A 107,130-nucleotide genomic window follows, 5' to 3' on the forward strand; every position below is an offset into this window, starting at 1 on the left:
GCTGCCGCTGATCCTTCTGGTGTACGCGTGTTACTCGGCCGGCCGGCTCCTCGCCCGCGGCGACGTCTCCGGCGCCGTCGACAACGGCCTGACGATCCTGCGCTTCGAGAAGGCGCTGCACCTCAACTTCGAGCACCCGCTCAACCGTCTCCTCACGCGCGAGGCCTGGATCGGCATACCCGCCGACTTCTGGTACGCGTCGCTGCACTACCTGGTCACACCGGCCGTCCTGGTGTGGCTCTTCCGCTCCCGGGCCGTGCGCTACCGCGCCGCACGCACCTGGCTGATGACGTCCACCCTCATCGGTCTGATCGGCTTCACGCTGCTGCCGACCTGTCCGCCGAGGCTCCTCGACGCGAGCCACGGCTTCGTCGACACGATGGCCCAGTACAGCTCCTACGGCTGGTGGGGAGGCGCGGCGAGCGCACCGCGCGGCATGGGGAACATGACCAACCAGTACGCGGCGATGCCGAGCCTGCACGTGGGCTGGGCCCTGTGGTGCGGAGTGATGCTGTGGCGCTACGGCGGCACGCGCGCGACGAAGGTGGCCGCTGTCGCCTACCCCCTGATCACGACGATCGTGGTGATGGGCACCGCCAACCACTACTTCCTCGACGCGGTCGCGGGCGCCGCCGTCATGGGCGCCGGGCTGTTGCTGGCACCCCTGGTGATGCGCACTGCGGACCGGGTCAAGGCCCGGTTCGTGCGGCCGGTGGCACCGGTCGCGGCAGCCCCTTCGACCGGCTCCCCCGCCACGTCTCCCACCGAATTCCCAGCCGTCTCGGCCGCCTCGGCCGCCGCAGGTTCCTCGATTGTCAGTGGCGGATGCCAGACTTCCGCGGGTGAGCGAATTCCACGGCAGCGCGAGTCGCGGCTCGGAGCGGGAGCCGAGCCGGGTGCCTCCCCCAAGGACGCGGGGGACGGCGCTCCGGCACCGGCTCGCTGAGCTGCGCGGCCCCGACGTACCCGCGAAGGCACTGGACGCGCGCGCTCTGGCGGCACTGGCCGCCAACCCCGGGTGTGCGCGGCGCGCGATCCTCGACGGCGCCGGGGTGAACAAGGCGGCGCTGGCGAGCGCGCTGGGCTCGCCGTCGGCCTTCGGGCAGTCGCAGTTCGCGCTCACCAGAGGCAACGCCTTCGAGGCGAAGGTCAAGGCCGACGGCGGCGCGGAGCTGCTGCGGCTGGTGCACGAGAAGCTCGACCGGTCCGCCGAGCCGCCCGTCGACGCGCGCGTGCCCGACCTGACGGCGACCGGCCCCCGGGGGCGTACGGCCCGTACGGAGCTGGAGCTGCGGGAGGCCACCGCGCACCCTGGCGCCTGGACGCTGCTGGACCATCCCATGCTCGCGCTGGACGTGGCGGGCTCCCCGGCGTTCCTGGAGCCGGACGCGGTGGTGGTGCACCCGGACGGCACCTGGACCGTCGTGGAGATCAAGTCCTTCCCGCTGCTGGACGGTTCGGCGGACCCGGCGAAGGTCGGTGCGGCGGCCCGCCAGGCGGCGGTGTACGTGCTGGCACTGGAGGAACTCGCCGCGCGGCTCGGCGCGGAGCCGGAAGGAGCTGCCACGCAGCTCGGCGCGGAGCCGGAGGGAGGCGTCCCTGTCGTCGGGACGGGCGGGCCCGTGCCGCGGGTGCGGCACCGGGTCCTGCTGGTCTGTCCCCGGGACTTCTCCAATCTGCCGGCCGCGTCCGCCGTCGACATCCGCAAGCAGCGGGCGGTGACGGCCCGCCAGCTCGCCCGGCTGACCCGCATCGAGGACATCGCCGACGCGCTGCCCGACGGCACCTGCTTCTCGCCCGAGCTGCCCACCGAGGCGCTGACGGCGGCCGTGGAGTCGGTCCCGGCGACCTACGCGCCCGAGTGTCTGTCCGCGTGCGAGCTGGCCTTCCACTGCCGCACCCGCTCCCGTCAGGAGGGCGCGGTGACCTCGCTCGGCCGGCCGGTACGGGCGGAACTGGGCGGCCTCACCACCGTCGAGGACGTCCTCGCCGCCGCGCGCGGCGAGGCGGGCGACCCCGACGACCCGGTCGTGGCGGCCCTGCGGCGCGCGGCCGCCCTGCGTGCCGAGGCCCTGGAGGCGGCGTGTCGCTGATCTCCACCCTGGCCCGCCTCGAAGCCGTCAGCACGGGCCGCGCCCAGCCCGCGGCCACCGTCCGGCACCGGCATCTCGGCGACCGCCCACTGGTGTTCGTGCCGCTGACCACCGCCGGTGAGGCCGGTGCCCCGCTCGGCGCGCTGGTCGGCACCGACCGGGACGCGCCGCGGCTGCTGGCTGTCCCACAGCCCCGGGACCGGGACCTCAGGTTCGCGTTCCTGGCCGAGCTGGCCGACGTCGTGCTGCCGTACGTCGACTCCTACGCCGACGCCGTGGAGGCCGCCGAGCGCACCGAGACCGACCCGGAGACCGGCAAGCGCGTCAAGGTCGAGGTCGACCTGTGCGCGGACGCGCCCCAGCTGATCGTGCCGAGCCGCGCGGGCATCGACCTGGTGCGGCTGCTCGGGCGCTCGACGCGGTTCCGGCGGACCGCGGAGCAGGACCCGGAGGCTCCCCATCCGGCGCCGCCGCGGGTGCCGCTGCTCGGGCGGTGGCTGACGCACTTCGGGGAGCGGGCCCGGGTGCCCGGCTCCTCACTGCTGCTGGCGATGACCGACGTCCTGGGCCGGCACTGGGCGACCGGGCAGTCCACCCTGGAGGACCAGCACCTGGGGGCGCTGCTCGCCTGGATCGACCCGCCGGAGGGCGTCACCGGTGCGCAGGCCGCGCTGCGGGCCGAGTTGGAGCGGGACGCGCAGGGGCAGCTGACCTGCCCGCCGGCCGGTCCGGCCACCGACCCGGCGTTCGACAACAAGCTGCTCGCCCCGGCCATAGAGCGCTACGACCGGGCCCGTACCGCCCTCGCCGCGGCCGAGGACGGCGTGGAGGCCGACGACCGGCTCGGGAAGCTGACCGCCGCCGAGCGGGCGATCCGCGACCTGGTGCTCAGCCGCACCCGGCCCACCTGGGACGCGGTCTGGCGGGGCCTCGACCTGCTGCGGGAGCTGCCCGAAGGGGCGCGGGTCGAGGAGCGGTGGACCCGTGACCGCTGGTCGTTCACCGGGCACCGCGACCGTGTGCTGGCCGGTGAGCCCCCGCAGCCGCGCCGGGACGACGCGGTCACCGCGGCCAACAAGCTCGCGACGCGCGAGCGTGAACAGGCCCGGCTGGAGGCGCAGGAAGCCCTCGACGACCCGCTGGTGATGGCGGGCCGGCGGCTGTCCGGGGAGGCGTTCGCTGGTGAGGTGACCGACGTCGTGATGGCGTACAGCGAGGGCAAGCGGCCGAGCCCCCGGCCCCTGGTCACGGTGCGCACGGACGACCGGCCCTATCTCGGCGAGCGCACGAAGGTGTACCGCTCGCTGGGCGGGAAGCCGCAGTCGGCGGAGTTCGTCGCGGCCGAGGAGGACGGCCGTTACGTCGTCCTGCGGGTCCTCGACAAGATGGGCCGCGGCAAGGAGCCCGAGCCGGGGTCGGTGCCGGAGAAGGGCGACCGGGTCTGCTTCACGCTCTTCGAGCACGAGCAGCGGGGCGGTGCGAAGCTGCCCGACCCGGAGGAGACGCCGTGGACGCACGGCGGGCCGCCGGGTGAGCCGGCCCTGGAGGCGGCGGATCCGGTGACCGAGGAGGATGTGCTGTGACCACGGTGTTCGACCCCTCGGCCGCCGCGGCGCAGGCCACCGACGCGATCCTCTACGACACGCTGCACGGCACCGCGCGCGGTGTCGTCGTGGACTCCCCGCCGGGTGCGGGCAAGTCCACGCTGGTGGTCCGCGCGGCCCTGGAGCTCGCGGAGGCGGGCCACTCCCTGATGGTGGTCGCGCAGACCAACGCCCAGGTCGACGACCTCGTCCTGCGGCTCGCCGAGAAGAACCCCGACCTGCCGGTGGGACGGCTGCACAGCAGCGACTCCGACCCGTACGACAAGGCGCTCGACGACCTGCCGAACGTACGCACCTCCGCCAAGGCGGCCGACCTCGCCGGGCTGGCGGTGGTGCTCTCGACGGCGGCGAAGTGGGCCCACGTCAAGGTGGACGAGCCGTGGCGGCACGCGATCGTCGACGAGGCGTACCAGATGCGCTCGGACGCACTGCTCGCCGTGGCCGGGCTCTTCGAGCGGGCGCTGTTCGTGGGCGACCCGGGGCAGTTGGACCCGTTCGCGATCGTGGGCAGCGAGCAGTGGGCGGGCCTGGCGTACGATCCGTCGGCCTCGGCGGTGACGACCCTGCTCGCGCACAACCCGGACCTGCCCCAGCACCGCCTGCCGGTGTCCTGGCGGCTCCCGGCCTCCGCGGCGCCCCTGGTCTCGGACGCGTTCTACCCGTACACGCCGTTCCGCAGCGGCACCGGCCCCGGCGACCGGACCCTGGCCTTCGGTGTGCCGTCGGACGGCTCGGGTCCCGACCGGGTGATCGACGAGGCGGCCGAGTCGGGCTGGGGCCTGCTGGAGCTGCCCGCCCGGCACACGCCACGCACGGACCCGGAGGCGGTCCGGGCGGTGGCCATGGTCGTACGGCGCCTGCTGGACCGGGCGGGTGCGGCGACCTCGGAGCGCTCTTCCGGTCCCTCGCCCCTCACAGCGGACCGCATCGCCGTCGGTACGGCGCACCGGGACCAGGCAGCCGCGATCCGCTCAGCACTGGCCGACCTGGGCGTCCCCGATGTGGTCGTCGACACGGCGAACCGGCTCCAGGGCCGCGAGTACGACGTCACGGTGGTCCTCCACCCCCTCTCCGGCCGCCCCGACGCGACCGCCTTCCACCTGGAGACGGGCCGCCTGTGCGTCCTGGCCTCCCGCCACCGCCACGCCTGCATCGTGGTCTGCCGAGCGGGCGTGACCGGCCTCCTGGACGACTATCCGTCGACGGAGCCGGTCCAGCTCGGGACGGTGGTGAAGTTCCCGGACGGGTGGGAGGCGAACCATGCGGTGCTGGCGCATCTGGCGGAACACCGGGTGCAGTGGCAACCCTGATCTGGCTGGAATGCGGCGTGCCTCCGAAGCCCTGACGAACACCTGGTGGTGTGGCAGCCGTACCCACTACCCCGATGCCCACTTGCGCGCCCGCGAGACAATGGACGGTGGCCCACTCCACCGGGAGGGTCAGCGCGACGTACGAGGAGGAGAAGACATGGCGGAGCCCACGCCGCGTCGGAACGAACCGCGGCTACGCCCCGCGCCCCTGCTTTTCGAGCCTGCGGAGGCGGCCTCCGACCCTGAGCACTTCTTCGACCTCGAGTCGATCGACGACCCCCGGGCGCTGCTGTCCCGGGCGACGGAGCTGACGCTGGCGTTCCGGGCCGCGGCGGACCGGGCCGTGGAGTTCCAGGCGATGGCGGCGGCGCAGCTGGCCGATCCGCGCAGGTTCGACCGGCTGACGACGGCCGACATCGCCGAGCGGGCCGAGTGGACCGAGGACTACGCCAAGAAGATGGTCGAGTTCGGGCGGGATCTGATGCGGGGCGGCGTCGAGGGCCGGGGGCCCGGCGGCACCGTCTGACACGCCTCCGCTGCCGCCCCTACTGATCACCTGGCATATGCCAGGCGGGCAAGATACTCCCTCCCACCCCCTCCTGTCCCGATTTCCCCCAACCCTGGGGAGCCGCACGCTCACGCCGGGTAGACATGGATGCCATGAGCAGCGCACGGAACGCCTCCGATGTCACCCCGGACGGGGCCGCCTGGCTCGCCTCGGCAGGAACGTATCCACGAAGCACGCTCGCCCTCTGGGAGGAGCGGCCGGACGCGCCGGTCGTGCTGCCCTGCGGCTCGGTCTTCGACGTGGTCAGCGCGCCCGCGATGTTCGGCCGGCGCATGCTCGACCGGCTGTGGGACGACGGCCCGGGCTCGGGGCCGGTCGCGGAGTTCCGGGGCCGGATGCTGCTGTTCGCCGCCCCGGGGACGGCGCAGCGGCTCCCCGTACTGCTGGAGTGGGAGGAGTGGGGCACCCGCGAGCAGGGCCGGGACAGCCGGGAGGCCGGCCGTACGAATGCCGTGAACGCCGTACCGCCCTTGCTGTGCCACGGCACGGGCGACGCGGTGACCGTCCCGGCCCCCTCGGAGGACACCTCCCCCGCGGCCCCGGCCTCCTCGGAGGGCCCTGCCCCCGCCGCCCCAGCCCTCTCGGACAGCCCCGCCCCCACCGGCCCGGCACCCGCCGGAACCACCGCCCCCGCCCGCTCCGCCACGCGCTCCGCTTCCCGCTGGCTCGTCGCCCCCGACACCCGTCAGCCCTGGCTCCCCGGCCCCGAAGTACTGCTCTGGGCGGCCGTCCGGGCAGCCCGCTCAGCGGTGCGGATTTCGATTTTTCCTCCCGCCGACCAGGATGCTAAGGTCTACGACGTCAGCAGGCGCCGCTAGCTCAGTTGGTTAGAGCAGCTGACTCTTAATCAGCGGGTCCGGGGTTCGAGTCCCTGGCGGCGCACGTTGTCGATGGCGGCTCGTGTTCGCGGAAAGCGCGAACACGAGCCGCCATCGTCGTTTCTGCGCGGCTCCGCCGCGCGCGACGGGGGATCCGCCACCCACACCCCCTCCACTCGGCGTCACGGTGCGCCGACCTCTCCTTGCAAGGCCCCCGTCCGGGCCTGGCCGGATACCCTCTGGCCATGGCAGCGCGTGACCTTCAAGAGCGGATCAAGAAGCTCATCATCGACCGCCGGCTGGCCTCCGGGGCCCCGCTGCCGACCGAGCCCGAGCTGATGGAGCACCTCGGTGCGAGCCGGAACTCGGTGCGGGAGGCCCTGAAGGCGCTCCAGGCGATGGGCATCGTGGAGATCCGGCACGGCTTCGGCACCTACGTCGGCCCGATGTCCCTGGCCCCGATGATCGAGGGGCTCGCCTTCCGTACGGTCGCCGGGCACTCCCGGGGCGAGGACTCCCTGCTCCAGCTGCTGGAGCTGAGGGAGGCGATGGAGACGGGGCTGGTGTCCCGCCTCGCCGGGCGGATGCCGGAAGCGGATCTGCTTGAACTGGACGCGCTCGTGGACCGTATGGAAGAGCAGGCCGCGCGCGGAGCCGGCCTCGCCGAGACCGACCGGGCCTTTCACGCCACCCTCTACCGGGGGCTGGACAACGTGCTGCTGTGCGAGGTCCTGGAGGCGTTCTGGGACGCCTTCCACCGGGTCCGCACGGATCTGGGGGGTGAGCCGCAGGACCCGAAGGTGACCTGCCGGCAGCACCGGGAGATCGTCGACGCGGTGCGGTCCGGCGACTCGATGCGGGCGGAGGAGGCCATAAGAGAGCACTTCGGCAACATCCGCGCCCGCCTTTCGACAACGCCTCCACAGGGCCCCCACACCCGCCACAATGAACGCGTATGACCGGTGACCACCGTGTTTCGCATCTTGCGATCATGATGAGCGCCGTAGAACCTTGGTTCTCTGCTTTTACGGGATGCCGCGATTTCGCGGCAGTTGGGGGGATTCGGAGCCGGTTGCGGGCTGGGCGGGGATAGGGGCCCCGTTCATGAACCGATGCCGTGGGGGGCATCATGCAACCGGAAGGTCGCGTTGCCGTGTCTATAGGGTGTGGATGACGTGGTGACTGCGACCCACCACTGATACGTCTGTGAAGGTCGAGGGGGACCAGCAGCAGGCGGTACGAAGCTACGAAACACGCGGCTGTCCGCGTGTGGGGGGATGACTCATGACGTCGAGGCCCACGGGTGCCCGGCAGGAAAACGACCCGTCCCAGACCACCCAGCTCAGAGTGCCGGCGCACCGGATGAGCACCACGGGGACGTTCCGGCGGATCAAGAAGACGCTGCCGAGATACGACTACGAGCACTACAGCCGGCTCGCCGGCCCCCTCACCCAGCCGGATCCGAACAAGCCGTACAAGGTGCAGTACCGCTCGCTCATCTCGCAGGAGCCGCACCGTATCCGCGTCGCCCTGATGCTGGCCGCGGCCCCGGTGCTGTCCCTGGTGCTGCTGTTCTGGCTGCTGCAGCCCGAGCACTGGACCGAGCGCGACTACCCCGCCTTCGACTGGCTGCCCGCTCTCGACATGGTCATGCTCGTCTCGATCGGCCTGATCGAGTTCTTCCGCTGCATGAACGTGCTGTCGAACGCGCACGCCACGCTGGTGGCCCGCGACCCGGTCCCGGTGGTGCCCGAGACCGGCACGAGAGTGGCCTTCCTCACCTCCTTCGTGCCCGGCAAGGAGCCGCTGGAGATGGTGACGAAGACCCTGGAGGCGGCCGTCAGGATCCGCCACCGCGGGTTGATGCACGTCTGGCTGCTCGACGAGGGCGACGACCCCGACGTCAAGGCGGTCTGCGAGCGCCTCGGTGTGCACCACTTCTCCCGCAAGGGCGTCGCGAAGTGGAACCAGGCCAAGGGCCCGCACCGCGCCAAGACCAAGCACGGCAACTACAACGCCTGGCTCGAGGCACACGGCGACGACTACGACTTCTTCGCCTCGGTCGACACCGACCACGTGCCGCTGCCCAACTACCTGGAGCGGATGCTCGGCTTCTTCCGCGACCCGGACGTCGGCTTCGTCATCGGCCCGCAGGTCTACGGCAACTACGACAACCCCATCACCAAGGCCGCCGAGTCGCAGCAGTTCCTCTTCCACGCGCTGATCCAGCGCGCCGGCAACCGCTACGGCTCCCCGATGTTCGTCGGCACGTCCAACGCCGTGCGCATCAAGGCCCTGAAGCAGATCGGCGGCCTGTACGACTCGATCACCGAGGACATGGCGACCGGCTTCGAGATGCACCGCCACAAGAACCCGGCGACGGGGAGGAAGTGGCGCTCGGTGTACACGCCGGACGTGCTCGCGGTCGGTGAGGGCCCGAGCGCCTGGACGGACTTCTTCACCCAGCAGATGCGCTGGTCGCGGGGGACGTACGAGACGATCCTGGGGCAGTACTGGAAGGGCTGGTACTCGCTGCCGCCGAGCAAGCTCTTCAACTACACGATGATGATCATCTTCTACCCGATGTCGGCCCTCAACTGGATCCTGGCGGCGCTGAGTTGCTGCCTGTTCCTGGGCCTGGGCGCCTCGGGTGTGAACATCGACCCGGCCGTGTGGCTGATGCTCTACGGCAACGCCTCGGCCCTGCAGATCGGCCTGTACGTCTGGAACCGCCGGCACAACGTCTCGCCGCACGAGCCGGAGGGCTCCGGCGGCGTGGCCGGCATGGTGATGTCCGCGCTGTCGGCGCCGCTGTACGCCAAGGCGCTGTTCGACGCCGTGCTGCGGCGCAAGAGCAAGTTCGTGGTGACGCCCAAGGGCGACTCGGCGAGCCCGGACCGCTGGTTCGGCACGTTCCGCTACCACTGGTACTTCGTCGCGATCTTCGGCGGGTCGATCGCGGCCGGCTTCGCCTTCGGCCACTCCCACCCCGCGATGATCATCTGGGCGACGTTCGCGCTGCTGATCACCGCCTCGCCGGTGTTCGCCTGGCGCTGGCAGCTGCGGCAGGACGCGAAGAAGCCCGCCGCCCACGCCGCGGGACAGCCTCAGGACCCTGCGGGGCCGCCCCGGACGCAGCCGCTGCCCATCCCGCAGCAGCCGTCGGGGCACACCCCGCAGCACAAGCCCTCGTGGGCCGCTACCCCGGGCGCACACGGGGAGGTCGGGGGATCCGACCAGACCATGCAGATCGCCCTTGGTGGACTTGGGGGACGTAAGGAATGAACGACCGTGCAGGCCGCCGCCGGGCCCGTCGACTCGCGATCGGCACGGCGGTGGTACTCGCGCTGGCCGGGATGAACGGGCCGTGGCTCTACCGCTTCAGCACCGAGAAATACCACCAGTACACGATCAACAAACCGGAGTACAAGGCCGCCAACGGCAAGTGGGAGATAGTCGACTTCCCCGAGGAATACCGGCAGAACACCATCCACGCGGCGCTGCTGCGCACCGGCAAGGTGCTGCTGGTCGCGGGGTCGGGCAACAACCAGGACAACTTCGACGCGAAGAAGTTCGACACCCGGATCTGGGACCCGGTCAAGGGCACCGTCAAGAAGGTGCCCACGCCGGCCGACCTGTTCTGCACCGGCCACACCCAGCTCGCCAACGGCAATCTGCTGATCGCGGGCGGCACCAAGCGCTACGAGAAGCTCCAGGGTGACGTCACCAAGGCCGGCGGCCTGATGATCGTCCACAACGAGAACCCGGACGCGCCGATCACCCTGCCCGCGGGCACCACGTTCACCGGCAAGAAGAACGGCAAGACCTTCGTCTCCAAGGACCCGGTCCTCGTGCCGCGCGCGAAGAAGGTGTTCGACAAGGCCACCGGCAGGTTCCTGCGCAACGACCCCGGCCTCGGCCGGATCTACGTCGAGGCGCAGCAGCGCGGCAAGAAGTACGAGACGGGCACGCAGGACAACTACCGCGTGCACGGCCTCAAGGGCGCCGACGCCAAGAACACCTACGGCATCGCGCAGAAACTCGCCCTCGACAAGAAGGACTTCCAGGGCATCCGGGACGCCTTCGAGTTCGACCCGGTGGCCGAGAAGTACATCAAGGTCGACCCGATGAAGGAGGCCCGCTGGTACCCGACGCTCACCACCCTGAGCGACGGGAAGATCCTCAGCGTCTCCGGCCTCGACGACATCGGCCAGCTGGTCCCGGGCAAGAACGAGGTCTTCGATCCGAAGACCAGGAAGTGGGCCTACACCGGCAAGGTCCGGCAGTTCCCGACCTACCCGGCGCTGTTCCTCATGCAGAACGGCAAGGTCTTCTACTCGGGGTCCAACGCGGGCTACGGGCCGGACAACGTGGGCCGTGAACCGGGCGTCTGGGACGTCGACACCAACAAGTTCTCGAAGATCCCGGGCCTGAGCGACCCCACCCTGATGGAGACGTCCGGCACGGTGCTGCTGCCGCCGGCGCAGGACGAGAAGTACATGGTGGTCGGTGGCGGCGGCGTCGGCGAGTCCGAGAAGTCCAGCGAGAAGACCCGGATCGTCGACCTGAAGAAGCCGGACCCGCGCTTCGTGGACGGCCCGTCCCTGGACAAGGGCACCCGCTACCCGAACGTCTCGGTGCTGCCCGACGACAGCGTGCTGATCTCCGGCGGCTCGCAGGACTACCGTGGCCGCGGCGACTCCAACATCTTCGAGGCGCGGCTCTACGACGCGGAGAAGAACGAGCTCAGGCGGGTCGCCGACCCGCTCGTGGGACGCAACTACCACTCCGGGTCGATCCTGCTGCCCGACGGACGCGTGATGTTCTTCGGCTCCGACTCGCTCTACGCCGACAAGGCCAACACCAAGCCGGGCGTGTTCGAACAGCGCATCGAGATCTACACGCCGCCCTACCTGTACGGCGACGCGGACCGGCCCTCGCTGTCGGGCGGCCCGCAGACCATCGAGCGCGGCTCCACGGGGACGTTCACCTCGTCGGACGCGGCGAAGGTCAAGAAGGTCCGGCTGATCCGGCCGAGCGCCGCCACGCACGTCACGGACATCGACCAGCGGTCGATCGCCCTGGACTTCAAGACGTCCGGCGACAAGCTCACGGTGACCGTGCCGCAGAACCGGAACCTGGTCCAGGCGGGCTGGTACATGCTGTTCGTGACGGACGCGGACGGCACCCCGAGCAAGGCGCAGTGGGTCAAGGTGCCCTGACAGCCGACGGCACGACGAAGGGGCGCTCTCCGTGAGGAGGGCGCCCCTTTCGTATGTGCCGGTCCGGTTCTCCGGGCCGGCCCGTCAGGCGGTGGCCTTCGCCAGCTTCAGCGCGTAGTCCGCCCACCACTGGCCCGCCTTCGGGCCGCCCTTGCACTCGCCGTCCGACTCGCCGGGCCGCTTCACCCACAGGTACGCGTCGACCAGCGGGTCCGCCGTCTTCGTCGTCGGGGTCTCGCCCAGGGAGCGGCCCGGGGGGTTGCACCAGCGCTCGTCGGGCTTGCCGGCGTTGTAAGGGCCCTTGCCGTTGCGGCTGGTGTCGATGACGAAGTGCTTGCCGCCGACCTTGGCGGAGAGCTTCTTGCCGTAGGCGATGGAGTCCTCGGTGGAGTAGAAGTTGGAGACGTTGACCGAGAAGCCGTCGGCCTGGGCGATGCCCGCGCGGTTCAGCGACTCGAAGATCTGGTCGGGGTTCTGCCAGCCGGCGTTGCCCGCGTCCAGGTAGACCCGCGTGTTCTCCAGCGACTTCAGCTTGGTGACGGCGCCCTTGAGGAGGTCGTAGCGCTCCTCGTGGAACTGCTCCGGGGTGCAGCCGTCGACCAGGTGCAGCAGGGCGTCCGGTTCCAGGACGATCGTGGCGGGCCGGTCGGCGATGCCCGCGGCGACGCCGTCGATCCAGTCGCGGTAGGCGTTGCCGTCGGCGGCGCCGCCCTGCGAGTACTGGCCGCAGTCGCGGTGCGGGATGTTGTAGAGGACGAGCAGCGCCGTACGGCCGGCCTTGTCGGCGGCCTCGGTGAAGCCCCGGACCTGCTGCTGCGGGTCGTCCGGGACGACCCACTCGGCGACCGGCTGCTCGGCGATCTTGCGGATCTGCTCGGCGTCCTGCTTCTTGCCGGACTTCTCCAGGGCGACGACCTGCCGGGCCGCCGTCCCGTCCGGGTTGACCCAGAAGGGCGCCTTCTCCTTGGGCTGTTGGGTGATCCCGGCGCCCGCGTCGCCGCGCTCGTCCGTTCCGTCTCCTCCGTCGGAGGAGGAACACCCCGTCACCAGCAGTGCCGCCCCCAGCACCACTGCGGACATCCGCCTCCCCGCGAACGCCCCGGCCCCCCTGCTGCCGTACATCCAACTCCCCCTTGGGTGCACCGTTCCAAGTCTCAATCCTGACATACGTCCCGCGCCGCCCATGAGACGAACCCCACCGGCGTGATGACGCAGCGCCACCGTATCGGGACGTGGTGTCATCCGGCCTCTGGGGCCGGGTGGCCGCACCGGTCACGCAGAGGCTCTAAGGGCCGGTTCCCGTCAGGTACGCCGAGACGACCACGTTCGCCGTGTAGCTGCGGGTCGTACGGTCGAAGCTGCCGCCGCAGGTGACCAGCCGCAGTTCCGCCCGGTCCGACTCGCGGGGCCCGTACGCCTGGTGGGCGTCGAAGCGGTCGCGGGTGAGGACCTGGACGGACTCGACGGTGAACTCGGCGATCTTCGCGTCGGCCCGGACCACCCGGATCGTCTGGCCCGGACGCATGGCGCTGACCCGGTAGAAGACGGCGGGCCGGGACTCGGTGTCGACATGACCGACCATCAGCGCGGTACCGGGCGCCCCGGGCGCGACCCCACCGGCGTACCAGCCGACCACGCCCGGCTGGTCGTACGGCGGCGGGTCGGGGGCTCCGCGTGCGTCGAGACCGCGTGCGACGACAGGGGCCTGGACGCCGAGCCCGGGGATGTCGATGCGCTGCGGCAGCGCGTCGCCCAGCGGGCGGTGCTCCGGCGGCAGCTTGATGTCCGGGGGCCGTCCGGCCGCCGCCATGTCACCGGTGGCGGGCGCCGAGATGCCGTGCCGCATCTCGGTGACCTCGCGGCCCCACAGCCACAGTCCGAGCAGCAGCACGACCCAGGCCATGCCGGTCAGCAGGCGGCCGGTGCCCGAGAAACGTCTCTGAACGTGAACGTGATCGTGATCGTGCATGGTCGGTCAGTCCGTTCCGCGGCCCCGGCGGACCCCGCGCAGCGCGACGGCCACCGCCGCGGCCGCCGCCGCGAGCACGAGTCCGGTCACCCCCTGCGCCGCACCGGGACCGGCGCCGCGCTCCTCGGCGGCGAGGTGGTCTGCGGCACCGCCGCCCCCCGCCTGGACGGGAGCGACGGGCGAGGCGGGCGCGCCGGGCCGACGGGAGGGGAACGCTTCCTCGCCGACGCCGGGCGCGGAAGGCTGTCCGCCCTTCTCAGGCACGGGCGGCTGTCCGCCCCTACCGGGGACGGGTTGGTGTCCGCCCTTGGCGGGGTCCGGTGGCTGTCCGCCGTTGCCGGGCCCGGGGGGCTGTCCGCCCTCACCGGGCGCGGGTGGCCGGCCGCCGGCACCGGGCGCGGCGGACGGCGGGGGCCCTGGCACTGCTGCCCGCGGGGCCCCGGACTGTCCTCCCGCCCCCTGTCGTGCCTCGCCGCCCCGGACGGTGAACGTGCCGGTCCGCCGCGTGGCACCGCAGGTGACCCGCACGGCGTACGAACCCGCCTGGACCGTGGAGCGGACGCGGCCGTCACCCACGAGCTCTCCGGCGTCGGCCACGGTGAGCCGCGCGTCCGCGACGAACGCCGACGAGGCGGCCACGGCCGTTCGCCGATCACAGCCGGTCACACGGAGCGTGACGTCACTGCCGGGGAGGGGGCGTACCGGGGTCACCGACACGCTCCCCGCGTCCGTCGCGTACGCCACCGGTGCGAGGGCGACGACGGCCAGGACGCTCGTACAGACAGTGACTCTCAGGGAACCCATCGTGAACCTCCAGACGCCTGGAGCCTCCCCCGCCCGGTGGGCCACCGCATCCTCAGGGACGCGGCAGTTGCTCCGCACGGGTGACCGAGGGTTTGAGTCCCGCCCCGCAGCCGGGCCCGGTGTCAGACCCGGTCGACGAGGTCCGCGATGGAGTCCACGACCTGCGAGGGACGGTACGGGAAGTCCTCGACCTGCTCGGGCCGGGTCAGGCCGGTGAGCACCAGGAACGTCTGCATCCCGGCTTCCATGCCCGCCAGCACGTCGGTGTCCATACGGTCGCCGATCATCGCGCTGGTCTCGGAGTGCGCCCCGATGGCGTTCAGCCCGGTCCGCATCATCAGCGGGTTCGGCTTGCCCGCGAAGTACGGCTTCTTGCCGGTCGCCTGGGTGATCAGCGCGGCCACCGCGCCCGTCGCGGGCAGCGGGCCCTCGGTGGAGGGGCCGGTCTCGTCGGGGTTGGTGCAGATGAACCGGGCACCGCCGAGGATGAGCCGCACCGCCTTCGTCATGGCCTCGAAGGAGTACGTACGGGTCTCGCCGAGGACGACGTAGTCCGGCTCGTGGTCGGTCAGGATGTAGCCGATGTCGTGCAGCGCGGTCGTCAGCCCGGCCTCGCCGATGACGTACGCCGACCCGCCCGGCCGCTGGTCGTCCAGGAACTGGGCGGTGGCCAGGGCCGAGGTCCAGATGCTCTCGATCGGCACGTCCAGGCCCATGCGGCGCAGCCGGGCGTGCAGGTCGCGCGGGGTGTACATCGAGTTGTTGGTGAGGACCAGGAAGGGCTTCCCGGACTCGCGGAGCTTCTTCAGGAAGGCGTCGGCGCCGGGGATCGGAACGCCCTCGTGGATGAGAACACCGTCCATGTCGGTGAGCCACGACTCGATGGGCTTGCGGTCTGCCATGTGCGGGATCTCCTGCCGTACGCGGTCCAGCGTGCGACCCAGCCTAGACAGTGGCGGGATCTTGCGGAACGGTCCGTGTACGGCGTCCCGACTGGCGGGACGGCGTACCCGGGACCTCGGCAGCCTCTCAGGGCCTTCCCGAGGGATCTCCGCGGCGGCGGCGTACGACGAGCAGTGCCGCGCCGCCGGCGAGCAGCAGGACCGCGGTGGCAGCGGCGACCCGGGTGCCGGTGCCGGTCCGGGCCAGTTCCTCGGCGAACGGGAACCGGTCCTCGCGGGGCGGGACGGAGGCGTCGGAGTCGGGGCGGGATTCCGTACCGGTGTCGGTGTCGGTGTCGGTGCCGGTGTCGGTATCGGCGTCCGTGTCGGTATCGGCGTCCGTGTCGGCGTCCCTGTCGGCGTCCGTGTCGGTGCCCGGCCCGTCCCCTTCGACGCGGAACCGGTAGTCGTTCGACTGCCCGACCCAGTCGCCGTCGTCGTCGTGCCGCTGCACGACCGCGGCGTTGGCCGTGACCTCGTTGGGCACGGCGTCCGAGGTGAGCGTGAGCCGCACCTTCACGGTGACGGTGTCGCCCGGTCCGACGGTGAACCCGGCGAAGCCGTCCTCCTCGCCACCGAACGCCCCGACGAGTTCGTCCTCGCCGGTCTTCTCGAACCGCACGGGGTGGGCGTGCTCCCCCTCGAAGAACTCGAGGCGGGGCTGGGACGGCTCCAGGGCCCGTTTGCCGTCGACGAGTACGACGACGGGGTGGATCTCGGCGCAGGTCCGGTCGGTCGTGTTGGTCAGGTCGACGGACCAGGTCCCGAATCCGCCGCCGGCCGTGTAGGAGTCCGGGCCGCCGTGGATGCGGGTGGTGAGCGGGAAGGTGTGGTCGTCGGGCGCGGCACAGGCGGGCGCCGGGGCGTCCGCCGCCAGTGCCGGATGTGCACCGGGCAGCAGGACGGCGGCCGCCGCTGCCGCCGCCAGGCAGAGGTGAGCGGGCGTGCAGAGTCGCATGATGATGTGACATTCCGAGCGGAGCGGCTCACGAGACGACGACGCCGCGAACCGGCCCCGAACGGCGGCGCGCATCCGCCCGGTCGGCGGACACCCCTGGCGGCGTTCCGGGGCTTGACGGCATACCAGTGGCTTGGCGCGAAGCCGCTATGCCTGCGCGCGAGGGCCGTATCGCTCTCTCAGCCTCTACCGTCTCTTCGTCTCGTCTCGTCTCTTCGCCGCGGAGTTGCCGGACCGGCGCCGCGCCCGGCCGGAGCTGCCTTGCCCGCCCCCCGTCTCAGCCTCCGCCGCGCCCGAACACCGGCCCCAGCACCAGCTGAGCCGCCCCCACCGCCACGGCCCCGTCTCCCCCGGCGGCGAGGCGTACCGGCACGGCGTCCTGGCCCGTCCGCCGGGCCCGGGCCTGCAGCACCGCGCCGACCCCGGCCACGAACGCCTCCGGAGCCGTCGCCACCGTACGGCCGCCGAGCAGGACGACGTCGATGTCGAGCAGCCCGACGAGGTTCGCCGCGCCGGCCCCCAGCACCCGTGCCGCCTCGCCCAGGTCGCCGCGCGCCACGGCACCCAGGCACAGGGCCTCGACGCAGCCCCGGTCCCCACAGGTGCAGGGCGGGCCGTCGAGCTGGATCACCTGGTGGCCGAACTCCCCGGCCCCGGTCCTGGCCCCCCGGTGCACGTTGCCGCCGATGACCAGACCGGCCCCCAGCCCCGTGCCGAGGTGCAGGTACGCGAAGGAACCGCGCTCACCGCCGGCGGCGAGGCCCAGGGCCGCCGCGTTGGTGTCCTTGTCGACCACGACCGGCACCCCGAGCCGCTCCGCCAGCGCCGCACGCAGCGGGAAGCCGTCCCACTCGGGGAAACCGGTCACCCGGTGCAGCACGCCCCGCCCATGATCGAGCGGCCCGGGCAACGCGACTCCGACCCCGAGCAGGGACGGGTCGAGCACCGCCGGCCCCTCCGGGGAGGCCTCGTCGCTCCCGGCCGGCAACACCCCCGCCACCGCATCCCGCACCGCAGCCAGTACGGCCTCCGACCCCGCCCCCAGATCCAGTGCGGCCCGCCGCTGACCCACCACGGTCCCCCGCAGGTCCACGCGCACGACCCGCACCTCGTCCCGGTCCAGATGGACACCGACCGCGTGCCCGGCCTCCGGCACCAGCCGCAGCACCGTGCGCGGCTTGCCCCCGGTCGACGCCCGGCGTCCGGCCTCCGCCGCGAGCCCGTCCTCCCGCAGCCGGGCCGTGATCTTGCTGACGGCCTGCGGGGTGAGCCCGGTCCGCTCGGCGAGTTCGAGGCGGCTGATGCCCTCGCCCCCGGCGGTCCGCAGCAGGTCGAGCAGCAGCGCGGCGTTGTGGCTGCGCAGCGAGAGCAGGTTCACCCCGCCGCCCCCGGCCCCGGTGGGGGTACCGGCTGTTCCGGCCCGGGCGGGACCGGCTGCTCCCGCAGCTGCCGCCCCGGCCCTACCGGCTGCTCCCGCAGCTCCGATTCCGGCCGTACCCGCAGCCCCGGCAGCTCCCGCCCCGCGCATACCGCCCACTCCGCCCGTACGGTCGTCCGCCCTGTCCACGCCCCCATTGTCCCCGGCGCTTGCACTTTGGCAACAGCGTTGCGAAAGTGGGTGGCATGACTGGCACACCCCTCGGCGCAGCCCCCGGCTCGCCCCTCCGCGTCGGCCTCGTCGGCTACGGCCTCGCCGGCTCCGTCTTCCACGCCCCGCTGATCGCCGCCACGGAGGGCCTCACCCTCGACACGGTGGTCACCTCCGACCCGGAACGGCAGCAGCAGGCCCGTGGCGAGTTCCCGGACGTCCGTCTCGCGGCCACACCGGACGAGCTGTTCGACCGGGCCGCAGAGCTGGACCTGGTCGTCATCGCCTCCCCCAACAAGACGCACGTGCCGCTCGCGAGGACCGCGCTGGAGGCAGGCCTGCCGGTCGTGGTCGACAAGCCCGTCGCGGGCACGGCGGCCGAGGCCCGCGAACTCGCCGCCCTCGCCGAGGAACGCGGACTGCTCCTCTCCGTCTTCCAGAACCGCCGCTGGGACAACGACTTCCTGACCCTGCGCAAGCTGCTGGCCGAGGGTGAGCTGGGCGACGTGTGGCGGTTCGAGTCCCGCTTCGAGCGCTGGCGCCCGAAGCCGAAGGGCGGCTGGCGGGAGTCCGGCGACCCCGCAGAGATCGGAGGTCTGCTCTACGACCTCGGCAGCCACGTCGTCGACCAGACGCTGGTCCTGTTCGGCCCGGCGGCCACCGTGTACGCGGAGACGGACATCCGCCGCCCGGGCGCCGAGACCGACGACGACACCTTCATCGCGATCACGCACACCAGTGGCGTCCGCTCCCACCTCTACGTCTCCGCGACGACCGCCCAACTCGGCCCGCGCTTCCGCGTCCTGGGCTCCACCGCCGGCTACGTCAAGTACGGCCTAGACCCCCAGGAGGCGGCGCTCCGCGACGGCCTGCGCCCCGGTCCCGGCTGGGGTGCGGAGCCCGAGTCGCTGTGGGGCCGCGTGGGCTCCGGCGAGTCCCCGGTCAGCGGCGGCGGACGCGCCGAACCCACCCTCCCGGGCGACTACCCCGCTTACTATGCGAGCGTGGCGAAGGCCCTGCTGGAGGGCGCCCCGAACCCGGTGACCGCACGGGAAGCGGCCGCCGCCCTGGACGTTCTTCAGGCCGCTCGCCGTTCGGCCCTCGAGAAGGTGACGGTGACCCTGTGACCCACAAGAGCAACCCCTCGCACAGCCAGGCGCTCACCCCGAAGTTCCACCCGGAACTCACCCCGAGCCTGGAGGAGCTGGAGAAGCAGGAACGCGTCCTGGTGTTCCGCCAGTTCACGAACGATGACGCCTGGGCGCTCGGCTCGCTCCTCGTCGAGATGGCCCGGGAGCGGCAGGCCCCGGTCGCGATCGACATCCACCGCTCCGGCCAGCAGCTCTTCCACGCGGCACTGCCCGGCTCCACGCCGGACAACGACGCCTGGATCGCCCGCAAGCGCCGGGTCGTCGAGCGCTACGGCTCCGCCTCCTACCTGGTCGGCGCCCGCTTCCGCGCCAAGGGCAGCACGTTCGAGGAGTCCTCCCGACTGGACCCCGACACCTACGCGGCGCACGGCGGCTCGTTCCCGATCACCGTCGAGGGCGTGGGCGTGATCGGCGCGGTGACGGTCTCCGGACTGCCGCAACTCGACGACCACCGGATGGTGGTGGAGGCGCTGGAGCGTTTCCTGGACCGCTAGAGCATGTCCCCGACGGCCACGCCTCTCGTTGCGCGGACGAGGACGTCTTCGATCGGGAACCGAGTCTTGCGGGTCCCCGATGCGCCGATCGGGCGCACCGCCCGTGCCCTGCGCCCGGCAGGGCTCGTTCTGCAGAGCATGAAGAAGATCATTTCGGCCGCCGCGCTCACCGCCGCCGCCCTCACCCTGGCCGCCCCGGCCGCCCACGCCGCACCCGTCTCCACCCCGCACAAGCCGGCCGGCTCGGCCACTCGCGCCGACGGCCCCGTCGGGCCCGGCCTCAGCGAGCTCGTGGCAATCGCGGAAGGCATCCTGAAGAAGTACGGAATCACGCGCTGATGACGGACAGCCCCCGGGCCGTCATGGAATGAGCGGGGACTCCCTCCGGTTGGCACCCCTGTACGCGTGATCAAGCACGGAGCCCCAACCGGAGGGACCCCCACCGATGACCACCTCCCCGAAGGAGACCTTCGGCCGTTACGGCATCTGGAGCGTAGGCCTGCGCTCGGAGGACGCGGACCGCCGCGGCGAACTCGCCGAGGCCGCCGCCGAACTGGAGGAACTCGGCTACGACGCCCTCTGGCTGGGCGGCAACAGCTCCGCCGCCAACGCCGCCCCGCTCATCGAGGCCACCTCGAAGATCAAGGTCGGCACCAGCATCCAGAGCATCTGGCAGCACGAGCCGGACGCCTCCGCGTCGGCCTTCGCGGACCTGGAGTCGTCCCACCCCGGGCGTTTCCTGCTGGGCCTCGGAGTGAGCCACGCCAAGCGGGTGGAGCAGTACGCCCGCCCCTACTCGGCTCTGGTCGCCCACCTCGACGGCCTGGACGCCGCAGGGGTGCCGGAGGACCGCAGGCTGCTGGCCGCCCTGGGCCCGAAGTCGCTGCGGCTGGCCCGCGACCGGGCGGCGGGCTCGATCCCGTACCTGGTCACCGCGGAGCACACGGCGCACGCCCGCGAGATCCTCGGCGACGGGCCGCTGCTGGCCCCGGAGCTGGGCGTCGTCCCGGAGACGGACCCGGTCCGCGCCCGCGCCCTGGCCCGTGAGTTCCTGGAGATCTACCTCCCCCTGCCGAACTACACCAACAACTTCCTCCGGCACGGCTTCACCGAGGACGACCTGAAGGACGGCGGCAGCGACCGCCTGGTCGACTCCCTGTTCGCCTGGGGCGACGACACGGCGATCCGCGCGAAGATCGACACCTTCTTCGACGCGGGCGCGGACCACGTCGCCCTCCAGATCGTGGACGGCGAACCGCGCGACGCCCTCCCGAGGAAGGCGTGGCGCGAGCTGGCCGCCCTGCTGGACTGACGTCCTCAGGGGCGCGGGGAACTGCGCGAACCGCCGCGACGAGCCCGCGGTCGCCGAGGCTGCGCAGCTCCCCGCCCCTCAGGCGCTACGCATCCTTGAACTGCTGCCGCTGCCGCCCGAGTCCTTCGATCTCCAGCTCCACGACGTCCCCGGCCCGCAGGAACGGCTTCGGCTCGGGTGCCCCGAGCGCGACCCCCGCCGGCGTCCCGGTGTTGATCACATCGCCCGGGTACAGCGTCATGAACCGGCTGAGGTACCGCACGACCTCCCCGACCGGGAAGATCTGCTCAGCGGTCGTCCCGTCCTGCTTCAACTCCCCGTTGACCCACAGCTTGAGGGACAGGTTCTGCGGGTCCGGCACCTCGTCCGCCGTCACCAGCCACGGCCCGAGCGGGTTGAACGTCTCGCAGTTCTTTCCCTTGTCCCAGGTCCCGCCCCGCTCGATCTGGAACTCCCGCTCGGACACGTCGTGCGCCACGGCGTACCCGGCGACATGCGCGAGCGCCTCCTCCGCGGACTCCAGGTACCTGGCCGTACGTCCGATGACGACGGCCAGCTCGACCTCCCAGTCGGTCTTGCGGGCCCCGCGCGGCACGAGGACGGTGTCGTGCGGCCCGACCACCGTGTCCGGCGCCTTCATGAAGACGACCGGCTCGGCGGGCGGCTCCGCGCCGGTCTCACGCGCGTGGTCGTGGTAGTTCAGCCCGATGCAGACGATCTTGCCGATCCGCCCCAGCGGCGGCCCGACCCGCAGCCCGGTGGCGTCCAGTACGGGCAGGTCACCGGCGTCGGCGGCGGCCCGGACCCGGCCGAGCGCCTCCTCGTCGGCGAGCAGCGCGCCGTCGATGTCCGCGACGACGCCCGCCAGGTCGCGCAGGAACCCGTCGGCGTCGAGCAGCGCGGGCCGCTCCGCCCCGGCCGTACCGACTCGCAGCAGCTTCATGATCAGTCTCCCTCGATCGCGGGCGCCCGACCGATGCGCGCGACCCGGATGCGGCGGGGCAGAGCCATCGGAGGACTGGTCGATCGTCCAAGCTCGCGGTGCACTCCGCAATACCCCGTTCACGTACTGGACCGAGCCCGCCCCCGGTCACCGGTACAGCACGGCCCGCTCGACGGCACTCCACGTCGTGCTGGTGACGACGTACAGCGCGGCGGCCAGCGGGACGACGGCCACGGTGACCAGCGTGAAGAACGACATGAACGGCATCACCCGGCTCACCGCCCCCAGCCCCGGCAACTGCTCTCCCTCACCGGCCCGGGCGGCCGGGTTCGCGGCCATCATGCGCTTGCTGAGCCGGTAGCTGAACGCGGCGACGCACCCGACGACCACGAACAGCACGGCGTACACCAGCCCCGCGCTGCTCAGGAGGCCGCCGTCGAGCGCGTCCGTCCACCGCTCCCCGAGCGGCGCCGTGAACAGCTGGTGGCCGAGCAGCCCGTTGGTCTCGCCGCCGATCGTGTCGCTGGAGAACAGGTGGTAGAGCAGGAAGAACGCGGGGATTTGGAGCATCCCCGGCAGGCAGCCGGCCAGCGGTGACACCTTCTCCTCGGCGTGCAGCTCCAGCACGGCCTTCTGAAGCCTCTCGGGGTTCCTGCCGTGCTTCTCGCGCAGCTCGGCGATCTTCGGCTGGAGTGCGGTCCGGGCCTTCTGGCCGCGTGCGGCGGCCCGGGACAGGGGGTGGACGAGGAGGCGTACGAGCGCGGTGAACAGGACGATCGCCGCGGCGGCGGCCGAGGCGCCGAACAGCGGCTGGAGCAGGTCGGCAAGGTGCTCGACCAGGCTGGCGAAGACGGACATGGGTGAGCCCTCCGGGGGTCTCGTCGTGCCGGAACAGGTCAGGGCGGCATGACGACCCGCGCGGGGTCACTTCAGATGGGGAGGTGCCCCTGCGCGACGGTCGCCCGGAGGGCGTGACCGGGTGCCCGGGGCCGGGTGCGTCCCCGGGCATCGGGATCGCGTTGTGGCAGGAACGCCGTGCGCCGGTCCCGGTCGCGGATGGCCGTACGCACCCGGGTGCGCGGCACGGCGGGCACGCAGCGCGAGGCGACGACGGCGCAGAGCGCGAGGGCGGCCGAGGCCGCGGCGGTGGCGGCGAGGGCGACGGTGGCGGAAAGGCTGCCGGTGTCGAGCAGCGCCACCTCGACGAGCAGGAAGAGCAGCGCGAGGGCGGGACGCAGCGTCGCCCAGTTCCTGTTCATCGGCCACCCCTCCCCTCGTACGCGCATATCCCCTGCCGTTCGTTATACAGGATCACCCTCCGGAGCGGATCCGGAGCGGACCGGCGACTTCATAAACGGGTTTGAAGAAGGTTCGTCAGAACTCTCGACAACCCACACGCCACACCCGATGCTTCTCGTCACCAACCACGGGGGCACCGCTGTGACGCCGGGCCGGGGACCGGCGTCCGCCCCCATCTCCCTTACGGAGGAGCCGTGATCCGACGCAGAAGTCTGCTGGCCGCAGCAGGCGGAACGTTCCTCGGCAGCGCCCTGGCGACGGGCACCGCGCACGCGGACGCCACGATCGCCGTCAACCCGTCGACGACGTACGGCACCTGGGAGGGCTGGGGCACCTCCCTCGCCTGGTGGGCCAACGTCTTCGGCGCCCGGGACGACTTCGCCGACCTGTTCTTCACCACCAAGTCCGTCACGTACAACGGCCGTTCCCTGCCCGGCCTGGGCCTCAACATCGCCCGGTACAACCTCGGCGCGAGCAGCTGGAACAGCGTCGGCGGCGAGACGATGGTGGAGTCGCCCAACATCCCCGCCTTCAAGCAGATCGAGGGCTTCTGGCAGGACTGGAACAACGAGGACCCCACCTCCTCGGCGTGGAAGTGGACGGCGGACGCCAACCAGCGCGCGATGCTGGTGAAGGCGACCCAGCGGGGTGCGACCAGCGAACTGTTCGCCAACTCCCCGATGTGGTGGATGTGCTCCAACCACAACCCTTCGGGCGCGTCGGGCGGCGGCAACAACCTCCAGACCTGGAACTACCGCCAGCACGCGAGCCACTTGGCGGCGACGGCCCTGTACGCGAAGAACAACTGGGGCGTGAACTTCGCGACGGTCGACCCCTTCAACGAGCCGGCCTCCACCTGGTGGACCGCGACCGGCACCCAGGAGGGCTGCCACATGGACCCGGCGGTCCAGGCGGCCGTCCTGCCGTACATGCGCAGCGAGCTGGACAAGCGGGGCCTGACGGGACTGCGCATAGCGGCCTCGGACGAGACGAACTACGACACAGCCCGCTCCACGTGGTCGTCCTTCAACTCGACCACCAAGGGCTTGGTCTCCCAGGTCAACGTGCACGGCTACCAGGGCTCGGGCGGCCGCCGCGACCTCCTCTACACGGACGTCGTGACCACCTCCCGCAAGAAGCTGTGGAACTCCGAGACGGGCGACAGCGACGGCACGGGCCTGACGATGGCCTCCAACCTCTGCCTCGACTTCCGCTGGTTGCACCCGACGGCCTGGTGCTACTGGCAGGTGATGGACCCGTCGACGGGCTGGGCGATGATCGCCTACGACGCGAACACCCTCCAGCCCACCACCGTCCAGACCAAGCACTACGTGATGGCCCAGTTCAGCCGCCACATCCGCCCCGGCATGACGATCCTGGACACGGGCGTGGACTACGCGGTGGCGGCGTACGACGCGACGGCCCGCCGTCTGGTGATCGTCGCGGTGAACACCTCCTCCTCCCCCCAGACCCTCACCTTCGACCTGTCCCGCTTCTCGACGGTGACGGGCGGCTCCGGGGGCGTGGTCCCGCGCTGGAACACGGTCACGACGGGCGGCGGCGACCTCTACACGGCACGCTCCGACATCCGCCTGAACGGCAAATCGGTAAGCGTCCCATTCGCGGCGAAGTCGGTCCAAACCCTCCAAATAGACAACGTGACGCAGTAGTCCGGTCGCGGTCCGCCGTATTCGGGTGGCGGCGGTTCGGGACGATCCGTGAACCCCGGGTGGCGAGCGGCGGAAAGCAGGGTGGGCCGAGTGGTCTGGCCTGCGCATCTCTCACGCTCGTCACCTCCCGGCAGTACGGTGTCCCCCATGCGCCCCGACACGCCTGCCGAAAACGTCGACCACACCGCCGAGGCGGCACGCCTGGAGCGGACCGCCGGCCTGTATCCCGAGGACGCCGAGGCCCTGCTGCTGCGGGCGGCGGCCCACCTGGAGCTCTCCGGCGACCGCCCCACCGCGACCACCCTCTACGACCGCCTGCTGTCCTCCCCCGACGGCCTGGAGAACCCCCACCTCGTGCGGGCGCTCAAGGCCTCGAACCTCTGGGAGTACGGCCACGAGGCCGAGGCCCGCGCGATCATCGACGGGGTCCGGGGAGCGTCCCCCAAGGACCCGGCCCCCTGGGTGATCGTCGCGGAGTCCCTGGAGTCCCACGACGAACTGGAAGCGGCCCACGAGACGTTCACGGAGGCCGTGCACCGCCTCCTGACGGACGTCGAGGAGCCCCCCTACGCCACCCACCCCCTCCTCTTCGGCCGCCACCGCGTACGGCGCATGCTCGGCAAGACCCACGACGAGTGGGACGCCCTGGCGGACTCGGTCCACTCCCTCCCGATCACCCTGGACGAACTCCACGACCCCAAGCGCGTGTGGTCCCTGGGCTCGGAGAACCCGGCGGAACTGGAGGCGGAGATCCTCCGCCTCCGAGCGGAACTGGGCGCGTACCGGGAGGCCCTCTCCCGCCCGTTCCCGGTGGCGATCCTGCACTGGCCGGCGGCCGAGCTGACGGAACTCCTGGAGGCGTATCCGTCCCTGTCGACGGAGTACCCGTCCCACGCCGACCACCTGGTCTCGATAGAGCAGTCGCTGCGCGAACTGTCCTCCTCCGGCACCCCGAACCTGGGCATCGTCACGGGCACGGTCCCCTCCTACGAGGCCTTCGCGGCATCGGAACTCTCCTCCCCGACCGACCCGACCCTCCTCCCCCAGTACGCGACGACACTGGCGGCGAGGGGAAGGGCGGTGGCTTGGCCGCCGCAGCAGGGGGCGGCTTGCTGGTGCGGGTCGGGGCGGACCTACGGCGAGTGCCACGGACACAGGGCCTGACACGAGCACCCGGGTTTCCGGCACCACGGACGACCTGGCATGCAGCCGGGGCGGTGCCGGCCCGGGCCGGCCCGACAGCCTGCCCCACGGAACTGGCACGACACGCCTCTCGTCTTCCCGGACGACAGACAACTGACGACTGACGTCGGCTCCGGGGGGAACGTCACGTGGACCAGCCCTGGCTCACGATCACACTCATCATGGCCGCCGCCATGACGGCCTTCGGTATCTGGAACCTGCGCACAGCCCAACGCCAGCGCCTAGCCCTCGCCCGCCTCGGCGTCCGGGGGATCCGCACCAGGGGCGAGGTGGCCCGGAGCCCCCGCCGAGAGGGCCCCACCCTCCACCCGCCCCAGGTCCGCTACAAAGCCCCACCGGTCGACCGCCCCGATGCCCCGGCCGACCAGACGTACCGCCGCACCCCCCTCAACCACGAGCAGCACCCTCTCCTCGCCGGAGTCCCGGTCGTCCTCCGTTACGACCCGAGGGACCCACGCCGGGTGGTGGTCGTACACCAGAAGGACGGAAGGCCGGCGAACGTGTCGTACTCGGCGGGGGCGCATCTGGCGTGGGGGGTCTCTTGCGTGCTGCTCGGGCTGGGGATGGGAGCGGGGGCGTTCTGGTGACGCCGCGGACATCTCACCCCACCGGCGACCCGCCGCCGAACCGACCGGCGTGCGCCGAGCTGCTGAGGCGTTCGCCGACGCCGGGTGACCGGACAGCCCACCGTTGCGCTCCCTACCTGTGCCCCTGCTTCCCCGGGCCGCCCGCTCGCTTCTCTCCCGTGCCGGAGCGCCCCGGGTCAAGGGTGGCCCGCAGGGCCATCGGCGCAGCCGACGCGGAACGCAGCGCAGCGGAGTGGGAGCGTCCTTGAGGCGGGGTGCGGAGGCACGAGACTGGCATGGAAGCGGGCGGCCCCAACAGTGACGGTGAACTCAGCCCAGGGGGACTACCCTCTTCCGTGTGTCCGAAGATCCTACGTGGGAAGCGCCGGCTGGTTCCTGGGCTTCGTCGGCAGCTCGCCGCCGCAACATGCAGGCGATCCGCAGCCGCGACACAAAGCCCGAGAAGCTGATTCGGCGTCTAGTCCACGCACAGGGGCTGCGCTATCGCGTCGCCGCCCGCCCGCTACCCGACCTGCGCAGGACAGCGGACATGGTGTTCCGTTCGGTGAAGGTTGCCGTGTTCATAGACGGTTGCTACTGGCACGGCTGCCCAGAGCACTACGTTCCACCGAGGACCAACTCGGGGTACTGGTCAGAGAAGGTACTCCGCAATATGGAACGCGACCGTGACACTGACCAGCGCCTTAAGGAAGCAGGGTGGCTCGTGCTCCGGTTCTGGGAACACGAGCCTTCAGCCGCGTGCGCCGACAACATCGCGGCGACGGTCGTAGCCCGCCGAATCACTGGGCGACACAGCTGATCCAGGGATCTCCATCTGCTCCGGGGTCGGTTTCACAGCAGGGCTGTCATTAGAGTCCATGACATACCCTTCCAGCAATTCTTCTCGATGCTCTGGCCGCAGCACCGCGGCGATGGCCCGGCCAACGGCTTCGGCGACTGGAGGCGGGAAGGCATTGCCGACCTGCCGGTATCGAGCTGTCTTTTTCCCCTGAAAGTCCCAATCGCGAGGAAACCCTTGAATGATGGCGGCTTGCTCGACCGTCAGCATCGGACCGGCGGGCCTGAAAAGGTCCCTCGCCGGGGTGCATTCTTTACGGTCGTTAGCAACACCCATCGCGTCGACGCCCATTGCCCCCCAGGCACGCTTCGCCCGCGTGGGTCCGAGGTCAGCGCCACCATGCTTCCGCGAACCACCAACAAGCGTTGGCGCCACCCCCCTCCCGGCGTCCCTGGCTTTCTTGGCGCTGATCAGCCACTCGTAAAAGACATCTTTACCAGTGCGATCGCCGGACGAGGGGAACTCTCCATCCTGGTTCTTGTCCCAGAAATCCTCGCAGCGCTCCCTCATCGTCCTTCGCAATTTCCCGACCACAGATGCCTGAATTCGCGAAACCCGCTGCGGCCAAACAAACTCGACACCCTTTTCCTTTAGCACATCCTTACGGATAGCAACAAGAATGGCTCGGGGACGCAACTGGGGAACGCCGAAATCCTTCGCATCCAGTCGGCGCCAAACGCGACGCATCTGCAGGTCCTGCTGACGAGGACTTGAGGAGAGGTCGACTCCGGGAACCACATAATCTAGCTTTCGCAGTTCATCTAGAATCCATGCGCGATATTCAATGAACACCTCGGGCGGCTCAAGAATTCCGCGAACATTCTCGATCATTACAGCTCTAGGACGCAAGGCGTCTGCGATCTTCAAGGCCTCAGGAAACAGATCCCGCTCATCATCTTTCCCGAGCCTCTTCCCCGCCAATGAAAATGGAGGGCACGGGACACCCCCGGCCAGCAAATCCAGTTCCCCTTGCGGAAGGCCAAGATTCCTGTACACCTCGGAGTCAAGGAAGTCTTTGACATCCATGGGCTTCAGCGCCTTGGCCCGCTCCGTCGTCCAGCCAGGCCAGCCACCCACATTGGCGCCGAGGGTGGCTGCCGCGTCCGCGTCCCACTCGACGAGCGCCAAGTGGTCGAAGCCGGCGTTGTGCAGCCCAACAGCCTGTCCGCCTGCCCCCGCACAGATCTCAATCGAGGTCAGTGGCGAGGCGAACTGCGGGCGCTGCGGGCCGCTGGGGCGCATGGCGCTCCTTCCGGAGATGACTCAAAACCGTTGCCAAGTCTTACAGAGATGGTGATCGCACACCGCGTAAGGGCAACAAGAGTCTCCCACTGCTCCTCATTCCCGGCCCAATCCGGGGTCTGGGCCGACCAGAGGGCGCCCAACGCTAGCTGCTGTTGATGTGCCTCAGCAGGGCTTCGATGTCGTTCGGAGCCAGGCCGGCCGCGACGGACGGCTCCTCCTGCAGGTCCGCAAGTTGCTGCACCGTTGGGTCGTCAAGGATCTTCCCCATGAACTCCAGCTTCTGATCCAGACGCGCTGTGACAACCTCATCGATGGTGTTCCGGACGGCCAGGACCGTAACGCGCGTGTCTGTCCCCGGCGCGAGGCCCAGGCGATGGATCCGGTCAAGGCTCTGCAGGAACCGCCCTGCCATGAAGTCACGATCCACATACACAGCGTCATGGCAGATGTGATGCAGGCTGATGCCCTCACCAAGGGTCGCCGGGTTGGAGATGAGCACCGTGCAGCTCGGGTCCTCACGGAAGCGTCGCAACTGCTCGTCGCGATCAGGTGTCCCGCCGAAGACCACCGCGGGGCTGTACTTCTCCAGCATGCGCTCCAGAGTCGTAAGGCTACGGACGAATGTCGTCCACACCAGCGTCTTACGGCCTCGTGCAGCGTTTTCCGCCACGATGGCCACGGCTTCCTTGTACTTGGGCGACAGCTCGTAGTCCGGCAGGTTCTGCAGCAGCGTGTACAACGAGCTGCCCTCCGGGACTTCCAAAGGCGGCAGCTGGTACGCCAAGGGCTCGTACCTACTGCCCCCCTCCAACAGGAGCGCTGGACTGGTGGCCGCCATCAGCAGCCGCAAGGCGGTCTTCCCTAGGGAGCTCAGGTCATCTCTGGAAGCACGACTGATCTCACCACCCACCAGCGAGCTGTAGATCTCGTTGTGTAGCGGAGGCATATCGACGTACCGCATCCTCAACCAGACCGGCGGCAGGCCGAGTTCCTGCTTGGTCGTCCGAGTGAACAGCGGCCGGAGGACGGAGCTGGCGTAGGCCAGGTCCCCACCTGCCACAGCCTGCACGACGGTTCGCTGCCCGTGCCCGGGCCATACGAAGCCCAGCAAGTTCTCCAGGTCCTTCGAGCCATTGGGAGCCGGCGTCCCGGTGAGGATCATGCGTCGTTCGGCTAGGGGGCCGAGAGCCATGCATGCGGCACCATACGTACCCCGAGCTCCCAGCTTCATCCTGTGTGCCTCGTCGAGGATGATCATCGAAGGGCCTGCCTTCAACCAGCTCGCCAGCGTGGCCAGCGAGCGGTCCAGCCTCTCGTAATTGACGATCAGTACTTCTGCCCACTGATCCATTGATCCGTCGAGGACATGGGTCCGCAGCGGGTAGGTGAAGCACACCGCCGTCTCGTAGCGCCAGGATTCGTACGCCGACTTTGGACAGACCACCAAGACCCGGCTCACGCGCCCTTGAGCCCTCTGCGCGGCATACACAGCGAGGGCCACGCGGGTTTTGCCCGCACCAGGAACACTGAAGTTGGCCCCGTGCTGGAGTGTCAGCAGCTTCGCGATGTCCCGAAGCTGGAACTCACTGAGCTCGCCTTCCCAGGTATCCCCTAGGAGGCCTGGCACCTCATCGGGCAGGACTTCGCCGTGGGGTCTTGACCCGGCAAGACGTTCCTTGACCGTGTTGGCGTCCTGAACGACTCCGGCCACCAGGTTCCGGAGTTCCGGAGCCCATTCCACTCCCGCATGGTGCGGCCAACCACTGAGAGCGCTGAGGTCCGCGAGCAGTTCGTCAAGTGCCACCGACGCGGAAAGCGGGCCGAGCTGGCCACCCGTGCGGAAACGGGCGGCCAGTCGGACAAGGTCCTGCTGATACTGATCGGTTGTCCTGAGGACGACACGGGTGCGGGTCTCATCGAAACCGAGGTGCAAAGACGTTTCCGTCGTGTCGTCCGTCACTGGCGCCCCTCCGCGACAGCGGCCTCCAACAGCCAGGCGACACCGTCTCCAGGGGTGGGAAGACCCCTGCCAGCCTGCTGTGCGAGCTTGCGCAGGCTCACGCGCAGCTTAAGCACAGCCTCGTCGAAAGCCTCCTCGTCCAGGCTTCGAGACGTGCGGGCCTGGACAAGGTCCATCACACACTGGTCGATGCTCGCGCAGGCCTCCGCAAGCCGGGCCGGGGCCAGCTGCTTACGCTTCCGGAGGCGGGCGCTGCGGCCGGCAGCGTCGATCGCTTCGTCGAACGCCCTCTTCGCGTCGTCCAGCAATGCCTGGCCCCGTGCCTTGTCGCTGTCGAGAAGGGGCGAGTTACCACCACGGATCGCAGCGCTGGCACGCAGAATCTGGTCGTTTAGCGCCCGCGCCTCAGACACCACAGAAGATGCCGCTGGAACGGCGAGGTCGAGCCCGGGGATGGACACCGCCTCCTGATCGGCCGAGTTAGCGCCTCCCTCGGTCAGGGTGGTCGGCAAGGTACGGGTGAGGTGTCCCTCCTTCAGGAACTCCTCGTCGATGTGCCTCACGTCAGTCTTCGAGAAGTCGAGAAGAATGGCGGCCAGCCTCCATTCCTTGAGAACCTCCGCCTGGTCCCGGTCGACAGACTCGAGTTTCACGTACAGCCGGTGAAGCTCTTTGAGGCGTTCCTGAGCGCCCTCCCAGTCCACAAGCCGCAGCGCCACGCCCCCGCCGCTCTTACTGCGGTCGATGAGCTCGCGGATCGTGCTCAGGATCCAGCGCTCCTGGTGATATGTCTTCACCTGGATCCGGAATTCCTTGGCGATCTGCTCAGGCGTACGTCCGAGGCTGGCCTGCTCCTCCATCGCGAGGAGCCGGTTGATGTACGAGTAGTCGCGACGGTGATCCTTGCGCAGCTGGAGGGACAGCTCAACGGCGTTGATGTCTGCCCAGGTAAACGACTCGGGCAGCACCCCCACGCGCATCGACTGCGCGCCCAGCTCATGCAGCGCAGCGGCTCGCGTGTTGCCGTTCACGAGCACGCCCGTATGCGTCACGAGGCCGGGGTCGTTCTGGCCGAACTGCTCCAAGCTCTCTTTGAGCTTGTCGAAGTCGGTGTCACGGATGTTCGGGTCGGCCGGCGAGGCTTTCAGCAGAAACCTCAAGTAGTCCTGGCTCTCTGTACACCACGGATCTTTCCCCAGCAGCTCGTCACGGGCCGCGTCATGACTGCGCTGAGCCCTGATCCGGTGGGTGCTGGGGTTGAAGTACAGCCCGCTGAGCGGCAGGTCGATGACCTCCACGTGAGCCTGCTGCTCGTTCCAGTCGACCGTCACCGTTTCCCTGGTGCCGCCGGCTGTCTTGACCTCCTCCACCTTCTTCTTGATCAGCTCGCTGAACTCGGCCGCACGCGGCGGCGGTGGGAGTTCCCGAAGCATGCTTCTTCCCCCTCCTGTGTCTAGTTGTCCTGGTCGTCCATGTCGCGGAGCGCGTCGGCGACGGCCTTGCGAGACTCCTCGGGAAGAGTCCGGTAGATGCCCCACATCTTCTCCATGGGGCTGAGCGACCTCTGATCGGCTTCGATCCAGGCCAGGAAGATCTGCCGCTCCATGGGCGCGAGCGACTCGGTGAGGTCCAGGATCACTCCAAGGTCAACCTCGCGGTCGGTGCTTCCAGCCCCACAACGCTTGCACTCGGTGATGAACTGGTAGTCAGCCTCTCCGTCTGGCAGCACCACTTTGCGCCGTGCCACGTTCAGAACCGACTGCGTGATGCCGTCCTCATAGGCTTCGCCGGTAGCGATTCCGCAGGACCGGCACAGGTGGTTGTCAGCCTGGAAGACCTTCTGGCGCTGTGCCGTCGTGAGGCTGTTCTTGTGCTTTGGCGCCTTCGACTTCCCCGGGATCCAGACGTCGGCTCCCCGGACGACGAAGCGTTGTTCCTGCTGCTTCAAGGTCACGTCGTCACGACTCGTGCCGATCCGCCATCCGTGGTCCCTCAAGTCCCGGATCCGCCGGTCAATCTGCGCGACGTCAGGAAATGCGGCGCGCAGCTGAGCCTTCGTGAAGACGTTGCCCTCCCCCACGACGTCCAGCAGCCACAGAGCCGCACGCGACATGCTTCCCAACTTCTTGTCCTGCCACGACGGCAGTGTCATCTATCGCCTCCGGTCAAGTGAATGACATATCGCAATAAGCCACGCATGACGCAAAAATCGCCACATACCTGGCTTACGCCCCTCCGTTTCTCGGGCGACTGCTCCTTCAGTCTGGCACCACAACCCGAAAGGACGTCCAGCACTTGAACACTTGCTTTAGAGATAGCAAGCAGCAACTCCCGGCCCCTCGTGCACAATTGCGGGATCAAGTCAGGTCTGCACGTCAGCCCCCTGAAAGCACATGGAGGCGTAAGCGCATGTCACGACGCGGAGGCGACCCCGCTGGGTGTAGCTGGATAGATAAGGAGTTCCGCAGTGACGTTCCGCCGGGCCACCGAGCTTTGGCCAAAGCCCTCCAAGGGCTATGCCGTCACATCACTCCCACGCCATCGAACAAATCACCCGGAATGCCGCCTACCCAGGCAGATGCGGCAGCACATTTGAACTGCAGTGAAAGCTCGCTGTCCAGATTCCTGAGCGGGCAATCGGTGCCGCGGCTGCGCTCCGTAGAGCATCTTTACGAGACGGCCCTCGCCGACGCGAGGGGTGAGCACGGGCTCGGCGTGAACATGGATGACCTGCGGAAGCTTCACGGGGCGGCTGAGGCTGAACGATGCCGAAGCTGCCTTGACCTGCGGACACAGCTTGACGCCGCGGTAACGCAAGCCAGGGAGGCGGAAGCAGAGGCCGCAGCTTTACGGCAATCGGCCTCCAACGTCACAGCAGAACTGGAAGCCCTCCGACGGGAGGTCAGGTCGCTTAAGGATGCTGTCACCGAACTGAAAGCCGCCCGGGCCGGCTTGCAAGCACGTCTCACCACCCAGGCAGCGCTTGCTCCGCTGCCGGTCCCCCGCCGAAGGGGGGACCGGCAGCGGAGCAAGAACGATGCGTCGGCTGCACAGCAGGTAGCTAAGCGGGCCGCAGAGCTACGAGGCAACGGCCGACAGGACGCAGCACTGACTCTGCTGCGTCACACCACAGAAGTCCTCAGCCCCGTCGAGACCGCGACGCTGTTCAGGGCGCTCCGCGACCACCAGCAGAGCGAGCTCCTGGGCAACTTGATTCACATCTATGGCCGTGACCATCAAGACCAAGAGGTGATGCACGTGACCTTGGAACTTCATAAGCAGGGCTGCCCGGATGACGCCGGCGCCCTACTTCAGGCCGCGGTCGAGTGATGGCCGGCATCACAAGCCCCGGCCTTATCAGCCCTTCCACCCCAGCCCCTCGGGCCAGGCGGCGACTCCGTCAGCCGGCCCGGCCGCCTGACTCGACCACGTCGAGGACTCCCCTCTCATTCTGCCGAACATTGCCGGACGTTGACGGCTGTACGAAATGACGGGACGGCTGTACGGTAGTTTGGGTCGGCACCCTTGAGGTTGGTGACGGCGCTCCGCTGTGACCCAAGGGGAGGATCGCGTGGCAGGCGAGCGGACAGTAAGACGGTCATCGAAGGTTCGGGTCGCCGAATTCCTGGCGGCCAAGGGGGAAGGCAAGGTATTCAAGAAGCTTGAGCTCTTCGAGGGCGTCCCCGGCGTGGCTCAGGTGGATCGCCGTATGCGTGATCTACGCGAGCTGGGCTGGCAAATCGACAACTACAAGACCGACCCCCACCTCCAGCCTGACGAGTACCGACTCACAGCGATCGGCACCCGGATCGACCTCGGCGAGCAACCGGAGCAACGGTCACGGTCGCGGGTCTCCGCCACTCGCCGCCGCGAAGCCATCGAAGCGGTGGACTCCCTGTGCCAGACGTGCGGCACAAGAGCCGGCGAGGCTTTCCCAGATGACGAAGGCGAGAAGGCGGCTCTTGGTGTCCGCATCATCGATTCGAGTCCGCCGGCGAGCACGGAATTGTCCAACCTGCGTGTCGAGTGCCAGCGCTGCAGCCGCGGAAGCGGAACCGGCAAACCGCTGCCCACGCGCGAAGAGATCCTGGAGAGGGCCTCCAACCTCAGCAGTCGCGCCGACAAGCGGCGCCTGTACCGGCTCATGCAGTCAGGACGCCCCGAGCGAGACGAAGTGGAGCGCGTTTTCGTCGAGTGGCTTCGCCTGAGCCAGGGCGACAGAGTTGATGTCATGCTGAAGCTTGCAGGGGTCCTGATCGAGGAGGACTGAACGCTTTCCCGCCGATACCCTGCCCCCATGATTCGCGCAGTGGTCTTCGACGTCGGTGAGTGCCTCGTGGACGAGACCCGGGAGTACGGGACCTGGGCCGACTGGCTCGGAGTGCCGAGGCACACCTTCCATGCGATGTTCGGGGCTGTGATCGCCCAGGGTCGTGACTACCGGGAGACCTTCCAGGAGTTCCGGCCCGGGTTCGATCTGGACGCGGAGCGGGAGAAGCGGGCTGCGGCCGGGAAGCCGGAGTGGTTCGGGGAAGACGACCTGTACGCGGACGTCCGGCCCGCCCTACGGCAGCTCCGGGCCGACGGACTGTGGCTCGGCATCGCCGGTAACCAGACCGTGCGGGCCGGCGGGATCCTGCGGGAACTGTTCTCCGACGACGTCGACCTGATCGGTACGTCCGACGACTGGGGGGCGAGCAAGCCGGATCCCGAGTTCTTCAAGCGCGTGTCAGCAGCCGTGCCCTTCGGGGCCGACGAGATTCTGTACGTCGGTGACCGGTGCGACAACGACATCAAGCCTGCCAGGCAGGCTGGTATGCACACGGCGTTGGTGCATCGCGGACCATGGGCCTGCATTCAGTGGAACAGTACGGAGGCCAGGGAGCTGCCGACCTTCCGTGTCGTGAGCCTGGACGAACTCGCCGCACACGTCGCCGGGTTCAACGCCTCAACGCGCTGAGGGTCGTGGACCAGTCGTACAGGCGGTCGTCGAGATCGCGAACACACCTCTCGTGCTGGTGTGGAGTCAGCGCACGTCGGACTTCGCGAACCCGGTCCATACCGGTGGCGTACCAGGTGAGAGCCAACTGATCGAGTGCCTTGCCCGCGTACTCGCAGGCCTCCTCCGGGTTGCCCGAAGCCGCTTCGACGGCTGCCAAGTCGCCGTAGACGACCGATCGTTGTTTCTCCTCAGCCGGGGTCATGGCTTCGAGTGCCTGGAGGAGCGCAGCCCGGGCCTGCGGGAGATGCCCGGCTAGCAGTTGGGTGTTTCCCTTGAAGGCCGCCAGCCGCGCCGGGGAGAACCAGTCCATCCACGGCTGTGACGGGTGTTCGTTGCCCGCCTCCAGTACGTCCTCGGCGTGGTTGATCAGGTTCAGCGCGGTTCGGGTGTCGCCGCACCTGGTCTCACACTCGGCTTCCACGGCGTCCAGCCAGGCGAGGAACTCGGCAGAAGCAGGGGCGCGACGGGCGTACGTCCGGGCCGCGATCATTCGCTCCCGCGCTCCCTCCTGATCGCCCGCCCAGCCCGGGATGAAGGCCATGTGCGCGATGACCGCCGAACCGAGCAACGGGGCGTCGGCCTCGCCGGCGGCTTGCAGGGCGAGGAGCAGCGTGTCGTGCGCGGTGGTCGGCTCGGAGAGGTCGAAGAACTCGATCCGGCCCGCCAGAAGGTACGTCTCGGCCAGCGCTGCGGCGATCGTGCGCCGGGTTGAGTCGGAAGTTTCCGGGAGCAGAGCGCAGCCCAGCGTCGCGTGCGCGACGACGGCCGGGTGCAGTGTGGTCGGTGCGACCGACCAGTAGAGCCTACGGTGGGAACGAGTGACGGCCTCGAAATCTGTACCTGCGGTCGCCGGGTGCGAGACAGCCACGGCACGACCTGATCCCATCGCCCGGCCCATCGCTGCCCTCCCGGCGGCGGCCGAACTGCGCCGGACCGGGTCGGGGGCTGCCCCCTCCACGCCCCACGGAGGCGTGAAGCCGAGGGTCTCCAGGCTCTGGCCGAGCAGGTGTACCAGTACCCGCTGACAGTCCGGTTGTGGCCACGGTGGATTGTCCGACTCCCAGCGCCGGACCTGACGCACCCCGATGGACAGGCCCCGAATACCCATCCCCTTCGCGTGCTCGGTGAGCGCGTCGGCCAGGTCCTGCTGCGAGTTGAAGCCCGCGGCCACCCGAGCAGCCTTGAGTCGAACGTTGCCTGTAGGTCTGGGCACGAGCCGCCTCCTCCTGCTGCTGACTGCGATCCTCACCTTCCCACGCAAGTCCGCTACAGGACACCCGGTTCACCTCACGGAGGCTTCTAGGCCCTCTCCATGTCCTTTCAACGGCCCTTCAAAGTCCTCGAGTCGACAGGTTGGCTGCTGGACTCTGTGTCCGGCATGCACCACCAAACAGCATGGGAGGACGTTGTGTACCCACACGAAGGTGTGGACGGGGTGGTCTCGGAGTGGCTGGCTCGGACCCACCCGGACCCGGAGCGCGTACGGACGGAATGGGCCACACAGGGTGTCGCTCTACTGCCTCTCGGCGGGCGATTCGCCGCAGTGCGCATGGCATCCGAGATCGTGCACGCCGCCGTCCGGTCCGAGGAGCAGGACCGCGTGGCGACCGAGCTCGGTGACTTACTGAGAGGGGGGATCATCTTCGACCGCCGGGTGGCGGGTGGCACGTACTACGCCCTGGTCGACGGGCGTGCAGATCTCACGTGGGCCCAAGACGGTGTCGTGACGTGCCTCGGTCACGGCACGTACTTGGGGGTGCCTCGCATCGACAGAAGGCAACCACCGGGGACGTACTGGGTCGTTCCGCCACGGCGCGGGGACGAGTTGTGCCCGTCGCGCTCGGTCCTCGGCCTGCTCGAGGCGGGTCGGACGCGATTGGCTGCGCAGAGCGAGATGCGTTCACATGACCAGGGGGAACTCATGACGGCTGTAGTTGTTCGGGGCCCGTGGGCCATGCGACTGGTGACGGACCGGCTGGCCGTGCGTCCCCCGTCCTACGCGAGCGTCGTTCTGGACGGTCCCTCGCAGACGGCTCGGTACCTGGACACCGACGGCAGGGTGATCGAGATGGGCAAGCACGGTACGTCGAGGACGACCGGTACTGCGTCCGTCTCCGGAGGTGGGGACGGACAGAATCCGCAGCCACAGACTCAGGACGACCACACCACCGACTACGAGTCGGACTGATCCGTGGCATCCACGGTTCTGATCGTCACCGCGCTGGAGGACGTCACCGCGGATCGCGTCGTCGACGTGCTCAACGAACGCGAAGTGCCTGTCGTGCGGGTCGACCCTGCAGATATCGGACCCGACCTGAGATTCGGATTCCGGCTGGGCGAGGGCGACTCTTCGTGGGATGGGCGACTACGCACGCCGAGTCGAGAGGTGAACGTGCGGGAGGTGGCGGCGGTCTACTACCGTCGCCCCACCCCGTACACCAATGCCTTCGAACATCTGCCCCGGCAGCAGCGGAACTTCGCCTCGGCCGAGGCGAGGCACGGGCTCGGTGGCGTTCTCAACGCCCTGCGTGGGGTCGTTCATGTGAACCATCCGCACGCGGTGTCCCGCGCGGACTTCAAGCCGGCGCAGCTGCAGCGGTTCGCCCTGCTGGGGTTGCAGGTCCCGCCCACATTGATCACCAATGAGGCGGATGCGGCCAGGAAGTTCGCCGCCGAGCACCGGCGGGTCGTCTACAAGACGTTCCGCGGGCTTCCTAGCGGCGACGACGGCCACACCGGCGCGATCTGGACCCAGCGGGTGGAGCCAGGGAGCTTCGACGAGACGCTGGCAGTGACCGCGCACCTGTTCCAAGCGGAGATTCCCAAGCGCTCGGACGTACGGGTCACCGTGGTCGGCCACCAGGTCTTCGCGCAGCGGATCATCGCGCCGGACGGGGCCCTGGACTGGCGTCGGGGCGACTGGGGCGAGCTCACACACTCCCCGATTGCCGTACCCGCCACCATCAAGGCCGCGCTGCACGCCTATCTGGAGTCCTTCGGCCTGGTTTTCGGCTGCTTCGACTTCGCGCTCACCGGGGACGGGGACGATCCCGAAGACTGGTGGGCCATCGAGTGCAATCCGAACGGGCAGTGGGGCTGGCTGCCGGACGCGGCGCACATTGCCGAGGCGTTCGCCGACACGCTGATCACGGACGATCCGAAGGAGATGGCAGCTCATGGCGATGCCCGCCGACCCTGAGAATGACGCGGTTCCCCTTCGCGTAGCCATGGTGAACGCTCTCGCTCAGAGCGATGTTCCGGTAGACCCGGCCTGGCGGGCGGCGGTGGAGGCGGTCCCGCGGCATCGCTTCTTGCCTGGGTTCTACCTGCCGACCGGTGAGCGCGACACGCAGGGACTGACGGCGTGGGAACCGGTCACCGCAGAGCTCGACTACGGGCGGTGGCTGGCGGCCGTGTACTCGGACACGACACTGATCACGCAGTTCGACGGAGTGGAGCCCGACTGGCAGGCGCCGGTCGGGCACCGCGGCGGTGCCCCCACCTCGTCATCCACGCTGCCGTCCCTGGTGGTGCGCATGTGGTCCGATGCCGACGTGGCCGAGGGTCACACCGTGCTGGAGATCGGGACCGGCACCGGCTACTCGACCGCGTTGGCCTGCGAGCGCCTCGAGTCCGGGGATGTCACCAGCGTCGAGGTTGACCCGCGCCGACTGGAGGCGGCGGCGAACGCGCTGTACGGCTGCGGCTATACCCCGACCCTGGCCGTGGCGGACGGACTGTACGGGTACTGGCCCGAGGCCCGCTTCGATCGAGTCGTCGCCGCCTGCTCCTTCCGTACGGTCCCCCCTGCCCTGCTCGCGCAGACCCGACCAGGCGGAAAAATCCTGCTCACCCTGTCGGGATGGCTCTACGGCTATGCGCGCGTGCTGCTCACCGTGACCGGGGACGGCACCGCGGAGGGGGCGTTGCTGCCCGGCACGGTCTCCTTCATGGCTGCCCGGACGCACGTCGCACCGGCGTTCGGTAATCCCGCTCACTGGGCTGCCGGGCTACCGGAACAGCCCAGAACGGCCGGACACGGTCCAGAGCGCCTCACGGCTGCCACGGAGGAAGCGTTCCATCTGAGGTTCCTTGCCCAATGCACTGTGCCGAACGCGCAAATGCTCACTGTCGGCGAGATCGTGTACCTGGTCGACGTGGTGAGCGGCTCTGCCGCCACCCTCACCCCCTTGGACGGAGAATGGCGCGTACGAGAGGGCGGCCCGGTGAGGTTGTGGGAACGCGTGGAGCGTGTCCTCGATGCCTTCGATGCCGCAGGCCGTCCTGGACCGGAGACGTTCACGCTGCGGGTACACGACGAGGGACAACGTCTGTGGCACTCAGACGTGCCTGGTCTTCTCCTGCCGACAGCCAATCCCCACTGAGCGCAGCCCGTCCTCGAAAACCGGCACTGCTCTCTGCACAACCATGCTCCGGTACAACGACAACCCGTTCGTCGCCTCTACTATCAACCGCTGGTTGGCCAGGACGTGCTCACGGCCGCCCGGTTCTTCTGAGGTTGGCGGTTCCGGGGCGAGTGTCAAGAGCGCCCTTCGGGCGTCGGCTGGCGCCGATTGCGCTTCGCTTCACTCTTGACACCCGCCCCTCCACCGCGGGGATTTTGCCGACCGGGCGGCCCGGAAGTGGGGCGGCGGGGTCGGTGGGTGGGGGTGCGGATCCGTGGCCGGGCGGCGGGTAGCGGGCTCGGGAAGCGGGGCACCCCGACATGCCCGGGCCCCTACTGCTCGGGGCCGTCCCGCTCTGAGCCCAGCCCCCTCTCGAACCGGTACTGCTCCACCAGTTCCTCCCAGTCCTCGGCCTCGCCCTCGCTCACGGCGACGGGGTGCTTCTCGTCCACGAGCGTGCGGACTCGTTCTGCCACCTGAGTGGCCTGGCCGCCGGACGTATACACGCCCAGGACCAGGGCGGTGGAGTCGTCATCGGCCCCGTCGCCGGTGAGCGTGAAGCTCCACGGGATCTCGCACGGTGGGGCGTGGTCGGGGTCCGGGCAGAGGAGGCGTTCGATGGGAGCCTGGAGTGCGAGGGCCTCCTTCGAGTTCGGGTATCCGTGGATCCGGATCTCGTACACGCCTGCTTCGTCTTCCGGTGACACACACCCTCCTGGTGCAGCTCAACGGGGACTGACCGTAGGAGACCACTCGTACTTGTGCACCCGGTTATCGCCGGCTCTCCGAGTCGGACGACTCCAACCGCAGCACGCGCAGCTCCGGAGCCTTCGGTCCCGCAGCGCCGCGCACCAGCAGAGTCAGGCCGGACCAGCCCGGCGGGATCCACAGGACATCCGCGTCGCCGCCCGAGAAGTCCGGGCGGTCGCCGAGCCAGACCCTGCCCACGCACTCCCCGCCCGCCCAGCCGGTCACCCGGATCTGGGTGCCGTCCGGGCGCAGCAGGAGGCCGTCGTGGGACGGGGGCAGGTCGACGTCCAGCCAGGCCTCCTCCCCCGGTGCGAGGGCCAGCGGCAGCTGGATCTCCTGGCCGGGTGTGGCTTGGGTGGCGAAGGTGGTCAGCAGGTCGTCGTCCTGCGCGGTGCACGTCCAGTCCGTCACCGGGTCCAAGGTGAGCAGTTCGGCGCGGAGGCCGCCGCCGCTGGGGTGGTGCGGGAGCGTGATCGAGATGCGGTGGGTGCCCTCGGGCAGCGGGATCAACGGGTTCTCTGCGTGGACGGTGTGCGGCTCGCCGTCGGAGACAGTGACCCCTACCGGCTCGACCACCCCCTTGAGGTGCAGGGCCGCCGCGGTGGACGTGCGGATCTCGCGGGTGTAGGTGACGGGGAGGCCGACGCGGGTGCTGCTCCAGCCGCCGAGCTCGCGCAGGGGAGCCGGGTCGCCCGCCCAGTGGCCGTGCACCGACCAGAGCGCCGACACGTCCGTCGTCTCCCGGACCGTCCACACCGAGCCGAGCCCGCGCAGCGCGCCGAGGCGGAGGGCGGGCAGGCGTGCGTCGTCGAAGTTCGCGTGGCCCCAGATCTCCACGACGGCCTCGACCTCGACGGAACCGGTCTCTTGGCGGACGTCGATCCGTCGGGTGGCCCCGAAGTCGGCGGTCGTGGGCCGTATCCGGCCGGCGACCGTCAGGTCGACGATGTCCGCCGCCCCGACGAGCAGCAGCGCATCGACGTCCGTGAGGTCGGTCGTGGTCCGGTAGGTGCCGCGTCCCCGGTACACGCCGAGCGACTCCAGCGTCGGCGGCAGCTCGTGCCGGCCGGCCGCCCGCTCGGGAGCGGTGGCCGCTCGGCGCCGGGCGCGCTGTACTGCGACGGGTGCCGATGCGGGCGGCCGTGGAGGTGCCGGTGTGTCGAGATGCACCGTGCCGTCGCGGTCCGTGGCGCGCAGGCGTACGGCGTCTGCCGGGGCCAGCGCTACGAGGGTCAGCCCCGCGGCCGTCTCCCGCTGCGGCGTTCCGGCCTGCGGCGCCGGCATCTCTACCCGGGTGTCACCGACGATGACGGTGACCGGCACCTCTGAGGAGAACACCAGCACGCCTTCCCCCGCCGCCACCAGGTCCGCGGACGCCAGAGTGAGGGTCCCCTCGTGGCCCCACGAGCTCAAGGGCACGTCCACCAGCATCAAGGGGCACGAGTCCGCCGCCACGGCCACCGGCACCCCGTTCACGACCGCCGTCCCCGTCCCAGCCTCCGCCCCCTGCCCCGCCCCGAGATGCGGTACGGCGAGGAGCAGGCCGCCTCCGTCGAGTCGCAGGGCCGACGGTGACGAGCTGGTCGGGAAGTCGGTGGTGATCGGCGTGGGCGGGGTGGTGGGGGTGGCGAGCGCCAGGTGCGGTCCCAGGGTGTCGATGACGCGGGCGAGGGTCTGGGCCTCGGCGTACTCGGGGCGTTCGGTGCCGGTGGAGGAGACGTAGCCGCCGAAGTCGTAGCCGTGGCTCATGAGGTTGCCCGGCCTGCCCCAGTTCCCCGCGGACGGGGTGTATCCGAAGTTCCAGCCGGAGGACTGGAGGTAGGGGGCGATCAGCGAGGCGCCGCTGGCCAGGAGGCGGCGCAGGGTGCGGTGGCGGCGGTTGGTCTCGGTGATCAGCAGGGGCAGGTCGCGCTCCGCCAGCAACTCGGCGTAGCGCCGCACTTCGGGTTCGATGTGCGGGGAGTCGTCGTCCGGGTAGAAGTTGCACGCCGGTACGACACCGGGGACGTCGCCGGTGGCGCCCTGGAGGTCGCCCTGTCCGGAGCAGGCGATGAGCGGCACGGTGATGCCGTGCCGGGCGGCCTGGTCGCGCAGGGCGGTGAGGTAGCCCGTGCGGTCCTCGCAGTCGAAGAAGTCCAGCTCGTTCTCCAACTGCACCATGATCACAGGGCCGTTCGCCGGGTACTGGCGTTCTGCGAGGAGTGGCAGGGCCTGGTCGAACCAGGCGGTGACATGGTCGAGGAAGCGCGGCTCGTGCTGGCGGACCCTCAGCTGGGGGTCGAGGCCCAGCCAGGCGGGCAGTGCGCCGCCGTCCCACTCGGAGCAGATGTAGGGGCCGGGCCGTGCGATGACGTACAGCCCCTCCTCCTGCGCGAGGTCGAGGAAGGCGGCGACGTCCCGCCGGCCCTCGAAGGACCAGCGGCCGGGGGCCGTCTCGTGGAAGTTCCACGGCAGGTAGACGTCGACGCAGGTGTAGCCGGAGGCCCGGACCTGGGCGAGCCGGGCGCGCCACTGTTCCCGGGGCAGACGGAAGTAGAACAGGGACGCACACAGCACGAGTTGCGGTCCGACCTCGAAGCGGATGCCGCGGGCGTCGAGCGCGATGCCCTGGCCGAGTGTGGTGGAGCGGTCGAGCGGGGTGGTGTGGCCGACTGTGGTGGTGTGGCCGGCTGTGGTGGGGTGACCGGCTGTGGTGGGGTGACCGGCTGTGGTGGGGTGGCTCACTTGACTCCCGCGCTTCCGCCGCTGATGTCCATTTCGTACAGGTACTTCTGGCCGAGGTAGTAGACGAGGATCATCGGCAGGGCGAGCAGGATCGAGCCGACCATCACCAGGTTCCAGGGCGGCGCCTGGCCCGCCTGCGAGGTGGCGGTGATGTACTGCACGCCCAGGGCGAGCGGCATCTTCGACTCGTCGTTGAGGTAGATCAGGGGGCCCATGAAGTCGCCCCAGGTGTGGGTGAGCGTGAAGATGCCGATGGCGATCAGGACGGGCCTGAGCATCGGGAACATGATCCGCCGGTAGATGCCGAAGAAGCCCAGGCCGTCCATCATGGCGGCCTCGTCGAGCTCGCTGGGCAGCCGGGAGACGAACTGCCGTACCAGGAAGACGTTGAAGGCGTTGGAGAAGAAGTTCGGCACGATCAGCGGCAGGAAGGTGTTCACCCAGCCCAGGTCCCGGAACAGGATGAACTGGGGGATCATCGTGATCTGTGTCGGGATCATCATGGTGGCGATGACGATGAGGAACATCGTGTTCTTGCCGGGCGCGCGCAGCCGGGCGAAGGCGTAGCCGACGAGGCCGCTGGAGAGGACCTGTCCCACCACCGAGAACAGCGAGATGAGCACCGAGTTGAGCAGGAAGGTGCCCACCGGCAGTTCGGTGCCGAACACCCGGGAGAAGTTGTCCCAGTGGAACTCGCGCGGGATGATCGTGAACGCGCCGTTGTTCACGGTGGCGTCGCCGGCCAGGGCGATCGAACCGACGAAGACCAGCGGGGTGGTCAGGATCGCCGCGACGATCAGCAGGGTGCCGTAGGTGAACGGGGTCGCGCGGAACGCCCGTACGGCGGGGGCCTGTTCCTTCGCGGGCCGGTCCTCGGGCCCGCGCTTGCGGACAGGGGTCGCCAGGGTCGCCATCACTTCACCTCGGTCTCGTAGAACACCCAGCGCCGGGTGGTGCGGAAGGCGATCACCGTGAACACCAGGATCACCAGGAACAGCAGCCAGGAGATCGCCGAGGCGTAGCCCATGCGGTAGTAGCTGAACGCCTGGTCGAACAGGAGCGGCACCATCGTCTGGGCCGCGTCGTAGCCGGCGGGGTTCTTGCCCTTGGGGATGAGGATGTAGACCTGCGAGAAGATCTGGAACGCGTTGATCAGGCCCATGATCAGGTTGAAGAAGATGATGGGCGTCAGGTGCGGCAGCGTGATGCTCCAGAACTGCCGCGTCGCGCTCGCGCCGTCGACCTCGGCCGCCTCGTACAGCTCACGCGGGATGCCCTTCATCGCGGCGAGCAGCAGCACGGTCGCGGCACCCGCGCCCCAGGCCGACATCAGGATGAGGGCGGGCTTGACCCAGGGGCCGTCGAGCAGCCAGTCGGGGCCGGAGAGTCCGAACAGGCCGAGGAAGTCGTTGATCGGGCCGTTCGGCGCGAGCACCATCCGGAAGATCATCGCCGTGGCGACCAGGGGGATCAGGGTCGGCAGGTAGATCAGGGTGCGGAACAGCTTGCGGGCCCTGACCTGCTTGTTGAGCAGGTTCGCCAGCCAGAGCCCGAGCACCAGGCCCAGCGGGACGGAGATCGCCGCGTAGTAGAAGGTGTTCCACAGCGCCTTCCAGAACGCCGGGTCGTCGGTGAGGATTTTGACGTAGTTCTGGAAGCCGACCCACTTGGGCGGAGTGAAGGAGTCCCAGTCGGTCAGGGAGTAGTAGACCGACGCGATCATCGGCCCGAGCAGGAAGACCAGGAAGCCGATCACCCACGGCGAGATGAAGAGGTAGAAGGAGAGCGCCTCACGGCGTCGGCGCTTGGAGAGCTTGGGTTTTCTGGGTGAGGGGGGCTTCTCCGCGGCCGTGGGGACGGCCTCCGGGTCAGCCTCGGTGTCCGCCTTCGGGGCGGTCGGGGTTGCCACGGCCGGTCATGCCCCGGACTTGATGAGGGACTCGAGGTCCTTCTGCACGGCCGTCAGCGCCTTCTTGGCGCTGCGCTCCTTGCCGAGCCAGAAGTCGGCGAGGCCCTTCGAGAACACGTCCTGCATCTCGTTCCACTCGGGGATGAACGGCGCCCGGAAGACGAACGCGCTCGACTCGGCGAAGACGCCCATGTCGACGTCCGTCTTCATCCACGACGGCTTGAGGAAGGCCTGGCTCTTCTGCACCTCCAGGCTGGCCGGCACGTCCTGGCCGGAGGCGATGATCTCGGTCTGCGCCGCGGGGGAGGTGAAGAAGTCGATCGCCTTGAAGGCTTTGTCGCGCTGCTTGGAGGTGCGGGAGATCGCAAGTCCGCTGCCGAACGCCGACACGGCCTGCTTCTTGCCGCGCCACATCGGCGCGATGTCCCAGCCGAACTTCACCTTCGTCAGGCCCGACATGACCCAGAAGCCGTTGGCGTGGGTGGCGACCTTCTGGTTGGGGAACGCCTGGTCGCCGCCGATGTCGGGGCCCATGTCGGCGTAGTCCGCCTTGCTCGGCACCACCTTGTGCTTGAAGACCAGGTCGCCCGCCCACTGGAGCGCCTCGACCACCTCGTCGCTGTCGACCGCGGGCCGGCCCTGGGCGTCGATGATGGTGCCGCCGTTCTGGTAGGCGAGACTCCACCACTGCGGGAACCATTCGGCGCCGCTGTATCCCCACACCTTGCCGGGGACGGTCAGCTCCTTGAACGCGTCGAGGGCGTCGTCCCAGGTCCAGTCCGCCGTGGGGGCCTTGATGCCCTTCTTGTCGAACATGTCCTTGTTGTAGAACACGGTGACCGCACCGGAACGGTCCGGGATCGCATACAGCTTGTCCTGGTACGTGTACAGCGAGCCGACCGGGCCGAACCGCTGCTCGGGGTCGAGCTTCGCCTTCTTGGCGAGGTCGTCGAGGGGCAGTAGCTGGCCCTTGCTGGAGTACGTGTTGACGCTCTCGGCGACCTGCATGATGTCCGGCCCGGTGCCGCCGGCGATCATGGTCTGCACCTTCTGCGCGTAGGAGTCGTTCGGGACCAGCTGCAGCTTGACCTTCAGGTCCGGGTGCTTCTTGACCAGCAGGTCGATGCGGGCCTGATACGTCTTGCGGTCCGGGTCGCCGCCCCACACCGTCATCACCAGCGGGGCGTCGGCCGCACCGGCGCCGGACCCGCACGCCGTCAGCGTGATGACCCCCGCCGCGACTCCCAGCCCCAGAAAACCCCGACGAGAAAACCGCGCGCTGTCAAGCGTCATGGCACTGCCCTTCCTTGAGACATGCACACGCCTTGAGGTCGCCCGGATGATCAGGCCGGACTTCGAATGGCGGTTAAAATAACCATCGTTTTAAGTCAGCGACAAGACCTTGTTTCGTGTGGGTTCAGTTGTGACCTGGAGCTCGAGGCAGCACAAAAGCGGGCATCGGCGAGGTTGTCGCAGGTGGACCGGCGGAGCGCGGAACGGCCGGTTCCTTGCGGGTGGTTCCTCCGGCTGCGGCTTCCATACGCGCCCGACGGCCACCCCTCGCGTGACGAGGGGTGGCCGTCGGGCGCGTCTTGCGGAACCTACGACGCCGGCGTCAGGTCCGCTCGGCCGAACAGGAGGGCGTATCCGGTGGGGAGTTGGGCCAGGATGCGGGTGACCAGGTCGTCGCCGATGAGGGGCGGCAGTGCGCCCAGGACCGAGCTGACGTCCCAGCGGGCCGTGGCGGGTGTCGCCCCGGGGGTGCGTGAGGCGACCTCGTCGACGAACCGTGCGGCCGTGAGGCGCTGCGTGGCCGGGATCTGGGAGGCGATCAGCCTGGCGGCCTCCGTGGGCAGGGCGCGGGCCAGGTCGACCCGTTCGTCGCCGGTGACGTGGGTGCCGAGGGCGGCCAGGACCGTACGGGTGACCTGCTCCGCCTTCGACCGGGTGGGGTACAGGCCCGACTCGCGGACCGCTTCGACCAGTCGAGACCAGCCGTCGTCGACGGCGGCTTGAGGGGCGTCTCGTCCCGTCGTCACACGGGGCACCGTCGTCGTGCTCATGTGCGGGGTTTTCCTCCAGGTATGCGTAGGGAGTGCGCGCGGGGGTGTCGCGCCGCCGGGAGCTCGTACCGGCGGCGCGACGGACCTGTGAGCGGGTGCGGCGAGGTCAGCTGCCGATCTGCCTGGGTGCGTCGCCGCCCGTGATCTGGATGCGGCGCGGCTTGGCCTGCTCGGCCACCGGGATGCGCAGGGTCAGGACGCCGGCCTGGTAGGAGGCGTCGATGCGCTCCGTGTCGAGTGTGTCGCCGAGGAACAGCTGGCGCGTGAAGGTGCCGGTGGGGCGCTCGGCGACGAGCGGTTCCGCGCCCTCAGGGGCGGGGGAAGTGCGCTCGGCTCGGACGTTCAGGACGTTGCGCTCGACGTCCAGCTCGATCGTCTCGGGGTCGATGCCGGGGAGGTCGAAGTGGACGAAGAAGTCGTCCCCGGAGCGGTAGGCGTCCATCGCCATCGCCGTGGGGCGGGTGGTGGCGGGGCCGAAGACCTGCTGGGTGAGCCGGTCGAGTTCACGGAAGGGGTCCGTGCGCATGAGCATCACTGGTCACTCCTCTCTTCAGGTGCAGTGGGTGCGATGCCCTACGGGTTCTGCGTCTTCTTATATAGCTCGGAGGAGGAAACTTGACAAGCCCAGACTCAGGTTCGGGTTTCCATGGCGTGCGGGCTAGCCTCGGGATCTTGAGCAGGGCGTAGGACGCAGGAGGCAGGTATGGCGAAGGTTCCCAGTGCGGTGATCGCCGCGAGCGGGCTCGTGGGCGGGTACGGCGTGGCCCGCTGGACCCGGCAGCGGCCGCTCGGCGGGGTCGTGCTGGCCGCGGCCGGTGCGGCGGCGGCGCGGCAGTGGCGGCAGCAGGCCGGCGGGGTGGCCGCGGGGGCGTTGTCGGCCGCGTATGTCGCCGCCTTCGCGGGGTCTCATCCGCTGGCGAAGAAGGTGGGGGCCTGGCCTGCCGTGTTCGGTGTGGCGGGGGCCGTGGGGCTGGCGTCGTGGGCGGTCGCGGACCGGCGCGGCTGACCGGCCGACCGGCTTACCGGGGGTGGACCGGTCCGGCCGGTGTGGTGGCGTCATCGGATGATCGGGGCCGTGCCGGTCGCGGCGATGGACAGGTCCCACAGCCGTGCGGCTGCATCGGGGTCGATGGCGTAGGCGCGGACGCCGCCGTCGTCCATGGACGCTTCGGGGGCGGAGATGCCGGCGATGTCGCAGTCCTCCAGGTAGAGGCCGCCGCAGTCGGCGAGGAGAGGGGAGGTGGCGGCCCACAGGCCGGTGGCGGCGCCCTGGGAGGGGGTCTTGAAGTCGGTGGCGATCACGTTGCCGTGCTCGTCGACCCAGCCGCGGTCGATCTGTTCTTGGAGTGCCATTTCCCGCTGCAGCCCGGTGATGATCTTGCCTGGATGAAGTGAGAAGGCCCGGACGCCGTCGCCGCGCCCGAGCGTGTCGAGGTGTACGGCGAAGAGGGCGTTGGCGGTCTTGGCCTGGCCGTAGGCCAGCCACTTGTCGTAGCCGGTGCGGAAGTGCGGATCGTGCCAGCGGATGTCGGTCAGGGTGTGGCCGGCGGAGCTGTTGACCACGACGCGTGCACCGTCGGCGGCTGCCAGGAGCGGGTAGAGCTCGCAGACGAGGGCGAAGTGACCGAAGTGGTTGGCGGCGAGCTGGCCCTCCCAGCCGGGTCCCACGCGCCGTTCGGGAGTGGCCATGACTCCGGCGACGGCCATGAGCAGATCGAGCCTGGCCAGGGAGTCGCGGATGTGTGCGGCGGCGGCCCGGAGGCCGGCGAGGTCGGTCAGGTCCATGGGGATGACCTCGCAGCCCTTCACATCCGCGAGTGCGGTCCGCGCGATGTCAGGCCGGCGCGCCGGAACGATGACGCGGGCTCCGGCGGCCGCGAGGGTACAGGTGGTTTCCAGGCCGAGCCCGGAGTAGCCCCCGGTCACCACGGCGTTCGTGCCGGACAGGTCCAGGCCCGCGGTGACGTCCTGGGCAGTGCTGGTGGCGGAGAAGGGCGAGCCGAGCGGCTGTTGATCAATGCTGGTCATGCCGTCGAAGCTACGATCTGGAGCGAGGTCTAGATCAAGTCCTAGACTGCGACGCATGGCCGGCACCGAGACTCCTGCACCGCCACTGAGCATCGGCGACGTGGCCGAGCAGACCGGACTCAGCGTCCACGCGCTGCGCTTCTACGAGCGCGAGGGACTGCTCGTCGGACCGGTCCGGCGAACCTCTGGAGGCCGGCGACGGTACAGCGCGTTCGACGTCGACTGGCTGCTGATCTGCGTCAAGCTACGGGAATCCGGGATGCCGCTGGCCGACCTCAAGCAGTTCGCCGAGCTGGTGCGGCACGGTCCGGGAAACGAGGCGGAACGCCTGCAGCTTCTCGAAGCCCACCGGCGGCGGGTCGACGCACAGATCCAGGCACTGGAGGAGTGCCGGTCCGTCATCGCCTGGAAGGTCGGCGTCTACGCCGACCACCTCGCCCGCGGCAAGGCCGAAGGGCTCTGGGACCCCACGACCTGAAACTCACCGGCAGCGTCAGCAACCTTCTGCCCCGCGACAACCAGCCCCAGCCGACCGTCGGCCGGCCGGCTCGCCCCGGCCGACCGATTCGCCTCGGCCGACGCAGCGAACCGCAGTCAGCCGGCAAGCGACCGACGCGGCGGTTCGACACAGCAAAGAACCCGGCCCTGAATCACAGGGCCGGGTTCTCGTCGGAGCGCCGGGCAGGCCTTGCACCTGCATTTCCCCACAGGAAGTGGGGCGTCTTTCCTTGGACCACCAACGCATCGTCCGGCTGCCGGAGTTCCGGCGACTGGACGCAGATCAACTATAGCGCAGTTTCTGCTGCCTCCTCACCGTCCGGCCTTCCCCTCACCGTCCCCCGGCGGTACGCGACTTGAGGCGCTGAGCTACGACGCCGTGACACGACGGATCAGCCGCCGCAGCGCGCTGAAGGCAACGGGCATCGGTCTGGGCGCCGGTTTGGGTGCGACCGCGCTCGCCACCCCGGCAGCCGAAGCGGTCCGGCCACGGCTGGCCGTCATGTCCCTTGTGGTGCATGGGAGTTGAAGCAAGGGTGTGATCCGACTGTGAACTCCTGATCCATGGAGGAACATCCGTGCCGTCCACCACCCCACCCATCCCGCGCGTCATACGACGGCGCGGGAGACTGGCCGTCGGAGCACTGGCCACCGCGCTGTTCGGGCAGTTGATCAGCGGAACCGCGGTCGCCGCGCCCTCGGCCGAGGACACGGTCGTGTCCCCCACCCCCGGCTTACCCGGCCGCATAGCCTGGGCGCCCTGTGAGTCGCCGAACGGCGGCGGCCAGGGTGCCTTCGAGTGCGCCACCGTCACGGTGCCCGTGGACTGGAAGCGGCCGAAGGAGGCCACCCTCGACCTGGCCCTCGCCCGGCACAGGGCCACCGACCCCGCCCGCAGGATCGGTTCGCTGCTGGTCAATCCGGGTGGGCCGGGCGGCTCGGGCGTGGACTTCGCGTTCAGCGCCCCCAGCAGCTTCTCCCCCGAGCTGCTCGCACGGTTCGACGTCGTGGGGTTCGATCCGCGCGGTGTCGCCCGCAGCACCCCTGTGGTGTGCGACGAGGACCGGGTGATGGCCCAGAACGCGTTGCTCTACCCGGACAGCGCCGCCTCCTTCGCCGCCCTCCGCAAGGCCAACCGCGCGCTCGGCGAGAGCTGCCGCGACCTGTCGGGCCCGCTCGCCGACCACATGGACACCGGGAGCGTCGTCCGCGACATGGAGGCGATCCGCGCCGGTCTCGGCGAGCGGCGGATCAGCTACTACGGCGTCTCCTACGGCACGGCGATCGGCCAGCAGTACGCCGAGCGCTACCCGAAGCGCATCCGCGCGATGACGCTCGACTCCAACATGGACCACAGCCTGGGTCCGTGGGCGTTCCAGAAGACCGAGGCCGTCGGAGTGGAGGAGTCGTACGGCCAGTTCGCCGACTGGTGCGCCCGTACCGCGTCCTGCGCGCTGCACGGCCGGGACGCCCGGGCCGTGTTCGCCTCGCTCTACCAGCGTGCGGAGGCCGGTGAACTGGTGGTGCCGGGTGACCCGCCGCAGACCGTCACGCCCCAGGACCTCCAGTCCGCGGCCCTGGGCAACATGTACGACCCGGCCGCCTGGTTCGGGTTCGCTCAGGTCCTCGCCGACCTGGACGCCGGTGCCCCCGGGGCGACGGCGCGGTTCGCGCGGACGTACGGGGAGCCGGTGGAGTACCCGTTCAACTCGGTGATGTGCCAGGACTACGACTTCGGTGTGTCCTCGTACCGCTCCCTGGCCCGTTTCGAGCGTGAACTGGGCCGGCTCGCGCCCGTGACCCGGCTCAGCCCGCTCGGCTGGACCGTCCAGAACGCCTGCCAGGACTGGCCGTCCGAGGTGCGCAACCCGCAGCGCCGACTGGACGTCGAGGGAACCGGGCCGATCCTGATGACCAACAGCCGGTTCGACCCGGCCACGCCGCACTCCTGGGGCGCCAACGCGGCCCGGCAGATCGGGCGGGAGGCCGTGTTCCTCACGTACGACGGCGTGGGCCACGGCGACTACTGGCTTAGCCCGTGTGCGCGGGACGCCATCGACACCTACCTCGTGACCCTGAAGACGCCGCGCAAGGGCACGCACTGTCCTGCGGTGTGGCCGGCCGGGCCCTCCGCGCAGCGGCAGTCGCCGTCCGGTGGCCTGGTCAACCCGCTGCCGGAGCTGCTGGGCACGAGGACGTACGGGCGGGCCGGGTGAGGCGGACCGGCCCGGCACGGACGTGAAACGCGGGCGGGACCGGCCACGGTCATGATGAACCGGAGCCGGTCCCGCCGGATGCTGTCAGACCTTCGTCTTCTCCTGCGCCGCCGTCAGCGGTGTGGCGATGTCCTCCAGCGAGCGGCGTTCCGCCTTCACCGCGAGGAGGGCTGCCACCAGGCCGGCCAGGCACATCAGCGTCGCGCCGATCGAGAAGGCGAGCACCGTGTCGCCGACGACACCGGATTCCGTGAGCTTGGCGAACAGCAGCGGGCCGCTGATGCCGCCGGCCGCGGTGCCGATGGCGTAGAAGAACGCGATCGACATGGCGCGGGTCTCCATGGGGAAGACCTCGGAGACCGTCAGGTAGGCGCTGGAGGCGCCGGCCGAGGCGAAGAACAGCACCGCGCACCAGCAGGCCGTCATCGTGGTCGCGCTCAGGGAGCCCCGGTCGAAGAGCCAGGCCGTGCCGAAGAGGAGCAGGCCGGACAGGATGTACGTGCCGGAGATCATGATGCGTCGGCCGACGGTGTCGAAGAGCTTGCCGAGGAGCAGCGGGCCGACGAAGTTGCCGATGGCGATGACCGCGAAGTAGTAGCCGGTGTTGCCGCTCGGGACGTCGAAGAACGTCGTCAGGATCGCGCCGAAGCCGAAGGTGATCGCGTTGTAGAGGAAGGCCTGGCCGATGAAGAGGGAGAAGCCGAGGATGGCGCGGCGGCGGTAGTCGGAGAAGACCGTGCGGCCGATCTCCAGGAAGGAGACGCTGCGGCGCTGGTGGATGGTGATCTCGCCCTCGGCGCGGGGCAGCGGCTCGCCCCGCTCCTCCTCGATCTTGTTTTCGATGGAGGTGACGATGCGTTCCGCTTCGTCGTCGCGGCCGTGGATCAGCAGCCAGCGCGGGCTTTCGGGGACGTGCCGGCGGACGAGGAGGATCACCAGGGCGAGGACCGCTCCGAGTGCGAAGGTGAGCCGCCAGCCGACGTTCGCCGCGAAGATGTCCGTGTCCAGGGCGACGATCGACAGCAGCGAGCCGAAGACCGCGCCCAGCCAGAAGCTGCCGTTGATCATGAGGTCGGTGCGGCCGCGGTACTCCTTGGGGATCAGTTCGTCGATCGCGGAGTTGATGGCCGCGTACTCGCCGCCGATGCCGAAGCCGGTGAGGAACCGGAAGAGGAAGAACCACCAGGTGTCGAAGGAGATCGCGGTGAGGGCCGTGGCGGCCAGGTAGACCGCCAGGGTGATCATGAAGAGCTTTTTACGCCCCCATTTGTCGGTCAGCCGGCCCCAGAACAGCGCGCCCAGGCAGGCGCCCGCCACGTACAGCGCGGCCGCCATGCCGGTGACCTCGCCGGAGGTGATGGGCAGGCCGCTGCCGGGCTCCGACAGGCGGCTGGCGATGTTGCCCACGACGGTGACTTCGAGTCCGTCGAGAATCCACACAGTGCCGAGACCGATGACGATCGTCCAGTGCCAGCGTGACCACGGGAGGCGGTCGAGGCGGGCTGGGATGTCGGTGGTCACAGTGTGGCCGGTGTCGGCCTGGGCGGTGGTCATGGGCCCCCTCCTCTTCGAGTGGAACTCGGATCGTGTGCCCTGACCGGCGTTTCTTACGCCCGCCTTATGCCCCCAGCGCGTGCGACACCGTGTAGATCAGCAGACCGGCCAGGGAGCCGACGACCGTGCCGTTGATGCGGATGAACTGCAGGTCGCGGCCGATGTTCGCCTCGATCTTCTTCGTGGTGTGCTCGGCGTCCCAGCTCGCCACGGTGTCGGTGATCAGGGAGGTGATCTCCTTGCGGTAGGCGGTGACGACGTAGACGGCCGCGTCCTCCACCCACTGGTCGACCTTGTCCTGCACCTTGCGCTCGCCCGCCATCCGCGAACCCAGCGACAGCAGGGACGCCCTGACGCGCAGCCGCAGCTCGCTGCGCTCGTCCTCGGCGGCCGAGACGATCATGGACCGTACGGCCGTCCAGGCGCTGGCGATGAGGTCCTGGACCTCGCCGCGGCCCAGCACCTCGCCCTTGAGCCGTTCGACGCGGGCGCGGGTGTCGGTGTCGGACTGGAGGTCGCCCGCGAAGTCCGTGAGGAAGCGGTCCAGGGCGCTGCGGGCCGGGTGGCCGGGCATGTCGCGCATCTCGGTGGCGAAGCGCAGCAGTTCCCGGTAGACGCGCTCGCCGACCTTCCGGTCGACGAACTTCGGTGTCCAGCCGGGGGCTCCGCCCTCCACGGCGTCCATGACCTCGTCGCGGTGCAGCACCAGCCAGTCGTGCGCACGGGTGACGACGAGGTCGACGACCCGTTTGTGGCCGCCGTCGGCGACGACCTTCTCCAGCATCTTGCCGATGCCGGGGCCGATCTCCTGGGCGCCCGCGCGGCGGGTGATGGCCTCGCCGACGACTGCCTGGACGTCGGAGTCGCGCAGGACCGTCAGGGCGCCGCGCAGGGCGGTGGACAGCTCGGCGGTGACCCGGTCGGCGTGTTCGGGGACGGCGAGCCAGGCGCCGAGGCGGCTGCCGATGCCGACGGCGCGCAGCCGCTGCCGTACGACGTCCTCGGAGAGGAAGTTCTCGCCGACGAACTCGCCCAGGGAGACGCCCAGCTGGTCCTTCTTGGTGGGGATGATCGCGGTGTGCGGGATGGGGATGCCGAGGGGGTGGCGGAAGAGGGCGGTGACGGCGAACCAGTCCGCGAGCGCGCCGACCATGCCCGCCTCGGAGGCGGCGGCGACATAGGCCGCCCAGGCCCCGGCGCCGGAGTTGTGCGCCCAGGTGGACAGGACGTAGACCAGCGCCACGAACACCAGGAGCCCGGCGGCGGTGAGCTTCATACGGCGTACGCCGCGCTGTTTCTCCTCGTCCGCAGGGCTGAAGGTCGTCATCGCACGGTTCACCGGGGCGCCGGGGCGGGCATGCTGCCCTCCGACACCGGCACCCTTTTCTGCTGCTTTCGTCCGTTCCATCCGCTCCACCCGCTCGGTGATCCCGCACACATTGTCCCTTCCTGACCGACTCCTGGAACGGAACAGGAGTTCCCGGCGTCTGTCGGGAGGGGGTAATTGCCACGGGGTGCTGTGAGCTCCCCCCGGCCCATGCCGCATCATGGGCACATCAGATCGGAGCCTTGGGCTCCCATCGCCCGAGGAGAACTGAACAGCATGACCCGAGGACGTGGCTACGCCCTCCTGGCCCTGGTCGTCGCAGCGATCGTGGGCCTTTCCACCGCCATATACGTCGGCGTGGCGTCCGACGACGGCCTGCGCATCCGCAACGCCCGCGGGGACGGCCGTGCCCCCCACAACTCCGCCGCCCCCGCCTCCACCGGCACCTGGGTCGGCACCTGGTCCGCGTCCCCCTCCGCAGCCGAACCGGGCACGGAGACCACGGGCATGGCGGACCGTTCGGTACGCAACGTCGTCCACACCAGCGTCGGCGGTACGAGTGCCCGCGTGACGCTGTCCAATCTCTACGGCCAGTCCCCGCTGAGCATCACGCGGGCCACGGTCGCCGTCTCCGCGGGCAGCGGCACGCCGGCCGCACTCGCCGACACCATGCGGCAGCTGACCTTCGGCGGCGGCCCCACGGTCGTCATCCCGCCCGGCCGACAGGTCATGAGCGACGCGGTACGGGTCGTCGTCCCGCACGACTCCGACGTCCTGATCACCACCTACACGCCCACCAGCTCCGGCCCGGTGACCTACCACCGGCACGCCCGGCAGGTCTCCTACGTCGCCCAGGGCGACCACGCGCAGGACACCACGGGCACGCCGTACACCGAGCGGATCGGCTCCTGGCGGTACCTCACGGCGCTGGACGTGCTGAGCAACGAGTCCGACGGCACGGTCGTCGTCCTCGGCGACTCCCTCACGGACGGCATCACCTCCACGCCGGACACCAACAGCCGCTGGACCGACGTGCTGTCCGACCGGCTGCGCTCCGAGATCGCCTCCGGCCGGGACCTGCCCCGCTACAGCGTCGTCAACCAGGGCATCAGCGGCAACCAGGTCCTCGCCGACGGCCTGGGCCGCCCCGCGGACAACCCCAGCGGCCTGAACCGCTTCCAGCGGGACGTCCTGGAGCGGACGAACGTCAAGGTCGTCGTCATCGACCTCGGCGTCAACGACATCCTGCGCAACCCGCGCCTGGCCGACCCGAACGCGATCCTCACCGGGCTGCGGACGCTGGTGGGACAGGCCCACGCGCGCGGTGTGAAGGTCGTCGGGGCGACGCTCATGCCCTTCCAGGGGCACCGCGGGTACACCGAGGCGCGTGAGCAGGTCCGCCAGACGATCAACGCGCAGATCCGCGCCGGGCGGGTGTACGACGCCGTGGCCGACTTCGACCAGGCGCTGCGCGACCCGTACAACCCGCGGCGGCTGCGGCCCGAGTACGACTCGGGCGACCACCTGCACCCCAGCGACGCGGGGTACGCGCGGATGGCGGAGTCCTTCGACCTGTCGACGCTGAAGGGGTCGGCTCCGGCGGAGCTGTAAACCGCCCCGCACCGTCTCGCCCCGTGCCCGTCGCCCGACCACAGGCGGCGGGCACACCACGAGCAGCGCTCACGCACCCACCGGCGGCGGCCATCCGGCCGCAGGGCTCAGTGGCGCCGTGACGGCGCCGCCGGGGCTCAGTGGCCGCCGTGGCGGTGTCGGCGAGGCGGCTCGTCCAGCTCCCGCCGCCCCGCCCCGCGCTCCAGCTTCTCCTGGCGGCGTTCCTCGCGGATCCGCAGCTTCTCCGCCCGGGTCAGCTTTCGCTGGACCCCGACGCCGCCCCACAGCGCGAACCCGGTCACGACCACCCTCGGTGCGCCCGGCTCGCCCGGCACGCCCTCCTCGCGGTGGTCGAAGCCGCCCATCACACCGATGCCGCGGACGACGACCTCGACGCCGGGCGGCACGATCACATCCACCCCGCCCATGATCGCGAACGCGTTGATCTCGACCTCGCGGTCCGCGAACTGCGCCTCACGCAGGTCGATCTCCCCGCCGCCCCAGAAGGCGAGACAGGTGAACCGCCGGGGCATCGTCCAGCGCCCCTTGCGCTGGAAACCGGACATGACGGCGACGGCCCAGGTGGAGGACCCCTCGCCGCCGACGATCCGCCCGGACCAGTCCGCCCCGGCGGCCGGTTCCTTCGACAGGGACACCGACGGCACCGCGACGCCCGCGGCCGGCAGGTCCCGGGTGATCGGCGCCAACTCACCGTAGGTGCGCGCCTTGTACGTCGCGTCCAGCCGCTCCTCGAACTCCTCCATGTCGAGGCGGCCCTCCGCGAGGGCGTCCCGCAGGATCTCGGCGACCTGTTCACGGTCGGCGTCGGAGGCGCGGAGGTCCGGGACGGCGTCGTCGGTCATACACAGCAGACTACGAGTCCACCCCGCCGAGGGCTATGAGATCGCCCGCTCGGACTGCTCCGCGTACATCTTCGCGATCACCGCCTCGATGTCCGGCTCCCGCACCGACAGGTCCACCAGCGGGTACTCGGCGGCGATCCGCGCCACCAGCGGCGCCGCCGACTCCCCCGCCGGGAACGCCAGCCACTGCCGCGGACCGTCCACCCGCACGACCCGCGCGGGCGCCGGCGCCTCGATCGGCGGCAGTTCCCGCTCCAGGTCCACCACCAGGACCCGCTCGCTCTCCCCCGCCTCGTGCAACCCGGCGAGCGGACCGTCGTACATCAGGCGCCCGTGGTCGATGACCATCACCCGCCTGCACAACTGCTCGATGTCCTGCAGGTCGTGGGTGGTCAGCAGCACCGTCGTACCGCGCTCGGCGTTCACCTCCCGCAGGAACTCCCGCACCTTCGACTTGGAGACGACGTCGAGCCCGATGGTCGGCTCGTCGAGGTACAGCACCTCCGGGTCGTGCAGCAGCGCCGCCGCGATGTCGCCGCGCATCCGCTGGCCGAGGGAGAGTTGCCGCACCGGCACGTCCAGCAGGTCGCCCAGCTCCAGGAGTTCGACCAGGCGGTCGAGGTTCGCCCGGTAACGGGCGTCCGGGATCCGGTACATGCGGTGCATCAGCCGGTAGGAGTCCAGCAGCGGCAGGTCCCACCACAGCGTCGTACGCTGCCCGAACACCACGCCGATACGGTGCGCGAGGCGCGTCCGCTCCCGGGAGGGGTCGATGCCCGCCACCCGCAGCCGGCCCGCGCTGGGCGTGAGGATGCCGGTCAGCATCTTGATCGTGGTGGACTTGCCGGCGCCGTTCGGGCCGATGTAGCCGACCATCTCGCCGCGTTCCACACGGAAGGAGAGCGAGTCGACGGCCCGCACCTGCCGCCGCTCCCGCTTCATGAAGCCGGTCTTCTTGCGCACCTCGAAGACCTTCTCGACACCGTCGAGTTCGATGAACCCGCCTTCCGGTCCGCCTCCCCGGCTGGACCCGCTTTCCGACCCGGTCAACTCAACTCCCTGTACTCCGGTACGAACGAAGCCCCGTCCGCCACGCCAGCCCGGCCAGCGCACAGCACGCCACCGCCACCACCGGCGAGGCGAACGCCGCCCAGCCGGGCAGCCCGACCGGGTACGGCCGCCCCAGCACGTAGGCGGCGGGCACCCAGTTGACGAAGGCCAGCGGCAGCATGAAGGTCACACCCCGCACCAGGTCCTTGCCGAACACCGACGGCGGGTACTGCAACAGCGTCGTCCCGCCGTAGGTGAAGGCGTTCTGCACCTCGGCGGCGTCCTGCGCATAGATCTGGAACGCCGCGCCCGCCACGAACACCGCCGAGAAGATCGCCGCGCCGCTGACCACCATCACCGGCACCAGCAGCACCTTCGCCGCGCTCCAGTCGACGTCCACCGACACCAGCGCCCAGCCCAGCACCACCGTGCCCTGAGTGATCCGGCCCAACCGGCGCAGCGCGAACCGGTCGGCGCCGACCTGGGCCAGCACCGGCACCGGACGCACCAGCAGCGTGTCGAACGAACCGTCGCGCATCCGGGCGCCCAGGACGTCCATCGAGCCGAGCACCAGATCGGCGATCCCGAACGACGTCGCCGACAGCCCGTAGAGGAAGGCCACCTCGGGCAGTGACCAGCCGCCCAGCGAGTCGACCTGCGAGAACATCAGCAGGATCCCCACGAAGTCCAGGCCGGTCACCGCCAGGTTGCCGAACACCGTGACGACGAAGGAGGCCCGGTAGGCCATGCTGGAGCGCACCCACATCCCGGCGATCAGCCGGTAGGCCCGCAGCCCCTCCAACAGGACACCGCGCTCAGCCACCCTGCACCACCACCCGGCGCGTCGCGGCCCCCTGCAGCAGCCGCCCCGCCGCCAGCAGCGCCACCGCCCACGCCGCCTGGAAGGCGAACGCCCGCAGCGGGTCCGTCTCCCCCATCAGCACGTCCGCCGGCATCTGGATCTGCGCCGCCCACGGCAGCACCCGCACCACCTCGCCGAACACACCCGGGAAGGCGTTCAGCGGCAGCACCATGCCCGAGAAGAAGATCCCCGTGATCACCAGCACCTGGTTGACGCCCATGCCGTCGAGCAACCAGAACACGCTCAGCGCCGCCAGATAGCGGATCGCGAAGCTCACGACCGCCGCCAGCAGCAGCGTGACCGCGAAGGCCGCCCAGGGGGTGACCGACGTCGGCAGCGCCATCGGGAAGAACAGCGCACCGAACACGAACGGAAACACCCCCCGCCCCAGCATCTGGAACAACGCCCGCCCCATGTCCCCCGCCAGCCACCACAGTTGACGATCGGCCGGTCGGTACAGGTCGACGGCGATCTCACCGGTGCGGATGCGGTCCATCAGGTCCTTCTCGGCCCCGCCGCCCTGGATCGCCAGCGTCGCGTAGAGGCACTGACCCAGCCAGACGTAGGTCACGGCCTGCGCCTGGTCGTACCCCCCGAGATGCGGCTTCTCGTCCCACAGCGCCAGATAGGTGTAGACGAGGATGACGCCGAAGACCGTGTTGGTGAACACCCCGGCCACCGTGGCCGCCCGATACGTCGCGTACCGCCGGAAACCGCCCGCCGCGACGGCCACGTACAACCGTCCCGAGCCCACATCCACAGCCCTCCTCGCCGCCCGGCACCGAAGCGCAGGAGCCTAGCCCTCCCACGAACGGGCGTGCCACGCGTTTTCGGGCAGCGGCGGGAGCGCCGCGGGGCGAGCAGGCACCGGCCCAGACGGTACGATCCGTTGCGTCCGCGCGGGCCGAGGCGCCCGTGGCCAGGGCGAGCAGCGTGACGGCGGTGCCGGCCGGGCGGAGCGTGGGAGCCGTCGCGATCCACGGCCGGGTCCCCCTTCGGACGAACGTCGCACGGGCGAGATCACGATTCGGGCAGGAGCGCGCAGCAGCGCGTTTCAGCCCGTGCCCGCCCGCGCACCCGCCCGCACGCGGGCCGCCTCACCACACGGCGCACAGCCCGGCCCCCGATCAGGGAACTGATCAACGGATGGGACAGTCTTCATCACAGGGGCGCAAGAGCGAGCAGAGACGTACGGAACGACGTACGACGCGAAACAGGAGTCCGTGCACGACATGAGTGACGAGCCTCAGCCGCAGCAGCCGAATCCGGGCTGGGCACCGAGAGAGCCGCAGGCGCACGCCGACGGCGCCCCGGGCACGCCCGAGGCCACGGCGGCCGGGAAGCCGAAGCGGACCGGCTGGCGCCGGGTGATCCCGACCTGGCGCATGACGCTCGGCGGCTTCATCATCGTCGTGCTGCTGCTGATCGGCGGTTTCTTCCTGGGCTACTCGCTGGTGCAGATCCCTCCCGCCAACGCGCTCGCCACCAAGCAGGCCAACGTCTACCTCTACGCGGACGGCTCCGTGATCGCCCGCGACGGCGAGATCAACCGGGAGAACGTCACCCTCCCCCAGATCTCCAAGGACGCCCAGCACGCGATCCTGGCCGCCGAGGACCGCGACTTCTACACCGAGTCCGCCGTCGACCCCAAGGCCATGGTCCGCGCCGCCTGGAACACCGCCCTCGGCAAGGGCAAGCAGTCCGGCTCCACGATCACCCAGCAGTACGTGAAGAACTACTACCTGCGCCAGGACCAGACCGTCACGCGCAAGGCCAAGGAGTTCTTCATCGCGATCAAGCTGGACCGCGAGGTCAGCAAGGACCACATCCTCGAGGGCTACCTCAACACCAGCTACTTCGGCCGCAACGCCTACGGCGTCCAGGCCGCCGCCCAGGCCTACTACGGCATGGACGCCAAGGACCTCGACCCGGCCCGCGCCGCCTACCTCGCCGCCCTCGTCAACGCGCCCAGCCAGTACGACGTCGTCGCCCACCCCGAGAACCGGGGAGCCGCCGAGTCCCGCTGGAACTACGTCCTGGACGGCATGGTCAAGAAGGGCTGGCTCAGCCAGTCGGAGCGGACCGGCATGAAGTTCCCGGTGCCGAAGGAGTCCACCCTCTCCACCGGCATGTCCGGCCAGCGCGGCTACATCGTCCGGATCGTCAAGGACTACCTCGTCCAGAACAAGATCATCGAAGAGAGCAAGCTGGACGCCGGCGGCTACCGCATCACGACGACCCTGCAGAAGGGCAAGCAGGACGCGTTCGTGAAGGCCGTCAACGACAAGCTGATGTCCAAGCTCGACAAGAAGAACCGCAAGGTCGACACCTACGTCCGCGCCGGCGGCGCCTCCGTCGACCCCAAGACCGGCAAGGTCGTGGCGATGTACAACGGCATCGACTACGTCAAGCAGTACACCCCCAACGCCACCCGCAGGGACTTCCAGGTCGGCTCCACCTTCAAGCCCTTCGTCTTCACCGCCGCCGTCGAGAACCACTCCGAGACGCAGGACGGCCGCGTCATCACCCCGAACACCATCTACGACGGCACCAACAAGCGCCCCGTCCGCGGCTGGACCGGCGACCCCTACGCCCCCGAGAACGAGGACCAGCACTCCTACGGCGACATCACCGTCACCGAGGCCACCGACAGCTCCGTGAACTCGGTGTACGCGCAGATGGCCGCCGACGTCGGCCCCGCCAAGGTCAAGCAGACGGCGATCGACCTCGGCATCCCCGAGACCACCCCGGACCTCGCCGACGGCCCCGCCATCGCGCTCGGCACCGCCACCGCCAGCGTCCTCGACATGGCCGAGGCCTACGCCACCCTCGCCAACCACGGCCGGCACGGCACGTACACGATCGTCGACAAGGTCACCAAGGAGGGCATGCCGATCGACCTGCCCGAGCGGCGCACCCGGCAGGCCGTCAGCCGCGAGGCCGCCGACACCACCACCTCCATGCTGCAGAGCGTCGTCCAGAACGGCACCGCCTCCGCCGCGCAGGCCGCGGGCCGCCCCGTCGCCGGCAAGACCGGCACCGCCGAGGAGGACACGGCGGCCTGGTTCGCGGGCTACACCCCCGACCTCGCCACCGTCGTCTCCGTCATGGGCCAGGACCCCGTCACCGCCGCCCACAAGTCGCTGTACCGCGCCATGGGCCTGCCCCGCATCAACGGCGGCGGCGCACCCGCCGAGATCTGGACGCAGTACACGCAGGACGCCCTCAAGGGCAAGCCCGCCAAGGAGTTCGACCTCAGGCTCCAGCCCGGCGCCGACGTCTCGCAGGCCCCCAGCAGCGAGGCCCCGGCCGAACCCAGCGCCGACACCACCACCGACGGCGGCACGACCACCGGCGGCGAGGAGACCGGCACCCAGACGCCCGAGCAGACCCCCAGCGCCCCCGAGGGACAGACCGAAGGCCAGACCGACGGCGGCACCACCGACGGCGGCACCGGCGGCGAGTCCCCCACCACCGGCGGCACAGCGGACGGCGGCACGACCGGTGGAGGGACGACGGACGGCGGCACCACCGGCGGCGGCACGACGGAGGGCGGCGGCACCACGACCGACGGCGGAGCGACAGGCGGCCCGACCGGCCCCGGCTGGGGCGTGGTCCCCCAGGGCGCGCGCCGGGAGTAGAGGTCCGACGCCTCAGTGACCGCTGGTCGCCTTCAGCCCCACCACGGTCAGTGACCGCTGGTCGCCTTCAGCCCCACCACGGCGACCAGCAGCAGGCACACGAAGAAGATCCGGGCGGCGGTCGCCGGCTCACCCAGCACCGCCATCCCGAACACCGCCGCCCCGGCCGCACCGATCCCCACCCACACGCCGTAGGCGATACCGATGGGCAGGGTCCTGGCCGCCTGCGACAGCAGCAGCATGCTCGCGACGATGCCGGCGCCCGTGAGCACACTGGGCAGCGGACGCGTGAACCCGTCGGTGTACTTCATGCCGACGGACCACCCCACCTCGAGCAGACCGGCGACGACGAGCAGAACCCAGGCCATGACGGGCACCTCCGGGAAACGGGCTGACGATGTCGGTGCGTCGTCTTTGCCTTGATCCCGGTACGGCGCGTCTCGTCGGGGTTGCCTCCAACGTAACAAAGCGCACAGCACGGCGAAGGGGCCGGTGACGGTGGTCACCGGCCCCTTCGCTCGTCGTCACGGGTCCTGGAGGTACGGGCCCGTCGAGTCGGTCCTAGAGGTACAGGCCCGTCGAGTCCTCGGCGCCCTCGAACCGGTCCGCGGCCACCGCGTGCAGATCACGCTCGCGCATCAGCACGTACGCGATCCCCCGCACCTCGACCTCGGCCCGGTCCTCCGGGTCGAACAGCACCCGGTCGCCCGCCTCCACGGTCCGCACGTTCTGCCCCACCGCGACGACCTCGGCCCACGCCAGCCGCCGGCCGACCGCCGCCGTGGCGGGGATCAGGATGCCGCCGCCGGAACGCCGCTCGCCCTCGCTGGTGTCCTGCCGCACGAGTACGCGGTCGTGCAGCATCCGGATGGGCAGCTTGTCCGGATGGGTGCTCTGCTCGTTTCTCTTGGCGCTCACGCCCTGAAACCTACCTGTCTTCCGCGCACACGTACGCAGTCGGGTCAGCCCTTGCGCCGCCGTGTGCCGACCGCGAGCAGCCCGACCACTCCCACCACGACGAGCGCGACCGGCACGACCCGCTCGAGCCGGGGCGCGCCCTGCTCGTCCACGAACCGGGCACGCACGTCGGTGACGGCCCGGTTCACCCCCACGTAGGCCCGCCCGAGGGTGTGATCGATGTTGGAAGCGACCTTGGCCTTGGCATCCCCGACGATCGTCTTCGGGTGCACCCGCACCCCGATCTCGTCGAGGGTCTCGGCCAGGGTCGCGCGGCGGCGCCTGATGTCCGCCTCGATCTGCGCCGGGGTCCTGGTGTCCGCCGTGTCCGCCACCGTGTCGCCTTTCGAAGTCGGTGTGAAGCCTGTGTGGGACAGTCTGTCAGCTCCACGGCTCATCACACTGTCAGCACCCCCGGTTACCCTGGCCGGATGAGCGAGCGACTCCAGCCGGGGGACGTGGCCCCCGCCTTCACCCTGCCCGACGCCGACGGCACCGAGGTGTCCCTGTCGGACCACAAGGGCCGCAAGGTCATCGTGTACTTCTACCCGGCCGCCCTCACGCCCGGCTGCACGAAGCAGGCCTGCGACTTCACGGACAACCTGGAGCTGCTGGCGGGCGCGGGCTACGACGTCATCGGCATCTCCCCCGACAAGCCGGAGAAGCTGGCCAAGTTCCGCGAGAAGGAGTCCCTGAAGGTCACCCTGCTGGCCGACCCGGACAAGCAGGTCCTGGAGTCCTACGGCGCCTTCGGCGAGAAGAAGCTGTACGGCAAGACGGTCGTCGGCGTCATCCGCTCCACGATCGTCGTGGACGAGGAGGGCAAGGTCGAACGCGCCCTGTACAACGTCAAGGCGACGGGCCACGTAGCCAAGATCATCAAGGACCTGGGGGTCTGAGCCCCCACTGACCGACTCGCGAGCGGCTCGTACCGGTGAGGTCCGGTACGAGCCGCTCCGCATGTCCGCAGGCATTCCGGGCGTGACTGTCCGATAAACGGTTCGTTACTCCGTGCGAGACCACGAACGGGTGGTCGTCAGGGGAGGACGAGCTGCGTGCGTGACAGACCGAACCCGTATGGCGATGAGCGACTGGCGTCGGCCGTAGCCGAGGCTCGCAACTGGACCGACCTGATGCGACGGCTGAGCCTGAGACCAAGCGGAGGCCAGAGGCGCGTACTGCAAGAGAGAGTGGCGGCGCGCGGACTCGACACGAGTCACTTCGTCAAGCGCAGCCCCTATCGCAAGTACTCGGACTCCGCCATTGCGGAAGCGGCCGCCTCGTCATCATCGCTGCGCGAAGTAGCTCTGAAACTGGGCGCCGACCCGGCCAGCGGCACCCTGTCACACATCCGACGTCGCATTCACGCGGCAGGCATCGACGTCCGTCATTTTCCCGGTATCAACAAACCCGACTTGGACCTCCCTTTCACCGCCGAAGAGCTCCGGGCAGCAACAGCGACGGCCACGAGTGTGCGCGGCGTAGCTCGTTCCCTGGGCGTACCGGACGACAGCCGCTCCCGTGCGACTCTGAGCCGCATGCTGCGGGGGCATGGGATCGACACGTCACACTTCACCCACCGACGTGTAGTGATCCCCGAAGTCAGACTCCGTGAACTTGTAGCGTGCTCCACGAGCTACGCCGATGTGATGCGCGGCCTCGCTTTGGATGTGGACGACACCAATCACCGACGCGTGAGGCGCGCGGTCTCTCGGCTGGGTCTCGACACCAGCCATTTCAAGCGCAGAACGTGGGCTCGACCGGAGCGCCCGGCTTCCGAGCCTGTCTCTCAACGGGTACTGGTCGTCCTGCCCTCGAGCGCGGGGCGAACCAACAGATCTCAGCTCCACCGCGCCCTGGTCGAGATCGGGGTGCCATACGCGTGCCAGACCTGCGGCAACGAGGGCGAGTGGATGGGACAGCCGATCACACTGCAGATCGACCACATCAACGGCAACTGGCGCGACAACCGCCGGGAAAATCTGCGATATCTCTGCCCCAACTGTCACGCGCTCACTGAGACGTGGTGCCGCCAGAAAGCGAGGACACCGCTCGTCGCGTAACTCACCCAGCCCGTACACTGAACGCTGCCGGTCGAGCGTGATGACCGTTTTTGAGCGGCCGTGATGGAATTGGCAGTCATGCTGGGTTTAGATCCCAGTGGGTTCACACCCGTGTGGGTTCGAATCCCACCGGCCGCACGCGCACAGAGGGGCCGCCCGGGCTGGGCGGCCCCTCCCGCATATGTCAGCCCAACAGCTCCCGCACCACCGGCACCAGCGCCCGGAATGCCTTGCCCCGGTGGCTGATCGCGTTCTTCTCCTGGGGGGTCAGCTCCGCGCAGGTGCGCGTCTCGCCCTCCGGCTGGAGGATCGGGTCGTAGCCGAAGCCGCCCGTGCCCATCGGCTCGTGGCGGAGGGTGCCGGGGAGTTGGCCCTCGACCACCCTTTCCGTGCCGTCGGGAAGGGCCAGGGCGGCCGCGCAGGCGAAGTGGGCTCCGCGGTGTTCCTCGGCGATGTCGGAGAGCTGCGCGAGCAGGAGGTCCAGGTTGGCCTTGTCGTCGCCGTGGCGGCCGGACCAGCGGGCGGAGAAGATGCCGGGGGCGCCGTTGAGGACGTCGACGCAGAGGCCCGAGTCGTCGGCGACCGCGGGCAGGCCCGTGGCCTGGGCCAGGGCGTGGGCCTTGAGGAGGGCGTTCTCGGCGAACGTCACGCCCGTTTCCTTGACGTCGGGGATGTCCGGATAGGCGTCGGCACCGACGAGTTCGTGGGGCAGTCCCGCTTCGGCGAGGATCGCACGAAGTTCGGTGACCTTCCCGGCGTTACGGGTGGCGAGGATCAGGCGACTCATGCCCCCAGTATCACCGGGACGGAATCGCGCCCCGTCAGTGGCCGCAGCGGGCCCCGGGAAGGATCACCCCCGTCAGTGCGCGGGGAACCTGGGCAGGATCGCGCCCCCTCGGGGGCGCGGGGAACTGCGCGAGCGGCCACGGCGGACCCGCACCCGTCCGACGACACAGACCCGGCACACGAGAAGCGCGGCCAAGCCGGCGCAGCCCTACGGCGTGCAGACCTTCGTGAGTTCGCCCGCCGCGTCCGTGACCGGGCTGATGTCGGGCGTCTCGTCGCCGTTCTTGATCGACGTGCGGACGTTGTCGACGGCCTTGTTCAGGTCGTCCACGGCCTTGCCGACGTCCGCGTTGTCGGTCTTGTCGCCGATCTCGCCGAGGTTCTTGTCGATGGAGTCGAGGGACTCGTCCAGCTGCGTCGGGTCGTTCGACGCGCTGTCGATGGCCTGCTGGAGTTCCGTGACGCTGTCGGCGATGGCGTCGGCGGTCTGGACGCAGTCCAGCGCCTTGTCGACGGCGGCGCAGCCGGTGGTGAGTCCGGCGGTCAGCGCGACGGCCGCCAGGGTGGCGGCGACGGCTGCGGTGCGGCGTCGGCGGCTCGCGGCCATGGAGCGGTCCCTCTCGTTCGGTCGGGCCGGTCGGGCCCGCGCGGCTGGCCGGGCGCACAGGGGTGAGCCGTGCGCCCGTACTCCTTCAGACGCGAGTGTGCTCGGCGCGGTTGCCCGTGCCGAGCACCCGCCTTGGCGTGCCTTTTACTTTTCGAGCCGCTTTTTCGAGTTGCTTCTCCGCGTCGCGTCTCCGCGTCGCCTCCGCGCGTTACTTCCCGAGAACGGCGTCGAGTGCGGTGCGCTGGTGGGCGGCGAGTTCGTCGCAGCCTGCCACGGCGAGGTCGAGGAGGGCGTTGAGTTCGTCGCGGGCGAAGGGCTCGGCTTCGGCGGTGCCCTGGACCTCGACGAAGCGGCCGTCGCCGGTGCAGACGACGTTCATGTCGGTGTCGGCCCTGACGTCCTCTTCGTAGCAGAGGTCGAGGAGGGGGACGCCTGCGACGATGCCGACGGACACGGCGGAGACGGTGCCGGTGAGGGGCTTGCGGCCGGCCTTGATGAGTTTCCTGCCCTGGGCCCAGGCGATGGCGTCGGCGAGTGCGACGTAGGCGCCGGTGATGGCCGCCGTGCGGGTGCCGCCGTCGGCCTGGAGGACGTCGCAGTCGAGGACGATGGTGTTCTCGCCGAGGGCCTTGTAGTCGATGACGGCGCGCAGGGAGCGGCCGATGAGGCGGCTGATCTCGTGGGTGCGGCCGCCGATCTTGCCGCGGACGGATTCGCGGTCGCCGCGGGTGTTGGTGGCGCGGGGCAGCATGGAGTACTCGGCGGTGACCCAGCCTTCGCCGCTGCCCTTGCGCCAGCGGGGGACGCCTTCGGTGACGGAGGCGGTGCAGAAGACCTTGGTGTCGCCGAAGGAGACGAGGACGGAGCCTTCGGCGTGCTTGCTCCAGCCGCGCTCGATGGTGATGGGGCGGAGCTGTTGGGGGGTGCGGCCGTCGATTCGAGACATGCCGCTGAGCCTATCCGTACCGCGGATGGGGCCCTTCCCGCGGTGGGAGGGGCCCCGGTGGTGAGGTGAGGGGTCTCAGGGGGTGAAGCCCGGGACGATCCCCGCCCTTCACATCATGTCTTCGATCTCCGCCGCGATGGGGTCGGCGTCGGTGCCGATGACGACCTGGATGGCGGTGCCCATTTTGACGACGCCGTGGGCGCCGGCGGCCTTCAGGGCGGTCTCGTCGACCTTGGCGGGGTCCGCGACCTCGGTGCGGAGGCGGGTGATGCAGCCTTCGACTTCCTCGATGTTGTCGATGCCGCCGAGCCCGGCAACGATCTTCTCAGCCTTGGTGGCCATGTTCGTTCTCCCTGATCCGAACCGCTTTGTCGCAGTAACCCACAGGTGGCCCGCCTTCGCGAGCGGCCCTGTCGTGCGTGCCGAAGGATGGCGGCACGTTCGTGCGACCGTCGAACGCCTGGTCTACACCACGAGCCCGCCTCTCGACAAAAGGCGCACGACATGGGGGCGGCGCGGGGAGTGTGATCGTCCGCGGCGGGGCGGAATTGGCGGGTTCCACTCGTTCGGCCTACCGTGCTACAACTGGTCTACACCACTCACCGGTGGAGGTCGCGCGGCGTAGACCGCGGTCCTTTTCTGAGACGCCGCCGTCCCCTTGTCGAACTCTTCCCCGGGCGGCGCCTTGCCTCATGGAGGAAGTTCATGTCCACAGCCACTGCCGCGCCCGCGGGCCCGAAGAAGGGCTCCGCTGTGATGGCGGTCCTGCAGCGTATCGGCCGCAGCCTCATGCTGCCCGTCGCCGTGCTGCCGGCCGCCGCCCTCCTGGTCCGCCTCGGTAACACCGACATGCTGGGGCGGGACTCCTTCCCGGGGTTCATCACCAAGATCGCGGGCTTCATGACCGCGGGCGGCAACGCGATCCTCGACAACATGCCGCTGCTGTTCGCCGTGGGCATCGCGATCGGCTTCGCGAAGAAGTCGGACGGCTCGACCGCGCTCGCCGCCGTGGTCGGTTACCTGGTGTTCAAGAACGTGCTGGGCACGTTCACCGACCCGACCCTGCCCAAGGTGGCGGCGAAGGTCGGCGACAAGGCCGTCCTGGTGGACGCTCCCGCGGACGCCAAGGTGCTGGGCGGTGTCGTGATGGGCATCGTGGTGGCCCTGCTCTATCAGCGCTTCTACCGCACCAAGCTGCCCGACTGGGCGGGCTTCTTCGGCGGTCGCCGCCTGGTGCCGATCCTGTCCGCCTTCGCCGGCCTCGTCATGGGCGTCGTCTTCGGCTACATCTGGCCGGTCCTCGGTACGGCTCTGCACAACTTCGGTGAGTGGCTGGTCGGCTCCGGAGCCGTGGGCGCGGGCATCTTCGGTGTCGCCAACCGCGCGCTGATCCCGATCGGCATGCACCACCTGCTCAACTCCTTCCCCTGGCTGCAGGCGGGCTCCTACGAAGGAAAGAGCGGGGACATCGCGCGCTTCCTGGCCGGTGACCCGACGGCGGGGCAGTTCATGACCGGTTTCTTCCCGATCATGATGTTCGCCCTTCCCGCGGCCTGCCTCGCGATCGTGCACTGCGCCCGTCCCGAGCGGCGCAAGGTCGTCGGCGGCATGATGTTCTCGCTCGCGCTGACCTCCTTCGTCACCGGTGTCACCGAGCCGATCGAGTTCACGTTCATGTTCATCGCGCCGGTGCTGTACGCGATCCACGCCGTGCTGACCGGTGTGTCGATGGCGCTGACCTGGGCGCTGGGGATGAAGGACGGCTTCGGCTTCTCGGCCGGCGCGATCGACTTCGGCCTGAACCTGGGCATCGCGACCAACCCGTGGGGCCTGGTGCTGGTCGGCCTGTGCTTCGCGGCGGTCTACTACGTGGTCTTCCGCTTCGCGATCACCAAGTTCAACCTGCCGACGCCGGGCCGGGAGTCCGACGAGGAACTCGCCGAGCTGCAGAAGGCGGAGGCGAAGTAGCACGCGGCCCGACGACGGCCCCGGAACCGCCTGGTTCCGGGGCCGTTGCGCGCGTGGGCTAGGGCCTGTCGTTTGGATCAGGGTGCAGGACATCGGCGGTTCTTGTCAGTGCCGGTGAGCGGGGCCTGGTGCGTGCGGCTGCAAGGCGGAGGAGGGCGTCGACGCGGAGCGTCGGCAACCGACGACAACGCGGCAGATGCGCGTGCCAGGCCCCGCGTCTGCGGGCTGATCCAAACGACAGGCCCTAGATCTCGTACGTCTGCCGGGGTGCGGCGAGGTCCACCGGGCCGTCGTACACCTCGCGGGCGTGGACGAGGTTGACCTGGGGGTCCGTCCACGGCGGGACGTGGGTGAGGACCAGGCGGCGGGCACCGGCCCGGGCCGCCGTCTCGCCCGCCTCGCGGCCGTTGAGGTGCAGGTCGGGGATGTCCTCCTTGCCGTGCGTGAACGCCGCCTCGCACAGGAACAGGTCGGCGTCCCGGGCGAGTTCGTCCAGCGCGGGGCTCACCCCGGTGTCGCCGGAGTACGTCAGCACCTTGCCGCCGTGCTCGATCCGGATGCCGTACGCCTCCACGGGGTGGGCCACCCGCTCGGTGTGCACCGTGAAGGGGCCGATCTCGAACGTCGACGGCTTGACCGTGTGGAAGTCGAAGACCTCGCTCATGGAGGAGGCGGAGGGGGTGTCCGCGTAGGCGGTGGTGAGCCGGTGTTCCGTGCCCTCGGGTCCGTAGACGGGGAGCGGATCGCAGCGGCCGCCGTCGTGGCGGTAGTAGCGCGCGACGAAGTAGGCGCACATGTCGATGCAGTGGTCGGCGTGCAGATGGCTGAGGAAGATCGCGTCGAGGTCGTAGAGACCGCAGTGGCGCTGCAGCTCGCCCAGGGCACCGTTGCCCATGTCGAGAAGCAGCCGGAAGCCGTCGGCCTCGACGAGGTAGCTCGAGCAGGCCGATTCCGCGGACGGGAACGACCCCGAGCAGCCGACGACGGTGAGCTTCATGAAGCAGAAACCTCCGCTGGCGGGATAAGTCTGAGAGGGGCGTCGGGGGTCGTGCGGTCCGTCGAGCGTAAGGCGCAAAACCTCCGGTAGCTCCTCCGCCAAGGCCTGTTGTGGGCGAACTCACCTGTGGTGTCACCGGTTCGGCTGGCAGAGCCGGGGGTGATCCCTGTGAGGGGGGCGCGTGGCAGGGGCGGCGCCGGTAACGTCTTTCAGTATGGACACGTCCTGGTGGCTGGCGCTCGCCGCGGTGGTGCTGCTCGCGCTCGTCGCCACGCTCGTCGACGGCTGGGGGCGGGGCCGGCGGCCGTCGGCCCGGCGCGGCCGGAGTGCGGGGCCCGTCCTCGAGGAGGGCCGTCCGCAGCCGGCGGAGATCTGGTGGGCCGATGTGCCGTACGAGGACGAGGCCCGGGCGAAGGACCGGCCCTGTCTGGTGCTGGCGGTGCGCGGGGAGCGGGCGACGGTCGCGAAGATCACCACCCGGTTCCGTGAGGGGCGCAGCGGGGTGATTCCGCTGCCGCCGGGCTCGGTCGGCGATGCCCGGGGCAGGGCGAGTTTCCTGGAGACGGACGAGTTGCGGGAGGTCCCGGTGTGGGGCTTCCGGCGGCGGGTCGGTGTCGTGGATCCGGCGCTGTGGGACCAGGTGCGGTACTTGGCGGGCTGAGCCCGAGGCTAGGGGCGTCCGCGAGGGCGGTGGGCCTCAGGCATCGGAAGAGGGCGTGGGCCTGCACCGGAAGAGGGCGGTGGGCCTCAGGCACCGGAAAGGGCTGGAGTCGTTGACTCCAGCCCTTTGTGTCGGTGCCGCCGGCCGTCGGGCGGCTCGCCGTCGGCTACGCCCAGAGCTGGCCCTGGAGGGTGTCGATGGCTTCCTCGGTGGTGGCCGCCGTGTAGACGCCGGTCGAGAGGTACTTCCAGCCGCCGTCGGCGACGACGAAGACGATGTCGGCCGGCTCCCCGGCCTTGACGGCCTTCTTGCCGACGCCGATCGCGGCGTGCAGTGCGGCGCCCGTGGAGACACCGGCGAAGATGCCCTCCTGCTGGAGCAACTCGCGGGTGCGGGTGACAGCGTCCGCGGAGCCGACGGAGAAGCGGCTGGTGAGGACGGACGCGTCGTACAGCTCGGGGACGAAGCCCTCGTCGAGGTTGCGCAGGCCGTAGACCAGGTCGTCGTAGCGCGGTTCGGCGGCGACGATCTGGACGTCCGGCTTGTGCTCGCGCAGGTAGCGGCCGACGCCCATGAGGGTGCCGGTGGTGCCGAGGCCGGCCACGAAGTGCGTGACGGACGGCAGGTCGGCGAGGATCTCGGGGCCGGTCGTGGCGTAGTGGGCGCCCGCGTTGTCCGGGTTGCCGTACTGGTAGAGCATCACCCAGTCGGGGTGCTCGGCCGAGAGCTCCTTGGCGACGCGCACGGCGGTGTTGGAGCCGCCCGCCGCCGGGGAGGAGATGATCTCCGCGCCCCACATGCCCAGCAGGTCCCGGCGTTCCTGCGAGGTGTTCTCCGGCATCACGCAGACGATGCGGTAGCCCTTGAGCTTCGCCGCCATGGCCAGGGAGATGCCGGTGTTGCCCGACGTCGGCTCGAGGATGGTGCAGCCCGGGGTGAGTCGGCCGTCCTTCTCCGCCTGCTCGATCATGTGCAGAGCGGGGCGGTCCTTGACCGACCCGGTCGGGTTGCGGTCCTCCAGCTTCGCCCAGATGCGGACGTCGGCGGACGGCGACAGCCGCGGCAGGCGCACCAGGGGGGTGTTGCCGACCGCGGCCAGGGGGGAGTCGTAGCGCATAGTTGATCAGACCATGCCGCCGGCCACGGCCGGCAGGATCGTGACGTTGTCGCCGTCCGACAGCTTGGTGTTGATGCCGTCGAGGAAGCGGACGTCCTCGTCGTTGAGGTAGACGTTGACGAAGCGGCGCAGCTGGTCGCCGTCGACGATGCGGGCCTGGATGCCGGCGTGCCGGGTCTCGAGGTCGGTGAAGAGCTCGGCGAGGGTGTCTCCCTTGCCCTCCACTGCCTTCTGACCGTCGGTGTAGGTGCGGAGGATGGTCGGGATGCGGACCTCGATGGCCATGGCTTCAGGGCTCCTGTCGGGAGTAGTCGATCGGGGCGCGCGGCAGCGCAGGAACAGCAGGTGGTGCGTGTGTGCGGCGCCGCGGCTCACGGCCGTACGGCGGCAGGGACGGGCGTCAACAGATGGCGCTGGCGAGCCTGCACAGGTCGACGTGCAGCCGCGCCACGAGCAGATCGCCCGGCGTCTTTTCGCTCACGTCGTGGAAAACCATGGGCTCATCGTATCGATTCCCGGTCCGGGTACTGGAATGTGATCCCACATGGCGGACGTTTTCGGGCCGGGGAGTGAGACCGCCCTGTTCAGGCGTTCTCAGTAGGCCTCGACGACCTGCACCTCTTCCTCCGTGACCTCGCCCTCGACGATGCGGAAGGAGCGGAACTGGAACTCTCCGGCCCCGTCGGTGTCGGCGGTGGAGACCAGGACGTAGTGGGCGCCGGGCTCGTTGGCGTAGGAGATGTCGGTGCGCGAGGGGTAGGCCTCGGTGGCGGTGTGGGAGTGGTAGATGACCACCGGCTCCTCGTCGCGGTCGTCCATCTCCCGGTAGAGCTTGAGCAGGTCGCCGGAGTCGAACTCGTAGAACGTGGGCGACATGGCCGCGTTCAGCATGGGGATGAAGCGCTCGGGGCGGTCCGAGCCGGCCGGTCCGGCGACGACGCCGCACGCCTCGTCGGGGTGGTCCTTGCGCGCGTGGGCGACGATCTGGTCGACGAGGGCCTGGGTGATGGTCAGCATGCTCGCCAGGATAAGCAGAAGGGCCGTTCCGTACCGAGGGTTGGTACGGAACGGCCCGTATGCCGGACGCCCTGAGCGGCGGCCGCAGGGAGTGCCACGAGTACTCCCTGCGGCGGGCGTCCCGCGGGTTGGTCAGCCGACCTGTTCGAACGCCGGGTCGCGGCGCTCGGTGAGCTGGGGGTTGCGGCGCTTGAGGAACGCCCAGCCGATACCGAGGGCGACGGCCCAGCCGGCGGCGACGTACAGGCAGACCCGGGCGTCCTTGTCGTAGGCGATCATGCAGGTGACGCCGATGAGGAAGATCAGCGCGACCCAGCTGAAGAGGGCTCCGCCGGGGGCGGGGAAGGCGGAGGCGCGCAGCCGTCCCGCGTCGACGGCGGCGCGGTAGCGGATGTGGCTGACGAGGATCATCATCCAGGTCCAGATGCCGGCCGCGGTGGCGACGGAGGTGACGTAGAGGAACGCCTTCTCCGGGACGACGTAGTTCAGGACGACGCCGATGCCCATGAGCGCCACGGAGACGGTGATGCCGACGGCGGGCGTCTTACGGGCGTTGAGCTTGCCGAAGGCGCTCGGGGCCTCGCTGTTGGCGGCCAGGTCGCGCAGCATGCGGCCGGTGGAGTACATGCCCGAGTTGCAGGACGACAGGGCGGCGGTGAGCACGACGAAGTTGACGATGCCCGCCGCGAGCGGGATGCCGATCTCGCCGAAGGCGTGCACGAAGGGGCTCTCACCGGCGGAGAAGTCGGTCCACTTGACGACGGAGAGGATCACCAGCAGGGCGCCGACGTAGAAGACGATGATGCGCCAGGGCAGGGTGTTGATGGCCTTGGGCAGGGTCTTCTCGGGGTTCTCGGACTCGCCCGCGGTGACGCCGACGAGCTCGACGGCGAGGTAGGCGAACATGACGCCCTGGAGGGTCATCAGGCTGGAGCCGATGCCGTTGGGGAAGAAGCCGCCGTGCGCCCAGAGGTTGGAGACGGTGGCGGTGTCACCGGCGTCGGAGAAGCCGAGGGTGAGCACGCCGAGGCCGATGACGATCATGCCGATGATGGCCGTGACCTTGACCATCGAGAACCAGAACTCGACCTCGCCGAAGATCTTGACGGAGATCAGGTTGACGCCGAAGAGCACCACGAGGAACACCAGGGCGCTGACCCACTGCGGGATCTCGGGGAACCAGAAGTGGATGTAAATGGCGGCGGCGGTGAGTTCGGCCATGCCGGTGACCACCCACATGAGCCAGTACGTCCAGCCCGTGACGAACCCGAAGAACGGGCCGAGGAACTCGCGGGCGTACTCGGCGAAGGAGCCGGAGACCGGGCGGTAGAGCAGCAGCTCGCCCAGCGCTCGCATGATGAAGAAGATGATCACGCCCGCGAGGGCGTACATGAGGATGATGCTGGGTCCGGCCTTGGCGATGTTCGCCCCGGCGCCCATGAACAGGCCGACGCCGATGGCGCCGCCGATCGCGATCATCTGGACCTGACGGCTGCCGAGTCCGCGCTCGTAGCCCTCTTCAGGTGCTTTCTCCGTGTCGACCTGCGCAGAGGTCATGTGTGGTGCGCCTTTCTCCATGCCGACCCGGGCCCTCGTCGGCCTCGGATCGGGTTTCGATCCCCCCGGAATGATGGAGCTGAGCGGGCCGCGAGCCCGCTCGTGCCTGGCCGGCGGTCGCCGGCTCGGTGGCGCACCCGGCCGAACATTCGGGTGGTGTTCTGCCGGGCGGTCGTGAAGATTTATCACGCCCGAAACACTGATCACAGGGGCGCCCTGTGGCGCACGACACAGGGAAAAGCAGACAAAACGCACCCAGAGGGGCCATAGGCGGCGGGTGCGGTGACGGGATCGTTATCCGGATTTGAGTGTCCTCTGAGCGAACACCGTTCGATCACTCGGCGGTCACGAAATCCGCACCGATCAGGGCATAAGGGTTCCGACCAGCGTCTCCTGGAGTCCACCGAGCCACAGGTAGGCCATCACCATCGGCTTGCGCGGGTCGTCGTCCGGGAGGCGGTAGAGGAGGTCGGTGTCCTCGTCGTCGGTGATCTCGAGCCGCGAGCCGATCGCGAGCCGCAGGTCGTTCAGGGCCCCCAGCCACTGCTGGGACTCGGCCGGCGACAGCTTCAGCACGGCACCGCCCTCACCGGCGGAGGCCGAGGAGAGCGCGTCGAGGGAGCGGATCACCGCGAGGGCGCTGTCCCGCTTGCCGGCCCGCAGGTCGTTCTCCGTGTAGCGGCGGAACTCCGCGGAGTGCGCCCGCTGCTCCTCGGCGTCCCGTGCCGAGGCGGGCTGCTCGGGGTCGCTGTAGGCGTCCGGGAAGAGCCGCCTGAGCACCGGGTCGCTGGGCGGCTCGCTCGGGCCCTCGGCGAACAGCTCGGCGAGCGGGTCGTCGGGGGCGTCCGCGGCGGGGCCGGGGCCGATGAGCTCCAGGAGCTGGACGGCCAGCGACCGGATGATGGAGATCTCGACGTCGTCGAGGGCGACGGCCGCGCCGCCGCCGGGGAGCGGTTCGAAGGTTCCGGGCATGAACGCCTTTTCGCTGCTGGGCGGGGTGCTGGCTACTTGCGGTCCTGCTGGAGGGTGGCCCACAGGCCGTAGCCGTGCATGGCCTGCACGTCGCGTTCCATCTCCTCGCGGCTGCCGCTGGAGACGACCGCCCGGCCCTTGTGGTGGACGTCGAGCATGAGCTTGGTGGCCTTGTCCTTGGAGTAGCCGAAGTACGACTGGAAGACGTACGTCACGTAGCTCATGAGGTTGACCGGGTCGTTGTGGACGATCGTGACCCACGGGACATCCGGCTCGGGTACGGCGAAGACCTCCTCCGCCGACTCGGTGCGTTCGATCTCCAGGGGCGCGGGTGACGTCACACTGCCCATGCTGCCACCCGAGGGGGGTAGTCGCACAAACGGGCCTGGCCGTAAGGGGATCGCGTCTCCCGGGACGGCAATCGTCAGATTGACGAAATGGGGGTACGCTCCTCACCATACGCAGGACACCGGGGGACGGCCCCCGGACCTACGGCCGACGGGCCACCCGGCGAGAACGGCGAGGAGAGCGGAAGTGGACGTAGCGGATCTTGGGCTGCCGGTGGACGTACCCTCGACGGCTCTGTTCACGGACCAGTACGAGCTGACGATGCTGCGGGCCGCCCTCGCGTCGGGTACGGCCGAACGGCGGAGCGTGTTCGAGGTCTTCACCCGGCGGCTACCGAACGGGCGCCGCTACGGCGTCGTGGGAGGCACCGGCCGGGTGCTGGACGCGGTGGAGAACTTCCGTTTCGACACGGCCGTGCTGAACTTCCTGCGCGAGCGGGAGATCGTCGACGAGGAGACCCTGCGGTGGCTGGCCGGTTACCGGTTCAGCGGCGACATCTGGGGCTATCCCGAGGGGGAGGTGTACTTCCCGGGCTCGCCGATCATGCGGGTCGAGGGCACGTTCGCCGAGTGCGTCCTGCTGGAGACCGTGATCCTGTCGATCCTCAACCACGACTCGGCGATCGCGGCGGCGGCCTCGCGGATGTCGGCGGCCGCGGGTGACCGGCCGCTGATCGAGATGGGCGCCCGGCGCACGCACGAGCTGGCGGCGGTGGCGGCCTCCCGGGCCGCGTACGTCGGCGGTTTCGCCACCACCTCCGACCTGGCGGCCGGCTTCCGCTACGGCATCCCCACCGTCGGCACCTCCGCGCACGCCTTCACCCTGCTGCACGACAGCGAGCGGGACGCCTTCCGGGCCCAGGTGCACACGCTGGGCCGGGGCACCACCCTGCTGGTGGACACCTACGACGTCGCCGAGGCGGTCCGCGCGGCCGTCGAGGTCGCCGGGACCGAGCTGGGCGCGGTGCGGATCGACTCCGGCGACCTGCTGCTGGTGGCGCACCGGGTGCGCCAGCAGCTGGACGAGCTGGGCGCCACCGACACGAAGATCGTGGTGACCTCCGACCTCGACGAGTACGCGATCGCCTCACTGGCCGCGGCGCCGGTGGACGCGTACGGCGTCGGGACGCAGCTGGTGACCGGCTCCGGCCACCCCACGTCCTCGATGGTCTACAAGCTGGTCGCACGCGCCGAGTCCACCGACCCGAAGGCCCCGCTGGTGCCGGTGGCGAAGAAGTCCACCGGCGGCAAGACGTCGGTGGGCGGGCGCAAGTGGGCCGCGCGGCGGCTGGACTCCTACGGGGTCGCCGAGGCCGAGGTGCTCGGCACCGGGCCGGTGCCGGCCGCGCTCGCGGACCGGCAGCTGCTGGTCGAGCTGGTCAAGGGGGGCGAGGTGGTGGCGCGTGAGCCCCTGGACGCGGCGCGCGAGCGGCACACGAGGGCGCGCGCGGGTCTGCCGATGTCGGCCACGCAGCTCTCGCGCGGGGAGCCCGTCCTTCCCACGGAGTACCTGCACGAGAGCTCGGGTAGCTAAAGGCGGTGTGCCGATGTGCGCCGACCCGCGACCCCTCCCGTCCGCTCCCCTTCGTCAATAGGCTCGGTGGTGCACCGGCCGGGCCTGCCGACCTCACTGACCTCATAGCCGAAGGACACCGACCATGCGCCGCGCCTTGATCGTCGTCGATGTGCAGAACGACTTCTGTGAGGGGGGCAGTCTCGCGGTGTCCGGCGGTGCCGATGTGGCCGCCGCCGTCACGGAGCTGATCGGGCAGGCGGCCGGGTCCGGCTACCAGCACGTCGTGGCCACCCGCGACCACCACATCGCCCCGGGCGGCCACTTCTCCACGAACCCGGACTACTCCCGCTCCTGGCCGGCGCACTGCGTCGCCGGCACGGAGGGCGTCGGCTTCCACCCCAACTTCGCCCCCGCCGTCGCCTCCGGCTCGATCGACGCGGTGTTCGACAAGGGGGCGTACTCGGCGGCGTACAGCGGTTTCGAGGGGGCCGACGAGAACGGCACGTCCCTGGCCGACTGGCTGCGCTCCCGTGAGGTCACCGAGGTCGACGTGGTCGGCATCGCCACGGATCACTGCGTACGGGCCACGGCCCTGGACGCCGCCCGGGAGGGCTTCCGTACGCACGTCCTGCTCGACCTGACGGCCGGGGTGGCCCAGGAGAGCACCGAGCGGGCCCTTGAGGAGCTGCGCGGGGCGGGCGTGGAGCTGTCGGGCAAACCGGTCGTGCAGTAGTCCCGGGTCCCGGCGCGGGTCAGGTGTGGGCCGCCGGGCGCCGCAGGAGGGCCCTGATCGGGCGCCACAGCTCCTGGACCAGCTCCGGGCCGGCCGCGACACCGTTGTCCGGGGCCGTGCGCCATATCAGGCCGTCGGGGTGGTGCAGGACCGCGGTGATCTCGTCGGGGGTCGGCGGGGCGGCGTTGCCGCGCAGGTAGACCGACCGCAGACCGAGGTTGCGGAGCCTGGTCAGGGCCCGGGCGCGGTTCACGGAGTGGACGAGGACGCGCACTGCGCCGGGGCCGTCGGCGGCGGGGCTGGGCAGGTTCAGTGCCACCACCACCGTGCCGTTCGGCAGCTTGCAGAAGCCTCCTGCGGCCATGCGCTCATCCCCCCGTGTCGGTCGGTGTCAATAAGAGAGCCACAGGACGCACCTAAACACGGATCGGCGGTGACCCGCCAGTGGGTCACCGCCGATCATGTTCTGACCTGCAAGGATGCGGATTACCTACCCGCTGCGCCGACCTCCAGCTCGATCGTCGAGCCGTCCTTGGCCTCCTTGAGGATCTTGATCTTCGTGTTGGTGTCAGTGATCTTGACACCCGCGGTCGGGTTCGACTCGTCGTAGTAGTCGTTCTTCCGGTCGTTGAAGACCGAGACGCCCTTCGAGCCCGGGATGTACTTCGCCACGTCCGCCTTGTGCAGCGTCATGCCGTCGGTGCGGTAGAGGCTGAACGGCGAGTCGTAGGCCTGGATGCGGTTGCGCATCAGCGTGCCGTCGGCCCACTTCAGCTGGTCCGGGTGCGAGTCGATCGGCAGGACCAGACCGGTGCCCTGGTGCTTGCTGGTGTTGTTGTCCGCCTGGGAGGTGTCCCACTTCCAGATCAGCAGGCCGTTCTGGTACGCGTAGTGCTCCACCCAGTCCGGGCGCGCCGTGAAGCCGAAGTTGTACGGACCGACCTTCAGCGTCTTGTCGTACGACACGTACTGCCGGTTCTCGGCGATGTAGTACTGCGCGTAGTCCTTGGTGAAGGACGCGCCGATGCGGGAGAAGCCGGTGGCCTTCCACGCGTCGTCCGCGCTCTCGGCGTTGTCGGTGAAGACGGGGGCGCCGTCGGCGGTCAACGCGATCGAGTCGGCCGTGAAGCCCTTCATCGCCAGGCCGCCGTCGGTCTGGTAGCGGAAGCGCAGGTCGATCTTCTTGCCGGCGTAGGCGTCGAGCGGGAAGGCGAGCTTCTTGTAGCCGTCGACCGTGCCGGTCAGGACCGGCTTGTCGCTGCCGTCACGCGGGATCGGCTTGCCGTCCACCGTGCCGTCCAGGGCGGTCCAGTTGGCGCCGCCGTCGGTCGAGACCTCGGTGTAGAGGTAGTCGTAGTTGGCCTCGATCTCGTACCAGCCGTCGAGGGTCAGCTGCGCCTTGGACTTGCCGGTCAGGTCGACCGAACGCGTCAGGGTGTTCTTGAGGTTGTCACCGCTGCCGCTCCACCACTGGGTCTTGCCTTCGGCGGGGGTGACGAGCTCGGTGGTGACCGCCTTCTTGGGGAGGTCGACGACCAGGGCCTGCTTGTGCTTGGTGTTGTACTCGGCCACGCCCAGCTTGTGCCAGGAGTTGACGCCGGCCTTGGCCTTGTCGTAGTTCAGCCAGCCGAGCTGCAGCTTGTCCCAGGCGGTCATGTCGCCGGGCAGGTCACCGATCTCGTTCCTGCCGGTGCCGAGCCAGGAGCCGGACGACATCAGCGTCCAGAAGCCGGTGGAGTTCTCGCCGCCCGAGGTGTCGTAGTGGTCCGGCAGACCGAGGTCGTGGCCGTACTCGTGGGCGTAGACGCCGAGTCCGCCGTTCTCCGGCTGGACGGTGTAGTCGCCGACCCAGATGCCGGTGTCGCCGATCTTCGCGCCGCCGAGCTTGTTGTTCGCGGGGCCGGTGGCGCCGGCGTCGGTGCCGAAGGCGTACCAGCGGTGCGCCCAGATCGCGTCGGTGCCCTGGGCGCCGCCGCCCGCGGACTCGTCCTCGCCCGCGTGCACGATCTGGAAGTGGTCGATGTAGCCGTCGGGCTCGTTGAAGTCGCCGTCGCCGTCGAAGTCGTAGCGGTCCCACTCGTCGAACCGGGCGACGTCCGCCTTGATCTGGGCGTCGGTGCGGCCCGCGGCCTTCTGCTGCGCGACCCAGGAGTTCAGACCGTCGCTGACGACGTTCCACACGCTCGGGCAGTTGGTGTCACCGCAGGCGTTGTTGCCGTAACGGGCCTCGTTGTAGGGGACCTTGACCCAGTCGGAGACCTCGCCGTCGACGGAGTAGCGGCCCGAGGACTGCTTCTCGTAGTAGGTCTTGACCGAGTCGACGCCCTTGCCGTGACCGAAGTACAGGTCCTGGAAGTACTCCTGGTCGTAGTCGGCCCTCCACGCCGTGGAGTTGTCCTTCTTGCGGTCGGGCTTGGGTATCGCGTTGTGCAGCGGGCCCGCGGTGCCGCCGTAGCGGCTGTCGACCTTGTCCCCGAACTCGACCAGGATGGTGAAGATCTTGTCGGTCTTCTCGCGGCCGAGCTCGACGTACTTGTCGTCGCCCTTCTTGCTCTTGAGCTGGACGACCTTCGAGCCCTCGCGGTTCTTGACCTTGCTCTTGCCGGATATGACCTGCTTCAGGGCCTCCTGGCGCTGAGCGTCCTGCGTCTTGCTCAGCGGGCCTTCGAGGTCGTGCTCGTCGTGGTGACGATCCGCCGGGTCGTGCCGGTCCACGGTGGTGGGCCGGGGGGCCGAGGCGTCGTCGGCCACCGCGTACGTCGAGGCGGTGGCGGTGGCCGCCGCGAGCGCCACGCTTATGGCGGCCGCTCTGAACGTCCAGGTTCTACTGGTCACTTGAGATCCTCCCCCGCGTTCGTGCGCGCGGCAGGCGGGGTCCCGGTCGTGGAAGGTCCGCGCGCGCGTGATCAACGCGTGTAGTCAAGTGACGACATTTGACTAGAGGTTTAGAAGAAAAGACAGACCTTGACTTGGACAGGTCAAGTGCATTATGCGGAGACGAGGTTCGTTTTACGGACAACCAAACGGTTGTCCCGCGTCCCTCCGACCGGCCGTGCGGGCGCGTGCACATGTCCACTACATGGACGTCATGACTCCGTGCGCCCCCCGTGCACCGCCCTTGTTGATTAGGTCACGCTTACCGCCGGTTCCGGTCGGGCACCCTGCCCGAGAGAATGTCGTTCGGCGGAACGCCCTCAAGCCGGCGGATTGCCGGGCCGACACCCCGTGGACCCCACATTCGAGGACATGATGGCCATGCCCCGTCCGACTGCCGCACAGCTCGCCTACGGTGCGTGCACCGTGATCTTCTCCACCCTCGCCATGCTGCTGCTGTCCCAGACGAGTTCGGGCGCGGGGATCGCGGTGATCGCCCTCGCGGCGCTCGCCCTCGGGTTGCTGGTCGCCATGACGGTGCCACTGCCCGGGAAGCGCCCGGCCGCGGTGGAACAGCCCGCTCCCCCCGAACCGCTCCGGGCCTCGGTCCCGGCACCGGCCCCGGAGCCGGTGCGCGAACGGGCGGCCTCCTGACCACCCGCTGACCCCTCTTCACCGCCCGCGGTTCCCCAGTCGCCTCATCTGGTGCTGACCACGACCGTTTTGGCCGCCTTGTCGTGCAGGCCCTGTTTGTAGGGCCGGTCGAAGTAGCTCCAGCCGCCCGAGATCGCGATCCAGAAGCAGAAGCAGCAGAAGGCGAACGGGAGCCACAGCACCGCGGCGCGCGTCAGCGCGGTCTGCACGGAGGGCGTGGAACCGTCGTCCAGTCTGGCCACGCGCATACGCAGCAACTTCTTGCCGAGGGTCTGGCCGGTCCTGGCGGTCAGGACGGTGTCGTAGGCGATGTAGAGGACGGCGGCGACCACGGACTGCCAGAGCGACCTGCCGAGCTCGATGCGGTCGCTGTCCACGTCGTACTCGTCGACGTTGAAGCCCCAGCTGAGCAGCCAGACGACGGCACCGACCAGGATCATGTCGATGATGCGCGCGAGCGTGCGCTGGACGCTGTCGCCGAGCGGGGGCATGCCGGCGAGGGGATCGGTGGGGTAGGAGCCGCCGCCGTACGGATCACCGCCGTAGGGGCCGCCACCGGGGGGACCACCACCGGGCGGGCCGCTGCCGAACCCGCCGCCCGGGCCACCGCCGGGGCCCTCGGGGCCACCCGGGCCACCGCCAGGAGCGCCGGGGCCACCTGGGCCACCTGGGCCACCTGGGCCACCGCCAGGGTCTCCCCCGTACGGCGGGGGTTCGCCGGCCGGGGGCGTGCCAGTGCCGTCGCCGGGATGGTCGTTCGGGGGGCGCTTCCTGAACGGGTCTTCATCCGGCGGCTGCTGACCGGAGCCGGGGGGCGGTTCACTGCTCATGGGCCGAGTCGACCGCGAACCCCCGCCCTCCGCATCCGGCAGACGGCTGTCCGAGGGAGCTCAGCCCGCCACGAACGTGTGCGCCGCCTTGTCGTGCCAGCACTGGCGCCAGGGCCGGTCGAAGAGGCACCAGGCCATGCCGACGATCCCGACGACGAGGAGCCCGGGCAGGCTGTAGACCAGCCAGCGGCGCAGGGCCGCGCCGAACTCCGGGGAGTCGTGCCCCTCGATGTCCCTCACCTCGAGGCCCATGAGCTTCTTGCCGAGGGTGCGGCCCCACTTGGCGGTGGGCAGCACCTCGCACAGGACACCGGCGAGCAGCAGGACGGCCAGGATGATGCCGAGGTGGACGGAGGTGGTGCCGTCGAGCAGCCAGACCGTGACCGTCTCGCCGGAGAGCTTGGCCGCGTCGATCTTCTCGTTGACGTGGTCGATCGCCGCGGTGCCGAGCGGTACGGCGGCCGTGGCGGTGAGGGCGGCGAGGACGACGGTGTCCAGCAGCCGGGCGACGAGACGCTTGCCGAGTCCGGCGGGGCGGGCCTCGGCCTGGCGCCGGGCGGCCGCCTGGAACACGTCCTCGACCGGCGGCTTCCAGGGCGCGACGGGCTGCTCGTCACCGCCTCCGGATCCGGCGAGCCGGTGCACCTGCTGCGCCCAGGAGGACTGGCCGCCGCCGGGCCCGGGGCTGAGCGGCGCAGCGGAGGCGGCGGGCTGTGCGCTGCCGGGCGCGCCGGACTGCGGGGGGACCGTGGGGGCGGCCTGCGGTCCGGACAGTGCCGTCGGGGCGGCCCCGGCGGCTTGGGCGGCGGCAGTCCCGGCCGCCACCTGCGCGGCGGAGGCCCGGGCGGCGGCCGCCTTGCCGGCGCCGAAGCCGGGCCCCGCTGAGCCGCTGCCGGAACCGGTCGGCCCGGCCTGCGCGCCGAACGCGGGCCCCGACGGGCTCTGGCCGGCCCCCGCCGCACCGGACCGGCCGCCGGAGGCGGGCGCCGCCGAGCCACTGCCCGAGCCGGCCGGCCCGAAGCCACCGCCGACCGCCCCGGCCTGCGCGCCGAACCCGGGCCCGGGCGCGCCACCGTCCGCCGCCCCCGGCCCACCGGCCGGGCCCGGGCGTGGGGACACCGCGCGGAACGTCATCGTGCCGTCGTCGGGGGTGTCGGCCGGGGCCGCCTCTCCCCCGGGCTTCCCCGTCGGGCGGCGGAACACGAACGTGCTGCCCCCCGCCGCGGCCTGCGCCTCCCGGTCGGCCGGGGCGACGTCGCCGGTGCCGTCGGCGCGGGCGGGCTCCCCGTCGGGCCGCCGGTCGGCGTGTGGCAGCCTCGGGTCACCGCCCTGGGCGCCCTGCGGGGCCGCGCCCTGCGCCCCCTGCGGCGCGCCCCACGAGACACGGCGGTCGTGGTCGCCGCCGAAGCCCGTCTGCCGGGAGCGGTCGGCGCCCCAGGCGGAGGCAGGTTCGGGACGGCTGCCGTGCTGCGCGTCGGCGGCCGAGGGCGACTCGGACGGCTCCGCGACCGGGTCCTCGTCGAAGAAGTGCGGGCCGGTCTCCTCGACCGAGGCGGGCTGCGCCGCCCCCGCTCCGGGCGGCGGCGCGAGCGACTCGCCCTCCCCGGGCGCCGGCCGGCTGGTGCCCGGCACCCAGGAGGCACCGTTCCAGTACCGGACATATCCAGGGATGGAAGGGTCCGGGTAATACCCTTCGCGGGGCCTGTCGTCACCGGGGGCCGGGGTTGGGGCGCTCATGTCCGTCGTCCCGTATCTGCTCGGGGGCCAAATGGGGGCCTCCACATCTATCAGACGAGCGCAAGCCCCACGGCCGCTCCCACCGGACCCGCCCCTTTCGAGCACCGATGTGCTACGCCCCGGGCCCCTCGGAACGGTTCCCCCTGCGAAAAAACTTCCGGCAAGCCGCGTAATGCCGTGGCCGCGGCCCGCTCTCTCCTCCTGACCGGCCCTCGAGGGCAGCCGTCAGGAGAAGGGAAGACCGCCATGCACACCGTCGTGGAGCGGGAACTGGAGCTGAAGCTCGTCCTGTCGCCCGAGCGCAGGATCCCGGTGCCCGCCCGGCTCGGGTACCTCACGGACGACCCCTACGCCGTCCACGTCACCTTCCACACCGACACCGAGCACCCGGTGTACTGGACGTTCGCCCGGGACCTGCTGGTGGAGGGCGTGTTCCGGCCCTGCGGGCAGGGGGACGTGCGGGTGTGGCCGACCAGGGCGGAGGGGCGCAGCGTCGTGCTGATGGCGCTGAGTTCACCCGACGGGGACGCCCTGCTGGAGGCTCCGGCGGCGGCGGTGTCGGCCTGGCTGGAGCGCACGCTGCGGGTGGTGCCGCCGGGGACGGAGGGTGAGCAGCTCGGGCTGGACGACGAACTGGCCCAGCTGCTCGCCCAGTGAGAGGGGCCGGGCCTCAGAAGAGCTTGCCCGGGTTCAGGATGTTCAGCGGGTCGAAGGCCTGCTTGACGGCCCGTTGCATCTCCATGCCCACGGGGCCGATCTCGCGCGCCAGCCACTCCTTCTTCAGGACGCCGACGCCGTGTTCGCCGGTGATGGTGCCGCCGAGTTCGAGGCCGAGGGCCATGATCTCGTCGAAGGACTCGCGGGCGCGGCGGGACTCGTCGGGGTCCGCCGGGTCGAAACAGACCGTCGGGTGGGTGTTGCCGTCGCCCGCGTGGGCCACGACCCCGATGGTGAGCTGGTACTTCCCGGCGATCCGGTCCACCCCTTCGAGCATCTCGGCGAGCCGGGAGCGGGGCACGCACACGTCGTCGATCATCGTCACGCCCTTGACCGCCTCCAGCGCGGTGAGCGACAACCGCCGGGCCTGGAGCAGCAGTTCGGACTCGGTCACGTCGTCGGCGGGGACCACCTGGGTGGCACCGGCCGCGTCGCACAGGGCCCCGACGGCGGCCAGGTCGGCGGCGGGCGCGGTGGTGTCGAACGCGGCCAGCAGCAGCGCCTCGGTGCTCTCGGGCAGGCCCATCTGCGCCATCGCGTTGACGGCCTTGACCGTCGTACGGTCCATGAGTTCGAGGAGTGACGGGACGTGGCCGCCCTCCATGATCCGGCACACGGCGTCGCAGGCGGCGGCGGCCGAGGCGAACTCGGCGGCCAGCACCAGCTGCTCGGGCGGCTTGGGGCGCAGCCCGAGGACGGCCCGTACGACGATGCCGAGCGAGCCCTCGGAACCGACGAACAGCCGGGTCAGGTCATAGCCGGCGACGCCCTTGGCGGTGCGGCGGCCGGTGGACATCAGGCGGCCGTCGGCGAGGACGACGTCGAGGCCGAGGACGTACTCGGCGGTCACCCCGTACTTCACGCAGCACAGGCCGCCGGAGGCGGTGCCGATGTTGCCGCCGATGGTGCACATCTCCCAGCTGGAGGGGTCCGGCGGGTAGTAGAGGCCGTGTTCGCCGACGTCCCTGGACAGGGCGGCGTTGACGACGCCGGGCTCGACGACGGCGATGCGGTCGACCGGGTTGATCTCCAGGATCCGGTCCATCTTCGTCAGGGACAGCACGATGCAGCCGTCGGAGGCGTTGGCGGCGCCGGACAGTCCGGTGCGGGCGCCCTGCGGGACGACGGGGACGCGCAGGGCGGTGGCCGTGCGCATCACGTGCTGGACCTGCTCGGTCGTACGGGGCAGCACGACCACGGCCGGGCTGCCGGCCGGGCAGAAGCTCGCCATGTCGTTGGCGTAGGAGGCCGTGACGTCGGGGTCGGTGAGGACCGCTTCGGCGGGCAGGCCGCCGAGCAGCAGATCCACGAGGTCGCCGGTCGCTGCGGTGTCCTCGGAGCGGGGCGCTTCGATACGGCTCATGATCACAGGTTCGCACCCGGTGCCACCGGTGTGAACCCGTCGGCGGCAGCCTTGGGCTGCCCGGGTGCCGGGACGGCAGGGGCGGGACGGCAGGGGTGGGTCGTGCGGGTGCCCCGTGACACCCGCACGACCGTGACACCCCACGACCCGCGGCACCGCACGATCCGCGCGGCACGGCGGCTACAGGTTGCCGCGGCGCTCCTGCTCACGCTCGATCGCCTCGAACAGGGCCTTGAAGTTGCCCTTGCCGAAGCCCATCGAGCCGTGGCGTTCGATGATCTCGAAGAAGACGGTCGGACGGTCCTGGACCGGCTTGGTGAAGATCTGCAGCAGGTAGCCGTCCTCGTCGCGGTCGGCGAGGATCTTCAGTTCGCGCAGGGTGTCGATCGGCACGCGGGTCTCGCCGACCCACTCCCCCAGCGTGTCGTAGTAGGAGTCGGGCGTGTTGAGGAACTCGACGCCGGCCGCGCGCATCGTGCGGACCGTCTGCACGATGTCGTTCGTGTTGAGCGCGATGTGCTGCACGCCCGCGCCGCCGTAGAACTCCAGGTACTCGTCGATCTGGGACTTCTTCTTGGCGATGGCCGGCTCGTTGATCGGGAACTTGACCTTGAGCGTGCCGTCGGCGACGACCTTCGACATCAGGGCGCTGTACTCGGTTGCGATGTCGTCGCCCACGAACTCCTTCATGTTCGTGAAGCCCATCACCTTGTTGTAGAAGCCGACCCACTCGTTCATCCTGCCGAGCTCGACGTTGCCGACGCAGTGGTCGATCGCCTGGAAGGTGCGCTGGGCGGGCGGCTCGACGATCGGCTTGGCCGCGACGAAGCCGGGCAGGTACGGGCCGTCGTAGCCGGAGCGCTCGACGAGGGTGTGGCGGGTCTCGCCGTAGGTGGCGATGGCGGCCAGGACGACCGTGCCGTGCTCGTCCTTCCGCTCGTACGGCTCGGCGACCGAGCGGGCGCCGTGCTCCAGGGCGTAGGCGTAGGCGACGCGCGCGTCCGGGACCTCGATGGCGAGGTCGACGACACCGTCGCCGTGTTCGGCCACGTGCTTCGCGAGGAAGTGGCCCCAGTCCGTGGTGGGCTTGATGACCGAGGTGAGGACGAAGCGGGCGGAGCCGTTCTCCAGGACGTACGCGGCGGTCTCGCGGCTGCCGTTCTCCGGTCCGGAGTACGCGACCAGCTTCATGCCGAAGGCGGTGGAGTAGTAGTGCGCCGCCTGCTTGGCGTTGCCCACGGCGAAGACGACCGCGTCCATTCCCTTGACCGGGAAGGGGTCGGCCTGCCGGGCGGTGTCGGGAGTGTGGTGTGTGGTCTGCGTCATAGCCGCAGGGTCTCCCTGCCCGGCAAGGTGCGCAATAGTTTGCGTTTCGGCTGGGCAATCTGTTCAGCAACACGGCCGTATCGTCGGCCGTTCTGTACAGGATGACCATGCCGGGAGGCGGCTGTGGCGATCGATCATCTGGACGGCCGGATCATTCTGCTGCTGGCCCGGGAGCCGCGGATCGGGGTGCTGGAGATGTCCCGGCGGCTGGGGGTGGCCCGGGGCACCGCGCAGGCGCGGCTGGACCGGCTTCAGTCGAACGGAGTCATCCGCGGATTCGGTCCGCAGGTGGACCCGGCCGCGCTCGGCTATCCCGTCACGGCGTTCGCGACGCTGCAGATCCGGCAGGGGCAAGGGGCGGACGTACGGGCGCACTTGGCGACCGTGCCGGAGGTGCTGGAGCTGCACACGACCACCGGCTCCGGGGACATGCTGTGCCGTCTCGTGGCCCGCTCCAACGCCGATCTCCAGCGTGTGATCGACCGGGTCGTCGGTTTTGATGGCATCGTCCGGGCCTCCACGGCGATCGTCATGGAGAACCCCGTTCCGCTGCGGATCATCCCGCTCGTGGAGCAGGCCGCGGAGGAGACCTGACGTGTAGGGGTGAGCGCGTGTGAACTTCTGGGAGTACCTGGTCAACCGGCACCAGCAGCTGCTCACGGACGCCTACCAGCACGCGAGCGTGGTCTTCCAGTGCATGGTCGTCGCGACGGCGCTCGGGGTGCTGATCGGTGTGGTCACCTATCGCAGCGAGTGGGCCGGGAACCTGGCGACCACCACCACCGCCACCATCCTGACCGTGCCGGCGCTCGCCCTGATCGGTCTGCTCATCCCCCTGGTGGGCCTCGGAGTGCCGCCCACGGTGATCGCTTTGACGCTGTACGGGCTGCTGCCGGTCGTGCGCAACGCGATCGTCGGACTGCGCGGGGTCGATCCGGCGCTGGTGGACGCGGCCACGGGCATCGGGATGTCCCGGCCGGCCCGGCTGCTGCGGATCGAGCTGCCGCTGGCCTGGCCGCCGATCCTGACCGGGATCCGCGTCTCCACCCAGATGCTGATGGGCATCGCGGCCATCGCGGCGTACGCCTCCGGCCCCGGACTCGGCAACGTCATCTTCCGCGGCCTCGCCTCGCTGGGCAGCGCCAACGCACTCAACCAGGTCCTCGCGGGCACGCTCGGCATCATCATCCTGGCGCTGCTGTTCGACGCCGCCTACGTCCTGATCGGGCGGCTGACCATTCCCAGGGGGATCCGTGCCTGAGACCGGTGACCACGGTGCCTCCATCGAGCTGGAGGGCCTGACCAAGCGCTATCCGGGCAGTGCGCAGCCGGCCGTGGACAACGTGAGCATGCAGATCAAGGCGGGCGAGGTCGTCGTCCTGGTCGGCCCCTCGGGCTGCGGGAAGTCCACCACGCTCAAGATGATCAACCGGCTGATCGAGCCGACCGGCGGTCGCATCCGCATCGGCGGCGAGGACGTCACCGACATGGACCCGGTCAAGCTGCGCCGCAAGGTCGGCTACGCCATCCAGTCCGCCGGGCTCTTCCCGCACATGACGGTCGCGCAGAACATCGGGCTCGTCCCGAGGATGATCGGCTGGCCGAAGGCACGGATCAAGGAGCGGACCGAGGAGCTCCTCGACCTCGTCGGCCTCGACCCCGGGGAGTTCCACGGCCGCTACCCGCGCCGGCTCTCCGGCGGACAGCAGCAGCGCGTGGGCGTGGCCCGGGCGCTGGCCGCCGATCCGCCGGTGCTGCTGATGGACGAGCCGTTCGGGGCGGTGGACCCGATCACCCGCGACCACCTCCAGGACGAGCTGATCCGCCTGCAGCACGAGCTGCACAAGACGATCGTCTTCGTCACCCACGACTTCGACGAGGCGATCAAGATCGGCGACCGGATCGCCGTGCTGCGCGAGCGGTCGCACATCGCACAGTTCGACACCCCCGAGGCGATCCTCACCAACCCGGCGGACGACTTCGTGTCGGGATTCGTGGGCGCGGGCGCGGCGCTGAAGCGCCTGAACCTGACCCGCGTACGGGACGTGGAGATCACCGACTATCCGACGGTCACGGTCGACGACCCGTTGCAGCAGATCTTCAACGAGCTGCGGACCAGCGGCAGCAACGAGATCCTGCTGCTCGACCGGCGCGGTCGTCCCTACAAGTGGCTGCGGCGCGGCGACCTGATGCGGGCCCGGGGCTCGCTGGCCCGTGCCGGAACCCTGGTGAACGACACGGTCACCCGGGACGCGACCCTGCGCGACGCGCTGGAGGCGGTGCTCACCGACAACGCCGGGCGGGTGGCGGTGACCGGGCGGCGCGGCGAGTACACGGGCGTCGTCGACATGGAGACCCTGATGAACTCCGTGCACGAGATGCTGGAGGCGGACCGGCTCGACGCGATGGAGCACCAGCACGAACTCCAGTCGCTGCGGGCCTCGCAGACGCATGCCGAGCAGGAGGGGGCCGCGGGCCCGGCGGGCGTGGGCGGCCCGGGAGGGGAGCGGTGACGGCCACGGAGGTCGGGGAGACCTCCGAGCCGGTCGAGGAGGCGCCCCCGGCGGAGCGGGCGCCCGCCCGTCTGACCTGGCAGAAGCTGACGTTCCTGCCGGTCGCCCTGATCGCCGTGCTGCTCGCCACCTGGCTCTGGTTCCAGCAGGCCGACCTGGACGCGCTCACCCGCAACGCCCTGTCGGGCGGCCAGGTCACCAAGGCGCTGTGGCAGCACATCCAGCTGACCGCGATCTCCACGTTCTTCGTGCTGATCATCGCGATCCCGCTGGGCATCCTGCTGACCCGCGGGGCGATGAGCAGGGCCACCCCGGTGGCGATGGCGTTCGCCAACACGGGCCAGGCGACCCCGGCGATCGGCCTGCTCGCCCTCCTGGTGATCTGGCTGGGCATCGGCCGCAGGGCCGCACTGATCGGCATGATCATCTACGCCATCCTGCCGGTGCTCTCCAACACGATCACAGGCCTGAAGGCGAACGACCCGACCCTGCTGGAGGCGGCCCGCGGGATCGGCATGTCCCCCACCGGGGTGCTGAGGCGGGTGGAACTGCCGCTCGCGGTCCCGCTGATCCTCGCGGGTGTGCGCACGGCCCTCGTCCTGAACGTCGGTACGGCGACCTTGGCGGTCTTCGGCGGGGGCGGCGGCCTCGGTGTGCTGATCACGACCGGGATCACCAACCAGCGGATGCCGGTGCTGGTGCTGGGCTCGGTCCTCACGGTGGTGCTGGCGCTGCTGGTGGACTGGCTGGCGTCGATCGTCGAACTGCTGCTGCGCCCGCGGGGGTTGCAGCCATGAGAAGGCCGACGCGCCTGGTGTCCGCCGGCCTGCTGCTGGCAGCGGCCGGCTGCGGCCTGACCAGCGGCTCTCCCCTGACCGACGATGTGAAGCCGGGCTCGATCGGCCGGGGTGAGCCGCTGAAGGGCGCGCATCTGACGGTGACGTCGAAGTCGTTCACCGAACAGCTGATCCTCGGCTCGGTCATGGGCATCGCCTTCGAGGCGGCCGGAGCGGACGTCATCGACCGCACCGGCATCCAGGGATCCATCGGCAGCCGCGAGGCGGTCCGCAAGGGCGATGCGGACGCCGGGTACGAGTACACGGGCACGGCCTGGATCACGTACCTCGGGCGCAGCAGGCCGATCACCGATCCGCGGGAGCAGTGGGAGGCGGTGAAGAAGGAGGACGCGAGGAACGGGCTGGTCTGGCTGCCGCCGTCGAAGCTCGACAACACGTACGCGCTGGCGATGAACCAGCAGAACGCGAGGAAGTACGGCACGAAGACCATGTCGGAGGTGGCGAAGCTGGCGAAGTCCGATCCGGGGGCCGTGAAGCTGTGCGTGGAGGTGGAGTTCGCGAACCGGGCGGACGGGCTGCCGGGCATGCAGAAGGCCTACGGCATGAGCGTGCCCGCGCGGAACATCACGCAGATGGACACCGGGATCATCTACACGCAGACCGCGAAGGGCAACTGCACGTACGGGGAGGTGTTCACCACCGACGGGCGCATCAAGTCCATGAACCTGGTGGTGATGGACGACGACAAGAAGTTCTTCCCCAACTACAACGCCGCGCCGATGATCAACGCCAAGTCCCTGAAGGAGTGGCCGGCGATCGCGGAGGTCCTGAACCCGGTGACGGCGAAGCTGGACAACTCCGTGGCGCAGACGCTGAACGCGAAGGTGGACGTGGACGGGGAGGATCCGCACCAGGTGGCGCTGGACTGGATGGTGGAGGAGGGGTTCGTCGAGGAGGGGTGAGTTACAAAGAGACCGTTGCAAAGAGAGCTTTGCAACGCTACCTTTGCATCGTGAGCGAGCCCGAGAACACCTCCGTACGACAACTCGACGCCCGATCCCTGCGGGGACTGGCACACCCCCTGCGCATGCAGCTGCTGGACGCCCTGCGCTTCGGCGGCCCGGCAACCGCGTCGCAACTGGCCCAGAAACTGCACGAGTCCAGCGGGGCCACCAGCTACCACCTGCGCCAACTCGCGGAGTACGGCTTCATCGAGGACGCACCCGAGCACGGCAAGGGGCGCGAGCGCTGGTGGAAGGCGACGCACCACGGCCTCCGCTTCGACGACGCCCTGCTCACCGACTCCGATCCGGCCGTGCGCGGCGCGGCGGACCTGTACCTGCACGAGGTCGCCACCACGCACGCCCGGGACCTGTCCACGTGGCTGGGCAACCGCGACTCATGGCCCGAGGAATGGAGCGACTCCTGGGACATGAGCAGCGCGACGCTGAGTCTCACTCCCGAACTGACCCGCGAACTCGTCGAGAAGATGCACGACCTGGTCGAGACCTACCGCGACCGCGCCGCCGCCGAGGACGCACCCGGCACCGAGCAGATCCGCATCCACACGCACGCCTTCCCCGTCCGCACCGACTGAAGGGTCAGCCATGCACCCGGACATCCACCTCGCACTGCACCACGCCCGCGCCGCCGAACTCCGCGCCGAGACCGAACCCCGTCCGGCGCACCGCCCCGAACTCCGTACGCGTGTGGGCTGGGCCCTCATCGAGGTCGGGCTGAAGCTCGCCGCCCGGCCCGGGCCGGTCCCGGCCCACTAGCAGCCGGGGACGGAACCCTTCCCCGTCTCCAGGGCCACCAGTGAACTCACCGTGCTCTTCAGCGTGGTCACCGGAATCAGCCGCAGCCCCTTCGGAAGCTCGGCGCGAGCGTCACCGCACTCCGCCTTGGGGACCAGGAACACCGTCGCCCCGTCCCGCTTCGCGGCCTGGGTCTTGAGGGCGACGCCCCCCACCGCACCGACCCGGCCGGCCGCGTCGATCGTGCCCGTACCGGCGATGACCCGGCCACCGGTGAGATCCCCACCCGTGCCGTCGCCGTCGAGCTTGTCGATGATGCCGAGGGAGAAGAGCAGCCCCGCGCTGGGGCCGCCCACGTCCGCGAGCTTCAGGCTGACCTTGACGTCCTTGTCGTCGAGGCCGAGGTACCCCAGCGCGGCCTGCGTCGCCGCGTCCTGGGACTCCTTCATCTGCCGCTCGTTGTGCTGCTCGATCTCCTTGACGTTGTCCCCGCTCGGGTAGACGGAGTCGCGCGGCATGACCGCCTGGTCGGTGCGGAACCAGCTGTCGATGACGTCGGGGAACGAGACCCGGGTGTCCGGGGAGGTCGCCTCGATGGTGGTCATCCGCAGCTGGCCCTCGGTGTGCCGGACCGGCGCACCGGAGATGGTGATCACCTCCGTGCCCTTGTTGTCGCCGAGCACGTTCGCCGTCAGCCCCGGCTGCGCCACCGAGAACGGCAGCGGCGCGAACACCGCCGTCGCGAGCAGGGCCACGACGGGCAGGGCGCAGACGGCGATGGCCTGGGGGCGCGTGAGGCGAGAGAACACGGGGTCAATCTAACGCGGCACGGAGATACGGCCGGGACCAGGGCGTCGGGGGCCCGAGCGGAGAGGCCTCCGGCGCCGGCGCACGGCGTGTGGCCACCGGTAGGGCAGGGGGCCGACGGCCGGCGCACGGCGTCCCGCGCCGGTGCGGGGAAGCCTCGGGTCCTCGGCGCGAGTCCGGCCACCGGTGCGGCAGGTGGCCGACGGCCGGCGTCCCGCGCCGGTGCGGGCGGGCGGCCGGCTGTCAGCGCAGGGCCTCCGCGACCTCCCGGGCCGCGTCGACCACCCTCGGCCCCACCCGTTCGGGCACCGCCTCGGCCAGCATCACCACGCCCACGCTGCCCTCGACGCCCGTCACGCCCAGCAGCGGTGCCGCGGCCCCCCAGGCGCCCGCCTCCAGCTCCCCGTGGGTCAGCATGTAACCGGGTTCGGCCATCGGGTGCTGCCGGGCCGCGAGTATCGCCTTGCCGGCGGCGCCCCGGTCCAGGGGATGGCGGAACCCGGCGCGGTAGGCGACGTGATAATCCGTCCAGGTCGGCTCAACGACGGCCACGGCCAGCGCGTCCGCCCCGTCGACCATGGTCAGGTGCGCCGTCGCGCCGATGTCCTCGGCCAGTGACCGCAGCGCCGGCATCGCGGCCTCCCGCACCAGCGGATGGACCTGGCGCCCCAGACGCAGCACGCCGAGCCCGACCCGGGCACGCCCGCCCAGGTCACGGCGTATGAGGGCGTGCTGTTCCAGCGTGGCGAGCAACCGGTACACGACGGTCCGGTTCACTCCCAGCCGGAGGGAGAGTTCGGTCACGGTCAGCCCGTGGTCCGTGTCGGCGAGCAGCTTGAGGACACGCAGTCCCCGGTCGAGCGTCTGGGAGGTCTCCGCGGTCACGACGCCCACTCCTTAGTGGTGAGGTCGGCGGCTCCCCGGTCGGCGGATGCGTCACCGAGTCCCGTCGGTGACGCGCTTCAGAGGCCGCCGATCGGTCGGCGGCCCGGCCTGTCCGGACCGCGTCGCTTCACGGCTGCGCTCCGCGGCGGCGCTGCCACGGGGCGTGTGCGTAGCGGGACAGTAGCGAAGCAGGTTCGCTGAGCGGAAGTCTCCGTCCAGAATCCGGGCACACAGACGGGCGTAGTGCTGGAATTTGCGGCGGTATGAGCGCCCCCACGGGGGCGCGGGGCTGTGCCGATGTGCGGCTCCGCCGCGTGGGCGCGCTCAGCCACACACAAGCCGCAGCCGATGGACCACGGAAGCTCACTTCATCCGGGTCGCCCACTCCTGCACCTTGGCGATCCGCTGCTGCAGCTGCCCCGCCGTCGCCTCCGCCGCCGGAGGCCCCCCGCACACGCGACGCAGCTCCGTGTGGATCACCCCGTGCGGCTTGCCGCTCTGGTGGACGTAGGCGCCGACCATCGTGTTGAGCCGGCGCCGCAACTCCATCATCTCCTTGTGGGAGACCACGGGCCGCCGCTCGGCGGGCACTTCGAGCAGGTCGGCTTCCGCGTCCGGCTTCTTGCGGCTGTGCGAGATCTGTTTGGCCTGCCGCTTCTGGAGCAGCAGCTGCACCTGGTCGGGCTCCAGCAGCCCCGGGATGCCGAGGTAGTCCTGCTCCTCCTCGCTGCCCGGGTGGGCCTGCATGCCGAACTCGGCGCCGTTGTACATGACCCGGTCGAAGACGGCGTCGGACTCCAGCGCCTCGAAGGGCAGCATGTCCTGCTCGCCGGTGTCCTCGTCCTGCTCCCGGTTCGCCTCGTCCATCTCCTTCTCGGACTCGGCGTACGGGTCCTCCTCGCCCTCCTTCTTGGGCTTGTCGAGGACGTGGTCGCGCTCGCGCTCCATCTCGTTGGCGAAGGAGAGCAGGTCGGGCACGGTCGGCAGGAACACGGAGGCGGTCTCGCCACGCCGCCGGGACCGTACGAAACGCCCGACGGCCTGGGCGAAGAAGAGCGGGGTCGAGATGGTGGTGGCGTACACGCCGACCGCGAGCCGCGGCACGTCGACGCCCTCGGACACCATCCGCACCGCGACCATCCACCGGTCGTTGTTGGCGCTGAACTCGTCGATCCGCTCGGAGGCCCCGGAGTCGTCCGACAGCACGAGGGTCGCCTTGTCGCCGGTGATCTCCCGGATGAGCTTGGCGTACGCACGCGCCGAGTCCTGGTCGGAGGCGATGACGAGGGCGCCCGCGTCCGGGATGGCCTTCCGGACCTCGGTCAGGCGCTGGTCGGCGGCGCGCAGCACGGACGGCATCCACTCACCGCGCGGGTCGAGGGCGGTCCGCCAGGCCTGGCTGACGGCGTCCTTGGTCATGGGCTCGCCGAGCCGGGCGGCGATCTCGTCACCGGCCTTGGTGCGCCAGCGCATGTTGCCGCTGTAGGAGAGGAAGATGACGGGCCGCACCACGTTGTCCGCGAGGGCGTTGCCGTAGCCGTAGGTGTAGTCGGCGGCGGAGCGCCGGATCCCGTCGTTCCCCTCCTCGTACGTCACGAAGGGGATGGGGTTGGTGTCGGACCGGAAGGGCGTACCGGTCAGGGCGAGCCGTCGCGTCGCGGGCTCGAAGGCCTCGAGGCAGGCCTCGCCCCAGGACTTGCTGTCACCGGCGTGGTGGATCTCGTCGAGGATGACGAGCGTCTTGCGCTGCTCCACCCGGTTCCGGTGCAGCATGGGCCGGACACCGACACCCGCGTACGTCACGGCGACCCCGTGGTACTCCCGGCCGAGCGGCCCGGCGCTGTACTCCGGGTCCAGCTTGATGCCGATCCGCGCCGCGGCCTCGGCCCACTGCTTCTTCAGGTGCTCGGTCGGCGCCACCACCGTCACCTGCTGGACGACGTGGTGGTGCAGCATCCAGGACGCGAGCGTCAGCGCGAAGGTCGTCTTGCCGGCGCCGGGGGTGGCGACCGCGAGGAAGTCCCGCGGCTGCTCCTGGATGTACTTCTCCATCGCGCCCTGCTGCCAGGCGCGCAGCTTGCTGGCGGTACCCCAGGGGGCGCGGCCGGGGAACGCCGGGGACAGGTGGTGCGAGGCGGAACTGGTGCCGGCGGTGGTAGTCACGGTCTCCGTTGGGGGTCGGGCGGCTCGTGCGAGGGAGCCTGACGGCTCGGCTACGTATGACAACCGGGCCACCCTACCGGCGCCCCGAGCCGGTCGACGCGCGGACCGGGCCAGGGCATCTGCGGGTGGGACCGACGTCACAGCCCCCGCGACCGCCCCGCGATCCTCCCGACGCCCCGTGGGCCCCGGAGGCGATGTCCACGGGACGGCGCGAAGGCCACCTCCTGGGCCCTTCGGCCGGGTCGACGCCCCTGGGGGCGAGGGACGGTGCTACGGCCGTCGTTCCCGCAACCGGGTCGACACCCAGGCCCCGGCCAGCGCGACCGCCGCCATCGGCAGGAACACCGCGGTGAAGGCGGCCGGGTGGGAGCCGGAGGTGTGGGTGGTCGTGTGGGAGAGCGCGCCGCCGCCGAGCGCGGCGAAGGCCGCACCGCCGGCGGACAGCAGGACGACGTTGGAGAGGCCGTCGGAGATCTGCAGCGCGGCGGAGTTGGCGCCGGCTTCCTCGGGGGCGGAGAGCTTCAGCAGGAGGACGCTCGTGGAGGAGATCACGAGTCCCATCCCGAAGCAGCCGAAGGCCCAGGCGACGGCCACGGTCCAGACGGGCACGGAGTCGATCAGCACGCTCGGCGCCGTCGCGATGGCCGCGGCGACCAGGAGCATCCCGACCGTGGTCAGCCGCTCCCGGTACGGCTCCGTCCGCGACCGGGACTGCACCCAGGACCCCAGCGCCCACGTCCCACCGCCCGCGGCGAGCGAGAACCCGGCCAGGGTGGGGCTGAGCCCGCGCTGGGTGACCAGCATCAGCGGCACGAACGACTCGGCGGCGATGAAGGACCCGGCGGCGACGCCGCGCAGCAGTACGACGGACGGCAGCCCGCGAGCGGCCCGGTAGGTGCCGCGCGGAAGCAGCCCGAGCACGGCGGGCACGAGCAGGGTGACGCCGAGCGCACCCGGCAGCAGCGAGAGGGGACGCAAGTCCTGGGCGGCGTACTGGAGCAGTCCGGCCCCGAGGGAGATGGCCAGGGCGAGCCGGATGCGCCGACGGTCGAAGGAGGCACGCGGTCCTTCCGGCGGAGCGGCCCGGTCGGCTGCCCGGACCGGATCGGACGGGGCAGGCCGGTCGGCGAGGGCTGTCCGTTCCGCGGGGACCGGCAGGTCGGGGCTCGGCGCCGCGGTGGACTCGGCAGCTCGGGGCCCGGTGTGCCCCGCCGGGCCGGACGCGCGGCGCCGTATCTGCGGCAGTGCGAGCGCGAGCGGGAAGACGACGAGCACGGGTATCCCGACGAACACCCACCGCCATCCCAACTGCTCGGTCACCGTGCCGGCGGCGAGCGGACCGACGATCGACGGGAGGACCCAGCTCGCGGCGAAGGCGGCCATGATGGCGGGCCGCAACCGCTCCGGGTAGGCCCGCCCGACGACGACGTACAGCGCGACGATCACCAACCCGCCGCCGAACCCCTGCACGGCCCGCCCCAGGATGAACACCCACATCGTCGCGGCGGTCCCCGACAGCAGCAGCCCGGCCCCGAAGGAGGCGATGCCCGTCGTCAACGGCCCCAGGGGGCCGCGCAGGTCGGACCACTGCCCGGAGAGCACCATCCCGAACAGGCTGGTCGTGAAGTACCCGGAGAACGCGAACGCGTACAGGGACACCCCGTCCAGCTCCCGGGCGGCCACGGGCATCGCCGTCCCCACGGCGGTCGCCTCGAAGGCGATGAGCAGCACGACGGAGACGATCCCGACGCTCAACGCCCGGTGTCCCGGCCCCAGCACACCTTCGTCTCCCCCGGCGAGGGAGGACGGGACGGCAGTACCCACGACATCGGCGTCACGCGGCTTGGAGTCAGGCATGCCCGCCAGCGTAAGGTCCACGCGCCCCTTTGGCCCCTGTCGCGAGACGGTCCCGACCTGAGACCTTGGTCTTACGCCCTCCCCTATGGCCACCGCCTTTCATGAACGGCGTATGGCAGTCGCGTTGCGCCCCACCGGATGCCCTTGAACCGCACGTCGAAGGCCCCGTACGGTCATCGCACCGAGTTCGACTTCGGTCCGAACAAGGCCGTGTGCCCGAGTGGTTGAGGGGCTCGCCTGCGCCGCATCCATCAGCGAGCTCCGCTCGCGGGGAGCTACGTGGGTCCGAACCCCGCCACGGCAGTGAGCATGCGAACTCGGTCACGGCCGTGTGCCCGAGTGGTTGAGGGGCTCGCCTGCAAAGCGAGTTACGTGGGTTCGAATCCCGCCACGGCCTCCATGGACAGCCTGGCGTCACAGCTCGCGGTCACGTGCCCGTCGGGTTCGCGCGTCAGCCGGCGTCCGGAAGTGCCGCCGGGTCGGTGTCGCCGTCGGCCTTTCGGCGTGCCCTGCGTGCGTTCTCCGCGCGTACCGCGTCCAGCCATCGCCAGATGCCCGCCTCCTCCGGGCTCAGACCGGGGCAGGCGATGCGGTGCGGGACGCGGCACACCGCACCGGGTGCGGGCTGGTCCTCGCGGCTGTTCCACGCCGTGCCGTCCGAGTCCACGTACCAGCGGTGCCATGCGGGCACCATGTGCGCGGGTACCGGCATGCCCGGTTCGAGGAGGACATGCGTGCCGTAGTAGGTGGCGTGCCGCTCACCGGTCAGCCCGCAGTGCGGGCATTGGGGCGGGGCGGGCGGCTCGGGCCCGGTGGCGCCCTCCGTCGCCGCCTGGGCCCGGTCGGTGTTCTCCCACGGCCGCGGCGCATCAGCGGGCCGCTGCCGGTGTCCGTCGGGGCCTGGTAACGGGATGATGCTCGACTCGTCTGTGTCCCCCATACCTCCGAGCATCTGCGGGAGTTCAGGGGCCGGGAAGGGCGCGTTCAGGGGCGCAACGGGGCAATCCGCCGAGCGTCCGGAACCGGCGCAGCTTGCGATGTCCGGCCCGGAGAAGTCCCGCACAACCCCAAGCGCCTCTCAGGTGTCCAGGACATGACCGGTAGCCCACGCTCCGGTCGTCGTGCCTTTCGGGGCCGACGAGGAATCCGACGAGGAGAATCACCGTGCACCTCCGCCCCTCGGCAGCCGTCCTGGCCGCTGCCGTGATCGCCGTCGCCGGTCCCGCTGTCGCCGCGCCCCTGGCGCACGCGGAGGGGGGCCAGCCCGAGCTGGTCGTGTCGGCCCTGCCGTCCGCGACTCCCAAGCCGGGTGAGGTGTACGACAAGTCCGTCACCCTCACCAACAAGGGCACGGCCGCCGTGGACGGGGTCACCTTCCGGGTGCGTCTGACGCGCGGGCTGGACTTCCCCGAGCAGGTGAAGGGCTGCACCTACTCGACCGTCGAGGACCAGGTGCGGCAGGCACTCTGCGAGCTCGACACGGTCATCGCACCGGGCGCCTCCATCACCACGCCCGTCCGCTTCAAGGCCCTGGACAAGGCTTTGATGGAGTCCGTCGAGTACGGCACGAGCGCGACCGGTGACGCCCCGGGCGAGGGGTTCGACGACAGCTACCGGCGGCTCACGCTGACCGCGGACAACACCGCCGACCTCGTCGCGGTCGGTGAGGAGATGGAGGCGCTGGCGGGCGGGGAGCAGTCGGTCACGGCGACCCTGCGCAACGACGGCCCCGGCTGGGTGCAGAACCAGGAGAGCGACGACCTCCCCGGCCTGCTGGTGCAGATCCCGCCGGGCACCGTCGCCGTGAAGGTGCCGAAGGACTGCGCGCCGTTCGGGATCGACGGGCCGAGTGAACCGCAGGGGACCCCCCGCAAGCCCAAGTACGTCTGCTGGCCGCAGGACGGGACCCTCGAGGTCGGCCAGTCCCTGTTGTACACCTTCACCTTGAAGATCAAGAAGTCCGCGCAGGACACCGAGGGCGAGATCAAGGCGTCGTCCGTCTACGACATCGCCCCCGCGTACGACGAGAACCGCGCCAACAACATCTCCTCGATCGGCATCGACCTGCCGAGCGACTACGAGCCCGAGCCCAGCCCCTCGGACGGCGCCGACGGTGGTACGGGCAACGGCGGGAACGGCAACGACCCCGAGGGGCAGGCCGCCGGCGGCACGGGCGCCACCGCCTCCCCCTCGGCGTCCGCGTCTGCCTCGGAGGGCACCACGACCGGCGGCTCCACCGGCACCTCGACCGGCAGCACCACCGGCGGCAGCCTCGCCACGACCGGCTCCGACGGCACCCCGCTCCTCGCCGGTGCCGCGGCAGCCGCCGCGGTGCTCGGTGGCGGCCTGGTCCTCGCCGTGCGCCGCCGCAGCGCCGCCAAGTCGGTCTGACGGCAGCTCCGTCAGAGCACCCCGCCGGCCTCGTCCTGGAACGCGTCCGTCCAGTAGTGGCGGACCGTTCTGCCGGCGGTGGCGCCCGTGGGGTCCACGGTCGACAGGACCTGGAGCATCGTCATGGCCAGCTGGTCGTAGGTGTCGGTCGTCAGCTCGTGGGACGACTCGGCGTCTATCGCACGCTCGCGGTGCAGGAGCCAGAGGGTGAAGGCGAGGGTCGACACGTCCGTGTTGAGCGGGGACAGCGTCGCCTCGGGTTCGCTCCAGTTCAGCACGGCGCCCGTCGCGCCGTCGACGACCAGGCTGTTGTCCTCGACCAGGTGGCCGAGGCGGATCAGGCGGTGGGCCGCGGCGGGGAGTCCGGCCGGGATGTCGGTGTCGGCGTAGTACTCGGCGAGCGTCGCCAGGGGGACGTCCGTGTCCAGGGAGAAGACGTGGGCGTCCTCCGGCAGGCCCACCTCGCGCAGGAAGCGGCGGGTCGGCTCGTGCGTGAGGGTCGCGGGGAAGTCGACGTCCTCGAAGCGCGCCACCTTGCCGGGGCCGAACTCCTGGTCCAGAAGGCGGTGCGGGAGGTCCAGGGCCAGGCCGGACACGCCGCCGCGGCCCGCCACCAGGGCCAAAGGGCGGATCAGTGCCGCCATCTTCCAGAACGGGGCCGGTTCGCCGTCCGCGCCGTCCCGGAAGACCGCGAGCAGGTGCTGCGAGGCCTGCGCCACCGCCTTGGGGCCGTAGCGGCCCGCGTAGGAGGCGAACTGGCCGCGCAGACCGGCCAGTTCGTCGGTGGCCTCCGCGAAGCGGACCAGCGTCCGCAGCGACGGGGCCAGGGGGCGGCGGTCCATCAGGTCGGGGCGGTCGTGCAGGACGTACGTCGTGGAGATCTCGCCCGTCGCGCCGTCCAGCAGGACCGACTCCGTCTCCAGGCCGACGGGGCCCAGCAGTCCGCCTATCACCAACTGCCCGCGCAGCTCGGCCGGGAGGCGGTCGTCCGGGTCGCCGGTCGAGTCGGCGACCGTGCGCAGGCCCTCGCGGCTCAGCTCCTCGAAGCTCAGCACGCCGCTGTCGACGGGGAGTCCGGGGCCGGTCAGCCAGTGCCGCGTGGACGCGTGTGTCACCCACGGGTCCAGCTCGGACTCGGTCAGGGTGATCACCGCGGAACCGGCGTCGGTCGTACTCATGGGCTCCCCCGCATGTGCTTGCTCACCGTCCCCTGGCGGAGCACGGCAGACCGCCCGGGCCAGCCCGGCAGCCGTTCCCCACTGCCCAGAACAGTACGCCCCACCACTGACAACGCCCCGGAACAGCGACGCGCGTCCGGCGACCACGCCGCGTCACCTCACAAGACGCTCAGAGCACCCCCGTGCGTTCCCTCCCCGCAGAAATCGCTTCCGGTCCTTGGCGCGCCCCTGGTGCGCCGTCAGTTCGAGGTGACCGCGGACGAAGCCCGGTGACGGGTTCCGGCGCGCGGAGCACGGCGACCCCGGCCGACGGCACGGGCAGGCTCAGCCCCGTTCCGTCACCACCGCCGCCTGGGGGCGGATCGGCAGGCGGTTCACGGGGCGGCCCGTCGCGGCGCGGACGGCCGACGCGATGGCCGCCGGGGACGTCACCACCGGCACCGCACTGACCGCCTTGGCCCCGAAGGGGGCGACCACGTCCCGTTCCTCGACCAGCCGGACGATGCGGATGTCGGGGGCGTCGAGGGCGGTCGGGAGGGCGTAACCGGTCAGGTCGGGGTGGCGGACGATGCCGCGCGGCGTGCGGAGGTTCTCGGTGAGGGCGATGCCCACGCCCTGGGTCACGCCCGCTTCGATCCGGGCGGCGAGCTGGGCCGGGTTCAGCACGCGGCCCACGTCCTGGGCGACGGCCAGTTCCACGACCCGCACGGAGCCGATCTCGATGTCCACGTCCACCACCGCGCGGATCGCGCAGAAGGCCATGCCCACGAACGCGTCGCCCTGGCCGGTCTCGTTCAGCGGTTCGGTCGGGTGCGGGCGGCACTGGGCGGTGGCCCACAGCTCCTTGCCGTCCAGCGCCTCGGTGACGGTCGTGGAGAGGACCCCGTCGTACGACGTGATCTTGCCGTCGGTGATCTGGAGCAGTTCCGTCGACATGCCGAACTTGTGGGCGAGCGGCTGGAGGAGCTGGGTGCGGACCATCTTCGCCGCGCGCTCCACCGCTCCGCCCGAGACCCAGGTGTGGCGGCCGCGGCAGCCCGCGCCCGCCGGGGGCTGGTCGGTGTCGACCGGCGCCACGTGCACCTCGTCGATGCCGAGCGTCTCCTGGACGATCTGCCGGGCCAGCGTCGTGAAGCCCTGACCGGTCTCGACGGCCGCGCACAGGACCGTCGCGACCCCGTCGTGGACCTTCACCGTGGCCGTGGACACCTCGTCCGCGCCCTCCGCGCCGAGCATGTGCACCATGCCCACGCCGTAGCCCACGCCCCGGCGCACGGCGCCCGGCTCCCCCGCGCCCTCGGGTCCGCCGGGCAGCAGCCACTCGTCCTCGGGCGTGTCCTTGGGCAGCGGCGGCAGCTCGACGTCCCGTACGGCCTGCAGGAGTTCGGCGACCGGGGCCGGGCAGGTCACGGTCTGGCCGGTCGGCAGCACGTCGCCGGTCGCCAGCGCGTTGCGCAGCCGCACTTCCGCCGGGTCGAGGCCGAGCTTCTTGGCGATCTTGTCCATCTGCGCCTCGTAGGCGGCGCAGACCTGCATGGCGCCCTCGCCGCGCACGTGGCCGGACGGGGGGTTGTTGGTGCGTACGGCCCAGCCTTCGATGAAGGCGTTCGGAATGACGTACGGGCCGCAGGCGAACGCGACGGCGGCGGCCAGGGCCTCGGCGGAGGTGTCGGCGTAGGCACCCGCGTCGAGCAGGATCTGCGCCTCGACCTTGACGAGTCTGCCCTCGGCGTCGGCGTGGTGGCGGTAGCGCAGCAGGGTGGGGTGCCGGTGGACGTGACCGAGGAAGGACTCCTCGCGCGTGGCGGTGAGCTTCACCGGGCAGCCGGTGCGCAGCGCCAGCAGGCCGAGCGGAAGCTGGAAGCCCTGGTCCTCGCGGTCGGCCGTGGCGCCGGGGACGCCGGTGACGACGATCTTGACGCGCTCGGGTTCCAGCCCGAAGGCGGCTGCCGCCGCGTCGCGGTCGGCGTGCGGGTCGGTGGAGGCGAGGTACAGCTCCACCCCGCCGTCGGGACGCGGCACGGCCAGGCCCGCCTCGGCGCCGATGGGCGCGGGGTCCTGACGGCCGATCCGGTACAGGCCCTCGACGACGATCTCGCCGGCCGCCTCCGGGTCGCCGTGGCGCAGCGGGATGTGCCGGATCAGGTTGCCGTCGGGGTGCAGCGGCTCGGCCTCGAAGGCCTGTTCCGGGTCGGTCACCGGGTCGAGCACCTCGTACTCGACGATGACGGCGGCCGCCGCCATGCGCGCGGTGTCCGGGTGGTCGGCGGCCACGGCGGCGATGGGCTCGCCGTGGTGGCGCACGACCTCGGAGGCGAAGACCGGGCGGTCGGCCGTGCCGCGACCGTGCAACGGGCTGCCGGGGATGTCCTCGTGGGTGACGACGGCGCGGACGCCGGGCATCTCGCGCGCGTGGGTGGTGTCGATGGACACGATGCGCGCGTGCGGATGCGGTGAGCGCAGCACGGCCGCCCACAGCAGGCCCTCGGCCCACAGGTCGGCGGCGTAGGGGAAGGTGCCCTCCGTCTTGGCGCGGGCGTCGGCGGGCGGGAGCGAGGCGCCGATGCCGTGCGGGAGCGGTTCCGGGGCCGGGGCGGCCTCCGCGGCCTGTGCGGCCTGGGCGGTGGCTGCTTCGTTGCTCACGCGGGGCCTCCGTCCTGGCCGTAGGGCTGGTCGTGCGCTTCTGGGGAGTGCGGTCCGGGGGCGTGCGGTTCCGGGGGCACCCCGAAGGCCGACGCGTTCACGCCACCGGCGCCCGGGCCCGCCTGGCGCGGGATGCGGGCCTCTTCGGTGTCGCCGTCGCCCGGCGCGGAGTGGGCCTCGCGTTCGGCGACGACGTCCTTGACGGCGTCCACCACGCCCCGGTAGCCCGAGCAGCGGCACAGGTTGCCGCACAGCGCCTGGCGGGTCTCCAGCTCGGTGGGCGCCGGGTTGCCCTCCAGCAGGTCGTGCACGGTCATCGCCATGCCGGGGATGCAGAAGCCGCACTGCACGGCGCCGCAGCGCGCGAGCGCCCGCTGCACGTCCGACGGCCGGCCGTCCTCGGCCAGTCCCTCGACGGTACGGACCTCGCTGCCGGCGGCGGTCACGGCGGGGACCAGGCAGGACGCCACGAGCCGCCCGTCGACCTGGACGTTGCACGCGCCGCACTCGCCCTGTGAGCAGCCGTCCTTGGCGCCCGCGAGTCCGAGCCGTTCGCGCAGCACGTACAGCAGGGACTCGCCGATCCACGCGTCGGTGACGGGGCGTTCGGTGCCGTTGACGCGCAGGACGTACGAGGCGAGGGGGTGTTCCTCCTGGGGGAGGCTGCCGGACGGGGCGTCGGCCGGGGCGTCCGGGGCGCCGGCCGGGTGGGGCGCCGGGCCCTCGGCCGGGTCCGGATCGTCCTGGGGTCCGCCGTCGGCGGTCTCCTGGCCGGTGTCGGCGTCGGCGTCCGCCTCCGCCGGGGCGGGCAGGGGCCCTGCAGCGGGCTCGGAGGGGCTGCCGGCGGCCTCCGGGGCCCCGGGAACGTCCGGGGCGCCCTCGGCGTCCTCACCGGCGCCGTGAGCCGCCTGTGAGGCTTCGTGGGCGTCCTGCGGGAGCGAGGCGGCTTCCGCGTGTGCCTCCGGAAGGGGTTCCCCGGGGAACTCGCCCGGGAACTCGCGGGGTGCCTCGGCGTACGGGGTCTCGGGCGGGTGGGCGGCGGGCATCGGGTGGCCGGCGGAGCCGGACGACTCGGGCCCGCGCCCGGGCCCGTGGTGGCCGGCGGACTCCGGCCCCTGGTCGGCGTACTCCGCCTGCTCGGGCTCGCGCTCGGCGTACTCGGCCTGCTCCGGCCCGTGCTCGGCGTACTCCGCCTGTTCGGGCCCGTGCTCGGCGAACTCGGCCTGCTCCGGCCCGTGCTCGGCGTACTCCGCCTGTTCGGGCCCCTGCTGGGCGAACTCGGCCTGCTCCGGCCCGTGCTCGGCGTACTCCGC

General features: G+C 70.4%; 101 protein-coding genes, 3 tRNA genes and 1 riboswitch (1 of these 105 running past the window's edge). Of the genes, 47 read left to right on the top strand and 57 right to left on the bottom strand.

The annotated features are described in order from the left end of the window. From AB0B29_RS03665 to AB0B29_RS03710, 10 genes are all read left to right on the top strand, one after another. A protein-coding gene (locus AB0B29_RS03665; RefSeq protein WP_362233434.1) for a phosphatase PAP2 family protein crosses the window boundary here: on the top strand, nt 1-946 show its 3' portion. Its footprint begins 65 nt before the window's first position; only the last 946 of its 1,011 coding nucleotides appear in the window; its start codon lies off the left edge, out of view; the stop codon is at nt 944-946. Beyond that, on the top strand, nt 897-2,093 hold the full coding sequence (locus tag AB0B29_RS03670; RefSeq protein ID WP_362233436.1) for a hypothetical protein: 1,197 nt from the start codon (nt 897-899) through the stop codon (nt 2,091-2,093). The genes AB0B29_RS03665 and AB0B29_RS03670 overlap by 50 nt, the downstream gene beginning before the upstream one ends. Continuing rightward, complete coding sequence (locus tag AB0B29_RS03675) at nt 2,084-3,676, top strand: hypothetical protein (RefSeq protein ID WP_362233438.1); 1,593 nt, start codon at nt 2,084-2,086, stop codon at nt 3,674-3,676. The genes AB0B29_RS03670 and AB0B29_RS03675 overlap by 10 nt, the downstream gene beginning before the upstream one ends. Then, nucleotides 3,673-5,007: an AAA domain-containing protein gene (locus AB0B29_RS03680; RefSeq protein ID WP_362233440.1), complete on the top strand. Its 1,335-nt coding sequence runs from the start codon at nt 3,673-3,675 to the stop codon at nt 5,005-5,007. The genes AB0B29_RS03675 and AB0B29_RS03680 overlap by 4 nt, the downstream gene beginning before the upstream one ends. A gap of 157 nt (nt 5,008-5,164) precedes the next feature. Further along, nucleotides 5,165-5,533, top strand: coding sequence for a hypothetical protein (locus AB0B29_RS03685; RefSeq protein WP_104779765.1), 369 nt, complete (start codon nt 5,165-5,167; stop codon nt 5,531-5,533). 134 nt (nt 5,534-5,667) lie between these two features. Next, nucleotides 5,668-6,393, top strand: coding sequence for a bifunctional DNA primase/polymerase (locus tag AB0B29_RS03690; RefSeq protein ID WP_362233442.1), 726 nt, complete (start codon nt 5,668-5,670; stop codon nt 6,391-6,393). Next, nucleotides 6,384-6,457: transfer RNA gene (locus AB0B29_RS03695), tRNA-Lys, on the top strand. Before AB0B29_RS03690 ends, AB0B29_RS03695 begins: the two co-directional genes overlap by 10 nt. Before the next feature lie 181 nt (nt 6,458-6,638). Continuing rightward, entirely contained in the window at nt 6,639-7,352 is a 714-nt protein-coding gene (locus AB0B29_RS03700) for a FadR/GntR family transcriptional regulator (protein ID WP_362233445.1), read from the top strand. A 325-nt stretch (nt 7,353-7,677) separates the two neighbouring features. Next, nucleotides 7,678-9,678, top strand: a complete 2,001-nt coding sequence (locus AB0B29_RS03705) for a glycosyltransferase family 2 protein (protein WP_362233448.1) — start codon at nt 7,678-7,680, stop codon at nt 9,676-9,678. Beyond that, nucleotides 9,675-11,615 (top strand): kelch motif-containing protein, encoded by a 1,941-nt coding sequence (locus tag AB0B29_RS03710; protein WP_362233451.1) that lies wholly within the window; start codon nt 9,675-9,677, stop codon nt 11,613-11,615. The genes AB0B29_RS03705 and AB0B29_RS03710 overlap by 4 nt, the downstream gene beginning before the upstream one ends. Before the next feature lie 84 nt (nt 11,616-11,699). Here the strand turns inward: AB0B29_RS03710 and AB0B29_RS03715 are convergent, their stop codons facing one another. From AB0B29_RS03715 to AB0B29_RS03740, 6 genes are all read right to left on the bottom strand, one after another. After that, nucleotides 11,700-12,737 (bottom strand): glycoside hydrolase family 6 protein, encoded by a 1,038-nt coding sequence (locus AB0B29_RS03715; protein WP_362233454.1) that lies wholly within the window; start codon nt 12,735-12,737, stop codon nt 11,700-11,702. Between the two features lie 163 nt (nt 12,738-12,900). Then, complete coding sequence (locus tag AB0B29_RS03720) at nt 12,901-13,584, bottom strand: class F sortase (protein ID WP_362233457.1); 684 nt, start codon at nt 13,582-13,584, stop codon at nt 12,901-12,903. Between the two features lie 6 nt (nt 13,585-13,590). Next, nucleotides 13,591-14,388 (bottom strand): hypothetical protein, encoded by a 798-nt coding sequence (locus AB0B29_RS03725; protein ID WP_362233460.1) that lies wholly within the window; start codon nt 14,386-14,388, stop codon nt 13,591-13,593. Nucleotides 14,389-14,510: 122 nt separating this feature from the next. Then, the gene (locus AB0B29_RS03730; protein ID WP_362233463.1) at nt 14,511-15,290 is read right to left on the bottom strand and encodes an HAD-IIA family hydrolase; all 780 of its coding nucleotides are present in this window, start codon (nt 15,288-15,290) and stop codon (nt 14,511-14,513) included. 127 nt (nt 15,291-15,417) lie between these two features. Then, nucleotides 15,418-16,287, bottom strand: a complete 870-nt coding sequence (locus tag AB0B29_RS03735) for an LPXTG cell wall anchor domain-containing protein (protein ID WP_362233466.1) — start codon at nt 16,285-16,287, stop codon at nt 15,418-15,420. 277 nt (nt 16,288-16,564) lie between these two features. Further along, nucleotides 16,565-17,815, bottom strand: coding sequence for an ROK family transcriptional regulator (locus tag AB0B29_RS03740; protein WP_362233918.1), 1,251 nt, complete (start codon nt 17,813-17,815; stop codon nt 16,565-16,567). A gap of 95 nt (nt 17,816-17,910) precedes the next feature. On the opposite strand from AB0B29_RS03740, the gene AB0B29_RS03745 reads away from it, so the two are divergent. The 4 genes from AB0B29_RS03745 to AB0B29_RS03760 all read left to right on the top strand — a co-directional run bounded on the left by AB0B29_RS03745 (nt 17,911) and on the right by AB0B29_RS03760 (nt 20,832). Next, nucleotides 17,911-19,002: a Gfo/Idh/MocA family protein gene (locus AB0B29_RS03745; RefSeq protein ID WP_362233469.1), complete on the top strand. Its 1,092-nt coding sequence runs from the start codon at nt 17,911-17,913 to the stop codon at nt 19,000-19,002. Further along, nucleotides 18,999-19,520, top strand: coding sequence for a heme-degrading domain-containing protein (locus AB0B29_RS03750; RefSeq protein ID WP_362233471.1), 522 nt, complete (start codon nt 18,999-19,001; stop codon nt 19,518-19,520). The genes AB0B29_RS03745 and AB0B29_RS03750 overlap by 4 nt, the downstream gene beginning before the upstream one ends. 138 nt (nt 19,521-19,658) lie before the next feature. Next, nucleotides 19,659-19,859, top strand: a complete 201-nt coding sequence (locus tag AB0B29_RS03755) for a hypothetical protein (RefSeq protein ID WP_362233474.1) — start codon at nt 19,659-19,661, stop codon at nt 19,857-19,859. Nucleotides 19,860-19,965: 106 nt separating this feature from the next. Further along, on the top strand, nt 19,966-20,832 hold the full coding sequence (locus AB0B29_RS03760) for an LLM class F420-dependent oxidoreductase (RefSeq protein ID WP_362233477.1): 867 nt from the start codon (nt 19,966-19,968) through the stop codon (nt 20,830-20,832). Nucleotides 20,833-20,917: 85 nt separating this feature from the next. Here the strand turns inward: AB0B29_RS03760 and AB0B29_RS03765 are convergent, their stop codons facing one another. The 3 genes from AB0B29_RS03765 to AB0B29_RS03775 all read right to left on the bottom strand — a co-directional run bounded on the left by AB0B29_RS03765 (nt 20,918) and on the right by AB0B29_RS03775 (nt 23,034). Then, entirely contained in the window at nt 20,918-21,775 is an 858-nt protein-coding gene (locus AB0B29_RS03765; RefSeq protein WP_362233480.1) for a fumarylacetoacetate hydrolase family protein, read from the bottom strand. A gap of 147 nt (nt 21,776-21,922) precedes the next feature. Further along, complete coding sequence (locus AB0B29_RS03770) at nt 21,923-22,633, bottom strand: YidC/Oxa1 family membrane protein insertase (protein WP_362233483.1); 711 nt, start codon at nt 22,631-22,633, stop codon at nt 21,923-21,925. A gap of 71 nt (nt 22,634-22,704) precedes the next feature. Beyond that, complete coding sequence (locus AB0B29_RS03775; RefSeq protein WP_362233486.1) at nt 22,705-23,034, bottom strand: DUF6412 domain-containing protein; 330 nt, start codon at nt 23,032-23,034, stop codon at nt 22,705-22,707. Nucleotides 23,035-23,268: 234 nt separating this feature from the next. Between AB0B29_RS03775 and AB0B29_RS03780 the strand changes: the two genes are divergently transcribed. From AB0B29_RS03780 to AB0B29_RS03795, 4 genes are all read left to right on the top strand, one after another. Further along, nucleotides 23,269-24,744, top strand: a complete 1,476-nt coding sequence (locus tag AB0B29_RS03780) for a beta-1,6-galactanase (RefSeq protein WP_362233489.1) — start codon at nt 23,269-23,271, stop codon at nt 24,742-24,744. 147 nt (nt 24,745-24,891) lie between these two features. After that, nucleotides 24,892-25,908 (top strand): SEC-C domain-containing protein, encoded by a 1,017-nt coding sequence (locus AB0B29_RS03785; RefSeq protein WP_362233491.1) that lies wholly within the window; start codon nt 24,892-24,894, stop codon nt 25,906-25,908. A gap of 167 nt (nt 25,909-26,075) precedes the next feature. Next, entirely contained in the window at nt 26,076-26,534 is a 459-nt protein-coding gene (locus AB0B29_RS03790; RefSeq protein WP_362233494.1) for a DUF3592 domain-containing protein, read from the top strand. 337 nt (nt 26,535-26,871) lie between these two features. After that, complete coding sequence (locus tag AB0B29_RS03795) at nt 26,872-27,333, top strand: very short patch repair endonuclease (protein ID WP_362233496.1); 462 nt, start codon at nt 26,872-26,874, stop codon at nt 27,331-27,333. Here AB0B29_RS03795 and AB0B29_RS03800 read toward each other — a convergent pair. From AB0B29_RS03800 to AB0B29_RS03815, 4 genes are all read right to left on the bottom strand, one after another. Beyond that, complete coding sequence (locus AB0B29_RS03800; RefSeq protein ID WP_362233499.1) at nt 27,265-28,614, bottom strand: DNA cytosine methyltransferase; 1,350 nt, start codon at nt 28,612-28,614, stop codon at nt 27,265-27,267. The two genes, AB0B29_RS03795 and AB0B29_RS03800, sit on opposite strands and share 69 nt — an antisense overlap. 145 nt (nt 28,615-28,759) lie before the next feature. Further along, nucleotides 28,760-30,577, bottom strand: a complete 1,818-nt coding sequence (locus AB0B29_RS03805; RefSeq protein WP_362233502.1) for a DEAD/DEAH box helicase — start codon at nt 30,575-30,577, stop codon at nt 28,760-28,762. After that, nucleotides 30,574-32,010, bottom strand: a complete 1,437-nt coding sequence (locus AB0B29_RS03810) for a hypothetical protein (RefSeq protein WP_362233505.1) — start codon at nt 32,008-32,010, stop codon at nt 30,574-30,576. Before AB0B29_RS03810 ends, AB0B29_RS03805 begins: the two co-directional genes overlap by 4 nt. Before the next feature lie 20 nt (nt 32,011-32,030). Continuing rightward, the gene (locus AB0B29_RS03815) at nt 32,031-32,729 is read right to left on the bottom strand and encodes a hypothetical protein (protein ID WP_362046798.1); all 699 of its coding nucleotides are present in this window, start codon (nt 32,727-32,729) and stop codon (nt 32,031-32,033) included. 407 nt (nt 32,730-33,136) lie between these two features. On the opposite strand from AB0B29_RS03815, the gene AB0B29_RS03820 reads away from it, so the two are divergent. The 3 genes from AB0B29_RS03820 (at nt 33,137) to AB0B29_RS03830 (ending at nt 35,537) form a co-directional block, all read left to right on the top strand. Next, nucleotides 33,137-33,907 carry a helix-turn-helix domain-containing protein gene (locus tag AB0B29_RS03820; protein ID WP_362233508.1) on the top strand — a complete coding sequence of 257 codons (771 nt, stop codon included), beginning with the start codon at nt 33,137-33,139 and terminating at the stop codon, nt 33,905-33,907. Nucleotides 33,908-34,148: 241 nt separating this feature from the next. Continuing rightward, entirely contained in the window at nt 34,149-34,847 is a 699-nt protein-coding gene (locus tag AB0B29_RS03825; protein WP_362233511.1) for a hypothetical protein, read from the top strand. Between the two features lie 27 nt (nt 34,848-34,874). After that, the gene (locus tag AB0B29_RS03830) at nt 34,875-35,537 is read left to right on the top strand and encodes an HAD family hydrolase (RefSeq protein WP_362233513.1); all 663 of its coding nucleotides are present in this window, start codon (nt 34,875-34,877) and stop codon (nt 35,535-35,537) included. On the opposite strand, the gene AB0B29_RS03835 is transcribed toward AB0B29_RS03830, so the two are convergent. After that, the gene (locus AB0B29_RS03835; protein WP_362233516.1) at nt 35,518-36,792 is read right to left on the bottom strand and encodes a tetratricopeptide repeat protein; all 1,275 of its coding nucleotides are present in this window, start codon (nt 36,790-36,792) and stop codon (nt 35,518-35,520) included. The two genes, AB0B29_RS03830 and AB0B29_RS03835, sit on opposite strands and share 20 nt — an antisense overlap. Nucleotides 36,793-37,533: 741 nt before the next feature. Between AB0B29_RS03835 and AB0B29_RS03840 the strand changes: the two genes are divergently transcribed. Genes AB0B29_RS03840 through tgmC form a run of 3 tightly spaced genes read left to right on the top strand, consistent with a single transcriptional unit; the run spans nt 37,534 to nt 39,964 of the window. Next, complete coding sequence (locus AB0B29_RS03840) at nt 37,534-37,767, top strand: putative ATP-grasp-modified RiPP (RefSeq protein WP_362233920.1); 234 nt, start codon at nt 37,534-37,536, stop codon at nt 37,765-37,767. Nucleotides 37,768-37,770: 3 nt separating this feature from the next. Next, nucleotides 37,771-38,778: an ATP-grasp ribosomal peptide maturase gene (tgmB, locus tag AB0B29_RS03845; protein ID WP_362233519.1), complete on the top strand. Its 1,008-nt coding sequence runs from the start codon at nt 37,771-37,773 to the stop codon at nt 38,776-38,778. After that, nucleotides 38,756-39,964, top strand: a complete 1,209-nt coding sequence (tgmC, locus tag AB0B29_RS03850) for an ATP-grasp peptide maturase system methyltransferase (RefSeq protein ID WP_362233522.1) — start codon at nt 38,756-38,758, stop codon at nt 39,962-39,964. Before tgmB ends, tgmC begins: the two co-directional genes overlap by 23 nt. Nucleotides 39,965-40,317: 353 nt before the next feature. Here the strand turns inward: tgmC and AB0B29_RS03855 are convergent, their stop codons facing one another. From AB0B29_RS03855 to AB0B29_RS03885, 7 genes are all read right to left on the bottom strand, one after another. Further along, entirely contained in the window at nt 40,318-40,692 is a 375-nt protein-coding gene (locus tag AB0B29_RS03855) for a hypothetical protein (protein ID WP_362233525.1), read from the bottom strand. 64 nt (nt 40,693-40,756) lie between these two features. Then, on the bottom strand, nt 40,757-43,459 hold the full coding sequence (locus AB0B29_RS03860; RefSeq protein WP_362233527.1) for a beta-galactosidase: 2,703 nt from the start codon (nt 43,457-43,459) through the stop codon (nt 40,757-40,759). Beyond that, complete coding sequence (locus AB0B29_RS03865) at nt 43,456-44,373, bottom strand: carbohydrate ABC transporter permease (protein WP_362233530.1); 918 nt, start codon at nt 44,371-44,373, stop codon at nt 43,456-43,458. The genes AB0B29_RS03860 and AB0B29_RS03865 overlap by 4 nt, the downstream gene beginning before the upstream one ends. Beyond that, nucleotides 44,373-45,368: a carbohydrate ABC transporter permease gene (locus AB0B29_RS03870; protein ID WP_362233533.1), complete on the bottom strand. Its 996-nt coding sequence runs from the start codon at nt 45,366-45,368 to the stop codon at nt 44,373-44,375. The genes AB0B29_RS03865 and AB0B29_RS03870 overlap by 1 nt, the downstream gene beginning before the upstream one ends. A 6-nt stretch (nt 45,369-45,374) precedes the next feature. Further along, complete coding sequence (locus AB0B29_RS03875) at nt 45,375-46,661, bottom strand: sugar ABC transporter substrate-binding protein (protein ID WP_362233536.1); 1,287 nt, start codon at nt 46,659-46,661, stop codon at nt 45,375-45,377. Nucleotides 46,662-46,969: 308 nt separating this feature from the next. Beyond that, nucleotides 46,970-47,431, bottom strand: coding sequence for a DUF2267 domain-containing protein (locus AB0B29_RS03880; RefSeq protein ID WP_362233539.1), 462 nt, complete (start codon nt 47,429-47,431; stop codon nt 46,970-46,972). Nucleotides 47,432-47,537: 106 nt separating this feature from the next. Continuing rightward, entirely contained in the window at nt 47,538-47,963 is a 426-nt protein-coding gene (locus tag AB0B29_RS03885) for an Hsp20/alpha crystallin family protein (protein ID WP_362233542.1), read from the bottom strand. Between the two features lie 171 nt (nt 47,964-48,134). Between AB0B29_RS03885 and AB0B29_RS03890 the strand changes: the two genes are divergently transcribed. Then, complete coding sequence (locus AB0B29_RS03890; protein WP_362233545.1) at nt 48,135-48,437, top strand: hypothetical protein; 303 nt, start codon at nt 48,135-48,137, stop codon at nt 48,435-48,437. A gap of 50 nt (nt 48,438-48,487) precedes the next feature. Here the strand turns inward: AB0B29_RS03890 and AB0B29_RS03895 are convergent, their stop codons facing one another. Next, a complete protein-coding gene (locus AB0B29_RS03895; protein ID WP_362233548.1) occupies nt 48,488-49,459 on the bottom strand; it encodes an SDR family NAD(P)-dependent oxidoreductase in 972 nt (323 codons plus the stop codon). A gap of 55 nt (nt 49,460-49,514) precedes the next feature. Here AB0B29_RS03895 and AB0B29_RS03900 point away from each other — a divergent pair, with 55 nt between their 5' ends. Beyond that, nucleotides 49,515-49,937 carry a MerR family transcriptional regulator gene (locus AB0B29_RS03900; RefSeq protein WP_362233551.1) on the top strand — a complete coding sequence of 141 codons (423 nt, stop codon included), beginning with the start codon at nt 49,515-49,517 and terminating at the stop codon, nt 49,935-49,937. 598 nt (nt 49,938-50,535) lie between these two features. After that, complete coding sequence (locus tag AB0B29_RS03905; RefSeq protein ID WP_362233554.1) at nt 50,536-52,173, top strand: alpha/beta hydrolase; 1,638 nt, start codon at nt 50,536-50,538, stop codon at nt 52,171-52,173. A gap of 84 nt (nt 52,174-52,257) precedes the next feature. On the opposite strand, the gene AB0B29_RS03910 is transcribed toward AB0B29_RS03905, so the two are convergent. Beyond that, nucleotides 52,258-53,727, bottom strand: a complete 1,470-nt coding sequence (locus AB0B29_RS03910) for an MFS transporter (protein WP_362233557.1) — start codon at nt 53,725-53,727, stop codon at nt 52,258-52,260. Nucleotides 53,728-53,791: 64 nt separating this feature from the next. Further along, a complete protein-coding gene (locus tag AB0B29_RS03915; RefSeq protein ID WP_362233560.1) occupies nt 53,792-55,165 on the bottom strand; it encodes a DUF445 domain-containing protein in 1,374 nt (457 codons plus the stop codon). A gap of 165 nt (nt 55,166-55,330) precedes the next feature. Between AB0B29_RS03915 and AB0B29_RS03920 the strand changes: the two genes are divergently transcribed. Then, the gene (locus AB0B29_RS03920) at nt 55,331-56,665 is read left to right on the top strand and encodes an SGNH/GDSL hydrolase family protein (RefSeq protein ID WP_362233562.1); all 1,335 of its coding nucleotides are present in this window, start codon (nt 55,331-55,333) and stop codon (nt 56,663-56,665) included. Nucleotides 56,666-56,802: 137 nt separating this feature from the next. On the opposite strand, the gene AB0B29_RS03925 is transcribed toward AB0B29_RS03920, so the two are convergent. The 4 genes from AB0B29_RS03925 to AB0B29_RS03940 are packed head-to-tail and all read right to left on the bottom strand — an operon-like array spanning nt 56,803 to nt 60,194. Further along, the gene (locus tag AB0B29_RS03925) at nt 56,803-57,528 is read right to left on the bottom strand and encodes a DUF1707 SHOCT-like domain-containing protein (protein WP_362233565.1); all 726 of its coding nucleotides are present in this window, start codon (nt 57,526-57,528) and stop codon (nt 56,803-56,805) included. A gap of 33 nt (nt 57,529-57,561) precedes the next feature. Further along, nucleotides 57,562-58,578 (bottom strand): ABC transporter ATP-binding protein, encoded by a 1,017-nt coding sequence (locus AB0B29_RS03930; protein ID WP_362233568.1) that lies wholly within the window; start codon nt 58,576-58,578, stop codon nt 57,562-57,564. 1 nt (nt 58,579) lies between these two features. Then, entirely contained in the window at nt 58,580-59,401 is an 822-nt protein-coding gene (locus AB0B29_RS03935; RefSeq protein WP_362233570.1) for an ABC transporter permease, read from the bottom strand. Continuing rightward, nucleotides 59,394-60,194: an ABC transporter permease gene (locus tag AB0B29_RS03940; RefSeq protein ID WP_362233923.1), complete on the bottom strand. Its 801-nt coding sequence runs from the start codon at nt 60,192-60,194 to the stop codon at nt 59,394-59,396. Before AB0B29_RS03940 ends, AB0B29_RS03935 begins: the two co-directional genes overlap by 8 nt. 478 nt (nt 60,195-60,672) lie before the next feature. On the opposite strand from AB0B29_RS03940, the gene AB0B29_RS03945 reads away from it, so the two are divergent. Further along, nucleotides 60,673-63,081, top strand: a complete 2,409-nt coding sequence (locus AB0B29_RS03945; protein ID WP_362233571.1) for a transglycosylase domain-containing protein — start codon at nt 60,673-60,675, stop codon at nt 63,079-63,081. Nucleotides 63,082-63,128: 47 nt separating this feature from the next. On the opposite strand, the gene AB0B29_RS03950 is transcribed toward AB0B29_RS03945, so the two are convergent. The 3 genes from AB0B29_RS03950 to AB0B29_RS03960 all read right to left on the bottom strand — a co-directional run bounded on the left by AB0B29_RS03950 (nt 63,129) and on the right by AB0B29_RS03960 (nt 64,373). After that, a complete protein-coding gene (locus AB0B29_RS03950; protein WP_362233574.1) occupies nt 63,129-63,449 on the bottom strand; it encodes a DMT family transporter in 321 nt (106 codons plus the stop codon). 34 nt (nt 63,450-63,483) lie between these two features. Then, nucleotides 63,484-63,551: riboswitch (guanidine-III (ykkC-III) riboswitch) on the bottom strand. A gap of 91 nt (nt 63,552-63,642) precedes the next feature. Next, nucleotides 63,643-63,999, bottom strand: coding sequence for a GroES family chaperonin (locus tag AB0B29_RS03955; protein WP_104779699.1), 357 nt, complete (start codon nt 63,997-63,999; stop codon nt 63,643-63,645). Nucleotides 64,000-64,043: 44 nt separating this feature from the next. Then, nucleotides 64,044-64,373, bottom strand: a complete 330-nt coding sequence (locus tag AB0B29_RS03960) for a DUF3618 domain-containing protein (protein WP_362233577.1) — start codon at nt 64,371-64,373, stop codon at nt 64,044-64,046. 96 nt (nt 64,374-64,469) lie between these two features. Here AB0B29_RS03960 and bcp point away from each other — a divergent pair, with 96 nt between their 5' ends. The 3 genes from bcp (at nt 64,470) to AB0B29_RS03975 (ending at nt 66,239) form a co-directional block, all read left to right on the top strand. Continuing rightward, nucleotides 64,470-64,937, top strand: a complete 468-nt coding sequence (bcp, locus tag AB0B29_RS03965) for a thioredoxin-dependent thiol peroxidase (RefSeq protein ID WP_104779697.1) — start codon at nt 64,470-64,472, stop codon at nt 64,935-64,937. 156 nt (nt 64,938-65,093) lie between these two features. After that, nucleotides 65,094-66,101 (top strand): HNH endonuclease, encoded by a 1,008-nt coding sequence (locus tag AB0B29_RS03970; protein ID WP_362233580.1) that lies wholly within the window; start codon nt 65,094-65,096, stop codon nt 66,099-66,101. A 54-nt stretch (nt 66,102-66,155) separates the two neighbouring features. Next, nucleotides 66,156-66,239: transfer RNA gene (locus AB0B29_RS03975), tRNA-Leu, on the top strand. Nucleotides 66,240-66,285: 46 nt separating this feature from the next. On the opposite strand, the gene rdgB is transcribed toward AB0B29_RS03975, so the two are convergent. The 4 genes from rdgB to AB0B29_RS03995 form a co-directional block, all read right to left on the bottom strand. Next, a complete protein-coding gene (gene rdgB / locus AB0B29_RS03980) occupies nt 66,286-66,888 on the bottom strand; it encodes an RdgB/HAM1 family non-canonical purine NTP pyrophosphatase (RefSeq protein WP_362233582.1) in 603 nt (200 codons plus the stop codon). Nucleotides 66,889-67,095: 207 nt separating this feature from the next. Beyond that, nucleotides 67,096-67,494, bottom strand: coding sequence for a hypothetical protein (locus tag AB0B29_RS03985; RefSeq protein WP_362233585.1), 399 nt, complete (start codon nt 67,492-67,494; stop codon nt 67,096-67,098). Nucleotides 67,495-67,702: 208 nt separating this feature from the next. Then, entirely contained in the window at nt 67,703-68,440 is a 738-nt protein-coding gene (gene rph, locus AB0B29_RS03990; RefSeq protein WP_362233588.1) for a ribonuclease PH, read from the bottom strand. 108 nt (nt 68,441-68,548) lie between these two features. After that, nucleotides 68,549-68,782, bottom strand: a complete 234-nt coding sequence (locus AB0B29_RS03995) for a PTS glucose/sucrose transporter subunit IIB (protein WP_362233590.1) — start codon at nt 68,780-68,782, stop codon at nt 68,549-68,551. Between the two features lie 363 nt (nt 68,783-69,145). Here AB0B29_RS03995 and AB0B29_RS04000 point away from each other — a divergent pair, with 363 nt between their 5' ends. Beyond that, nucleotides 69,146-70,408 (top strand): PTS transporter subunit EIIC, encoded by a 1,263-nt coding sequence (locus AB0B29_RS04000; RefSeq protein ID WP_362233593.1) that lies wholly within the window; start codon nt 69,146-69,148, stop codon nt 70,406-70,408. 244 nt (nt 70,409-70,652) lie between these two features. Here AB0B29_RS04000 and AB0B29_RS04005 read toward each other — a convergent pair whose 3' ends face one another. Continuing rightward, complete coding sequence (locus AB0B29_RS04005; protein ID WP_362233596.1) at nt 70,653-71,405, bottom strand: MBL fold metallo-hydrolase; 753 nt, start codon at nt 71,403-71,405, stop codon at nt 70,653-70,655. A gap of 214 nt (nt 71,406-71,619) precedes the next feature. Here AB0B29_RS04005 and AB0B29_RS04010 point away from each other — a divergent pair, with 214 nt between their 5' ends. Next, a complete protein-coding gene (locus AB0B29_RS04010) occupies nt 71,620-72,066 on the top strand; it encodes a type II toxin-antitoxin system PemK/MazF family toxin (protein ID WP_362233599.1) in 447 nt (148 codons plus the stop codon). Nucleotides 72,067-72,232: 166 nt separating this feature from the next. On the opposite strand, the gene AB0B29_RS04015 is transcribed toward AB0B29_RS04010, so the two are convergent. The 7 genes from AB0B29_RS04015 to clpS all read right to left on the bottom strand — a co-directional run bounded on the left by AB0B29_RS04015 (nt 72,233) and on the right by clpS (nt 77,079). Then, nucleotides 72,233-73,183: a PLP-dependent cysteine synthase family protein gene (locus AB0B29_RS04015; protein ID WP_190197722.1), complete on the bottom strand. Its 951-nt coding sequence runs from the start codon at nt 73,181-73,183 to the stop codon at nt 72,233-72,235. 6 nt (nt 73,184-73,189) lie between these two features. Continuing rightward, complete coding sequence (locus AB0B29_RS04020; RefSeq protein WP_104779689.1) at nt 73,190-73,468, bottom strand: MoaD/ThiS family protein; 279 nt, start codon at nt 73,466-73,468, stop codon at nt 73,190-73,192. Nucleotides 73,469-73,583: 115 nt separating this feature from the next. Next, nucleotides 73,584-73,679: a putative leader peptide gene (locus AB0B29_RS04025; protein WP_311688247.1), complete on the bottom strand. Its 96-nt coding sequence runs from the start codon at nt 73,677-73,679 to the stop codon at nt 73,584-73,586. 98 nt (nt 73,680-73,777) lie between these two features. Next, nucleotides 73,778-74,200: a Mov34/MPN/PAD-1 family protein gene (locus AB0B29_RS04030; protein WP_031140077.1), complete on the bottom strand. Its 423-nt coding sequence runs from the start codon at nt 74,198-74,200 to the stop codon at nt 73,778-73,780. A gap of 132 nt (nt 74,201-74,332) precedes the next feature. After that, entirely contained in the window at nt 74,333-75,757 is a 1,425-nt protein-coding gene (locus tag AB0B29_RS04035; protein ID WP_362233602.1) for an amino acid permease, read from the bottom strand. A 363-nt stretch (nt 75,758-76,120) separates the two neighbouring features. Beyond that, the gene (locus AB0B29_RS04040) at nt 76,121-76,729 is read right to left on the bottom strand and encodes a DUF2017 domain-containing protein (protein WP_362233605.1); all 609 of its coding nucleotides are present in this window, start codon (nt 76,727-76,729) and stop codon (nt 76,121-76,123) included. Between the two features lie 32 nt (nt 76,730-76,761). After that, nucleotides 76,762-77,079 carry an ATP-dependent Clp protease adapter ClpS gene (gene clpS, locus AB0B29_RS04045; protein WP_031102986.1) on the bottom strand — a complete coding sequence of 106 codons (318 nt, stop codon included), beginning with the start codon at nt 77,077-77,079 and terminating at the stop codon, nt 76,762-76,764. A 184-nt stretch (nt 77,080-77,263) separates the two neighbouring features. On the opposite strand from clpS, the gene AB0B29_RS04050 reads away from it, so the two are divergent. Both AB0B29_RS04050 and AB0B29_RS04055 read left to right on the top strand, forming a co-directional pair. Beyond that, on the top strand, nt 77,264-78,610 hold the full coding sequence (locus tag AB0B29_RS04050; RefSeq protein ID WP_362233608.1) for a nicotinate phosphoribosyltransferase: 1,347 nt from the start codon (nt 77,264-77,266) through the stop codon (nt 78,608-78,610). Nucleotides 78,611-78,734: 124 nt separating this feature from the next. Beyond that, entirely contained in the window at nt 78,735-79,325 is a 591-nt protein-coding gene (locus tag AB0B29_RS04055; protein WP_362233611.1) for a nicotinamidase, read from the top strand. A 19-nt stretch (nt 79,326-79,344) separates the two neighbouring features. On the opposite strand, the gene AB0B29_RS04060 is transcribed toward AB0B29_RS04055, so the two are convergent. Together AB0B29_RS04060 and AB0B29_RS04065 are read right to left on the bottom strand one after the other, a co-directional pair. Further along, nucleotides 79,345-79,689, bottom strand: coding sequence for a hypothetical protein (locus AB0B29_RS04060; protein WP_362233614.1), 345 nt, complete (start codon nt 79,687-79,689; stop codon nt 79,345-79,347). Between the two features lie 122 nt (nt 79,690-79,811). Beyond that, nucleotides 79,812-82,160 carry an immune inhibitor A domain-containing protein gene (locus AB0B29_RS04065; RefSeq protein ID WP_362233617.1) on the bottom strand — a complete coding sequence of 783 codons (2,349 nt, stop codon included), beginning with the start codon at nt 82,158-82,160 and terminating at the stop codon, nt 79,812-79,814. Nucleotides 82,161-82,574: 414 nt separating this feature from the next. On the opposite strand from AB0B29_RS04065, the gene AB0B29_RS04070 reads away from it, so the two are divergent. Continuing rightward, a complete protein-coding gene (locus tag AB0B29_RS04070) occupies nt 82,575-82,853 on the top strand; it encodes a hypothetical protein (protein ID WP_436845786.1) in 279 nt (92 codons plus the stop codon). Between the two features lie 44 nt (nt 82,854-82,897). On the opposite strand, the gene AB0B29_RS04075 is transcribed toward AB0B29_RS04070, so the two are convergent. Together AB0B29_RS04075 and AB0B29_RS04080 are read right to left on the bottom strand one after the other, a co-directional pair. Then, the gene (locus AB0B29_RS04075) at nt 82,898-83,683 is read right to left on the bottom strand and encodes an RDD family protein (protein ID WP_362233621.1); all 786 of its coding nucleotides are present in this window, start codon (nt 83,681-83,683) and stop codon (nt 82,898-82,900) included. A 60-nt stretch (nt 83,684-83,743) separates the two neighbouring features. Continuing rightward, nucleotides 83,744-85,420, bottom strand: coding sequence for an RDD family protein (locus tag AB0B29_RS04080; RefSeq protein ID WP_362233624.1), 1,677 nt, complete (start codon nt 85,418-85,420; stop codon nt 83,744-83,746). 246 nt (nt 85,421-85,666) lie between these two features. Here AB0B29_RS04080 and AB0B29_RS04085 point away from each other — a divergent pair, with 246 nt between their 5' ends. Beyond that, on the top strand, nt 85,667-86,077 hold the full coding sequence (locus AB0B29_RS04085; protein ID WP_362233627.1) for an SsgA family sporulation/cell division regulator: 411 nt from the start codon (nt 85,667-85,669) through the stop codon (nt 86,075-86,077). Between the two features lie 13 nt (nt 86,078-86,090). On the opposite strand, the gene AB0B29_RS04090 is transcribed toward AB0B29_RS04085, so the two are convergent. Continuing rightward, nucleotides 86,091-87,506: an FAD-binding oxidoreductase gene (locus AB0B29_RS04090; protein ID WP_362233630.1), complete on the bottom strand. Its 1,416-nt coding sequence runs from the start codon at nt 87,504-87,506 to the stop codon at nt 86,091-86,093. Between the two features lie 174 nt (nt 87,507-87,680). Continuing rightward, a complete protein-coding gene (gene hppD / locus AB0B29_RS04095; protein WP_362233632.1) occupies nt 87,681-88,826 on the bottom strand; it encodes a 4-hydroxyphenylpyruvate dioxygenase in 1,146 nt (381 codons plus the stop codon). A 123-nt stretch (nt 88,827-88,949) separates the two neighbouring features. Here hppD and AB0B29_RS04100 point away from each other — a divergent pair, with 123 nt between their 5' ends. Genes AB0B29_RS04100 through AB0B29_RS04130 form a run of 7 tightly spaced genes read left to right on the top strand, consistent with a single transcriptional unit; the run spans nt 88,950 to nt 93,914 of the window. Then, nucleotides 88,950-89,420 (top strand): Lrp/AsnC family transcriptional regulator, encoded by a 471-nt coding sequence (locus AB0B29_RS04100; RefSeq protein WP_362233635.1) that lies wholly within the window; start codon nt 88,950-88,952, stop codon nt 89,418-89,420. Nucleotides 89,421-89,439: 19 nt separating this feature from the next. Next, nucleotides 89,440-90,087 (top strand): ABC transporter permease, encoded by a 648-nt coding sequence (locus AB0B29_RS04105; RefSeq protein WP_234845622.1) that lies wholly within the window; start codon nt 89,440-89,442, stop codon nt 90,085-90,087. Then, complete coding sequence (locus AB0B29_RS04110) at nt 90,080-91,339, top strand: betaine/proline/choline family ABC transporter ATP-binding protein (protein ID WP_362233638.1); 1,260 nt, start codon at nt 90,080-90,082, stop codon at nt 91,337-91,339. Before AB0B29_RS04105 ends, AB0B29_RS04110 begins: the two co-directional genes overlap by 8 nt. Next, complete coding sequence (locus tag AB0B29_RS04115) at nt 91,336-92,136, top strand: ABC transporter permease (RefSeq protein ID WP_362233640.1); 801 nt, start codon at nt 91,336-91,338, stop codon at nt 92,134-92,136. Before AB0B29_RS04110 ends, AB0B29_RS04115 begins: the two co-directional genes overlap by 4 nt. After that, a complete protein-coding gene (locus AB0B29_RS04120; RefSeq protein WP_362233643.1) occupies nt 92,133-93,098 on the top strand; it encodes a glycine betaine ABC transporter substrate-binding protein in 966 nt (321 codons plus the stop codon). The genes AB0B29_RS04115 and AB0B29_RS04120 overlap by 4 nt, the downstream gene beginning before the upstream one ends. Before the next feature lie 47 nt (nt 93,099-93,145). Continuing rightward, nucleotides 93,146-93,733, top strand: a complete 588-nt coding sequence (locus AB0B29_RS04125; protein WP_436845787.1) for an ArsR/SmtB family transcription factor — start codon at nt 93,146-93,148, stop codon at nt 93,731-93,733. 10 nt (nt 93,734-93,743) lie between these two features. Beyond that, entirely contained in the window at nt 93,744-93,914 is a 171-nt protein-coding gene (locus AB0B29_RS04130; RefSeq protein WP_362233648.1) for a hypothetical protein, read from the top strand. On the opposite strand, the gene AB0B29_RS04135 is transcribed toward AB0B29_RS04130, so the two are convergent. From AB0B29_RS04135 to AB0B29_RS04150, 4 genes are all read right to left on the bottom strand, one after another. Continuing rightward, complete coding sequence (locus AB0B29_RS04135; protein WP_362233650.1) at nt 93,911-94,702, bottom strand: S16 family serine protease; 792 nt, start codon at nt 94,700-94,702, stop codon at nt 93,911-93,913. The genes AB0B29_RS04130 and AB0B29_RS04135 overlap by 4 nt on opposite strands. 241 nt (nt 94,703-94,943) lie before the next feature. Next, nucleotides 94,944-95,585: an IclR family transcriptional regulator gene (locus tag AB0B29_RS04140; protein WP_351628082.1), complete on the bottom strand. Its 642-nt coding sequence runs from the start codon at nt 95,583-95,585 to the stop codon at nt 94,944-94,946. A gap of 363 nt (nt 95,586-95,948) precedes the next feature. After that, nucleotides 95,949-97,748, bottom strand: coding sequence for a DEAD/DEAH box helicase (locus AB0B29_RS04145; protein ID WP_362233653.1), 1,800 nt, complete (start codon nt 97,746-97,748; stop codon nt 95,949-95,951). A gap of 270 nt (nt 97,749-98,018) precedes the next feature. Continuing rightward, nucleotides 98,019-99,605 (bottom strand): MFS transporter, encoded by a 1,587-nt coding sequence (locus tag AB0B29_RS04150; RefSeq protein ID WP_362233656.1) that lies wholly within the window; start codon nt 99,603-99,605, stop codon nt 98,019-98,021. A 325-nt stretch (nt 99,606-99,930) separates the two neighbouring features. Between AB0B29_RS04150 and AB0B29_RS04155 the strand changes: the two genes are divergently transcribed. After that, nucleotides 99,931-100,005: transfer RNA gene (locus AB0B29_RS04155), tRNA-Cys, on the top strand. A 51-nt stretch (nt 100,006-100,056) separates the two neighbouring features. Here the strand turns inward: AB0B29_RS04155 and AB0B29_RS04160 are convergent. Continuing rightward, on the bottom strand, nt 100,057-100,545 hold the full coding sequence (locus AB0B29_RS04160) for a DUF6083 domain-containing protein (protein WP_362233659.1): 489 nt from the start codon (nt 100,543-100,545) through the stop codon (nt 100,057-100,059). 224 nt (nt 100,546-100,769) lie between these two features. Here AB0B29_RS04160 and AB0B29_RS04165 point away from each other — a divergent pair, with 224 nt between their 5' ends. Next, the gene (locus AB0B29_RS04165; protein ID WP_362233662.1) at nt 100,770-101,996 is read left to right on the top strand and encodes an LPXTG cell wall anchor domain-containing protein; all 1,227 of its coding nucleotides are present in this window, start codon (nt 100,770-100,772) and stop codon (nt 101,994-101,996) included. Nucleotides 101,997-102,007: 11 nt separating this feature from the next. On the opposite strand, the gene AB0B29_RS04170 is transcribed toward AB0B29_RS04165, so the two are convergent. The 3 genes from AB0B29_RS04170 to AB0B29_RS04180 form a co-directional block, all read right to left on the bottom strand. Further along, complete coding sequence (locus AB0B29_RS04170; RefSeq protein ID WP_362233664.1) at nt 102,008-103,174, bottom strand: SUKH-4 family immunity protein; 1,167 nt, start codon at nt 103,172-103,174, stop codon at nt 102,008-102,010. A gap of 324 nt (nt 103,175-103,498) precedes the next feature. Beyond that, nucleotides 103,499-105,817, bottom strand: a complete 2,319-nt coding sequence (locus AB0B29_RS04175; RefSeq protein ID WP_362233666.1) for a xanthine dehydrogenase family protein molybdopterin-binding subunit — start codon at nt 105,815-105,817, stop codon at nt 103,499-103,501. After that, on the bottom strand, nt 105,814-107,130 hold a 1,317-nt coding region (locus AB0B29_RS04180), incomplete at its 5' end, for a 2Fe-2S iron-sulfur cluster-binding protein (RefSeq protein ID WP_362233669.1). The genes AB0B29_RS04180 and AB0B29_RS04175, both read right to left, overlap by 4 nt.

It is taken from the genome of Streptomyces tibetensis (assembly GCF_040647715.1).
In the GTDB taxonomy this organism is placed as follows: Bacteria; Actinomycetota; Actinomycetes; order Streptomycetales; family Streptomycetaceae; genus Streptomyces; species Streptomyces tibetensis_A.

What these genes read in the sequence shown, in the direction of transcription:
- AB0B29_RS03685 (WP_104779765.1), top strand. Translation starts at nt 5,165, where the DNA reads ATGGCGGAGCCCACGCCGCGTCGGAACGAACCGCGGCTACGCCCCGCG.
- AB0B29_RS03690 (WP_362233442.1), top strand. Translation starts at nt 5,668, where the DNA reads ATGAGCAGCGCACGGAACGCCTCCGATGTCACCCCGGACGGGGCCGCC.
- AB0B29_RS03700 (WP_362233445.1), top strand. Translation starts at nt 6,639, where the DNA reads ATGGCAGCGCGTGACCTTCAAGAGCGGATCAAGAAGCTCATCATCGAC.
- AB0B29_RS03705 (WP_362233448.1), top strand. Translation starts at nt 7,678, where the DNA reads ATGACGTCGAGGCCCACGGGTGCCCGGCAGGAAAACGACCCGTCCCAG.
- AB0B29_RS03710 (WP_362233451.1), top strand. Translation starts at nt 9,675, where the DNA reads ATGAACGACCGTGCAGGCCGCCGCCGGGCCCGTCGACTCGCGATCGGC.
- AB0B29_RS03715 (WP_362233454.1), bottom strand. Translation starts at nt 12,737, where the DNA reads ATGTACGGCAGCAGGGGGGCCGGGGCGTTCGCGGGGAGGCGGATGTCC.
- AB0B29_RS03720 (WP_362233457.1), bottom strand. Translation starts at nt 13,584, where the DNA reads ATGCACGATCACGATCACGTTCACGTTCAGAGACGTTTCTCGGGCACC.
- AB0B29_RS03725 (WP_362233460.1), bottom strand. Translation starts at nt 14,388, where the DNA reads ATGGGTTCCCTGAGAGTCACTGTCTGTACGAGCGTCCTGGCCGTCGTC.
- AB0B29_RS03730 (WP_362233463.1), bottom strand. Translation starts at nt 15,290, where the DNA reads ATGGCAGACCGCAAGCCCATCGAGTCGTGGCTCACCGACATGGACGGT.
- AB0B29_RS03735 (WP_362233466.1), bottom strand. Translation starts at nt 16,287, where the DNA reads ATGCGACTCTGCACGCCCGCTCACCTCTGCCTGGCGGCGGCAGCGGCG.
- AB0B29_RS03740 (WP_362233918.1), bottom strand. Translation starts at nt 17,815, where the DNA reads ATGCGCGGGGCGGGAGCTGCCGGGGCTGCGGGTACGGCCGGAATCGGA.
- AB0B29_RS03745 (WP_362233469.1), top strand. Translation starts at nt 17,911, where the DNA reads ATGACTGGCACACCCCTCGGCGCAGCCCCCGGCTCGCCCCTCCGCGTC.
- AB0B29_RS03755 (WP_362233474.1), top strand. Translation starts at nt 19,659, where the DNA reads ATGAAGAAGATCATTTCGGCCGCCGCGCTCACCGCCGCCGCCCTCACC.
- AB0B29_RS03760 (WP_362233477.1), top strand. Translation starts at nt 19,966, where the DNA reads ATGACCACCTCCCCGAAGGAGACCTTCGGCCGTTACGGCATCTGGAGC.
- AB0B29_RS03765 (WP_362233480.1), bottom strand. Translation starts at nt 21,775, where the DNA reads ATGAAGCTGCTGCGAGTCGGTACGGCCGGGGCGGAGCGGCCCGCGCTG.
- AB0B29_RS03770 (WP_362233483.1), bottom strand. Translation starts at nt 22,633, where the DNA reads ATGTCCGTCTTCGCCAGCCTGGTCGAGCACCTTGCCGACCTGCTCCAG.
- AB0B29_RS03775 (WP_362233486.1), bottom strand. Translation starts at nt 23,034, where the DNA reads ATGAACAGGAACTGGGCGACGCTGCGTCCCGCCCTCGCGCTGCTCTTC.
- AB0B29_RS03785 (WP_362233491.1), top strand. Translation starts at nt 24,892, where the DNA reads ATGCGCCCCGACACGCCTGCCGAAAACGTCGACCACACCGCCGAGGCG.
- AB0B29_RS03800 (WP_362233499.1), bottom strand. Translation starts at nt 28,614, where the DNA reads ATGCGCCCCAGCGGCCCGCAGCGCCCGCAGTTCGCCTCGCCACTGACC.
- AB0B29_RS03810 (WP_362233505.1), bottom strand. Translation starts at nt 32,010, where the DNA reads ATGCTTCGGGAACTCCCACCGCCGCCGCGTGCGGCCGAGTTCAGCGAG.
- AB0B29_RS03815 (WP_362046798.1), bottom strand. Translation starts at nt 32,729, where the DNA reads ATGACACTGCCGTCGTGGCAGGACAAGAAGTTGGGAAGCATGTCGCGT.
- AB0B29_RS03820 (WP_362233508.1), top strand. Translation starts at nt 33,137, where the DNA reads ATGCCGCCTACCCAGGCAGATGCGGCAGCACATTTGAACTGCAGTGAA.
- AB0B29_RS03830 (WP_362233513.1), top strand. Translation starts at nt 34,875, where the DNA reads ATGATTCGCGCAGTGGTCTTCGACGTCGGTGAGTGCCTCGTGGACGAG.
- AB0B29_RS03840 (WP_362233920.1), top strand. Translation starts at nt 37,534, where the DNA reads ATGCGACTGGTGACGGACCGGCTGGCCGTGCGTCCCCCGTCCTACGCG.
- tgmC (WP_362233522.1), top strand. Translation starts at nt 38,756, where the DNA reads ATGGCGATGCCCGCCGACCCTGAGAATGACGCGGTTCCCCTTCGCGTA.
- AB0B29_RS03865 (WP_362233530.1), bottom strand. Translation starts at nt 44,373, where the DNA reads ATGGCGACCCTGGCGACCCCTGTCCGCAAGCGCGGGCCCGAGGACCGG.
- AB0B29_RS03875 (WP_362233536.1), bottom strand. Translation starts at nt 46,661, where the DNA reads ATGACGCTTGACAGCGCGCGGTTTTCTCGTCGGGGTTTTCTGGGGCTG.
- AB0B29_RS03880 (WP_362233539.1), bottom strand. Translation starts at nt 47,431, where the DNA reads ATGAGCACGACGACGGTGCCCCGTGTGACGACGGGACGAGACGCCCCT.
- AB0B29_RS03885 (WP_362233542.1), bottom strand. Translation starts at nt 47,963, where the DNA reads ATGCTCATGCGCACGGACCCCTTCCGTGAACTCGACCGGCTCACCCAG.
- AB0B29_RS03890 (WP_362233545.1), top strand. Translation starts at nt 48,135, where the DNA reads ATGGCGAAGGTTCCCAGTGCGGTGATCGCCGCGAGCGGGCTCGTGGGC.
- AB0B29_RS03895 (WP_362233548.1), bottom strand. Translation starts at nt 49,459, where the DNA reads ATGACCAGCATTGATCAACAGCCGCTCGGCTCGCCCTTCTCCGCCACC.
- AB0B29_RS03900 (WP_362233551.1), top strand. Translation starts at nt 49,515, where the DNA reads ATGGCCGGCACCGAGACTCCTGCACCGCCACTGAGCATCGGCGACGTG.
- AB0B29_RS03910 (WP_362233557.1), bottom strand. Translation starts at nt 53,727, where the DNA reads ATGACCACCGCCCAGGCCGACACCGGCCACACTGTGACCACCGACATC.
- AB0B29_RS03920 (WP_362233562.1), top strand. Translation starts at nt 55,331, where the DNA reads ATGACCCGAGGACGTGGCTACGCCCTCCTGGCCCTGGTCGTCGCAGCG.
- AB0B29_RS03925 (WP_362233565.1), bottom strand. Translation starts at nt 57,528, where the DNA reads ATGACCGACGACGCCGTCCCGGACCTCCGCGCCTCCGACGCCGACCGT.
- AB0B29_RS03945 (WP_362233571.1), top strand. Translation starts at nt 60,673, where the DNA reads ATGAGTGACGAGCCTCAGCCGCAGCAGCCGAATCCGGGCTGGGCACCG.
- AB0B29_RS03950 (WP_362233574.1), bottom strand. Translation starts at nt 63,449, where the DNA reads ATGGCCTGGGTTCTGCTCGTCGTCGCCGGTCTGCTCGAGGTGGGGTGG.
- bcp (WP_104779697.1), top strand. Translation starts at nt 64,470, where the DNA reads ATGAGCGAGCGACTCCAGCCGGGGGACGTGGCCCCCGCCTTCACCCTG.
- rdgB (WP_362233582.1), bottom strand. Translation starts at nt 66,888, where the DNA reads ATGAGTCGCCTGATCCTCGCCACCCGTAACGCCGGGAAGGTCACCGAA.
- AB0B29_RS03985 (WP_362233585.1), bottom strand. Translation starts at nt 67,494, where the DNA reads ATGGCCGCGAGCCGCCGACGCCGCACCGCAGCCGTCGCCGCCACCCTG.
- rph (WP_362233588.1), bottom strand. Translation starts at nt 68,440, where the DNA reads ATGTCTCGAATCGACGGCCGCACCCCCCAACAGCTCCGCCCCATCACC.
- AB0B29_RS03995 (WP_362233590.1), bottom strand. Translation starts at nt 68,782, where the DNA reads ATGGCCACCAAGGCTGAGAAGATCGTTGCCGGGCTCGGCGGCATCGAC.
- AB0B29_RS04000 (WP_362233593.1), top strand. Translation starts at nt 69,146, where the DNA reads ATGTCCACAGCCACTGCCGCGCCCGCGGGCCCGAAGAAGGGCTCCGCT.
- AB0B29_RS04005 (WP_362233596.1), bottom strand. Translation starts at nt 71,405, where the DNA reads ATGAAGCTCACCGTCGTCGGCTGCTCGGGGTCGTTCCCGTCCGCGGAA.
- AB0B29_RS04010 (WP_362233599.1), top strand. Translation starts at nt 71,620, where the DNA reads ATGGACACGTCCTGGTGGCTGGCGCTCGCCGCGGTGGTGCTGCTCGCG.
- AB0B29_RS04015 (WP_190197722.1), bottom strand. Translation starts at nt 73,183, where the DNA reads ATGCGCTACGACTCCCCCCTGGCCGCGGTCGGCAACACCCCCCTGGTG.
- AB0B29_RS04020 (WP_104779689.1), bottom strand. Translation starts at nt 73,468, where the DNA reads ATGGCCATCGAGGTCCGCATCCCGACCATCCTCCGCACCTACACCGAC.
- AB0B29_RS04025 (WP_311688247.1), bottom strand. Translation starts at nt 73,679, where the DNA reads ATGGTTTTCCACGACGTGAGCGAAAAGACGCCGGGCGATCTGCTCGTG.
- AB0B29_RS04030 (WP_031140077.1), bottom strand. Translation starts at nt 74,200, where the DNA reads ATGCTGACCATCACCCAGGCCCTCGTCGACCAGATCGTCGCCCACGCG.
- AB0B29_RS04035 (WP_362233602.1), bottom strand. Translation starts at nt 75,757, where the DNA reads ATGACCTCTGCGCAGGTCGACACGGAGAAAGCACCTGAAGAGGGCTAC.
- AB0B29_RS04040 (WP_362233605.1), bottom strand. Translation starts at nt 76,729, where the DNA reads ATGCCCGGAACCTTCGAACCGCTCCCCGGCGGCGGCGCGGCCGTCGCC.
- clpS (WP_031102986.1), bottom strand. Translation starts at nt 77,079, where the DNA reads ATGGGCAGTGTGACGTCACCCGCGCCCCTGGAGATCGAACGCACCGAG.
- AB0B29_RS04055 (WP_362233611.1), top strand. Translation starts at nt 78,735, where the DNA reads ATGCGCCGCGCCTTGATCGTCGTCGATGTGCAGAACGACTTCTGTGAG.
- AB0B29_RS04060 (WP_362233614.1), bottom strand. Translation starts at nt 79,689, where the DNA reads ATGGCCGCAGGAGGCTTCTGCAAGCTGCCGAACGGCACGGTGGTGGTG.
- AB0B29_RS04070 (WP_436845786.1), top strand. Translation starts at nt 82,575, where the DNA reads ATGGCCATGCCCCGTCCGACTGCCGCACAGCTCGCCTACGGTGCGTGC.
- AB0B29_RS04075 (WP_362233621.1), bottom strand. Translation starts at nt 83,683, where the DNA reads ATGAGCAGTGAACCGCCCCCCGGCTCCGGTCAGCAGCCGCCGGATGAA.
- AB0B29_RS04080 (WP_362233624.1), bottom strand. Translation starts at nt 85,420, where the DNA reads ATGAGCGCCCCAACCCCGGCCCCCGGTGACGACAGGCCCCGCGAAGGG.
- AB0B29_RS04085 (WP_362233627.1), top strand. Translation starts at nt 85,667, where the DNA reads ATGCACACCGTCGTGGAGCGGGAACTGGAGCTGAAGCTCGTCCTGTCG.
- hppD (WP_362233632.1), bottom strand. Translation starts at nt 88,826, where the DNA reads ATGACGCAGACCACACACCACACTCCCGACACCGCCCGGCAGGCCGAC.
- AB0B29_RS04120 (WP_362233643.1), top strand. Translation starts at nt 92,133, where the DNA reads ATGAGAAGGCCGACGCGCCTGGTGTCCGCCGGCCTGCTGCTGGCAGCG.
- AB0B29_RS04130 (WP_362233648.1), top strand. Translation starts at nt 93,744, where the DNA reads ATGCACCCGGACATCCACCTCGCACTGCACCACGCCCGCGCCGCCGAA.
- AB0B29_RS04150 (WP_362233656.1), bottom strand. Translation starts at nt 99,605, where the DNA reads ATGCCTGACTCCAAGCCGCGTGACGCCGATGTCGTGGGTACTGCCGTC.
- AB0B29_RS04160 (WP_362233659.1), bottom strand. Translation starts at nt 100,545, where the DNA reads ATGGGGGACACAGACGAGTCGAGCATCATCCCGTTACCAGGCCCCGAC.
- AB0B29_RS04170 (WP_362233664.1), bottom strand. Translation starts at nt 103,174, where the DNA reads ATGAGTACGACCGACGCCGGTTCCGCGGTGATCACCCTGACCGAGTCC.